This is a genomic window from Ensifer sp. MJa1, assembly GCF_037026475.1.
Classification (GTDB): domain Bacteria; phylum Pseudomonadota; class Alphaproteobacteria; order Rhizobiales; family Rhizobiaceae; genus Ensifer.
The window spans coordinates 55,699-167,178 of the sequence record NZ_JAKUMO010000010.1 but is presented as its reverse complement, the minus strand read 5'-3'; the positions used below and the strand labels follow the sequence as shown (position 1 = coordinate 167,178).

The following is a 111,480-nucleotide window of genomic DNA, read 5'->3' as shown; positions in this document are numbered from 1 at the left end:
ACGAGCGCGTTGACCTTGGTCACCAGGTTCTGGAGGAGATCGATCTTGGTCGAGACCTTGGCGCCGCCGACGATGGCGACGACCGGGCGCTTCGGCTGGCCGAGGCCCTTTTCCAGCGCTTCGAGCTCGGCCTGCATGGTGCGGCCGGCATAGGCCGGCAGGTGATGGGCAAGGCCTTCGGTCGAGGCGTGAGCACGGTGGGCCGCAGAGAAGGCGTCGTTGACATAGATGTCGCCATTGGCGGCAAGCGCCTCCACGAAAGCCGGCTCGTTCTTTTCCTCGCCCTTGTGGAAGCGGGTGTTTTCGAGCAGCAGCACGTCGCCGTCGTTCATTTCGGCAATCGCCGTTGCCGCCTTGTCACCGATGCAGTCGGCGGCAAAGTGAACGCGTTGGTCGAGCACGTCCTCGACGGCCGGGGCGATCGTCTTCAGCGACATGTCGGCGACTGGCTCACCCTTCGGACGGCCGAAATGGGCGAGCAGGATGACCTTGGCGCCCTTTTCGGACAGTTCGCGGATGGTCGGCGCGACGCGCTCGATGCGCGTCGCATCGGTGACCACGCCGTCCTTGACCGGCACGTTGAGATCGACACGCACCAGCACGCGCTTGCCGGCGATGTCGGTCAGATCGTCGAGGGTCTTGAAAGTCATCAGATAGTCTCCGGTGATAGTCTTTGGAAAAGGGTGGGATAGTCGATGACGAGGCCGTCCTCGTCCACGGGCAGGTCCGCTGAAAAGCTGCGGTCCTCGGCCTCGTAGCGGTAGAGCCTGAAATCATCGAGGCAGGTGTAGTGCTGGCCGTCCACGACCGGCTCGAACGTGTCGAACGGCACGTAGAGCATCTTCAGCCTGGCGGTGCCCGACTGGCGGTTGAGACCGAGGCGGCGGATCGGCAGCGTGTTGGTGAAGGGCGTGCCAGCGAGGTCGATGTCAATGCAACCGTCGAACTCGGGCAGGGCTGCGCCTCGCGCCGTCATCCATTGGCCGGGAACGTCCGAGCGCAGATGCAGGCTCCGACCATCCGTTGTGTCGACCATCAACTTGCGAACGTGCCAATGGTCATCACAATCGATCCGGTATCGCACGCCGTAGGGCGTACCGCCGCGGTTGCCGATGAGAACACTGACGGCGCGGATGACCGCGCCGTCAGTAGTATCGGTTTTCGTCAGTGTCAGGTGTTCGAGCCCTTCCCCTTCAAGCGGACGCCAGCGGACCGTCGTTGGAGAAAGGGCGCGAAACATGTGACTTAGATCAGCTTGGCGAAAGCGACCGCCGTGTCGGCCATGCGGTTCGAGAAGCCCCACTCGTTGTCGTACCAGGTGAGGATACGAACGAAGTTGCCTTCAACGACCTTGGTCTGGTCGATCGCGAAGATCGAGGAGTGGCTGTCATGGTTGAAGTCGCGCGAAACGAGCGGCTCTTCCGTGTAGCCGAGAACGCCCTTCAGCGCGCCGTTGGCGGCAGCCTTGATGGCATTGGTGATTTCTTCGACCGAGGTGTTGCGCTTGGCGACGAACTTGAAGTCGACGACCGAGACGTTCGGGGTCGGGACGCGGATCGACGTGCCGTCGAGCTTGCCCTTCAGTTCCGGCAGAACCAGGCCAACGGCCTTGGCGGCACCGGTCGAGGTCGGGATCATCGACAGAGCGGCAGCGCGGGCGCGGTACAGATCCTTGTGCATCTGGTCGAGCGACGGCTGGTCGTTGGTGTAGGAGTGGATCGTGGTCATGAAGCCGTGGTTGATGCCGATGACATCGTTCAGGACCTTGACGACCGGAACCAGGCAGTTCGTGGTGCAGGATGCGTTCGAGATGACCAGGTGGTCCTTGGTCAGCTGGTCGTGGTTGACGCCATAGACGACCGTCAGGTCAGCGCCGTCGGCCGGAGCCGAGACGATGACGCGCTTGGCGCCAGCGGTCAGGTGGGCGGCAGCCTTGTCGCGGGCGGTGAAGATGCCGGTGCATTCCATCGCGATGTCGACGCCGAGTTCCTTGTGCGGCAGCGTAGCCGGATCCTTGATCGCCGTCACCTTGATCGGCTTGCCGCCGTTGATGGTGATCGTGTCGCCTTCGACCTTGACCTCGGCCGGGAAGCGACCGTGGATCGAGTCATAGCGCAGCAGGTGAGCGTTGGTCTCAACGGGGCCGAGGTCGTTGATCGCAACGACTTCGATGTCCGTGCGGCCGGATTCGACGATGGCGCGAAGCACGTTGCGGCCGATGCGGCCAAAACCGTTGATGGCGACTTTCACTGTCATGGGTCTCTCCCTGTCTGAATGACGTGGTACGAAAAAAAGCGGGGCGCACCTTTCGGCGCGCCCCGCAGATTGATCAGGCGAGCTTCGTTTCCGCGGCGGCGACCACCGCCTCGGGCGTGATGCCGAAGTGCTTGTAGAGCTCCTTGTAGGGACCGGAAGCTCCGAAGGCCGACATGCCGATGAAGGTGCCGTCGCTGCCGATGAAGTGATCCCAACCCTGGCGGATGCCAGCTTCGACGGCGATCTTGACCGGCGAGTTGCCGATGATCGCCTGCTGGTAGTCTTCGCTCTGCTCGGCAAAGAGCTCGAAGCAGGGAACGGAGACGACGCGGGTGGAAATGCCCTTGGCCGTCAGCGCCTGGCAGGCCTTCACGGCGATCTCGACTTCCGAGCCGGTGGCGAAGATCGTGACCTTGGCGTCGGCGGCCGAGATCAGGTCATAGGCGCCGCGAGCGCAGAGGTTCTCTTCCTCATACTCGGTACGAACAGCCATCAGGTTCTGGCGGGTGAGCGCGATGCCGGACGGACGGTTGTGGCTCTCTAGCGCGAGCTGCCAGCATTCGGCCGTTTCCGTGGCGTCGGCCGGACGGAACATCAGGAGGTTCGGGATGGCGCGCAGTGCCGCCATGTGCTCGACCGGCTGGTGCGTCGGGCCGTCTTCGCCAAGGCCGATGGAATCGTGCGTCAGTACGTGGATGACGCGGATGCCCATCAGTGCAGCAAGGCGGATCGACGGACGGCAGTAGTCCGAGAAGATCAGGAAGCCGCCGGAGTAGGGGATAACGCCGCCATGCAGCGCCATGCCGTTCATGGCCGCGGCCATGCCGTGCTCGCGTACACCGTAGTGGATGTAGCGGCCGGAGAAGTCGTCAGGCGTGATCGACTTGGTCTGGCTCGTCTTGGTGTTGTTCGAGCCGGTCAGGTCAGCCGAGCCGCCGATGGTTTCGGCGAGAACACCGTTGATGACTTCAAGTGCGTCTTCGGACGCCTTGCGCGTTGCCGGAGACGGCTTGGTCTCGGCAAGCTTCTTCTTGTAGTCCTCAATGGCAGACGACAGACGGCCTTCGAGCTCGCCGGAGAAGCGGCGAACGAACTGAGCCTTCTTCTCGGCGTCGCTCTTTTCGAGGCGATCTTCCCATTCCTTGCGCGCCTTGGTCGAACGCAGACCGGCGAGACGCCAGGCATCGAGCACGTCGGAAGGAACGACGAAGGCTTCGGCTTCCCAGCCGAGCGCCTTGCGGGTGGCGGCGATTTCCTCGGCACCGAGCGGCGAGCCGTGAACCTTGTGGGTGCCGGCCTTGTTCGGTGCGCCGAAGCCGATCGTCGTCTTAGCCGCGATCATCGTCGGCTTGTCGGACTTCTGCGCCTGGTCGATCGCAGCGGCAATCGCGTCCGGGTCGTGGCCGTCGACGGCGATGGTGTTCCAGTTGCTGGCGCGGAAGCGGGCGTGCTGGTCGGTCGAGTCGGCGATCGAGATCGGGCCGTCGATCGAGATGTTGTTGTCGTCCCAGAAGACGATCAGCTTGTTGAGCTTCAGGTGGCCGGCGAGCGAGATCGCTTCCTGGCTGATGCCTTCCATGAGGCAGCCGTCACCGGCGAGCACATAGGTATAGTGCTCCATCAGGTCGGAGCCGAATTCGTCACGCAGCTTGCGCTCGGCGATCGCCATGCCGACGGCATTGGCGATGCCCTGGCCGAGCGGGCCGGTGGTCGTCTCGATGCCGGCGGCATGGCCGTATTCCGGGTGGCCGGCGGTGCGGGCACCGAGCTGGCGGAAATTCTTGATCTCGTCGATGGTGATGTCTTCGTAGCCCGTCAAATAGAGCAGCGAATAGAGCAGCATCGAGCCGTGGCCGGCCGACAGCACGAAGCGGTCGCGGTTCGGCCAGGAGGGGTTCTTGGGGTCGAAGCTCAGATAGCGCGTAAAGAGGACTGTCGCTATGTCGGCTGCACCCATGGGCAGGCCTGGGTGGCCGGAATTTGCCTTCTCGACGGCATCCATGGAGAGGAAACGGATCGCATTTGCCATCCGGTCGTGTTTTTCGCGAGAGATCATGACTGTTCCGTTTGCGTTCGGTGGTCAGGGAACGGTCTCTATCCTCCAAAGACCGCGCAAGAAGCGGCTGACACATAGCAGGTGCGCCGTGCGAGTCAATAAATACGGGGCTTCCGCGGCCATTTGACGGCAGGTTGTTCAAGCCCCCCATCCCAGTCCTTGTCCCGCAATGCAACAGAGCTTTCGCACTGCCGTTAAACAAAGCCGGCTACGCAATCCATCCACAGCTTCCGCTGTTGTTTGCGGACGTTGGCATTGTTGAGACTTGCGTAATAGGTTTAAAAAAGATCGAGCCGAAGCGGCGGACGGGATTCGGGCGATTCGGCCTCATGGGCGAGGTATTCGGAACACATGCCGGCAAAGACTGTCAAAGCGGCGATCGACGAACTGCGCAACGCGGTGCAATCCCTGGAGAATGCGATCGACGGTCGGTTTGACAGGGAGCGGGATTTCGGTGAGTTCGAGAGCGAAGTGCGGCGCGTCAACACCGACCGGTCGCGACTGGCGCAGGAACTCGATCAATCGCAGTTCCGGGCAAACCGGCTCGAGGAGGTCAACCGCGAGGTTTCCCGCCGCCTCGTGACGGCGATGGAAACCATTCGGGCGGTGCTCGACCGCTAGGATTAATCGACATGGCGCAGGTGACAGTTTCGATCGACGGCAAGGCCTACCGGATGGCCTGCGAAGAGGGGCAGGAAGGTCACCTGACCGAGCTTGCCACCCGGTTCGATCAATATGTCGGGCATCTCAAGAGCCAGTTCGGCGAGATCGGCGATCTGCGGCTGACCGTCATGGCCGGCATCATGGTCATGGACGAGCTCAGCGAGGTCAATCGCCGGCTGAAGAGCCTCGAGGTCGAAGTCGGCAACCTGACCGATGGGCGCGATGCCGTGCTGTCCGATCAGATGAAGAACGAGGAGGCGCTGGCCTCCGCACTCAGCGAAGTCACGGCCCAGATCCACGGTATCGCTGCCAAGCTGAACGGCCGTTCGACGCCGCCGGCAGGCTGACGAGGTTTCGGCGACGTGCCTCTGGCGCGAAGCACCGAGACACTTTATATATCGGATGCGGTCTGCGCTTCCCGACAGGAACCACAATCCCCGGGGCCATACTCGATCTCAAGGGAGCTGTCCCTGTCCGGGCTCGTGGGTCTGGACACATGGCGCCCACCTACTTTGTAGGCACCCGGGATCGTAAACTATCCATCGGTTGTGTGGATCGCACCTTCTCTCCCCTTTGGCGGCCACTCAGTCTCCGGCAAAAGCCCGGCGAATGGCGTCGGCCATGGCCTCGACGATCCGGTCCTTGCCGTTTCCAGCCTTCGATATCCGCAGGACGACGTTGGAGTAGTCGATCACCTCGTAACCGTCATCGGCGGTCAACTCGCGACATCCGGCCGGGATGCTGCTGCGGGCAAGCGGCGCGATCGCAAGACCCGAGACCACCGCCGCCATCAGGCCGCCACTGGTGCGGCTGACATAGGCGACGCGGCTGTCGATGCGGCTTCTCTTCAGGTTGCGCAAGGCGAGGTCGTCGCACCACCCGCCCTCCAGGTAGGTATAGGTGGCAATCGGCACCGGCCGGCGCTCGTCGGTGCGGTGCTGCTCCGAGGTTGCCCAGACCGTCGGATCCATCATCAGCACTTCGTTCTTTGTCTTGCCACCGGGTTCGAAAACGACGGCGAGATCGATCTCGCCGGCCTCGAGTGCTGCCACATTGGTTATCGACGCGCCCTGCTGCACGGTCACCTCGACGCCGGGATGAATGGCGGCGAAACTGCCGAGCGCCTTCGGCAGAGTGGAATTGATGTATTCCTCGGGGATGCCGATGCGCACCGCGCCATCGAGGGCTGGCTGGCGCATGGCAGCGGCAGTGTCGTCAAGCAGGGTGACGATGCGGCGTGCATTGTCGACCAGGCGGAGCCCCTGCGGCGTCAGCACGACGCCGCGCGAATGGCGTTCGAACAGGGCGTCGCCGAGCATGTCCTCGAGCTTCCTGATTTGCATGCTGACGGCTGATTGGGTGCGGCCGACGATATCAGCCGCGCGGGTGACATTGCCGGTGTCAACGACGGCGAGAAAGGTTCTGAGCAGATCACTGTCGAGCGGAAGGGACATGGCCGTTACCATCAGAAATTCTGATGGTTGCCATGCTTGCAATTCGTTTGCCAGATGTCAACGAGCGGGCGAAGATCACCCGGTCACACCATCTTGCGCAGGATTTTCCCATGAGCGTTCTTGCCGTTTTCGCTTTTTCCGAAACATCCGTGGCCGCCCGGCGCCAGGTGATGCGAAAGGTGGCTGAGCTGCTGTTGCCGGAGGTAGCGGCCGAGGTGCCGGCATGCCGGCCGCTGCTTCTGCGCGATGCCGGGATCGAGGCCGCCGCCGTCGGGCCCGTGCGGTGGCAAGGATCGAGGCGGGAAGTTGTCTACCGCTCGCATTGGCTGCTGTGAGCGCCTCGGCCGGCAGGGTTGTCGTGCGCCGGGGCCTTAAGAGATGAGGTCGAGCCTGGCGGCGCGAAAGACCGCTTCGGCGAGGTTGCCCGCCTGAAGTTTGCGCATGGCGTCTTCCAGTGCCTGGTCGATCCGGTCGAGCGGGATGTCGGTCTCGCGCATCATGTCCTGACGCGTGCGGCCGCGGGCGGCCAGCGTCAGGCAGCGCAGTTCCAACGGGTCGAGTTCGTTCATCTGGTCCTTCATGGACGTCGGCTTTTCCACTGCTGCCTGCAGGCGCGCGTCCATACATCGAGCGCGGGAATTAGTTCCTGCTAATTATTTGAAAACGTGTCCTTATTTGCACGCGGTCGGCAATTCGCGAAAGCGGAACCCGCGTCCATGATGAATGGAAGGCTAATGCTGTGCCGAACCGGGAAGTGCCGTCACGTGTGTCGCAAACTGCGGCAAAGTCGACGATGTTGGGGATGTGCAAGCGGCGCGATGCGGTAAACAGGCTGGCGGCCGGACCGGGAATCGGCGAGAAAAGACGGGCCTGTGCCATTTCGGGAAGAAATTCTTTCGTCGACGATGGCAGGCGGCGGGCTGGCAGGAGAGGTGCTGAATGTCACCGAAGGATTTGAAGGCGGCGCTGCGTAAGGAGAGGCTGGCGCTGCGCGATGCGATGCCGGCGGAGATACGGATCGAGGCAAGCCTGACCATGGCCGATCATGCAGGCGACGTCATCGCGCTCGATCCCGGACACATCGTCTCGGGCTTCTGGCCGATCCGCTCGGAGGTCGACATAAGGCCGCTGATGGCGCGGCTGAAAAGCCGCGGCGCCCGGCTGTGCCTGCCTGTCATCATGGACAAGAAGACCATTGTCTTTCGCGAATTGCTCGATGGCGTCGACGTCATCGCGACCGGCTTCGGCACGACGGGCCCGGGGCCGGAGGCGCCGGAACTCGACCCCGACATCATGCTGGTGCCGCTTTCCGCCTTCGATGCGACCGGTCACCGGATCGGCTACGGCGCCGGCTACTACGACCGGGCCATCGACCGGCTGCGCAACAAGGGCCACCTGCCGAAGCTGATCGGCATAGCTTTCGATTGCCAGGAGGTGGATGCGGTTCCGGCCGAACCGCATGACGTGGCCCTGGACGCGGTGCTGACGGAGAGCGGCTTTCGGCATTTCTAGGACATCGCTGAGAAGCCTGTGGACGGCGCCGGGCCGTTGAAGCCAAACCGGTCGACCCGAGAGGTCGTTGCCCCGTCGATTTCCGTGATGCCGATCTAAAACGTTTCCAGCAGCGTTGGGATCGTGTAGACGCTCTATCTCTTTGTTTTACGCAGCTCCGGACGCCAACATCACTGACGCGCTTCCACCGGACCTGCTCTGGTGGGATTGAGCGAGCATGAGGCTTCTGTTTCTGGGCGATATGGTGGGCAAGACCGGCCGCACGGCGGTCTGGGAGCGGCTTCCAGGATTGATCGGAGACCTCAAGCTCGATTTCGTCATCGTCAACGGCGAGAATGCCGCCGGCGGCTTCGGCATCACCGAGGACATCTTCCTCGAGACGATCAACGCCGGGGCCGATGTGGTGACCACAGGCAATCACGTCTGGGACCAGAAGGAAGCCGTGGTGTTCTGCGAGCGGCACGACCAGTTTTTGCGCCCGGCCAATTATCCGGCGGGCACCCCCGGTCGCGGCTCCAACCTGTTTTTCGCCCGCAATGGCGCGCGCGTGCTGGTCGCCAACGTCATGGGTCGCGTCTTCATGCATCCGGAGCTCGATGACCCCTTCAAGTCGGCGGAGGCCATTCTCGATGCCTGCCCGCTCGGCGAACAGGCGGACGCGATCGTCTTCGACTTTCATGCGGAAGCCACTAGCGAGAAGCAGTGCTTCGGCCATTTCGTCGATGGCCGCGCCAGCCTCGTCGTCGGCACGCACACCCATGTGCCGACCGCAGACCACCAGATCCTCAACGGCGGTACCGCCTATATGAGCGACGCCGGCATGTGTGGCGATTACGATTCCTCGCTCGGCATGGACAAGGAAGAGCCGCTCAACCGTTTCATCTCGAAGATGCCGAAGGGGCGTTTCGAGGCGGCCTCGGGTCCCGCGACCATCTGCGGTCTTGGCGTCGAGATCTCCGACCGTACCGGTCTCGCCGAAAAGATCGCTCCGTTGCGTCTCGGGCCGAGGCTGGCCGAAACGATCCCGGACTTCTGGTCCTGAACGAGAGCCCAGCGGCATCCGGAGCCGATTGACAAGGCCTCGCGCGAGCGTTGATCTGATCACGTATCGCCTTCGAGGAATTGATTTTTTTCAAGGTGACAACCCCATCAAATGATGGCAGGTTAACGCGAAATCGCGCCGGGCCGGGGTGCGGTTTATTCGTGCGTTTTTGCAGATTGCCGCGTGTCCGTAGTCTTCGATTGCGGGCGTGGAATGTTGTAGCTGAGCATCGGGAGCCTTTCTTGCTGCCAGCGAATTTGACCCGACGGCGTTCGCCGGCCGAAGAGCGGAAGCGCTGTATCATTTGATTGCTTGAGTGATTTTGCCTCTTGGATCGCTCCCGATCCGAGGATTTGTGCGGAGCGGGACGGCAATGCGGCGAATTTCCGCTTATGTCCGGCTCTGGAGTATTCAAGGCGATTGCGGTGCTCCGGTCGGACGGTCGCGCACCGTGATCCCAGTGCATTCGGAGGGCGTGCATGTTGTCTAAGTGGCATTTGCCGATGATCGTCGGTGCTTCTCTTTCCCTTCTTTGCGTTGTCGCAGCCAAGGCGCAGGACGCGCAATTGCCTGTCGTGACCGTCGCCAAGCCCGTCGTGCGTGATGTCATCGACAGCGACGAGTTCATCGGTCGGTTCGAGCCGGTCGACGAGGTACAGGTTCGCGCCCGCATCGGCGGCTATCTCGACGAGATCAATTTCACCGACGGCGCCCTGGTGAAAAAAGGCGACAAGCTCTTCGTCATCGACCAGCGTCCCTATCGAACGGCTCTCTCCCAGGCCGAGTCGACCTTGGAATCGGCGCGTTCGACGCTTGAATTCGCCGACGCGCAGTTCAAGCGGACGCAGTCGCTGACCGGCACCGGAACGCTGTCGATCTCGACGCTCGACGATCATCGCCGTGAGCTGCTTTCGGCGCAGGCGCTGGTGCGCGGCTCGGAAGCAGCGGTCGAACGCGCCAAGCTCGACCTCGACTACACGACCATCACAGCCCCGCTCAGTGGTCGTGTAGACCGGCGTCTGCTTTCGACCGGTAACCTCGTGCAGGCCGACCAGACCGTGCTGACGACGATTGTCTCGCTCGACCCGATCGACTTTTACTTCGACGTCGACGAGCGGCGACTGCTTTCCTACGCGCGGGTTGCGCGCGAGCGCGGCGCCGCGCTCCAGGAAGGTGGCGGTTCGCTCGAAGTACTCGTCACCATCGCCGATTCCAATGAAGAACCGTTCAAGGGCAAGCTCGACTTCGCCGAAAACCGCGTCGACCCCGAGAGCGGCACCATGCGCGTGCGTGCCCGCCTCGACAATCCGAAACTGGTGCTGCAGCCCGGCCTCTTCGGCCGCGTGCAGATCGAAGGCTCGAACACCTACAAGGCGGTGCTCATCCCGGACGAGGCGATCGGCGCCGACCAGAACGAGCGCATCGTTTACGAAGTGACCGCTGACGGAACCGTGGTGACCAAGCCGGTACGCCTCGGCCCGAGGGTGCACGGCTACCGCGTCATCCGCTCAGGCATGACGGGTGAGGAGACCATCGTCGTCAATGGCCTGATGCGGGCGCGTCCGGGCACCAAGGTGAAGCCCGAGGCGATCCAGTTGCCGCCCGAAGGGCCATCCACGGCGGCGCCGGCCACGGGGGCGGCACAATGAGGTTCGCTCACTTTTTCGTCGACCGGCCGATCTTCGCATCGGTGCTTTCGATCGTGCTGCTGATCGTCGGCAGCATCGCCTATTTCCAGCTTCCGGTGGCGCAGTACCCGGAAATCGCCCCGCCGACGATCGTCGTCAGGGCGGCCTATCCCGGTGCCGACGCCGATACTGTCGCCAACACGGTTGCGACCCCGCTCGAGCAGGAGATCAACGGTGTGGAGAACATGCTCTACATGTCCTCCTATTCGACCGCTGACGGCTCGATGGCGCTGACGATCACCTTCAAGCTCGGCACCGACCTCGACCAGGCGCAGGTGCTGGTGCAGAACCGTGTGTCGATCGCCGAGCCGCGTCTGCCGGAGGAAGTCCGGCGCATCGGCATCACCACGGCCAAGAGCTCGCCCGACCTGATGATGGTCGTGCACCTGCTCTCGCCGACCGAACGCTACGATCAGCTCTACGTCTCGAACTATGCGCGCACGCGCATTCGCGACCTGCTTGTGCGGCTTGACGGTGTCGGTGACGTCATCCTGTTCGGCGAGCGCGAATATGCCCTGCGTGTCTGGCTCGACCCGGAAAAGCTGTCAGCCTATGGCATGACCGCCGGTGACGTGGTGCAGGCGCTGCGCGAGCAGAACGTCCAGGTGTCGGGCGGCTCGATCGGCGGCCCGCCCGCGCCAGGTGACAGCGCCTTCCAGTATACGGTCACCACCGATGGCCGCTTCAGCGATGCGCGGCAATTCCGCTACGTCATCGTCAAGGCGACGGAAGCCGGCCGTCTCGTGCAACTGCAGGACGTCGCGCGCGTCGAGCTCGGCGCCCGCGAATATGTCAACAACAGCTATCTCGATGGCAGCCCGGCGGTGGCGCTCGGCATCTTCTCGCGGCCGGGCACCAATGCGCTCGATGCCGCCGCGCAGATCCAGAAGGTGATGACCGACGTCTCGCGCGACTTTCCGGAAGGGCTCGAGTACCGGATCGTCTACAATCCCACCGAGTTCATCTCGGAATCGATCAACGAGGTCTACAAGACGATCGCCGAGGCGGCCATTCTCGTCGCCATCGTCGTTCTCGTCTTCCTGCAATCCTGGCGCACGGCGATCATCCCGATCGTCGCCATCCCCGTATCGCTCGTCGGTACCTTCGCCGTCCTCTACGCCTTCGGCTTCTCGCTGAACATGCTGACGCTGTTCGGCCTGGTGCTGGCGATCGGTATCGTCGTCGACGATGCCATCGTCGTCGTCGAGAATGTCGAGCGAAATCTCGCGCGCGGCATGACCCCGCGCGAGGCGTCACACGTGACGATGGACGAGGTGGGGGCCGCGGTCATCGCCATCTCGCTGGTGTTGACGGCCGTCTTCGTGCCGACGGCCTTCATTCCCGGCATCGCCGGCCAGTTCTACCTGCAGTTCGCCGTGACGATCTCGGTCGCGACGGTGATTTCCGCCTTCAACTCGCTGACGCTGTCGCCGGCGCTGGCGGCGATCCTGTTGAAGCCGCACGAAAATGGCCATCATGAAAGCCGCAACCCGTTGACGCGGTTCGGCAAGTCCCTGGCCAACGGCTTTAACAACGGCTTCGACCGGATGGCTGAGGTCTATGCGCGGATGGTGCGCGCGCTGGTGTCGACCAAGACCGCACTTGCTGCGGCACTCATCGTCTTCGCCGGCCTGCTCGGGGCCACCTGGTACATGGCACAGATCGTGCCGCGCGGCTTCGTGCCGACCATGGACCAGGGCTATGCGATCGTCGTCATCCAGTTGCCCGACGGGGCTTCGCTCGATCGCACCGACGCCGTGGTCAAGCGCGCCTCGAAGATCATCCAGGACGTGCCAGGGGTAAAGAGCGCGGTTGCCTTTGCCGGCTTCAACGGTGCGACCTTCACCAACGCCTCCAACTCGGGCGTGGTCTTTGCCTCCTTCGAGAGCTTCGAAGAGCGGCTGAAGCACGGTCAAAACGCAAACCAGATCATCGGCCAGCTCTATGGCAGCCTGCAGAGCATCCAGGAGGCCTTCATCATCGCCGTGCCGCCGCCGTCGGTACGCGGTATCGGCAACTCCGGCGGCTTCAAGATGCAGATCATGGACCGCCAGAGCGCCGACATGCGCCGCGCCCTGGGTCTCGCCTACCAGATGATGGGCGCTGCCAACCAGACGGAGGGGCTGACGGGTGTCTTTACCACCTTCTCCGCCTCGAGCCCGCAGTACTTCCTGGCGATCGACCGCGACAAGGCGCGCACGCTCAACGTGCCGATCCCCAACATCTTCGAAGCGTTGTCGATCAACCTCGGCACGTCCTACGTCAACGACTTCAACGCGTTTGGCCGCGTCTACCAGGTGCGGGCGCAGGCCGACCAGCAGTACCGTGTGGAACGGGACAACATCCTGGCGCTGAAGGTGCGTTCGGCAACCGGCGCCCTGGTGCCGATGGGAACGCTCGTCGAGATCCGCGACACGGCCGGTCCAACGCTGGTGCAGCGCTACAACATGTACGTCTCGGTGCCGATCCAGGGCAATCCTGCCGTCGGCGTCTCGACCGGCACGGCGCTCGACAAGATGGAGGCGCTTGCCGCCCAGATCCTGCCGCAGGGCACCACCTTTGAGTGGACGGAACTCGCCTTCCAGGAGCGCCAGACGGGCAACACGGCCGTGTTCATCTTCGCACTGTCGGTCGTCTTCGTGTTCCTGGCGCTGTCCGCCCAGTATGAAAGCTGGGTGCTGCCGCTGGCGATCATCCTGATCGTGCCGCTCGGCGTGCTTTCGGCGCTGGTCGGCGTGTCGATCCGCGGTCTCGACAACAACGTGCTGACGCAGATCGGGTTGATCGTTCTGATCGGCCTTGCGGCCAAGAACGCCATCCTGATCGTCGAGTTCGCCCGGCAGGGAGAAGACGAGGGCAAGACGCCGATCGAGGCGGCGGTGGAGGCGAGCCAGTTGCGCCTGCGGCCGATCCTGATGACCGCGTTTGCCTTTATTCTCGGCGTCGTGCCGCTGATGATTGCCACCGGCCCGGGTGCGGAAATGCGCCAGTCGCTCGGAACCGCCGTGTTCTCGGGCATGCTGGGGGTTACCTTCCTCGGCCTGTTCCTGACCCCGGTGTTCTATGTGGCGCTCAGGTCGTTCAGGCGACGCAAGTCGACGGCGGTGACCGAGCCCGCGCCCCACCCGGCCGAATAGCGCCACGGGTCTCAAACGCGGCGACGCCCCGGCAGAAATGCCGGGGCGTTTGCTGTCAAAAGGGACCGTTTCCCAATTGCCGCCGTAGGGGCGGTGACGCAAACGTGAGCACGGCGGGGCGTTTGTAACTGGACGCAGCCAATTCATTGAACAATTCTCTCCCTGCCCGTGACGCCGTGGTTCGGCCGAGCGAAGGCAAAGGCTTCCATTCGCTGTTCAACGGCTGCATGGCATGAGCCCTCCGGCTTAAGGCCACGTGGTCAAGGTGAGAGAGGTGAAGGCTGATGCTCCGCTACCTTTTCTACACGTTCGCCACCATCTGGCTCATTCACACGTTCTGGCCGTCAGTCGCGCGCGCGCAGCAACAGCCCCAACACGCCAGTCAGTGCCAGGCGATCGCCGAGGCGCTGCCACAGGCGACCTTCGCCAGTTTCACGCCGGCCGCTGCCACCACGAAGCGGACAGTGGTCGGAGAGGTGACGATCAGTTATCTCGGCCACTCCACCTTCCTGATTGAGACGCCCGGCGGCGTTTCGATCGCGACCGACTACAATGGCTGGTTTGCGCCCGCGACACCGCCGACGGTGGTGACGATGAACAAGGCGCATTCAAGCCACTACACGCTGGCGCCGGATCCGGCGATCAAGACCGTGCTGCACGGCTGGGGCGACAACGGTGCACCGGCGCGCCATGATCTGGTGGTCGGTGATGCCTTCATTCGCAACGTCACGACGGATATCCGTGCCGGGGGTGCCGCGATGGAACACGACGGCAACTCGATCTTCATCTTCGAGGTGGCGGATCTCTGCATCGGTCATCTCGGCCATCTCCATCACGAACTCGACGACAGCCATTACCGCCAGATCGGCAGGCTCGATATCCTGATGGTGCCGGTCGACGGCGGGCTCACCATGGGGGCGGAAAGCATGAGCCGGGTCGTCAGCCGGCTGCGCTCTTCGCTGATCTTGCCGATGCATCGTCGCGGTCCGCCGATCGACGCCTTCCTCGACATGTTCGGCGACGACTACGACAAGCGTTTCGCTGACAGCGCCAGCGTCAAAGTCTCGTTGCGTTCCTTGCCAAGCAAACCACTGATTTATATTCTTCAAGGCGTCTGAGTTCTGAATTGTTGCATGTCGTTGTCGCAGAACCGCTGCGGTGCGCGGCATGCTCTAGGATCGCCCGATGAAGTTGCTTGTGGTTGGCGTTTCGATCTTTCTCTCCCTTTCGACCGTGGCCGAGGCGGGTGGTGCACCACCACCGCGCATGCCTTCTGCCGAAGGACAGCAAGAGCAAAGCCTGCCGGCGACGGCAGACCCGCCCGCCGGCGAGCAGGAAATGTTCATGATGCCCTCGGGCAATATCGGCTGCGTCTACACGCCCGAAGGCGGCACGGCGGTTTACCAGCCTCAGGACGGTGGGCCCGAGCTCGCCTGCGATATCGTCGCGCCACGTTATGTTCGCGCCACCCTTGGCCGTGCGGGGACTGCGACGCTCGATCACGCCGTTGGCGATCCGAGTTGCTGCTCGGCCGTGCAGGTGCTCGATTACGGACAGACCTGGTCAGTCGGGCCGTTCTCCTGCCTTTCGGAAAGAACCGGGCTTTCCTGCCGTCGTGACGACGGACATGGCTTCCTCTTGAGCCGCGCGCAGGTGTCGGCCAATTGAAAAGCGGCGCCCCGGCTGGACGGAAAGCGGCAATAAAACTATAAGGCGCCCCATTCCATTCAAATTCATGCATGCAGAGGGTGCCATGGCTGGCCATTCACAGTTCAAGAACATCATGCACCGCAAGGGCCGTCAGGATGCGGTGCGCTCGAAAATGTTTTCCAAGCTCGCGCGCGAAATCACCGTTGCCGCAAAGGCCGGCATGCCGGACCCGGCGATGAACGCGCGCCTGCGCCTGGCGATCCAGAACGCCAAGGCGCAGTCGATGCCGAAGGACAACATCGAACGGGCAATCAAGAAGGCGTCCGGCGGTGACTCCGAGAACTACGAAGAAGTCCGCTACGAGGGCTACGGCCCGGGTGGCGTCGCCGTCATCGTCGAAGCGCTGACCGACAACCGCAACCGCACAGCCTCCAACGTCCGCTCGACCTTCACCAAGGCCGGCGGCGCGCTCGGCGAAACCGGCTCGGTTTCCTTCTCCTTCGACCGCGTCGGCGAAATCACCTACAAGCTCTCGGTCGGTGACGCCGACACGGTTATGGAAGCGGCGATCGAGGCCGGTGCCGACGATGTGACCACCGACGAGGACGGCCACTCGATCATCTGCGGTTTCGAAGCGATCGGTGAGGTCTCCAAGGCGCTCGAAGACACGCTCGGCGAAGCCGAGACCGTCAAGGCGATCTGGAAGGCCCAGAACACCGTGCCGGTCGATGAGGAAAAGGCGCAGTCGCTGATGAAGCTCATCGACATTCTCGAAGACGATGACGACGTCCAGAACGTCTATTCGAACTTCGAAGTGTCGGACGAGATCCTGGCGAAGCTGTCGGCCTGATTGGAAAGCTGATAGCGTCCCAAGCATTCACCCGTGTCCGAAAGGGCACGGGTTTTTCTTTCAATGGCGCCGATGACCTATGACTTCGCGATCTTCGATTTCGACGGCACGCTTGCCGATACGGCAGCGAGTTTCATGCTCGCCTGCAACAGTGCGGCTCGACACTTCGGCTTCCGGGAACTTTCCGTCGAGGAGTTCCAGTCGCTAAGGGCGATGAGCAATCGCGAAATCATCGCGCATATGGCGGTGCCGATGTGGAAGCTGCCGCAGATTGCCACCTTCATGCGGCGTGCCATGGCGGCCGAGGCCGAATCCGTGCAGCTGTTTCCGGGTGCTGCCGATCTGCTTTTGCGGTTGAAAGCCGCCGGCATTGGCATCGCCATTGTCAGCTCCAATGCGGAGGAGAGCATTCGCGCAGCTCTCGGCGACGTGGCGGCAACCGTCGATCTTTATGAATGCGGCGCGGCGCTCTTTGGCAAGGCGCAGCATTTCAAGCGGGCGATCCGCTTTTCCGGTTTGCATGCGTCGCGCATTCTGGCGATCGGCGACGAGGCGCGCGACATCGAGGCGGCGCGAAAGGCGGGTATCGCGTCCGGTGCGGTTGGATGGGGCTATGCCGATCCGATCTTTCTGCAAGGGCTCAGGCCGGATCGGTTCTTTGGTCGAATGGAAGAGATCGCGCCGGCTTTTGGAGCGAACTGACCGATATCAGCCTCAGGCGGCCTTCGCGAGATCCCTCTGCGCATCGGCAAACAGGCGCAGCGACCGCAGCCGCGCTTCCATGTCGAAGATCGGCATGGAGATAATCAACTCGTCGGCCTTCGTCTGATCGAGGAACGTTTCGATCTTGCGCCGGATCGTCTCCGGTCCGCCGACAACCGCATACATCATCGAATGGTCGACGAAGATCTTTTCGTCGTAGCTCCAGAGCCCATCCATGGACTGCACCGGTGGCGGAAACTGGCCGCGTGCGTTGCGCCTTAGTGCCACGAAGGACTGCTGCATCGAGGTGAAGAGGTAGTTTGCCTCCTCGTCCGTATCGGCGGCGACGCCCATGACGCCGACCATGACATGCGGCTTGTCGAGGGTTTCGGACGGGGTGAAGCGCTCGCGGTAGATCTCGAGCGCAGAAAGCAGCATATCGGGCGCGAAATGCGAGGCGAAGGCGAAAGGCAAGCCAAGCATGCCGGCGAGGTGGGCGCTGAAATGACTGGAGCCTAAGAGCCAGATCGGCACATTGGCGTCGGCGCCTGGCACGGCGATGATCTTCTGGTCTTCCGCGACGGGGCCGAGCAGCGCCTGCAGTTCGACCACGTCGTTCGGGAAATTGTTGCCGCTCGCTTCCATGTTGCGCCTCAGCGCCTGGGCGGTGCGCATGTCGGTGCCAGGCGCGCGGCCAAGGCCGAGGTCGATGCGGCCGGGATAGAGAGCTGCCAGCGTGCCGAACTGCTCGGCGATCACCAGCGGCGAATGGTTCGGCAGCATGATGCCGCCGGAGCCGACGCGGATCGTCTTGGTGGCGGCTGCCACATGCGAGATCACGATCGAGGTCGCCGCACTCGCAATGCCCTTCATGCCGTGGTGCTCGGCAAGCCAAAAGCGCTGGTAGCCGTTTTCTTCCGCGGCCTGCGCAAGACGGCGCGAATTTTCCAGCGATTGGGCGACGCTGCCGCCTTGCGTGATCGGGGAAAGATCGAGGACGGAGAAAGTCGCCATGGCAAAGGCCTTCGTTGAGGGAAATTGATGAAAGGCTATGTAAGCTCAATTTTCCTCAATCCAAGGGTGGTGGCGAAGAAAACCTGATCTGCCGCCTCAGTTGTGCGTATGTTTTTGTTTTGTTCACTTTTTGCTGGCAGCGTCCGGACTGTCGTCATAGGGTGAAATTCATGCAGACCACGATTCGCATCATCGGCATCGATCCGGGCCTCCGCCGCACCGGCTGGGGCATCATCGAGACGCTCGGCAATTCGCTGCGTTTCGTCGCTTCCGGCACCGTGACGTCCGATGGCGAGATGGATCTGGCATCACGGCTCTGCCAGCTGCATGACGGCCTTGCCGACGTGGTGCACAGCTACCAGCCGCACGAGGCGGCGGTCGAGCAGACCTTCGTCAACAAGGATGCGACGGCGACGCTGAAGCTCGGGCAGGCACGGGGCATCGCGATGCTGGTTCCGGCACGGGCGGGCTTAAGGGTCGCCGAATATGCGCCCAACGCCGTCAAGAAGGCGGTGATCGGCGTCGGCCATGGCGAGAAGCAGCAGATTCACATGATGATCAAGGTCCTGATGCCGAAGGTCGAGTTCAAGGGCAATGACGCGGCCGACGCGCTGGCGATCGCCATCTGCCACGCTCACAATCGTCAATCGGTGACGAGCCGGCTTGCCGCATTGATGGCGTAGTTGCGCCCGACAAGATTTTTTCCGATGGTCTGAGCGACCATCCCACCGCGGGAGACGCCCCATGATCGGCAAATTGAAGGGTAACATCGACGAGATCGGCGAGGATCACGTTGTGCTCGACGTGCATGGCGTCGGCTACGTTGCCTTCTGCTCGGCACGCACCTTGTCCAAGCTCGGTTCGGCTGGCGAGGCGGCGGTGCTCTTCATCGAGACCTATGTGCGCGAGGACCAGTTGAAGCTGTTCGGCTTCCTGTCGGCCCTGGAGCGGGAATGGTTCCGCCTCTTGCAGAGCGTGCAGGGGGTTGGCTCGAAGGTGGCGCTTGCCGTGCTTTCGACGCTGACGCCGGGCGAACTCGCCAATGCGATCGCGCTGCAGGACAAGACGTCGGTCTCGCGCGCGCCGGGCGTCGGGCCCAAGGTGGCGGTGCGCATCGTCACGGAACTCAAGAACAAGGCGCCAGCCTTTGCTGGCGAGATGTCGGCATCGATCGGCCTCAAGCAGGAGCTTGGTGAGGGCGTTGCGTCCGCGCCGGTCTCCGATGCCGTTTCGGCGCTCACCAACCTTGGCTATTCGCGCGACCAGGCGGCCAACGCCGTTGCCGCGGCCTTGAAGAATGGCGGCGAAGGGGGCGACAGCGCCAGGCTCATTCGCCTTGGCCTGAAAGAACTGGCGCGATGAGCGCTTGCCTTGACGGGGCGCTCAAGGCAGAACGGATGGAGCCGGATGCAGGACGGATGTCTGCGTCTGACGACGGACTGATTGGAACGAATGCATGACTGACGCGGCACGCCTGATAGCGCCGGAAAAGCGCGGCGAGGATCTCGACGCGACGATGCGGCCGCAGACACTGGACGATTTCACCGGCCAGGCGGAGGCACGCGCCAACCTGAAGATCTTCATCGAGGCGGCCAAGAACCGCGGCGAGGCACTCGACCACGTGCTGTTCGTCGGTCCGCCCGGCCTCGGCAAGACGACGCTGGCGCAGATCATGGCCAAGGAGCTCGGCGTCAACTTCCGCTCGACCTCCGGCCCTGTCATCGCCAAGGCCGGCGATCTCGCCGCCCTGCTCACCAATCTCGAAGAGCGCGACGTGCTCTTCATCGACGAAATCCACCGTCTCAACCCGGCGGTCGAGGAAATCCTCTATCCGGCGATGGAAGATTTCCAGCTCGACCTGATCATCGGCGAGGGACCGGCGGCGCGTTCAGTCAAGATCGACCTGTCGAAGTTCACGCTGGTGGCGGCAACCACCCGCCTCGGCCTGTTGACGACGCCGCTTCGTGACCGCTTCGGCATTCCGGTGCGGCTCAATTTCTACACGGTCGAGGAACTGGAATCGATCGTGCGCCGCGGCGCCCGGTTGATGGGCCTCGGCATGACCGACGACGGCGCGCGCGAGATCGCCCGCCGTGCCCGCGGCACGCCGCGCATTGCCGGCCGGCTTTTGCGCCGGGTGCGCGATTTCGCCGAAGTGGCGCGTGCCGAAGCCGTGACCCGGGAGATCGCCGACGAAGCGCTGACGCGGCTTCTCGTCGACAACATGGGCCTCGACCAACTCGACCGGCGCTACCTGTTCATGATCGCGCAGAATTTCGGCGGCGGACCCGTTGGCATTGAGACGATCGCTGCCGGTCTTTCCGAGCCGCGCGATGCGATCGAGGACATCATCGAGCCTTACCTTATTCAGCAAGGTTTCATCCAGCGGACACCGCGCGGCCGTATCTTGACCGCAAACGCCTGGAAACATATCGGCCTCAACCCACCAAAAGAGGTCGAGGCGGCGCAGTTCCGACTGACACTCGAGGACGAATAGATGATCACTCGCCGCGGATTGTTGAAAATGATCGGCGGCGGTATCGCCAGCATGGCAGCACTCGGTGGCTATGCCTTTGCCTTCGAGCCGCTCGCCCGGCTGAATGTGACCCGCTACAAGCTGACGCCTCCCGGCTGGACGCCGGGCTTGAAGCTGCGTGTCGTGGCACTTGCCGACATTCATGCGTGCGAGCCCTGGATGCCCGTCAGCCGCATCGAGTCCATTTGTCGGCAGGCCAACAATCTTGGCGGCGACATCACGGTCCTGTTGGGCGACTATGCGGCCGGCATGAACTACGTCACCCGTTACGTGCATTCCAGCGAATGGGCGAAGGCCCTCGGTACGCTTACGGCCCCGCTCGGGGTTCATGCGGTCATGGGCAATCACGACTGGTGGGAGGACAGGACCGCCCAGAAGAACGGCGGCCCGACCTTTGGGCACAAGGCGCTCCACGCCGCCGGCGTCAACGTCTACAGCAACCGGGCGATCCGGCTCGAGAAGGACGGCTTCGGCTTCTGGATTGCCGGCCTCGAGGATCAGCTTGCCTTCAAGCCCGGCAACAAATGGCAGCGCAAGCGCATGCGTGGCCTCGACGACCTCGATGGCACGCTGGCGCAGGTCAGTGATGGAGACCCGGTCATCCTGCTGGCGCACGAGCCGGACATCTTCCCGCGCGTCCCTTCCCGGGTTGCGTTGACGCTGTCGGGCCATACCCATGGCGGCCAGGTCCGGTTTCTCGGATACGCGCCCGTTGTGCCCTCGCGTTTCGGCGACCGCTACGCCTATGGTCACATGGTCGAGGACGATCGCAGCCTGATCGTGTCGGGTGGCCTCGGTTGCTCACTTGCGCCCATTCGGTTTGGCATGCCGCCAGAGATCGTCGTCGTCGATCTCGGATAGTCAGTCTGCATGCGGTCCTCGCATACTTCTGCCATGATTATCCTAGCCTTACCCGTAGCAAGGCAGCTTGCTGGAAGTCGATGTCGGTGATGGCGTGGGCGGACCGGCAGGGCCTATCAAGAGGTACGTTTCCAGGCAATGAAATCTTATTCAATGTGACTGTTTTACAATATTCTTAATATCGCCACAGCGATGCCGCGCTTTGAACCGATTTCGGCCTTACCTAGACGGCGGGCGACGCCAGACCTAGTCCAGACCAGTTCGCAGACGCTGAAAGGCGTTGAGAGTGCGGCAGGTCGAGAACTAGCGTCGAAGGCGACAAAGGGCGTTAACAGTATCACATGCCGCCTCGGGACAGGCGGAAGAGCATCGAGTTCAGCGTATTGCAGATGGTCTGAGGGGACACGAAGAGGCGTCTATTGTGTGGGGGACGCCGTTCCCATGTGATGCTAGCGACATCGCAAAGGTACTTTCTAATGGGACTTACGCTTCTGATTAATACCCTGAGCCTAGATCTCGTCGTTGGATTGAAAACGGGTCTGCGCATTCTGCATTTCATTGGGCTTGCACTCGGTCTGGGCGCTGCCACCGTTCTCGACCTGATGATCTTGCGCTTCTTCATCAAGGGTAAAGTATCGCCGGAACACTTCGCGGTGTTTCACTTCGGCTCCAGGATCGTCAATTGGGGGCTGATCCTCCTTTGGGTCACCGGCTTCGGCTTCCTCGCCTATTACGGCTTCTTCGAACCGATCAAGCTCGGCAACGAAAAGGTCTGGGCAAAGATGACGATCGTCGCCATCCTGACGATCAATGGGGCGTTCATCCACGCTGTCATTCTGCCGAAGGTCAAGGCGCAGATCGGTTCATCGCTGCTGGAGGGCATGTCGACCAAACAGTGCAGCGTCTTGCTCATATCCGGTGCCGTCTCGGCCACCTCGTGGTATGTGCCGCTGCTGCTCGGTGCGCTGCCGCAGCTCAACTTCGTCGTGCCGATGACTGTCATCTTGACGGCCTATGCGCTGCTGCTTGCTGCGGCCATTGCCATCGCCCATAGCCTGCTCTTTGTCGTTTCGCCCGGTGCGGCCACAAAAATCAAGGCCAGGTCGCGCGTCGAACCGGAGTTGGGACTTCCCGCGGTCGTTTGATCGTCCCATTCGGCGCGATCCTCGGATTGCCTTCGGAAGGCCCGGCATCTTGATGCCGGGCCTTTTCACTTTGACGCGGCCGTCATGCCAGCAAGGCTTCGATCGTCCGGCGCAGCCGCTCCGCACCGCCCGGCCGCCAGCCGAGCCGTCTCAGCTTTTCCGTATTCATGACGTTGAAGGCGTCTCGTGGCGCAGCGTCGGGCAAGGCATGCGCGCTGCCAGTGATTTCCTTGACGATTGCCAGCAATGACCGGTTGTCGACCAGCATGTCGGAGACGTTGAGGGTTATCGCTCGTGGTTTGTCGCTCAGGTTTTCGAGCGCCAACCGGACTGCGGCGCCGACATCGTCGCCATGCACCTCCGTGCCGGCCCGAGGCGGGACCGGGCGCCCGCTGAGATAATCTGAGAACAGGTCGTGCCATTTGTGCCGACCGTCGGGCTGTGCCTCGCCGTAGACACCGGTGGCACGCAGATTGACGGGCCGGAAATGCGCATCCGCCATCGCAGCCAGGGCCTGTTCTGCTTCAAGCTTCAGCCGACCGTAGAGCGTCTCCGGTCGGCACGGCGTATCCTCCGTCAGTTCCAGTCCCGGCAATTGCGCCCCGTAGACGGCACGGCTCGACAGGAAGAGGCAGACCTTCACGCCGCTTTCGCGCGCCTCCTGGAACAGGCGAAGGCTGCCGTCGAGATTGGCCAGGCGAAAGCCTTCGGGATCGTTACCTTCGCCGCCCCGATATCGACCGGGCACATGGTCGAAGGCGGCATGGACGAAGTGGTCGATCCCGGTGAATGCCTCCTGCTGGTTGCGATTTGCATCGAGCAACAGCGGCGTGAACGCAACCTGGGCCCCGAAATGCCCGGGCGCCGGTCGGTTACGTCCGCCAACAATGACCTCATAGCCATGTCGGGCCAGGTGCTCGACGATGAAACGCCCGACCATGCCCGTGCCTCCTGACACCAGCACGCGGGTCATCGGCTTGCCGGATTGGCGAGCTCGGCGATCTCGGGGATGTTCTCGCCGGTGAGATAGCAGGCCCAAAGGTCGATCAACGGCTGTAGGGCTCTAGCGCGGGGATGATCCTTTTCCCAGGGCTTTTCATACTGATAATGCAGCACGCCGATCGACCGCCAATCCCAGAGTTCAGGCAGATTGAACCAGACATATTGCAGCATGTTCATGGTGACGGGCAGGCCGTGCCAATCGGGGAAAAACGCCTGCAGGAAGGTCTGGTCGGTTCGCGGCCAGAAGGCATCGGGCGCGTCGAGGCGCTCCAGCATTCGCCCAAACGTCGTCAGCGACGGCTCGGCGACGAAGACGCCGGAGTTCAAGCGGTGAAAATCGGCGAGACTTTCATAGACATTGGGGGCGGCGGAGAACTCCGGATAGGCAAACAACTGGTCGATGCTCTTGAGCACGATGGCGTCGGCGTCGATGAAGACGCAGCGACGATACTCAGTCAGCTGCCAGAGCCTCAGCTTGCAGAAGTTGTCGAGCGGTGAATGAAAGTCGGGTTTGCGGCCCTTGGTGAAGGGCGCCTTCTCATGCACGTTGCGGCGGGCGTGGCGTTCGTTGAACCCGTCGGAGAGCGTCAAGAGGTCGGTCTCGATCAGACGGCACTGGAACTCGGCAAGGGGCGCCAGCGCTTCAAGCGAAACGCCACCCGTGTGCAGCACGACGATATCGGCCGTTGTGGCCGTGAGCCGGATGGAGCGGGCGAGCGCGCGGGCGCCGAGCGCATAGTCGGCATTAGTGACCAATGTCACAAAGGCATGACCGGCTGTGTGAGGCGAGGAGGGGCGGAGCCCCTCCAGTGGATCGTTCGATGTCATGAAACGGATTTCAGACGCTTGCCCTCTGGGTCGTGGTTGATCAGCGGCGCGATGTCCTTGGTCCAGGCGGAGACGGCCGGAACACGCGTGCGGTCGACACGATAGGCGAATTTCTTGGCGACATCGACGATTTCCGACAGCAGTCCGTCTTGCAGTCGCGTCGGGTTGAGGCCGAGGCCCAAGAACTTCTCGTTGTGCACGACGAGTTCGTTCTCGGCTGCTTCCTTGCGCGGGTTCGGCAGCCAGGCGATCTGCGCGCCGCTGATCGATGCGATCATCTCGGCGAGGTCGCGCACCCGATGCGTCTCGGTCATCTGGTTGAAGATCTCGACGCGGCTGCCACGCGCCGGCGGGTTCTTTAGCGCCAGCTCGATGCAGCGCACCGAATCCTGGATGTGGATGAAGGCGCGCGTCTGGCCGCCGGTGCCGTGCACGGTCAGCGGATAGCCGATCGCCGCCTGGATGAGGAAGCGGTTGAGCACGGTGCCGTAATCGCCGTCATAGTCGAAGCGGTTGATGAGCTGGGCATGGCGGCGCGTTTGCTCGGTGTGCGTGCCCCAGACGATGCCCTGGTGCAGGTCGGTGATCCTCAGGCCGTCGTTCTTCGCATAGAACTGGAAGAGCAACTGATCCAGGCACTTGGTCATATGATAGATCGAGCCGGGATTGGACGGATAGAGGATCTCCTGGCTGACGGTTTCGCCGCCCATCGTCTCGATGCCGACCGGAAGATAGCCCTCGGGAATCGCCGCACCGATGGTGGAGTAGCCATAGACACCCATGGTGCCGAGATGCACCAGATGCGCGTCGAGGCTGAGCTCGACCAGCGCATTCAGCAGGTTGTGAGTGGCGTTGACGTTGTTGTTGACCGTGTAGTTCTTGTGACGATCACTCTTCATCGAGTAGGGCGCGGCGCGCTGTTCGGCAAAATGCACGATCGCATCCGGACGATGCTCGGCAAGCCAGTTCTTCAGCAGCTCGTAGTCGCGGGCAAGATCGATCAGGTTGAAATGGATGCGGCGACCCGTTTCGGCATGCCAGATGCGGGTGCGTTCCTGGATCGAATCCATCGGGGTCAGCGATTGCACGCCGAGTTCGGTATCGATCCATCGGCGCGAGAGATTGTCGAGGATGTGAACGTCGTGGCCGGTATCGGACAGGTGAAGGGCCGTGGGCCAACCGACGAAACCGTCGCCGCCGAGAATCGCAATCTTCATGCACGTTCTCCTGATCGAGGGAAGGAAGTCCGTCACGTGATAGGATAGGATTGTGACAGTGCTGCAATGCTTGCAAACGGCTTTTTGTTCCTGCACAGGAATTGGGAAATACTCTCGGAGAGAAGCATGTCCCAGATTTCGCTCGCAGGCGAACTGACCGAACACGGCCATCGGCTGATCCAGCGCGTCTACTACGAAGACACCGACTTTTCCGGCGTCGTCTACCACGCCCGCTACCTGCACTTCATGGAACGCGCCCGCACCGATTTCCTGCGTCTGCTCGGGGTCGAACAGGCGACGCTGGCAATCGAGGGCGACAGCGAAGGTCTGGTCTTCGTCGTCCATCGCATGGAGATCGACTTCAAGCTTCCTGCGCGCATGGACGATATCCTGACCATTACCACGGTCACCGAGAAGGCTGGCGGCGCCAAGATGGTGCTGCAGCAGGAGATCCGCCGCGGCGAGCAGTTGCTGATTGCCGCCAAGGTGATCATCGCTGTGATCAACGGCCAGGGGCGGCCGCGGCGTCTGCCGGAGGCGCTCGCCTACAAGTTCCAGCATGCGAAGGAGAGCGTCGGCTAGGCGCATTCTTCAGAAAGGCCACTCCAAGGCCGCTGCGCGCCCGGAAGCGCCTCACCCGTGGATCCGAAGCGGACGCAAGCTAGTCCGGCGCTTTTGCCCCGAGCCTGTCGAGCATTTCCTGGGCAAGGGACTGCCTGAGCTTGGCGAAGTCTCCCCACGGATCGGCACCGCTTTCGATCCGCGCGAGAATACCGGGAATGCGGAAGCTGTTGGCAGCGCCAAGGCCGGCAAGCTCGTCCCAGCTGACAGGGGTGGCAACCGGGCCGCCGTCGCGTGCCCGGGTCGAATAGGGGGCGATCGCGGTGGCGCCGCGTTCGTTCCTCAACCAGTCGATGAAGATCCGCCCCTCGCGCTTCGCCTTCGACATGGTGGCGATGAACTTGTCTGGATCCCTATCGACGAAGCTCTGCGCAAAGGTTTTGGCGAAGGCTTTTGCCTGCGGCCAGGTGGCATGGGCGATCAGCGGAACGATGACGTGCACACCCTTGCCGCCGGTGACCATTGGCAACGACCTGAGCCCGATCTCGGCGAGCGCATCGCGAACGGCCACGGCCGCCGCCTTCACGGTCTCGAAGCCGACGCTCGGATCGGGGTCGAGGTCAAAGACCAGCCGGTCGGGTGTTTCGAGTGTGTCGACCCGCGATCCCCAGATGTGGAATTCGAGCGTTCCAATTTGCACCGCGGCGACCAGCCCGTTGGCGTCACGCACATACATGTAATTTTCGGTTTCGCCGGAGCTTTCCTTGACGGCGACCTGGCTGATCTCGTTCGGAAAACCGTCGCTCGCATGTTTCTGGTAGAAGCCCTGGCCATGGCCGCCGCGCGGGCTGCGGACGAGCGACAGGATGTGCTCGGCGGCATAGGGCAACATGCGCTCCGCCACGGCCGCAAAGTAGCGGCAGAGATCCAGTTTGGTAATGCCCCCTGCTTCAAAAAGGATGCGGTCCGGGTGGGTAATTCGCACACCGAGAACAGTGTCATCCGCTGCTGAACTCTTTGTCTTCGCGGTCATGGTGGCTCTTGCGTTCTGGTTGAGGTGACGTCTTCGCCCATCCGACTTTTGCGTGCTGCAACGGATCATTCAAGCCGCCAAATCTCGACTGCAAGGATGCCACGAGGGGCACCCGGCAGCGCAAGGCGGGTCAGTCTGCACGCCTGCCACGCGTCAAAATGGGGCAGGGAGAGGTACTCGCGGCGATGTTGGTGCGTTTGCCAGGCCATGCAAAAGAAACGACTTCCACCCGCTGAAGTTCCTCGCTGAGGGTGATGCTGCAAAGACACAATGCGGTAACGGTCTCTTAACCATAATGGTGTCTTAATGAACCCATCAGGATTTGTGCAGTGCACGTCATCCTTTGACCAAAATTGACGGCAAGAAGGCAACCTAAAGCTATTTAAGGTCGCGATGGTGCGATCTGCGGCGGTGCCGGGCACTCTTGCAAACAGGACGTTTGGGCTACCCGGTCACGAGCATGAACCGCTCTTGCCGGGTGTTTGGATTCGGGGACTGAAGACGATGGAACAGGTTGGATTGGCCGCGGCGACGCACGATGTGAGCCTCTGGTCGCTATTCATGCAAGCGGGCTTCGTCGTGAAGCTGGTCATGCTGGGGCTGATTGCCGCCTCCGTCTGGACCTGGGCGATCGTCGTCGACAAGACGCTGAACTACGGCCGCGTTCGCCGCCAGCTCGACAGTTTCGAGCAGGTGTTCTGGTCCGGCCAGTCGCTGGAAGAGCTCTACCGCACGCTCGCCGACAGGCAGACCGCCGGCATGGGCGCGATCTTCGTGTCCGCCATGCGCGAGTGGAAGAAGAGCTTCGAGCGCGGCGCCCGCTCGCCGATCGGCCTGCAGATGCGTATCGACCGGGCCATGGACGTGACACTCGCCCGTGAATCGGAAACGCTCGAAGCCCGCCTCGGTTCGCTTGCCACCATCGGTTCGGCCGCACCGTTCATCGGTCTCTTCGGTACCGTCGTTGGTATCATGACCTCGTTCCAGGCGATCGCCGGCTCGAAGTCGACCAACCTTGCGGTCGTGGCGCCCGGTATCGCCGAAGCGCTGCTTGCCACCGCAATCGGCCTTCTCGCCGCTATTCCTGCGGTTATCGCCTACAACAAGTTCTCGGCCGACGCCGGCAAGCTGTCGGCGCGCATGGAAGCCTTCGCCGACGAGTTCTCCGCCATCCTTTCGCGGCAAATCGACGAGAAGCTGCAGAGCCCGCGCCAGGCCGCGCAATAATCGCCAGAGAATACGGAGACCACGCTCATGGGTATGTCGGTTGGCGGAGCCAAGGGTTCGGGCGGCGGACGTCGTCGCCGCGGCGGCAAGAAGGCCGTGATGAGTGAGATCAACGTCACGCCGTTCGTTGACGTCATGCTCGTGCTCCTGATCATCTTCATGGTGGCAGCACCGATGATGACGGTCGGCGTGCCGATCGACCTGCCGGAAACGCAGGCAAAGGCGCTCAATTCCGATACGCAGCCGATCACCGTTTCGGTCAATCCGGCCGGCGAGATCTACCTGCAGGAAACGCCGATCGCCATTGATGAAGTGGTGCCGAAGCTCGAGGCAATTGCCACGACCGGCTACAACGAGCGCATCTATGTGCGCGGCGATACCAATGCCGACTATGGCACGGTCATGAAGGTCATGGCCCGCATCTCGGCTGCCGGTTTCAAGAACCTAGGCCTCGTCACGCTGCAAGAACAGGAAAAGTGATCGTCCAAGATGAAGGGCAGTCTCGCTACATCTGCTGTCCTCCACGCCATGGTCTTGACCTGGGCGCTGGTTTCGCTTGGCAGCCCGGCTGACTTCCAGGTCGCCGACGTCGAGGCTTTGCCTGTCGACATCGTTCCCTATTCGGAAATGACCCAGGTTCAGCAGGGCGACAAGAAGGCACCGAAGAAGGAGCATTCGTCGCCGGTCCCGACCAAGCGTCCGGAGACGAACCAGCCGGCCGAAAATGTCGGCGACAACGATACCGACCTGAAGACGCCGCCGACGCCGAACGCCAAGCCGTCGAAGAGCGAAGCCACCGCCTCGCCGGAAAAGAACGACAAGCCAGAGCCGACGCCCGATCCGGTCGAGCAGGAAATCAAGAAGGTCGAGGAAACCAAACCCGCCTCGGAGCCGGCGACCGAAGTCGCGGCCCTGCCGGAACCGAAGCAGGAAGTAAAGCCGGAGACCAAGCCGGAGCCGGCGCCCGCCGAAGAAAAGCCAGCAGAAAACCCGGAAGCCGAAGCGCTGCCTGAAAAGGTGCCGACGCCGGCTGTAAAGCCCAAGGTCGAAAAGCCGGCCCAATCTGCAAAGACGCCTGAACGCAAGAACGAGCAGACGCCGAAGGAGCAGAAGAAGCAGGCCTCCACCGAGGAAAGCAAATTCAACGCCGACGAGATCGCAGCGCTGCTCAACCGGCAGGATCCGTCCGCCGGAGGCGCCAAGCGTTCGACGCAGGAAGCCGCGCTCGGTGGCAAGAAGACCATCGGTGTGGGCCTCAGCGCCAACGAGATCGACGGCGTGAAGGGCCAGATTCAGGGCAACTGGTCGCTGACACCGGGTCTGACCGGCGTCGAGGAAGTCCGCGTCACGGTCCGCGTGCAACTCGACCCATCGGGCAACATCGTCGGCACGCCTGAAGTGACTGCAACCGGTGGCCCCGAAGGCACGCGCCGCGCCGTTGAAAGCAGCACCTTGCGTGCGATCCGCCGCTCCGCTCCGCTACAAAACCTCCCGCCTGACAAATATGAGGGCGAAAAAGGATGGAATACCCTCGTGCTGAACTTCGACCCGTCGGAATTCGCACTCTAGAGCTGCCGGGATTGGAACCCATGCCGGATAGCACACCAACCCTGCAAACCCTTCGTACGAAGCTGAAAGGCTTGTCTCTATGATCAAGGTCTCTCTTATCCGCGCCATGATGGTGGCTGCGGGCATGTTAGCCGCCGTCGTGGCGGCGGTGACGCCGGCGCATGCTGAAGTCGAAATCAACATCAACAAGGGCAACGTCGAACCGCTGCCGATTGCTGTCACCGACTTTCTCCAGGGCGAGCTCGGCCAGAAGATCTCTGACGTGGTCGCAGCCGACCTCAAGCGCTCCGGTCTGTTCGCGCCGATCAACAAGGGTGCCTTCATCGAGAAGATCAGCAACCCGGATGCCACCCCGCGCTTCGAGGACTGGAAGGTCATCAACGCGCAGGCGCTGGTCACCGGCCGCGTCACCCAGGAAGGCGACGGCAGGCTGAAGGCGGAATTTCGTCTCTGGGATACCTTCGGCGGCCAGCAGATGACCGGCCAGCAGTTCTTTACGCAGCCGGAAAACTGGCGCCGCGTCGCCCATATCATCGCTGACGCCATCTATGAGCGCGTAACCGGCGAGAAGGGCTACTTCGACACCCGTATCGTCTATGTCGCCGAAAGCGGCCCGAAGACGGCACGCAAGCGTCAGCTCGCCATCATGGACCAGGACGGCTTCAACGCCCGGGCGCTCACAAACTCCAACGACATCGTTCTGACGCCGCGCTTCTCGCCGAACCGTCAGGAAGTCACCTACATGTCGTTCGAAAACCAGCAGCCGCGCGTTTACCTGCTGCAGCTGGAAACCGGACAGCGCGAAGTCGTCGGCAACTTCCCCGGCATGACCTTTTCGCCGCGCTTCTCGCCGGATGGCCAGCGGGTCATCATGAGCCTGCAGCAGGACGGCAACGCCAACATCTATACGATGGACCTGCGTTCGCGCACCACGACCCGCCTCACCAATACGGCGGCGATCGACACCGCGCCGTCCTACTCGCCCGATGGCAGCCAGATCGCCTTTGAAAGCGACCGTGGCGGACGCCAGCAGATCTACGTCATGGGTGCCGACGGCTCCGGCCAGCGCCGCATCTCCTTCGGCGACGGCTCCTATTCCACGCCCGTCTGGTCTCCGCGCGGCGACTTGATCGCTTTCACCAAGCAGTCGGGCGGCAAGTTCTCGATCGGCGTGATGAAGACCGACGGTTCGGGCGAGCGCATCCTGACCACCGGCTTCCACAATGAAGGCCCGACCTGGGCGCCGAACGGCCGCGTGCTGATGTTCTTCCGCCAGGGCGCCGGCTCCGGAGGACCGCAGCTCTACTCGATCGATCTGTCGGGGTACAACGAGCAGGCCGTCCCGACGCAGGGCTTCGCTTCCGACCCGGCCTGGTCGCCGCTGCTTGAATAGGTTGACCCGTTTTGCGGCGGGGATTGTGGCAGCGATGCCGCTTTCTCGCCGCAAAGTGCTGGTCTAGCAGGCCCCGAGCCGAAATTATCGATTTGTTAACCATAACTGTTGAAAAGCGATTAACCGCTTCCGGTTACAGTCTGGCAACCGTGAATTCAGACACTTCTCAAGGAGACCGGCGTATGAGCCGAATTGACACCCCGGCCGCAGGCCGCATGCAGACCATCGCTCGCAACCCGATCATGATCGCCCTGGTCATGACGCTTGCCATCGCTGGCTGTGCATCGAAGAAGAACCTGCCGGGCAGCGCGGGCGAACTTGGCCTCGGTGGCGCCGGTTCTGCGACCCCGGGCTCGCAGCAGGACTTCACCGTCAATGTCGGCGACCGCATCTTCTTTGATACCGACTCCACCTCGATCCGCGCCGATGCTCAGCAGACGCTCGCTCGTCAGGCTCAGTGGCTCGCCAAGTACCCGAACTACGCGATCACCATCGAAGGCCACGCCGACGAACGCGGTACGCGCGAATACAACCTGGCACTCGGTGCTCGTCGTGCGGCATCGACCCGCGACTACCTCATCAGCCAGGGCGTTCCGGCCAACCGTATGAAGACGATTTCCTACGGCAAGGAAAAGCCGGTCGCCGTCTGCGACGACATCTCGTGCTGGTCGCAGAACCGCCGTGCAGTCACCGTTCTCGGCGGCGCAGGCATGTAATGCCCGGATTCCGCGGTCGGCTCTGCCCGGTCCGGAATGGGGATGCGTTCGCTGGGAACACTCAATTGTTCCTGAGATCGCAGACTGCTAAATTAAAAGGGCGGCACTCGGCCGCCCTTTGCTTTTTTACCACACTTTGGCCGAACTCCGTTGCTTTTTCAGGGCAATTGGAAAACTGTGCGGCAATCACCCAGTTGACTCGGCGAGATGTATTGCGGGCCCCGATTCTAGGGTGGGACAACCGGTATTCGAACAGGACAAAGAAATGAAGAAATTTGTCGTGGCGGGACTGCTCGGTCTTGCGGCTCTTTCGGGCCTTGGCCAGTCAGCATACGCCATGCCGCTTTCAGGGCTGCTCGCCCGAACGACTGAAACCAGCACTGGCGTGCAGAACCTGCCAGTGGTGAAGGTGCAGTCGGCCGAGACCGCACGGATTGGCCAGCTTGAGGAACAGATCCGCTCGCTCAACGGGCGTATCGAGGAAATGAGCTTCCAGCTCCTGCAGATGCAGGAACAGATCCGGAAGTTCCAGGAGGACAACGAGTTCCGCTTCCAGGATCTGGAAAGCGGCAAGGCCTCCCCGAAGAAGAGCGGCGCATTGCAAACGCCGAAGACCAGCGATCAGGCGTCCGTCACCCCCGGGGTGACGGATAGCCAGACCATGGCGCCGGCTGGCAGCGGCAACGACATGGCTTCGTCCGGCGCCTCGTCGGATCCGAGCCAGGGCACCACTGGTGCTGGAGCGCCGGCAACCCTCGGCCAGATCGTCTTTGACGAAAACGGCAATCCGGTTGCCGCGACGACGGACGCACAGCCGGGCGCAAATGCCACGCTTCCCGGCGTCGAAACCGGAGCGGGCGCCCCTGCTGATGGCGGCCTGAACAACAATCCCGGCAGCCAGCAGACGGCGTCGCTCGACAACCCCGGCGATCTCTACCAGTCCGCCTACGGACACGTGCTTTCCGGCGACTACAGCACGGCCGAACAGGAGTTCGGCGACTATCTCGCCGCTTTCCCTAGGGGTGACAAGGCCGCAGACGCCAGCTTCTGGCTGGGCGAGGCGCAGTATTCGCAAGGCAAGTACAGCGATGCCGCCAAGACCTTCCTGAATGCCCACCAGGCCCATGGAAAATCGCCGAAGGCACCGGAAATGCTGCTGAAGCTCGGCATGTCGCTCGGTGCGCTCGACAACAAGGAAACCGCCTGCGCAACGTTGCGCGAGGTCAACAAGCGCTATCCCAAGGCTTCGCCGGCGGTGAAGGCGAAGGTGACGAGCGAGCAGAGCCGTTTTGGCTGCTGAGGCTCAAGCGCCGACGGCCGTTCTCGAAACGGCGAAACGATTTCTCGCATCCTTCGACCGACCAGCGCGCATCCTTGTCGCCGTCTCCGGCGGGAGCGACTCCAAGGGACTGCTTCTCGCCCTGCACGAGGCGATCGAGGCGAGCGCGCCCAATACGTTTTCCCTGACCGCCTGTACCGTCGATCACGCGCTGCGGCCGGAATCGGCTGAAGAGGCAAGCGCCGTTGCGGCGTTCTCAGCCACGCTTGGTGTTGCTCACGTCACCTGCCGATGGGACGGGCCGAAGCCTGGCACCGGCATTCAGGCGGCGGCCCGCGACAAACGCTATCAACTGCTTTCGGAATTGGCCGAGCGCGTCGACGCCTCTGCCATCGTCACCGGCCACACGCGCGACGACCAGCGCGAGACGATCCTGATGCGAAGGCAACGGGGGGAGGGGCCAGGCGGCGCCGGCATGGCAGACGCCACGCTCTACGATCGGCGCATCTGGGTTCTGCGACCCTTCCTCGATGTCGATCGCGCTGCCATTCGTGCCTTTCTCGCTGCCCGACAGGTCGGCTGGCTCGACGATCCGAGCAATGCCAATCCGCGCTTCGAGCGGGTCCGGGCACGGGCACAGCTGGCAGACGCCGCAACGGCGGATACCGGGGCTTGGGATGCTCGATTACGCGCCCTGTCTTCGGCACATGCCGCTGCCCTTCTCGAGCGGCATGTGCGGGTACACGACGGCCTGGTGGCGGAGATTTCGTCTTCTGGCATCGGTCAATGCCTGGACGGCGATGGGCAACGGGCGCTGCTTGCGCTCGCGTCGGTGATCGGCGGCCGTTCGCATCTTCCGCCGACCGAGACGGCGCAGCGGCTGTCACGCTTCCTGGAGAAGGGCACGCCAGGAAGGATGACGGCCGGTAGGGTCGTCTTCGACCGCCGCGCGTCCGGCCTCTATCTGTATCGCGAGGCACGTGGTCTGCTCGACTTGGCCCTGCAGCCCGGTGAGGCTGGCCTGTGGGACGGGCGTTTTCGCGTCCACAACTCAGGCGGCACCCGCCTGTTGGTGACGGTCGAAGGCGGGCGAGGGCCGCAACAGGAGAGACTTATTGCCGCAGGGCTGCCACCAGGCGTTGCTGGCCGTGCGTCGCTCTCGGCACCTCGGATCGTGTCCGAGAACGGCGAAAATGTCGCATCTGTCACGATCGAGCCGCGGATCGGGCTCTACGACACCTTTTTGCCCGGTTTCGACAGGATCATGGCTGACAGGATCGCCGGATTGTTCGGACGCCAGCGTTATCTGCCGCCACCGGTTCACGATCTATTGACAGAAATGGAACGGTAGGCGGCGGTTTGCCTTGGCAATGTGTCGCCAGAACCCTATGTTAGGGAGCAAGACAGCGACCCGGCGAAATGCGTGGGTCGTGACAGGTTCCGGGGAGTTCGATGAACCCTAATTTTCGTAATCTTGCCCTTTGGGCAATCATAGCGCTTTTGCTGATCGCGCTGTTCAGCATGTTCCAGCAGCCGACGGAGCGCACCGGCTCGCGCGAGATTCCGTTCTCGCAGTTCTTGAAGGACGTGGATGCGAGCCGCGTCAAGGAAGTCGTGATCACCGGCTCGAAAGTGATCGGCAGTTATTCTGAAAGCGGCGCAACGTTCCAGACCTATGCGCCTTCCGTTGATACGGCGCTCACCGAGCGCCTCGAAGCCAAGGACGTGACGGTCACGGTTCGCCCGGAAACCGACGGCTCGTCCGGCTTCCTCAGCTATATCGGCACGCTGCTTCCGATGCTTTTGATCCTCGGCGTCTGGCTGTTCTTCATGCGCCAGATGCAGGGCGGCTCGCGCGGCGCGATGGGCTTTGGCAAGTCCAAGGCCAAGCTTTTGACCGAAGCGCATGGCCGCGTCACCTTTGACGACGTCGCCGGCGTCGATGAAGCCAAGCAGGACCTCGAAGAAATCGTTGAATTCCTGCGCGACCCGCAGAAGTTCCAGCGCCTCGGCGGCCGCATTCCGCGCGGCGTGCTGCTTGTCGGTCCTCCCGGTACCGGTAAGACGCTGCTCGCCCGCTCGGTAGCCGGCGAAGCCAACGTGCCGTTCTTCACCATTTCCGGTTCCGACTTCGTCGAAATGTTCGTCGGTGTCGGTGCCAGCCGTGTGCGTGACATGTTCGAGCAGGCCAAGAAGAACGCGCCCTGCATTATTTTCATCGACGAAATCGACGCCGTCGGTCGCCATCGTGGCGCTGGTCTGGGCGGCGGTAACGACGAACGCGAACAGACGCTCAACCAGTTGCTGGTCGAGATGGATGGCTTCGAAGCCAATGAAGGCATCATCCTGATCGCCGCGACCAACCGTCCTGACGTTCTCGATCCAGCGCTGCTGCGTCCGGGCCGCTTCGACCGCCAGGTCGTGGTGCCGAACCCGGATATCAACGGCCGCGAACGTATCCTGAAGGTACACGTACGCAACGTGCCGCTGGCGCCGAATGTCGACCTCAAAGTTCTGGCACGCGGTACGCCTGGCTTCTCCGGTGCGGACCTGATGAACCTCGTCAACGAGGCCGCGCTCATGGCCGCCCGCCGCAACAAGCGTCTTGTCACCATGCTCGAGTTCGAGGATGCCAAGGACAAGATCATGATGGGTGCGGAGCGTCGCTCTTCGGCGATGACCGAGGCTGAGAAGAAGCTGACCGCTTACCACGAAGCCGGCCACGCTATCCTCGCGCTCAACGTTCCCTCGGCTGATCCGCTGCACAAGGCAACGATCATTCCGCGTGGCCGTGCGCTCGGCATGGTCATGCAGTTGCCGGAAGGCGACCGCTATTCCATGAGCTACAAGTGGATGGTCTCGCGGCTTGCCATCATGATGGGTGGACGCGTTGCCGAGGAACTGACCTTCGGCAAGGAGAACATCACGTCTGGCGCATCGTCCGACATCGAGCAGGCAACCAAGCTTGCGCGTGCGATGGTGACGCAGTGGGGCTTCTCCGACCAGCTCGGCCAGGTTTCCTACGGCGAAAACCAGCAGGAAGTCTTCCTCGGCCACTCCGTGGCGCAGCAGAAGAACGTCTCGGAAGCGACCGCCCAGAAGATCGACAACGAAATCCGTCGCCTGATCGATGAGGCCTACGAGACGGCACGCCGGATCCTGACGGAGAAGAACCACGAGTTCGTGGCGCTTGCCGAAGGGCTGCTCGAATACGAGACCCTGACCGGCGACGAAATCAAGGCGCTGATCCGCGGCGAAAAGCCGGCACGCGACCTTGGCGACGACACGCCGCCACACCGTGGCTCGGCGGTTCCCTCCGCTGGCGCCAAGAAGGAAGGCCCGTCCGGTAACAAGGGTGAAGAATCCGAAGGCGGGTTCGAACCTCAGCCGCAATAAGCGTCAGCCTTAGCCCCCTGTATCCAGGCCGCCGCTCCTCAAGTGGAGCGGCGGCTTTTTCACGCGGTTTGCTGTCTGGCATTTGGTAACGGGGTGTAATGATTTCTGATGCTAGAATCGCTGCCGTTTGCCGCGCTTTTGTGTCAAAGAAGACATGAAGCGTTGCGATTTCGGTTTCCCTCAGGGAACGATGATCGCGGGGCGCAAGGCATTCGCCAGCATGAAATGAGGTCCGGTCAATGAAAACCAGTCGCGCAAATCGCAGACAGGCGGAGCTGGCAAAACCAGCCTTGCCCCGGCAGAACGATGGAGCACCAATGAAGCGCAAGTATTTCGGCACCGACGGTATCCGCGGCCAGTCCAACATGTTCCCGATGACGCCGGATCTGGCGATGCGGGTCGGTATCGCTGTCGGTACGATCTTTCGCAACGGTGCTCACCGCCACCGCGTGGTGATCGGCAAGGACACGCGCCTTTCGGGCTATATGCTCGAAAATGCCATGGTCGCGGGCTTCACGGCTGCCGGCCTTGACGTCTTCCTACTCGGCCCGATCCCGACGCCCGGCGTCGCCATGCTCACCCGCTCGCTGCGCGCCGATATCGGCGTGATGATCTCGGCCTCCCACAACCCGTTCCAGGACAACGGCATCAAGCTTTTTGGACCCGACGGCTGCAAGCTCTCCGATGATATCGAAGAGAAGATCGAGGCGCTGCTCGACCAGGACCTTTCGGGACAGCTGGCGAAATCCGTAGACATCGGCCGGGCAAAGCGCGTGGATGGCGACATCTACCGCTACCTGGAGCATGCCAAGCGCACGCTGCCGCGCGACGTCACCCTTCAGGGCCTCCGGGTTGCCATCGATTGCGCCAATGGCGCCGCCTACAAGGTGGCACCGACGGCGCTCTGGGAACTGGGTGCGGAAGTCGTGACCATCGGCACCGAGCCGAACGGTCTCAACATCAACCTCGACTGCGGCTCCACGCATCCGGCGGCCCTGTCGAAGAAGGTTCACGAAGTGCGCGCCGATATCGGAATCGCGCTCGATGGTGATGCAGACCGGGTGCTGATCGTCGACGAGAACGGCGCGGTCATCGATGGCGACCAACTGATGGCTGTCATCGCCGACAGCTGGGCCGAGGATGGGGTGCTGCAGGGCGGGGCGATTGCTGCCACCGTCATGTCCAATCTCGGTCTCGAACGATATCTCAAGGGGCGCGGCATCGACCTGCGCCGCACCAAGGTCGGCGACCGTTACGTCGTCGAGCAGATGCGCCAGGATGGCCTGAACGTCGGCGGCGAACAGTCCGGCCACATCGTTCTCTCGGATTTTGGCACGACGGGGGACGGCCTTGTTGCAGCCCTGCAGATCCTTGCCGTCGTCAAGCGCCAGGGCAAAGCTGTGAGCGAAGTGTGCCACCGCTTCGAGCCGGTGCCGCAGGTGTTGAAGAACGTTCGCGTTTCTGCCGGCAAGCCACTTGAGGATGCCGCGGTGCGCCAGGCGATCGCCGATGCGGAATCGCAGCTTGCAAAGTCCGGCCGTTTGCTCATCCGCCCGTCCGGCACCGAGCCGCTGATCCGCGTGATGGCGGAAGGCGACGACCGCGGCCAGGTCGAGCGCATTGTCGACGAACTGGTCACTGTCATCGGAAGCGCCCGCAACGCCGCCTGATCCTCGAGCGCCTGCCGTTTCGCTGAACGAGCGAGGCGCTCCGACCGCAAGACTTTATGCTGTTCCGGACGACGGAATTGTGCGAAACAACGATTGAGTTCCCTCCAGGGCCGGTGCGACGCATCGGCCTCTTTTTTTGCCGATTGCGGGAAAAGGTGCCCTGCCAAGGCCGCGACATCTACTTTCTGCGCCGCTACACCCGGATGGAGGTCCACTCGTTTTTTGGCGAGATCTTGGTCCTTCTGCAGTCAATCTATTTGGTTTCATCTTGATGAAACTTCGGGTCAGATAGTAATGCGATGCGACAACCGTAAGAATAGAGGCGGATCTTAATAATCACGGTAAACGTTTGTAGTTAATCGGAACTTAACCTTTGCTCCTCATTATCCATAACCAACATCGGGGTTTTGGGCACCTGTTTCATGGTGAACCCAGCAACGGAATGTATGGAGTGGGCCATGAAGAGAATTTTGAGTGGCGTTGTTGCGATCTTGCTCAGCGGCACGGCAGCTTTTGCTGCGGATGTCTATCAACCGCCTGTCGAGGCACCAGTGGTCGAGCAGCCCGTCGAGGTCCTCCAGACCAGCGGCTGGTACCTGCGCGGTGATGTCGGTTATGCTTGGAACAACCTGCGCGGCGCGAATTACTACCAGGGCGGGCCGGGCGGCACGATCACCGAATTCGAAACCGCCGATATTGATGATTCCTGGGTCATCGGCGGCGGTGTCGGTTATCAGTTCAACAACTACCTGCGCGCCGACGTCACGGTCGACTACTGGGGTAACGGCGACTTCAACGGCTCGACCTTGGGCAACTGCGGCAGCTTTCCGGGTCCCTGCCGGTCGAGTGACGTCAGCTCGGTTTCTGCCTGGAGCGTGATGGCCAACGCCTATGTCGACATCGGCACCTACGGCGCCTTTACCCCTTACGTCGGTGCCGGTATCGGGGCCACGCATGTGAAGTGGGATGGACTGCGCAACACCAGCTGCGAAATCGCCAATCCCGGTAACTGTGACCCGACGACCGACCATGACGGCGAGGACGATTGGCGCTTCACTTACGCGCTGATGGCAGGTACTGCCATCGACCTGACCTGCAACCTGAAGGCCGATATCGGCTATCGCTTCCGCCAGGTGGATGACGGCGACATGTTCGCCTTTGCCAATGGTGGCGGCCCGGGCTTCGACGACGGCTTCTACATCCACGAGGCGCGCGCCGGTCTGCGCTACTCCTTCGGCAACGTCTGCGAAGTTCCCTATGAACCGCCGCCGGAGCCGATCGTCTACAAGTGATCGAGCGCCACGCGACCATGCAAGAGGCCACCTTCGGGTGGCCTTTTCGTTGCGTCCAATCTTTACCTGTTTCCTAACGGGCATGGTTAACTGCGGGTTAACCAGTCGCTGCCAATAGTTAACGCTGAACGAAGCGGTGACGGCATGGCCGTTCCGCGTATGGCAGCGAAAGGGCATGGGCATGGATTGGCGAAACGGGTTCTGCGGAGCCGCTTTTGGTGCCAGCCTCATGCTCTGTGGCGAGGCGCTTTCGGCCGACGAAGATCTGCTCGATGCCCCGGAAATCACCATCGAAAAAGAGGCGACGGGCGCCGGCGCGATCTACCTGCGCGGCGATATCGGCTACGCGCCGTGGCGTGGCGAAGGCGATCCGTCCTACCGGACCTTCGATGCGGGCACGCTGACCTATAGCAGCGTACCCTTCGACAATGCCCGGTTTGACAAGCCGTTCACAGGTTCGCTCGGCGTGGGCTACCAGTTCACCGACACGTTTCGCGCCGACCTGACGGCCGAATACTTCGAGGGCCGCGTCAATGGCTCGTCATCGTCTGCCAATCCCTGTGCGGGGCAGGGGGCGGGCACGTCTTGCGCCTTCTCGACGGGGGCTGACTACTCCGCTCTGGGTTTGATGGCGAATGCCTATGTCGATTTCGGCACGCTTGCCGGTTTCACGCCCTATGTCGGCGGCGGCATCGGCACAACAAGCCTCAATTGGGACACCGCGGTTGAAACGGCCGCTTGCGTCGCCGGCGGTGGTGCCTGCGCGGGTGCGCCCAGCTCGACCTCCTACGAGGGCCGCGACAGTTGGCGTTTCACCTATGCGCTGATGGCCGGCGTCTCCTATGACCTCAGCGACCAGCTGAAGCTCGATGTCGGCTATCGCTATTCCCATATCGCCGACGGCGAGATGTTCGGCTTCGGCGCTGAGGCGCTGGCGGGTGCTACCGGCGATAAGGGTTTTGACGATGGGCTGTCGCGTCACGAGATCCGCGCAGGTTTGCGCTTCTCCTTCTAACGCTTTCAAACATCGATCGGCAGGAATGAAGCCGGTTATGACCGCTGCGGGACCGGTATTGGTGCACGGCCTGGCGCAAACGGGCTGCCGGCAACAATTGGTCGCCGGCGCTCGCCCGTCTTTTCAGATCTTGCCCGCGACGCCATAAATTTTCGCGATTGCGACAAAGCGCTTGACTTCCGGTCCCGCTCACAATATCTCCGGCGGCGGGACACCCTTCCCCAACGAAGGGCTATCTATCTGGAAGGATAGCACATGGCAAAGCCTGCACAGCCGGACCTCCGTCCGAACAACACCCATTTTTCTTCTGGCCCTTGCTCGAAGCGCCCCGGTTGGTCGCTCGACGCTCTCTCCGATGCTCCGCTCGGTCGTTCGCACCGCGCCAAGATCGGCAAGACGAAGCTGAAGCAGGCCATCGATCTTACCCGTGACATTCTTGAAGTGCCGGCCGATTACCGCATCGGCATCGTGCCCGCTTCCGATACCGGCGCCGTCGAAATGGCGCTCTGGTCGCTGCTGGGACAGCGCGGCGTCGATATGGTCGCCTGGGAAAGCTTTGGCGCCGGCTGGGTGACTGACGTGGTCAAGCAGTTGAAGCTCCCCGACGTTCGCAAGCTGGAGGCCGGCTACGGCGAACTTCCCGACCTTTCCAAGATCGATTTCGATCGTGACGTGGTCTTCACCTGGAACGGCACGACCTCGGGCGTGCGCGTGCCGAACGCCGATTTCATCCCGGCCGACCGCAAGGGCCTGACGATCTGCGACGCAACCTCTGCCGCTTTTGCGCAGAACCTCGACTTCGCCAAGCTCGATGTCGTCACCTTCTCCTGGCAGAAGGTTCTCGGCGGCGAGGGCGCCCATGGCGTCATCATCCTGTCGCCGCGTGCCGTCGAACGCCTCCTGACCTACGTTCCGGCCTGGCCACTGCCGAAGATCTTCCGCATGACCTCGGGCGGCAAGCTGATCGAGGGCATCTTCACCGGCGAAACGATCAACACGCCGTCGATGCTCTGCGTCGAGGACTATATCGATGCGCTCGTCTGGGCCGAGAAGGTCGGCGGGCTCAAGGGTCTCATTGCCCGCGCCGACGCCAATGCTGAAGCCATCTTCGACTTCGTCGCCGCCAATGACTGGATCGCCAACCTCGCCGTCAAGGACGAGACCCGTTCCAATACCTCGGTCTGCCTGAAGATCGTCGACAAGGACGTCCTGGCGCTTGACGCCGACGGACAGGCCGCCTTTGCCAAGGGTGTCGTCGCCCTTCTCGAAAAGGCAGGCGTCGCCTTCGACATCGGCCACTATCGCGATGCTCCATCGGGCCTTCGCATCTGGGCCGGCGCCACCATCGAGACCGCTGACATGAAGGCGCTGATGCCGTGGCTCACCTGGGCTTTCGAGACCCAGAAGGCAACGCTGACGCAGGCTGCGGCCTGATCAAGAGCGCGGGGTGAGGAACAATGAACTTCGCCCGCATCTCACACTGACTTGAGTGATCCGCTTCGCTCCCATCGGGAGCGGAGCCCGATACCGCATTTCCATTCAGACCTGATCTTTCAGAAGGAGGCCTTTCATGGCACCTCGCGTTCTCGTATCCGACGAACTGTCGGAAACCGCCGTCCAGATCTTCCGCGATCGGGGCGTCGAAGTCGATTTCCAGCCGAAGCTCGGCAAGGACAAGGACAAGCTCGCCGAGATCATCGGCAACTATGATGGTCTGGCGATCCGCTCGGCCACCAAGGCGACCGAGAAGCTGATTGCCGCTGCGACCAACCTCAAGGTCATCGGCCGCGCCGGCATCGGTGTCGACAACGTCGACATCCCGGCTGCCTCGCGCCGCGGTATCATCGTGATGAACACGCCCTTCGGCAACTCGATCACGACCGCCGAACACGCAATCGCGTTGCTCTTTGCCGTCGCCCGCCAGCTTCCGGCTGCCGACACCTCGACACAGGCCGGCAAGTGGGAAAAGTCCCGCTTCATGGGTGTCGAAATCACCGGCAAGACGCTCGGCGTCATCGGTGCCGGCAACATCGGCTCGATCGTCTGCTCGCGCGCCATCGGCCTCAAGATGCATGTGCTTGCCTATGACCCGTTCCTCTCCAAGGAGCGCGCCGAGGAAATGGGCGTCACCAAGGTTGAACTCGACGAACTGCTTGCCCAGGCCGACTTCATCACCCTGCACGTGCCGCTGACCGACAAGACGCGCAATATCCTGAGCGCCGACGCGCTCGCCAAGACCAAGCCGGGCGTGCGCATCGTCAACTGCGCTCGCGGCGGTCTCGTCGACGAGAAGGCGCTTGCCGAAGCGATCAAGTCGGGCCATGTCGCCGGCGCCGGCTTCGACGTTTTCGAGGTCGAGCCCGCGACAGAAAGCCCGCTCTTCGGCCTGCCGAACGTCGTCTGCACGCCGCATCTCGGTGCCTCGACCACGGAAGCCCAGGAAAATGTCGCGCTGCAGGTCGCCGAACAGATGTCGGACTACCTGGTCAAGGGCGCCGTCTCCAACGCCATCAACATGCCGTCGATCACCGCTGAGGAAGCGCCGATCCTGAAGCCGTTCATCCGGCTCGCCGACGTGCTTGGTGCCTTCGTCGGCCAGGTGACCGAAAGCGCGATCAAGGAAATCGAGATCCTCTATGACGGCTCGACCGCCGGCATGAACACCAAGGCGCTGACCAGCGCCGTGCTTGCGGGCCTGATCCGGCCGCAGGTCGCCGACGTCAACATGGTTTCGGCGCCGGTCATGATCAAGGAAAAGGGCATCATCCTGTCCGAGGTCAAGCGCGACAAGACCGGTGTCTTCGACGGTTACATCAAGCTGACGGTGAAGACTGCCAACCAGACCCGTTCGGTCGCCGGCACGGTGTTTTCGGATGGCAAGCCGCGCTTCATCCAGATCAAGGGCATCAACCTCGATGCGGATGTCGGCAACCACATGGTCTACATTACCAACACCGACGTTCCCGGCATGATCGGCTTCATCGGTATGACGCTCGGCGACGCCGGCGTCAACATTGCCAACTTCCAGCTCGGCCGCGAGAAGGAAGGCGGCGACGCGATCGCGCTGCTCTATGTCGATGGGGCCGTGTCCGAGGTCGTGCTTGACAAGCTGCGGGCCAACAAGGCCATTCGCCAGGCAAAGCCGCTGGTCTTCAACGTCGATTGATCTCCGGCCGGGGAGCGCGGTCGACACGGCTGCGATCCCCGCGTTGAAGTTTGAGGAATAGGGGAACGCACCGGCGGCAGCCGGTGCGTTCCTTCGGTTTGAAGAGAATGACAGGACAAGCATTTTATTGGCGCAGAGCCAGCCTCCCCGACCTCGCGTCGGTTTCCGAAATCCAGCTCGCGGTGCACCAGGCGTTTCCCGAAGACGATGCGGTGCTGGCGGACCGCTTGGAACTGAGTCCGGCCGGCTGCTTCATGTTGGAAGTGGACGAAGCGGCGCAGGGCTATGTGCTGAGCCACCCCTGGCTCGAAGGTTCGCCGCCGGCTTTGAATACCAAGCTCGGCGCGCTGCCGGCGGTTGCCGACACCTGGTACATCCACGACCTTGCCCTCATGCCGGAAACGCGCGGATCGGGTGCAGGCGGCAACATCGTGCCGAGGCTTGCAGAGATTGCGCGGCGCGAAGGCTTTCGCTCCATGTCGCTCGTGTCCGTCAACGGTTCCCAGGGCTTCTGGGCCCGGCAGGGCTTTTCCGTGCACATGAATGCGCGGCTGGCGCAGAAGCTTGCAAGCTATGGCGAGGACGCCGTCTATATGCGCCACGCCCTGTGCTGATTTTCCGGAGATCCGCGGCTTAGTTCTTCGGGCGTCCCTTCTCGGCAATCGCAATGCCGCCGAGCACCAGCATCAGTGCGACCAAGTGGAAGAGGTGGAACGTCTCGCCGATCAACACCACCGAAAGCAGGGTGCCAAAAACGGGGATCGCGTTGATGAACAAGCCGGCGCGGTTGGCGCCGATCATCTCAACCCCGCGCACGTAAAGCACCTGCGACATCAGTGATGGGAAGATCGCGGCATAGAGAACGATGATCCAGCCGGTCGTATCCGGCACGATCGCGGTGCCGGTTCCGATTTCCCAGAACAGGAGCGGGATGGCGCTGAGGAGGGCGCCGAAGGCGGGTGCGGCAATGAAGCTCTGCCAGTGCATTGTCGGCTTGTAGCGTAGCGCCACCGTATAGCCGGCATAGACGACGCAGGCGGCGATCATCAGCGCATCGCCGAAATTGAATTCGAGCGACAGGAGGCTCGTGATGTCGCCGTGTGCGGCGGTCACCAGCACGCCGACCAGCGTGACGGTAAAGCCGACTACCTGCGCAATCGAGGCCCTGGTGCGAAACAGGGCGAAGTTGAACAGGAAGATCAGCATCGGGATGCCGGCCTGAAGAATGACGGCATTGATTGCGCTCGTATACTTCAGGGCCGAGTAAAGCAGGGCGTTGAACGTCGTAAAACCGATCGCGCCATAGGCAAGCAGTTGCAGCCAGTGCTGGCGGATCTTGTCCCAGTCGCGGCGGATCTGCGGTGTCATCAGCGCCAGGATGACGACGAGGGCGAAGACCCAGCGCAGGGTCGTCAGCATCATCGGGCTGACGTGCCCGACCGCCATCTTGCCGGCGACGGAATTGCCGCCCCAGAACAGGGCGGTGATGCAGAGATAGAAATAGGCCCTGGAATTCACGATGCTTAGACCTGTGCGGAGATGGGCGACCTTTGCCGCGATGGCGGGAGAGGCGAAGATATAGGCGCTAAATCCCGGCCTTGTCATGCAAAAAGGGCGAAACGCCGGTCACAACGGGGTCGCTTTCCCGAAGACAACACAGTATAGATGCGCGGGTTTGAGAACAGCGCAGCCTCGGTTGCGCGCCTGAACAGGAAGAGAATTATGACGAATGTCGTAGTGGTCGGCTCCCAATGGGGTGACGAAGGCAAAGGCAAGATTGTGGATTGGCTCTCGGAACGCGCGGATATCGTCGTGCGGTTTCAGGGCGGTCACAATGCCGGCCATACCCTGGTGATCGACGGCGTCAGCTACAAGCTGTCGCTTCTGCCTTCCGGCGTCGTACGCCCGGGCAAGCTCGCCGTCATCGGCAACGGTGTCGTTATCGATCCGCATGCGCTGGTCGCCGAAATCGACAAGCTCGGCAAGCAGGGCGTGGCAATCACCCCGGACAATCTGCGCATCGCCGACAACGCCACGCTGATCCTGTCGCTGCACCGCGAGCTTGACGGCATCCGCGAGGACGCCGCCTCCAACAGCGGTACCAAGATCGGCACCACCCGCCGCGGCATCGGCCCGGCCTATGAAGACAAGGTCGGCCGCCGCGCGATCCGCGTGATGGATCTTGCCGACCTCGACACCCTGCCGGCCAAGGTCGACCGCCTGCTGACCCACCACAACGCGCTGCGCCGCGGTCTCGGCGAGGCCGAGATCAGCCATGACGCGATCATGCAGGAGCTTTCCTCGGTCGCCGACAAGGTGCTGCCGTTCATGGAAACCATCTGGGTGCTGCTCGACAAGGCGCGCCGCAAGGGCGCACGCATCCTGTTCGAAGGCGCACAGGGCACGCTGCTCGACATCGACCACGGCACCTATCCGTTCGTCACCTCGTCGAACACCGTTGCCGGTCAGGCTGCTGCCGGTTCGGGCATGGGCCCGGGCTCGCTCGGCTATATCCTCGGCATCACCAAGGCCTACACGACGCGCGTCGGCGAAGGTCCGTTCCCGACCGAGCTCACCGATGAAATCGGTCAGTTCCTCGGCGAAAAGGGTCACGAGTTCGGCACGGTTACGGGCCGCAAGCGTCGTTGCGGCTGGTTCGACGCCGCACTCGTGCGCCAGTCGGTCGCTGCCAACGGCATCACCGGCATCGCGCTTACCAAGCTTGACGTGCTTGATGGCCTCGATGAACTGAAGATCTGCGTCGGTTATACTCTGGACGGGCAACAGATCGACCATCTGCCGGCAAGCCAGGCGCAGCAAGCTTCGGCCAAGCCAGTCTATATTACACTCGAAGGCTGGAAGGAATCGACGGTCGGCGCACGCAGCTGGGCAGATCTTCCGGCGCAAACGATCAAGTATGTTCGCCAGGTGGAAGAACTGATCGGCGCACCGGTGGCTCTTCTTTCGACAAGCCCCGAGCGGGACGACACAATACTTGTGACGGACCCCTTTGAGGACTAGTGTCGGCGAACTGACATTGCGTCGTGATCGCAAAGACATACCTGGGCGTATGAGAAAGTACTAATGGCGGATTTTGTTGCAGTTATTCGCAGGACCGTTGACGGCCTGTCGGAAAACACACCTGAAATGCGGGATAGGGTCTACGAGAAGGCGCGCGCTGCCGTGCGGCGCCAGCTCGAAAACATGAACCCGCGTCCGTCGGACGACATGATCAATCGCCAGTTGGCGAAACTCGAAAACGCGATCACCGAGGTCGATAGCGAATACGCCGAGGCCTTGCCGGCGCTCGACGAGCCGGCACCCCAGGAAGACGCGGTCGAAATTGTCACCGCCGAGGCGCCGGCAGCAGAAGCTGTCGCCGAGGCCGAATCGCAGCCTGAAGCACAGGACGAGCCGGTAGGGGCGAGCGAAACGGTCGCCGTCGCCGAAGAGCCGGCTGCGGCCGAGGTCGTTGCCGAGGCCAGCGAACCGGCACATTCTGCCGAGGAGGCGATTGAGGCCCCTTTCGAGCACCCGGCCGAACAGGTCGCCTACGAGCCGACAGCCGAGCACGAGGCCCCGGCGGAGCAAGTCGTTGCGGCCGAAGATCAGCCAGGCGCCGACCATGCCGAAGCTGTCGAAACGCCAGTCGAAGAAGCGCCCGCTGAAGAGGTGAGCGTTCCGACCGTGGAAGGACCGCAGCCCGAGGCCTACGGTGAGGCTGCGGACTACCCGCAATATGAGCAGCCGGTCCTTGCCGAGACGCATGACGCGGACGCCGTTGCGCCGTCTGTCGAAGCGGAGAGCCGACAGGTCGACGAAGCCGAATGGGATGTGACACCGGCGGCGAGCGTCGACCACAAGCCGGCTGCCTCCGAATGGGACCTGCCGGAATGGGAGACCGTGACGCCCGCCGCGGCTCCAGTCGCTGCCAGCCTGGCGCCGAGCGAAGAGCAGTCGGCACCGCACCACCAGCCCGAGCTTCTCGGCATGCACCCGGTCGAGGAATTGCTGCCGGAAGCGCCCAAGGCGTCCGAAGCGGCACCCCAGGCCGCCGATCCGGCGCGCGGTTGGTCGTTCGACGACCATGATCCCTTCGCGCCGGCCGACGAGCGGCGTAGCGAGAAGGCTGCAGATCCGGAGATCTCTGACTGGGCATGGCCTGTCGAGAAGACCACGCAGAGTGTCACAACGGCCGCTGCCAAGAGCGAGCAGGAACGCGCCGGCACCGCCTGGGACCACATTGACGATCTGCTCGGCTTTGAAGCCGCAGCCACTGCAGCGGCAGGTGCCGCAGCGCCGAACGAGCTTCGCGAATCGGAGCGGACTGTCGAGGGTGGGGCTCAGGCCGCGCCGCGACCGGCGTCCTACCGGGCCACGCCGAAGCCGCCGCGGTTCAGCATCAAGCGTCTCGCGATCGCCGCCGCAGCACTGCTGGTTGTCGGCGGAGGCGGGTTTGCCTACTGGCAGAACCGGGAAGCCGGCAATGCCTGGATTTCTGGCGTCGTCGCATCGATCACCTCAGCCGTTTCCAACATCGGCGGAGATCCGGCGGAACAGACACCGCCTCCGGCCCAGTCCGGGGGAGAGACGGCAAAGGACGAGCCGGCCGGGCATGACGATACGGCCGCTCCGGACAACAGCTCGACGAAATTCACCCAGCGGCTCAATGCCGACGGATCCGAAGTGGACGCAGGTCCCTCCACGGTAAACGGCGAGAGTGCCGCGCAGGAAGGCAAGTCAGTGGCGCCGCAGACAGAGGCGAGCAAGCCGCTGGATACGGCAGCTGGCCAGACGGGCGCCGCTGGAACAGCCGGGACGTCAGCCACCGGACAGCCGGCGGGCGCCCAGCCGGCCGTGCCTGAGATTGCGATCGCCAGCGGCGAGAAGATGTTCCTGTATGAGGAACGTCTCGGCCAGTCGTCGCCGACGGCCGTTCCCGGTACCGTCGCATGGTCGGTGAAGGAAGAATCCCCTGGCGGCGACGCCAAGCCCGAGCCGGCGATCCAGGCGCAGATCACCGTTCCGGACCGCGGCCTGACGGCACTGATGACGATCAAGCGCAATGCCGACGGCTCGCTGCCGGCAAGCCACGTCATCGAGTTCGTGTTCTCGCTGCCGCAAAACTTCGAAGGCGGCGCGATCGACAGCGTCCAGCGCGTGTCGATGAAGCGGAACGAGCAGGATCGTGGCGACGCGCTGATCGCCGTCCCGGCCAAGATCACCGACGACTTCCACATGATCGCGCTGAACGACTCGAAGGATGCGATCGGCAACAATACCGAGCTGCTGCGCAGCCGCAGCTGGATCGACATTCCGCTGACCTACCGCAATGGGCGCCGCGCACTGCTGACGCTCGAGAAGGGGCAGACCGGGACCGACGCCTTCAATCAGGTGATGCGTGCCTGGGCAGCCGCGGGAACCTCGGCGGCGACCAACAGCCAGTAAGTGGCCGGAAACAGAGCTGAAACAGAAAACCCGGCGGATCGCTCCGCCGGGTTTTCTTTTTTGTGTCTTGTCTTTTCGAGATGCCGGTTCGCCGAAGGCTACGCGCCTTCGACGACCCGCAACGCGCTGGCACGCTCGAGTGCTGCCTTGCGCACGGCGTCCTGGACCTTTTCAAAGGCGCGGACTTCGATCTGGCGGACGCGCTCGCGGCTGATGTCGAATTCGGCCGACAGATCCTCGAGCGTCAATGGCTCTTCGGTCAGGCGCCGCGCCTCGAAGATGCGGCGTTCACGATCGTTGAGCACCTTCATGGCATTGGCAAGCAACGCCCTGCGATTTTCCAGTTCGTCCTGTTCGATCAGGATTTCTTCCTGGTTGTCGTGATCGTCGACGAGCCAGTCCTGCCATTGGCCTGAATCGCCCTCGCTTGCCTTGATCGGGGCGTTGAGCGAGGCGTCGCCGGACAGGCGGCGGTTCATCGAGATGACTTCGTCCTCGCTCACCTTGAGCGTGGTGGCGATTTCCGTGACTTGTTCAGGCTTCAGGTCGCCCTCGTCGAGCGCCTGGATCTTGCCCTTGAGCCGTCGCAGGTTGAAGAACAGCCGCTTCTGGTTGGCGGTCGTGCCCATCTTCACCAGCGACCAGGAGCGCAGGATGTATTCCTGGATCGCCGCCTTGATCCACCACATCGCGTAGGTGGCGAGGCGGAAGCCGCGATCGGGTTCGAACTTCTTGACGGCCTGCATCAGGCCGACATTGCCTTCGGATACGACTTCGCCGATCGGCAGGCCGTAGCCGCGATAACCCATCGCGATCTTGGCAACGAGGCGAAGGTGGCTGGTCACCAGCTTGTGCGCCGCACTGCGGTCGTCATGCTCCTGGTACCGCTTGGCGAGCATGTACTCTTCCTGCGGCTCGAGCATCGGAAACTTACGGATTTCGTCGAGATAACGATTGAGGCCGCCTTCTCCAGCGGCAATGGTCGGCAAATTGTTTCGGGCCATATGAAGCACCCCCCTTTGTCGTCTCCGGCCTCCGGTCGGCAAGCCGGGCATGTGGGTCTTCGTCAAGACCCCACGAGGCTAGAAAATAAGTACGGCGAAAGCATGATTCAAGGAGTCCGGTTTCACTAAACTGTGACGCCGGAAGGACAGAAATGTCACGAACTGAGGCTTAGCTAAGATCGGAATCGTTGCGCGCAATTTCAAGGGGCGGTTGTCATTCTGCGCCGCGCAAGGCTTCGACCAGTTCCTGCATGTCGACCGGGACAGGCGCTTCGAAATGCATGGTCTCGCCGGTCGACGGATGTTCGAACTGCAGCATGAAGGCATGCAGGGCCTGACGATGGAAGCGGTTTACGATGGCCTTGGCCGCCTCGGGAAGAAGGTTTGCCTTGGTCCGGAACGCCGCGCCATATTCCGGGTCGCCGATCAGCGGGTGGCCGATATGGGCCATGTGCACGCGGATCTGATGCGTCCGCCCGGTTTCCAGATGGCATTCGACCATTGCGGCGAGGCACGTGCCGTCGGGCTTCTCGTGATAGCGTTCGACCACCTCGTAATGGGTGATCGCTTCGCGGGCATCGTCGCTGTCCTCGCGCTTGACCGCGCGCTTCGTCCGGTCACCCGCCCGTCCGAGCGGCGCGTCGATCGTTCCCTTCAATTGCCGCGGGCGCCCCCAGACCACGGCCCGGTACGCACGCTCGAGCGGGCCCGTGCGGCCATGGTCGGCAAACTGATCCGACAGGTGGCGATGCGCTGCGTCGTTCTTGGCAACGACCATGACGCCGCTGGTCTCCTTGTCGAGACGGTGGACGATACCCGGACGCTTGACGCCGCCGATGCCCGACAGGCTGCTGCCGCAATGGTGGATGAGCGCATTGACCAGCGTGCCGGTCCAGTTGCCGGCACCGGGATGGACGACCAGGCCGGCGGGCTTGCAGAGCACGATCAGGTCGTCGTCTTCATAGAGCACGTCGAGCGGAATGTTCTCGCCCTTGGGCTCCGGGTCTTCCGGTTCGGGCAGGTCGATCTCGAAGAGATCGCCGGGATGGACCTTCTTCTTCGCCTCCGTCACCGGCTTGCCGTTGATTGACACGGCGCCCTGTTCGATCAGGCTCTTGATCCGGTTGCGGGAGAATTCGCCGGAAAGGGCGTCGGTCAGGAACGAATCGAGCCGCCCTGCGGCATCCTCGCCCGCTGTCAGGACTTTCCTATTCGCCGGCGCTTGTTTAAAGGGGTCGTTCATTCCGTTACAAATCCGAAAAAAGGCCAACCATGACCGCAATCGAGCCCGATGACCAGGAAGACAAGCCGCTAGATCCGGCGATGGAGAACGTCCGGCGCAAGATGGTCAAACTGCAACTCGTTTCGGCCGGCGTCATGTTGGTCATGCTTATGGCCGTCCTTGGAACGATTGTCTACAAGCTGACACGCAACGACGCGAAAGCGCCGATTCAAGCCGCGACCGCCGTCGTGCCGAGCGAGGCGCCGGTCAACGCCGTTGCCGCCTTGCCGGCCGGCTTCACGGTGACCAACGTTGCGCTCTCCGGCTCCCAGGTGCTTTTCTATGGCAATCTGCCGGGTGCAGAGCCACGCGCGATCATCTTCGACATCGCCGCCGGCCGCATCGTCGCCGACATCACCGTCAGGACGAACTGACGGCATGCCAAGTGCCGATCCGCCCCTGTCGCGCATCGACGATCCCGCCGATCCCCGGATCGCTGGCCTCGTCTCGATCAAGGAGCGCGACCTGACGGGACGGCAGGGGCGCTTCATCGCTGAAGGCACCGTGGTGCTGCGCATGCTTGCCGCAGCGCACGAAGCCGGTCGCGGCTTTGTGGCCGAGGCGATCCTGCTGCTCGAAAACAGGCTTGCCGGCGTCCAGGACATCCTTTCCCGCTTTCCCCCGACCGTGCCGGTCTATGTGGCGAATGCCCAAGTGTTCGACGCGATCGCCGGCTTCAACATGCATCGCGGCGTGCTGGCGCTCGGGCGCCGTGACGGCGACACCGGGCGGGATGCCTTGATCGCGTCATTGCCGGCCTCGAGCCTTGTGCTGGCGGCCTGCGGCATCTCCAACCACGACAACATGGGCTCGCTCTTTCGCAATGCTGCCGCCTTCGGCGTCGACGCGGTGCTGATGGACGAGACCAGTTGCGACCCGTTGTATAGAAAGTCGATCCGTGTCTCTGTCGGCGCGGTGCTGACAGTGCCGTTTGCCCGGGAAGGGTCCGTGTCAGACCTGCTTGAACGCTTGCAGTCGGCCGGATTTGCCATCTGGGGGCTCTCGCCAGCCGGAGCGATCGATATCGGAGCGATACCGCCGGCTCCGCGCACGGCGTTGCTCATGGGAACCGAAGGCGAGGGGTTGCCACAATCGGTCATGACGTCGATCCGCACCGCTCGCATCCGGCAGCGGCCGGGGCTCGATAGCCTCAACGTGTCGACGGCGGCCGGGATTGCGTTGCATCAGGTGGCGTTGATCAACGGTCGGATCTGAGCCGGCCCATCCTGGACCGTAGACAAGCAAACACCAAACAGCAGAACTTCGGACCCTGGAGGCAGCCCGGACACCCGCCTTGTGACGGCCACTCACTCGCGCGGCAGGATGTCCTTCGCCCGTTTCGCCAGGCTCCGTCGCTTGGCCGTGCCGTCCTCGTTCTCGCCGGCAAGGATATTGAGGATCGGCGAGGCCGTCCCCTCATTCGCAGCCGTCATCGCAACCATGCCGGCAGCGATCTCCGCGACCTCGTCGCGCAGGGCTTCGTCATGGGCGTCGGTTCTCGAATTGGTGAGACGTTCGGAAAGAGCCGTGGCGCGGTTGCGCAGATCATCGGCAACCGTGCCGGAGGCGGGCGTCTCCCTGGCTGCGGGCGCCGGCTGTTCGGCCGGGACGACCGCTCCGTTTGTCGCCTGCTCGGGGGCAGGACGGCGATCCTTGCGCACAGGGAAGGCAACACCTGCCGCGCGCATCACTTTGGCTGCGTCGCGCATCTCCTGGTTTGCGTCCTTCACCTTGGCCTTCAGCCGCTCGATTTCGCCTGCGCGCCGTTCCAATGCGCTCTCGCGGTCGGCGCTGGCTGCCATCTCGCGTGCAAGCTTGTCTTCCAGGCGGTGCAGGCGGGTCTCGTCACGTGACAGGCGGAGTTCCATTTCCTTTGCATGGGTTGTCTCTGCCTTGAGTTCGCCGCGCAGGGCCTCGCGCTCATCGCGCAACGTGGCGATCCGGCTCTTCAAATGTTCAACTTCGGTTTCGCGTGCCGCGAGATTGATCTTCAGGTTGTCGATGTCTGAGCCCAGGTGGGCAAGCTGGACGTCGCGCTGCTGTATCTCGTTGGATTTGCCGGTATTGTCGCGCTCGACGCCGTCGAGGGTCGCCTTCATCCGCTCCAGGCGCTGCTCGAACTGCCGGATTGCGGAACGCATGTCGGCTGCTTCGACATTCATATCGGCAAGCTGAGCGTGCAGGTCAGCATTCTCCCCGTTGAGGCGGCGAGCCTCCTGCAGGCTCTTTTCGTTGGTGAGCATCAGCGACACGCCCTTGTCGCGTTCGCGCTTCAGGGCCTGCATCGTGCGTGCGTTTTCCGCCGCGTAAGCCGCGCGAGCAGCGTCCTTCTGTGCGCGGACTTCCTGAGGACTAAGCGGCATTGTCGCCTTCAATCGATCCTCGGCGAAACGTACGATGCGGCGCTGGATCGCCGGCGCGACCAGCAGACCGATGATGATCGCCGTCAGAAAGCCCAGAGCAAAGAGAAGCGCGAATTGGATCACGAGCTGGCCGTTTCAAAACTGGATCGGAACCGAACCGCCTGCCGCGCCTGTCGGCGCGCCAGGCGTCCTGTGTCCGCTTCCTTGCACTAAACATGACGTTTCGTGCGCTGCAAGTCTTTGGCGCGGTATTTTGCCTGCGCCACTACAGCGCCGCGCGTCTTATCAGACGCGCAAAGGTCGCTGTAGCACTTTGAATTGCTGCATGTTCTTATCCTTCACTCGGCTACGACTAAAGGAAACATGCAGTAGGACGACCGTGTCAGAACGGGTTCCAGGTCGGGTTCTGAGTCATCTTGAGATAGCCGACATTGACACCGAGCCGGGCGCCGATGCCGGTGCGGATCGGCACGACCACGATCTGCTCGTCCGTCAACACCGTCATGCCGACGCCGGCGACGACATAGGCCGAACCGGAAACGCCGCCGAACCGCTTGTAAAGCGCAGGCACGCTCGGCAGATTGTAGACGAGCATCATGGCGCGGCTGCCCTGTCCACCCCAGTCGATGCCGAGGGACGGGCCCTGCCAGAAGACACTGTGCTGGCCGGCGTTCTTGGTGTTGAGTTCGCCCTCGCCATAGGTCAGGCCGGCGATAAAGGCGCCGGAACCTTCCTGGCCGAGAATGTACCCGTTCGGCAGGCCATAGCGCTCGAAGGCGCGCTCGACGACCTTTGCAAGGCCGCCCGACGTCTCGCCGAAGAAACCGTGACCGGCGTCGACGATTTCCTGCATCGTGTACTGGCTGTTGCTTGCGGATTGCGCATGGGCGGCGGCAAGGCCACCGACCAAAAGAACCATCGTAGCCAAGATAACTCGGCCAGCCGTCACGGCCGCCTTCATGATCTGATACATCGTTACCTCCGTCAGGCGCGAAATTTGCTCGCTTGCGGGTTTACATTGGCCGGCAGTCAGATCACCGCGCGGCCAGCGCGGGTCTGGACCATTTCCGTGCAATTTGAACCGATGGTCTTAACAATCGGTTTACCAAATGTGGTGTCATTATGATCCTCTGAAGAACGGCTGCGCCGGGCAACTCATGACTTGCGTCTTTTCGCATGAGGCTTTACCGGCGCTGTGACGACGCGTGCCCCCAAGCGGTGGGCCGGCGGAACCAACAAGGAAACACGATGGCAACGAATCCGAACCTGACATTGACGGGACCCGATCTGGCCGCGCTTCTGTGCAGTCGGGTTTGCCACGACATCATCTCGCCGGTCGGTGCCATCAATAACGGCCTGGAACTGCTCGACGAGGGCGGCGCCGATGCCGACGCGATGGATCTGATCCGCACCAGCGCGCTTAACGCATCCGTCCGCCTGAAGTTTGCGCGCCTTGCCTTCGGTGCCTCTGGCTCGGTCGGTGCGTCGATCGACACCGGAGAAGCGGAGAAGGCTGCGAAGGATTTTGCCGCGGCCGAAAAGAAGACCGAGGTCAACTGGCATGGCCCGCGGGCGATCATCGCCAAGAACCGGGTCAAGCTGCTTCTGAACCTGTTTCTCATCGCTTACGGCGCCATTCCGCGTGGCGGCTCGATCGATGTCACGCTGGAGAACCCGGAGTTCGACGCGGTCTTCACGCTGGTCGCCAAGGGCCGGATGATGCGTGTGCCGCCGCGGCTCGTGGAGCTCTTGTCCGGCACGCCCGAAGAAGCGGTCGATGCGCACTCGATCCAGCCCTACTACACCGTGCTTCTGGGCGAAGAAGCGGGCATGGCGATCGACGTTGCATCGACAGGCGAGGAGATCGTCTTCACCGCACGGATGCAGCCAGAGGTTTAATCGGCAGGCGCCGTTTCCTCGATTTTTCGGCCTGCAACCTACCAGATCTGCGCTGCCGCACTCAACGAGTGCGCCGGCGCAGGTTTTTTCGTGTTCCCTGGCGATGCATGGAAAAATAAATATTTTCAATCAGTTGGTTCGTGCGCGAAAGGCATCGTTAAGCAAACTCCGTAACGAAATCTTTCCCAAATTTGTATAGAGTTGTTTCTTGGGTTCGGGTACGCGTATAGGTAAGTTGCGAAGGGAGTTGGACATGCGTCGCTTGATGATTGCCGATGGTTCGGATGTTGTCAGGAAGGTTGGAAAACGTATCCTGTCCGGCATGGGTTTTCTTGTCTATGAAGCTCCGAGCAGCCTTGAGGCGCTGGTGCGCTGCGAAGCCGAACTGCCGAATATCCTGATCATCGATGCTGGCCTGGAGGGCGCACTCGAGCTGATTGCCAACATTCGCCGGCTGCCGAACGGCACGTCGGTCCGGATTTATTACTGCGTCGTCGAGGCGGACCTGAAGAAGATGATGGCCGGCAAGCGGGCTGGCGCCGACGACTTCCTGCTGAAGCCATTTGACCGCAAGATCCTGACCAGCGTGTTTGCAAGCCAGTCGATGGCCGCTTGACTGTAGCGTCAAGGAATCCCAAGCAAGATGAAGCCGTGGCTTTCGCCGCGGCTTTTTTGCGTCCGGGACCCGTGAAACCCTGGATTCTTTGCGATCGGTCGCGTCAGGGGGCAGGCGCCGACCGATGGGCAGAATGATCAGGACCGGTGACAGGACAGCGGTTCCTGCAGGCAAAATAAAACCCGCCTTGAAGGGCGGGTTTCTTGAACAACAGGCCCGCATCATGCGGGGCGGTGCAGGCCTATCAGGCAATCAGGCGGTTTCGGCGTATTCTGCGCCATCCGGCTCGCGCAGCACGTAGCCGCGGCCCCAGACGGTTTCGATATAATTGGCGCCGCCGGCAGCATTCGCAAGTTTCTTGCGCAGCTTGCAGATGAAGACGTCGATGATCTTCAGTTCCGGCTCGTCCATGCCGCCATAGAGGTGGTTGAGGAACATTTCCTTGGTGAGCGTCGTGCCCTTGCGCAGCGAGAGCAGCTCGAGCATCTGGTATTCCTTGCCCGTGAGGTGCACGCGCTGGCCGCCGACTTCCACCGTCTTGGCATCGAGATTGACGATCAACTCGCCGGTCGAGATGACCGACTGGGCGTGGCCCTTGGAGCGACGGACGATCGCATGGATGCGCGCAACCAACTCGTCCTTGTGGAACGGCTTGGTCATATAGTCGTCGGCGCCGAAACCGAGGCCGCGAACCTTGTCTTCAATGCCAGCCATGCCCGACAGAATCAGGATCGGTGTCTTGACCTTGGACAGGCGCAGCGTTCTCAGAACTTCATAACCGGACATGTCCGGCAGGTTGAGGTCGAGAAGGATGATGTCATAGTCATAAAGTTTGCCGAGATCGACGCCTTCTTCACCGAGGTCGGTGGTGTAGACGTTGAAACTCTCGGACTTGAGCATCAGCTCAATGCTCTGAGCTGTTGCGCTATCGTCTTCGATCAGTAGAACCCGCATATTCTTCCCCTTTTCCGCCGCCCAAGGTTTTCGTGGCCCCCTTACGCGATACGGATCCAGTCGTTGCCTGATTTGGAGGCTGCCACCAAATGGTTAACAAATTCTGATTCCCTCTGGCAAGGTGTATCGAGATTGTTAAATATTTTTAGCAGTCTCCTGATTTCAAACGTGAATCCAGAACGGCTATTCTCATGTGATACATGAGGAATTCCCGCTATCTGACTCTTCTGACTCGTTAATGCCGGGGCAGTCACATTTCGTGCCTCAGCATTTACGGAGCCTTAAATCATCGCGCCTATGATTAACGATGCCCGTAAACGAAAGGTTACCAGCGGTAGGCATTTGTTAATATCGCTGAAGATTTTTCGATTCCGGCCCTGTTTGGGCCGGCGCGCGGGCCAAATCAGTAACCGGGGTCTCGTTATCCACGGGAGTATTGCGTATGAAAGCACGTGAGAGCCTTGTCCGCCTGAAGGAATTTCAGGTTCGGGAGAAGCAGCGTCAGCTGAACCAGCTTCAGATGATGATGGCTGAGTTCGAACGAATGACCAAGGATCTGGAAAATCAGATTATTTTCGAGGAAAAGAAGTCGGGTATTTCCGATCCCCAGCACTTCGCCTATCCCACCTTCGCCAAAGCCGCGCGCCAGAGAGCTGACAATCTTCAGGTCTCCATCCGTGAGTTGAAGGCGCAGCAGGATGCGGCCGAGCTCGCGCTCGAAGAAGTGCAGGCCGAATACGCCAAGGCGGCTGCCCTCGAAGAGCGGGACACATCGACTCGCCTGCGGGCATGAACGGCGGCGCCCTTTGTGCCCTTGCGGTGCAACGGGATCGCAACGCCTTGATCTAACGGACGATTTTCTCCGAGCCCGGTTCCGGGCAGGGGGATTTCGTGCGATGGACAGGCGCTAGCCCGTTTCGGGGCAGATGTATCATTCTTTCTCAAGACTTGCGCTTGGCATGGCCCGATCCGGCACGATCGTGACAAGACGACAAGACCCGCCCGAAGCTTTGGCCATCGGGCGGGTCTTGTCATTTTGGGAATGAGATGACGGTTTCCGGCTCAGGCGAGCCTCACGCCTGAATCGCATCCTGCCATTCCGGATGCCGCATGGCCTGTGCCTTCATGAAGGGGCAGAGCGGGATGATTTTCCAACCGCCCTTGCGGGCCTCGTCGATCGCATGTTTGGCAAGCGCCTGGCCGACACCCTTGCCGCGCAGGGCGTCGGGAACGAGGGTATGGTCGACGATGATGAGCTGCGGCGATGTGCGTGAATAGGTCATTTCACTGGTGTGGCCTTCGACGACAGTCGAATAGCGGCCATGCGACCCGGTTTCCTCGGTGACGATTTCCATGACGGCCTTCCTTGAAGAGCAGTTCCACTGTTGACCCGGAGGCTAGCGCAGATTCCTGAAAATCGGAATCGGCGAGCCGGACACCAGCGGTGCACAGACCGTTCTTGAAACGGCAACACCAGACGCTGTCCTGCTGCGGATTGCGCAAACGACGGCGGCGGCTCCGGGATACCCGAAGCCGCCGCTCGACCTATGGCCCTGCTATGGGCAAACTAGTGGCGATACTGCTGGATGCGAGTGGTGCGCAGGCCGGCAAGACCATGATCGTTGATCGAGGACTGCCAGGACAGGAATTCTTCGACCGTGAGGGTGTAGCGTTCGCACGCTTCCTCAAGGCTCAACAGGCCACCGCGCACGGCGGCAACAACCTCTGCCTTGCGGCGGATCACCCAGCGCCGGGTATTAGCCGGCGGAAGATCCGCAATCGTCAGAGGGCTGCCATCGGGGCCGATGACATATTTTACACGTGGTCGCATCATTTCGGTCATGGGACTCTCTACACAAACTCAAGACCATATGACCCTGACCTTAGCGTGCCACATTTAACATTTGCCTAAGCGGCAAGTAACAATTTGCTCATAATTTGAGACACTTCCATCGCATGGTACGGCTGTGGTTTTCTCCCTGCCGATTGATGGGGAACGGCTGTCTGTTCTGCGGCATTCCTTTGGGATCACTCTGGAATAACGCGGAATTGACATGGGAGCCATGCAATTACCACATTTCACTTTAACTAAAATTTTTGGTAACGAGGCGCCGAAATAAAGGATGAGCGTCGTATGTGCGCTCCCGCATTCAATCTTGGTGCATCGTCATAGTTTTCACAACCGGGCGCGTTTCTTGACTGCGCAGGCGGATTACGGCGGCTGTATTTCGTCCGCAGGGTGAATTTCATGTCCCAGTTGATCCGGGGCGCTTTTGTATTCTCTCGACCGGGCGCGGTGGCGCCGGGGGATGTGGTGATCGCAGATGAAGGAATCGAATGAACCGGCCTTGCTCCGCGAGGCGGATACGGCGGATATGTTCTCGGAGATCGACACGGCCGCTGTGCGCACCGAGTACGAACTTCTGCATCTGATGCGGCGGCTGATCGCGCGTTATGGCTTCGGCCATTTCATGATTGCGCGCATGCCGCTGGCCGAACAGCAGCGCTTTTCCGAGCGGCTGGTCCTAAGCAACTGGCCGTCGGAACTGGTGCGCCAGTACGATGCCTGCGAGACCTTCCAGTCGAGCCATCTGGTCGAGCGGCTGCGCTTTACCAAGCTGCCGGTTACCGGCGGCCCGGAACTGCTCGATGCGGCTGCCAAGCCTGCGGGCGAAGCCATGGTGCACCGGCTGCTCGCCCATCCGGAGATGGCGCGCCATTTCGCCGTGCTCCTGCACACAAGCAACGGCGATCCCTTCATCGCCATGCTGTCGGGCCGTCGCGATGCACCTGCCGGTGTCGAATGCGCCACGCTCTATCTGTTGCTCGTCCAACTGTTTGAATGCCTCGAGCGCACCTTCGACACCGGCAACTCGGCGCGCGAGAGACTGTCGAGCCGGGAGGTCGAATGCCTGCGCTGGGCGGCAGCCGGCAAGAGCAGCGACGAGATCGCCATCATCCTGGGTATCTCGACCTATACGGTCAGCAGCTACTTCAAGAGTGCGACGCGCAAGCTCGACGCCGTCAACCGCATGCAGGCAATCGCCCGCGCCATGCGGCTGAAGCTGATCTGAGCCGGCGCGCTTGCCGGCATGGCCGGCCGGCCTTGCCGCCGGACGGACAAGTTTCTATATGTCGCGGACATGAAAGGGCTCATGCGACCTTCTCGCGTCTGATTGGACGCGTGGCGCCGTAGAGCCGAGCGTGTCGGGGAGAGAGTTCCTCGGCAGTGCATCGCATGAAGCGTGAAACAGGGCGGGCGTCTGGTTCGCTGCCCGAAGGCCGGATTGGATCCCGTGAACAGTCTCGATTTTGACCGCAAGCCCGAAGATACGCGTGTCGTCGTTGCCATGTCCGGCGGCGTCGACAGTTCCGTGGTCGCCGGCCTGCTCAAACGCGAGGGCTATGACGTTCTCGGCATCACGCTGCAGCTTTACGATCACGGCGCCGCCGTGCACCGCGCCGGCTCCTGCTGCGCCGGCCAAGACATCGACGATGCCCGCCGCGTCTGCGAAACGCTCGGCATTCCCCACTACGTGCTCGACTACGAAGCGCGCTTCCGCGAAACGGTGATCAATCCGTTTGCCGAAAGCTACATTGCCGGCGAGACGCCGATCCCGTGCGTTGCCTGCAACCAGACGGTCAAGTTTGCCGACCTGCTTGCGACCGCCAAGGAACTCGGCGCCGACGCATTGGCGACGGGCCACTATATCCGCTCGCGCCCGAGCCCGAACCCGCGCTACGCCGGCCAGCGCGCGCTTTACCGGCCGACGGATGCCGAGCGCGACCAGAGCTACTTCCTGTTCGCCACGACCCAGGAGCAGATCGACTACCTGCGCTTTCCGCTTGGCGGCTATTCGAAGGCGGAGACGCGCAAGTTCGCCGAGGACATGGGCCTCGTCGTCGCCCAGAAGGCAGACAGCCAGGACATCTGTTTCGTGCCGCAGGGCAAGTACAGCGACATCGTCTCGAAGCTGAAGCCGAATGCAGCACTCTCCGGCGAAATCGTGCATCTCGACGGCCGCGTGCTCGGTACCCATGAAGGCATCCTGCACTTCACCATCGGCCAGCGCCGCGGCATCGGCATTGCCACCGGCGAACCGCTTTATGTCGTTTATCTCGACGCCCGCTCGCGCCGGGTCATCGTCGGCCCGAAGGAAGCGCTCGAAACCCGCCGCGTCTATTTGCGCGACGTCAACTGGCTGGGCGATGAGGACGTCGAGGTTGCGGCTACCCGCGGCTTTGACTGTTTCGCCAAGGTGCGCTCCACCCGCCAGCCGGCGCCTGCCGTGCTCGCCATGGACGATGAGGGCATCTATGTGGAGCTTGCCGAAGGCGAGGCTGGCATTGCGCCTGGCCAAGCCTGCGCGCTCTATTCCGGCGTCGGCGAGGACGCGCGCGTCTATGGCGGCGGATTTATTCGTAAATCCGAACGCGAAGCGAGCGCAGAAGCGGCCCTGAAGGCGCTTCTTTCGGCCCCTGCGGCCGCCTGAAGCCGTTGATTTCCGGGCTGTTGTGAAAACTTCACATTTTCCCGGAGACTTGGCTTGACACTGGACGGAACGGCGCCTTATAAGCCGCCCGTCCAGTCAAGACGGCTTCCACTTCGAAGCCCTGACGCGGTACCCGGCGGAGTAGCTCAGTAGGTTAGAGCAGAGGAATCATAATCCTTGTGTCGGGGGTTCGAATCCCTCCTCCGCTACCATTCATCAGCCGATCGTGCCTTGGTTGCGTTCCAGACAGACAGTCTCTGATGTCGTCGTCCTATTCTTCGTCTGGCGCGCGGATAGCGGCTTCGCGTCGGCAAGGCGCGACCACGGCTGCCGGCTCCCGTTCCCTCGAAAGACCGGTTTTCAGGCGGACGTACTGCCCCCAAAATAGAAAAGCCAAGGACTGGCACGCCGCGCAAGCCCATTGGTTCCAGGCTCGGCGTTTCCTTCGCCGCTCATCCAGCCGAAAGACGAGGCTCCGAAGGGGCGCTAGAATTTTGCCAGTTCAGCCCGTGCAACGGGAACTGGAACGCTGGCGGAGACGTCGGCGAGGATGGCAAGGGAGCAGAAGTGCTCGTCAGCGATTTCGATCAATGCCATGGCGACGTCATCATCGGACCAGCCGGCGGCCGTACAATGATCCACGAAGGCGGCGAACGCCTCCCTGAGGGCTTCCTGGCAATCATCGCTTCTGTGGTCGTAAGTGGCCTGGCGATGCGGTGGGGTGATTTTCGGCAGGTTTGTGTTCTTCATTGTTTCACCCGTGGCCTCGGTGATGTTGTAGTGGCCCAGAGCGGCTCGGAGGGGCGGGCGGCTCTGGGGCCACTTGCGACCCCGTGGCGCTGAGGCGATGACGCCATGGTTGAATTAGAATATTCTGTTATAGGTTTTGCGACAATCGCCCTCAGACCATTGACGCGCCACCTAGGACTTTGGCCCTACAGCAAACGGGTAGCTACCGAGCAGCTTCCTAACTCGACGCGGCTAGCTGGAAATCAAAAGGAATTATCTTCGGCATCGCTAGGCGGCTTTCGCCATGGTAACGCCGTGGGGGATCCGTGCACACGTCAGAAGCGAAACCGCCGGGTGTACCGGGGCCAATCGCCGAGGTCCAGCGCATCCAGAGCTGCCCATCATGTTCCATCGCTTCATCCGCTCATGCGGATACTGATGCCACTAGCGGACCGGCCGATCGCTGTCTAGGTTGATGCAACCTTAAGATTATAAACGACTCGCGGTGGTTGGGGAGATTGGAATGCGCAAGACGTCTAGCGTCCGCGTCGGTCTGATGGTGGGAACTGTCATGGCGGGTGGCCTCGGCGCTATGCCGGCTGCCTCGCAAGGGCTGGGCGATTTGGTTGGCGTGGCGATGGTGACTGGCACGTGTTAGCGCTTGGTCGTTGCCGGCGAAGACATGACGAACACATGCGCCGGTCGGCTGATCCAGTCGATCTACCGGACAGGCCGGACTGGATTTTCAGTGAACATCGGCTCTGGAGGTGGTGCTGTTACCTTTAGCGGCATCGAAGGCGAGAAGCCGGACGCCGATAGCCAGTTACAGAGTGTCGACAAGGTCATCGTGAACCACGGCAAGGACAGCGGCCCGATAAGCTCGAAAGAGGTGACGGGTGGCTGTTCCTACGAAAACCCGTTCAAAGGATCGGCGGTTACCAAATGTCAGGCAACCGACGCCGAGAACCGCGGCTACGTCCTGCAATTCAAGACGGACGGTAAGCCGCCGAGTATGCTGGACTATCGGGTCGGGGAGAGTGCGAAAGGCTCTGTAGACCGCGGGTTCACGGTCGGTGTTTGGAACTGTTCGCGTCTGAAGGACGATAGCGCGAACGGTTGTGTGATGTCGCAAGACATCGATGGCACGACGACCTTCATGATCTACGCCAACAACAATGAGGCCTTTGACCTCGGCTTCTATAATGAGGCCTGGACGTTTAAGACGGAAAACGTTCCCAGCGCCGATTTGCTTTTCGATGGCAAGCGCTATCCATCGACGAATGTCGAGGTGCTCACGCCGCAGCAACTGGCCGTTCGGGGCGGGGGAAAAGAGGAAGGCTTCCAAGCCCCCATCGAACACAGTTCCGAACTGGTGTTCCGCGTCGGTGACGCTGAGGTCAAGGTCGACCTCAAGGGAGCATCAGCGGCAGTTGGAAAACTCTGGGATTGTGTCGTGGCTAATTTTTGCGCGTGACCGTCGGCGACACTTGCATATCGCAGCGCCGTTCCCCCGTGACCTGGGGAACGGCGACGTCGAAAATTGCGACGGTTATCGGCTGATCGACGAGGTGATTGTCGAGTAGTCGGGCAGGTTGATATCGGCAAACTCGGCCGCCTTATATTGAGACAGGGCGACATGCATGATGGCGATTACGGTGATCGAGAAGACCAGTACGGTGATGTTGACGCCAAAAGCGGTTTTGATCATGTCCTTGTCCTCCAAGCCCAGCGTTTGTTGAGGTGTGTCGGTCAAACCGTGACATGAAGACTATCGTGTGGCAGCAATCTCGCTGTTCCCCGGGGAACATGAGATATGGTTACTGGAAACTTAACCGGCGTTGCATAGAAAGCGCACCGCACCCAACGGCTTGCGATCGGTTCGCCCTCGATTAAGGTGCGTGCTTCGTGCCGGGCCGGATTCGTGCCCGGACATCTTCACCAACGCGTGTCCTGCGCCGGCGTGGGCTTGAGCCTCGAAGCTCTACGGTCCTCTTCGATGCTGTTTTAATGTGATTGCCTCATGGCCATTTCCATTCGCTCCTCCCGACCGTCCGACATCCCGCGCAGCTTCGATATCTGGCGAAGCGCCGTTGTCGCTACCCATGATTTCCTGACGCCGGAGGATTTTGCCGCCATTGAGGTGCTGGTGCGCGACCATTATCTGCCCGTTGCCGAGTTCTTGATCGCGGCCGATGAAAATGACCGGGCTCTCGGCTTCATGGGCATGACTGGCGCACAGATCGACTCGCTCTTCGTGCACGCCGATGCGCGCGGCGCCGGTGTCGGCCGGCGGCTGGTCGAACACGCCGTGAGCCTGCATCCGGTGCTGACGGTCGACGTCAACGAGCAGAACGCGTCGGGGGCTGGTTTCTATCAGCGCTTGGGCTTCAAGCCCGTCGGGCGATCGCCGGTCGACGATGCCGGGCGGCCCTATCCGCTCTTGCATCTGCGCCGCGGGTGAGCGGCGCGCACGAAGGCGGGATCAGGCCGCAGGCGTGCCGATGGCGATGACAAAGACGACGGCGGGGGCAGCGGGCTCGATCGAGATCGCGGCAGGCCCCTCGATGATTACCGCGTCTCCTTCCGCAAGATCTGCCTTTGCCTCGGCTGAGGTAAGGCGCAGGGCGCCGCCATGGCAGAGCACCAGCGTTGTTTCAGCCGCACCGTCCAGCGACAGTTTATGGTCGATCGTCAGACGCTGGACCGTATGGGCAAGCTTGCCCCGTCTTGTCATGACGTTGAGATCGACGATCGGGCCGTCCACAAGCGTCGCCGATGTCGCGACGTCGGCCGGGAAGGGGAGCGGTGCCGCCTCCGCCGTCATCACGGCAGGCTCACGTCCCTCGATCGCGAGCCGCATGCCGCTGCCCTTTAGGATCGAGAGCGTGCGGTCGATGCCGGGGAAGCTGGAGAAGGGGCCGTCGCTGGCGACCGTCGCCATGCTGACGCGCCAGTCGAAATCCGCAAGCGAGGCCTCTTCCGGGAAAACGGCGATCTCGACGGTCTCGCCGCCGCCGTTTTTCCAGGGCATGCGCTTGTAGGTGCTCGCGCGCAAAACCTTCATGGTGCGCTCTCTTCGATGATTATGCGCATCTTTGCGAAGTCGCCGTTCAGCGGCCGGTCGTCGGCATAGGTCGGGATTTTCGCGCGAATGCGCTGGTAGAGCCCATCGGTGCGCTCCGCGCGCCCGGGTGGCTGCAAGTCATAGGCCTGGGCTGCCGCGAGCAATTCGATCGCCAGGATCGCCTCGAGATTGTCAGCAATTGACAGGGCTTTCCAGGCGGCCGGGGTCGCATGGGTGAGGATGTCTTCCTGCAGCGCCGAGGTGATGCCGCCATCGAGGCTTGCCGGGGCCGCAAGGCGCCGGTTTTCCGCGGCAAGCGAAGCGGCGGTGTATTGCGCAATCATGAAGCCCGAGGAGACGCCGCTGTCGCCGGCGAGGAAGGCCGGCAGGCCGCTCACCAGCGGGTTGACCAGCCGGTCGATGCGGCGTTCGGAAATGGCGGCGACTTCGGCCACGGCAACCGCCAGGCTGTCCATGGCAAGGCCAAGCGCTGCGCCGACCGCGTGGGCCTGCGAGTGGACTTCCGGCGCCTCGGGAGAGCCTGAGACTGCGGGGTTGTCGGTAAGGCTTGCAAGCTCCCGGTCAACGACTTCGGCAACCTGCTTCAGCGCATCTCGGGCAGCCCCGTGCACATGCGGAACTGCACGAAGGCTCAAGGGGTCCTGCGTGCGCGTGCCCGCGGTTTCGGCAAGCATCGGGCTGCCGGCAAGATAGGCACGCATCGATGCGCCGACCGCGTCCAGGCCTTCGGAGCGACGAAGGGCCAGCGGGACGGCGGCAAAGGCGTTGGCCTGGCTGCCAAGGTTTTCATAGGTCATGGCGGCGGCCGCATCTGCCCAGTCGAACAGGCGCGTGGCCCGTGAAAGCGCGAGCGCGGCCAAGCCGGTGGCGCAGGGCGTGCCGTTGACGAGGCTGAGACCCTCCTTGGCTTCGAGCCTGAGCGGCTTGAGGCCGATGCGGGCGAGGGCTTCCGCGCCACTGACCTTGCCCGAGCCATCGTCGGCACTGCCGAGACCGATCAGCACGAGGCCGATTGCTGCCGCGTGGGTCAGATAGCCGACCGATCCACGCGACGGAATGTCGGGGATGAGGTTGGCGTTCAGCAGCGCAAGCAGCGCCTCGACCGTTTCGACGCGCACGCCGGAATAGCCGTGGGCGAAGTTGGCGATCTGGGCCGCCATGACTGCGCGGGCTTCCGGGTGGGCAAGCGGTTCGCCGACACCGCAGGCGTGGCTGAGGATGATGTTGCGCGAGAGTGCCTGCTGGTTCTCGCGGTCGATGATGACGTCGCAAAGCGCGCCGACGCCGGTGTTGATGCCGTAGCCGCGTATGCCGCGCTCGACCAGCGCGTCGACGATGCGGCGGGCATGGACGATGCGCTGTCGTGCGGCGTCGGACAGGGTGAGGCGGGCGCCGTTGGCGACCGCCGCAACCTGTTGCCAGGTCAGCGGCGCGTCGAGGGTGATGGTCTCAGTCATGGGCTTCCGGTCGTCCCTGGCGGCGTTGCACGAAGCGGGCAACATAGTCGTTGGCCGGGCGCTCGAGAATATCGTCCGGCGTGCCAACCTGCACCACCTGTCCGTCCTTGAGGATGGCGATTTCCGAACCGATGCGCAGTGCCTCGTCGAGATCGTGGGTGATGAAGACGATGGTCTTCGACAGGTTCTGCTGCAGTTGCAGCAGCTGGTCCTGCATGTCGGCGCGGATCAACGGGTCAAGCGCCGAGAAGGCCTCGTCCATCAGGATCACGTCGGTGTCGGCGGCAAGCGCACGGGCCAGGCCGACGCGCTGTTTCATGCCGCCCGAGAGCTGATGCGGGAATTTGGCGTCGTAGCCGGCAAGACCCACGGTCTCGATCCACTTCATGCCGATGTCGCGGGCTTGCGCCTTCGGCAGGCCGCGCACGCGCTGGCCGTAGACGACATTCTGCAGCACGGTGCGGTGCGGCATCAGCGCAAAGCTTTGGAACACCATGCTGACGCGGTGCATGCGGAAGGTGCGCAGCTCCTTGGCGTCGAGGTCCAGGATGTTGTTGCCGTCGAATGCCACTTCGCCGCTGGTCGGTTCGATCAGCCGGTTGATGTGGCGCACCAGCGTCGACTTGCCGGAGCCGGAAAGGCCCATGATCACGAAGATCTTGCCCGCGCCGATCGTCAGGCTGACATTGTTGAGGCCGACGCTGCAGCCGGAGCGGGCGAGGATCTCGGACTTGTTCAGCCCTTCCTTGGCCATGGCGAGCGCGTTCTTGGCGTCGTGGCCGAAGATCTTGTAGACGTTGCGGATCTCGATATCAGCCATTGCGTGGATCCTCCGTCTGGCTCTTGCCGAAGCCTTGCGTGATGCGGTCGAGTACGATCGCGAGAATGACGATGCCGATACCGGCTTCCAGGCCCTTGCCGACATCGAGCGTCTGAATGCCGTTCAGCACCTGTTCGCCGAGGCCGCGGGCGCCGATCATCGAGGCGACGACCACCATCGACAGCGCCATCATGATCGTCTGGTTGAGGCCAGCCATGATCGTCGGCGTGGCGAGTGGCAGCTCGACGCCGAAGAGGATCTGGTTGGGGCTGCCACCGAAGGCGGTTGCCGCTTCCACGACCTCGTGATCGACCTGGCGGATGCCGAGATCGGTCAGGCGAATGAGCGGCGGCACGGCATAGATGATGGTGGCGAGGATCGCCGGCACCTTGCCAAGGCCGAAGAGCATCAGTGCCGGGATCAGATAGACGAAGCTCGGCATCGTCTGCATGACGTCGAGAACCGGCAGGGTGATGTTGCGCACCACGCGGCTCTTGGCGACGAGAATGCCCATGGGCACGCCGATGACGACCGAGACGATCGTTGCCATCAGCATCAGCGCCAGCGTCTGCATCGTCAGGTCCCAAAGGCCAAGCACGCCGACGAAGAACAGCAGAATGCCGACGACCACCGTGAGGCCCCAGCGCTTGGAGCTTTGCCAGGCAAGCGCCATGAAAATGAGGATGACGACCCACCAGGGCAGGCCGCGCAGGATCCATTCGATGAACAGAACGGCTTTCAGAATAACGCCGCTGATCGCCTTGAAGACCCAGCCATAGCCGCTGACCAGCGCCTGGATGAAATCATTCACCGGCCCGCGGATGGAGAGATTGAGAGAATCCGGAAACATCGGAAACGTTCCTTGCTCGGGCCATAGACAGCCGCCTCCTGCGGCCATCAATGGCGCTTGCCTCGGGTATGTCGCCAAGTGCCGGGCCTGGCCCGCCGCAAGACCTGCGGCGCAGACCAGACCCGGCGTCTGGTCGTGATTACTTCAGGCTGGCTTCGATCTTGCCGCGGGCCTCATCGGAAACCCACTTGCCCCAGACGTCCGCCTTGGTCTTCAGGAACTCGGCGGCGGCTGCCGTCGCGTCGACCTTGTTGTCGGCCATGTAGGCAAGGCTGCCGTTGACGGCGTCGAGCGGGAAGGTCGCCTTTTCGAGGATGGCGACGATTTCGGGGGCTTCCTGAGCAAAGGTGCTGTTGACGCCATAGGAAACGTCCACCGACGGGAAGGCGCAGCCCTGGTCGCGCTTGCCGGTGGCGCTCGAAAGCTCCTTCCAGCAGGCTTCGTTATAGGCGGGCTCTTCGAGTTGGACGAGCTTGAACTTGCCCATGATCGCGGTAGGCGACCAGTAGTAGAAGAGGATCGGCTCGCCCTGGAGATAGGCAGACGTGATAGCGGAATCGAGCGCGGTGCCGGTGCCCGGACGGAAGTTCACGTAGGTCTCGCCGAGCTTGTAGGCTTCGAGCTTGGCGGAGCTTACACCTTCGCAGGTCCAGCCTGACGGGCAATTGAGGAAGCGGCCCTTGGTCGGCTCTTCCGGATCGGCGAAGAGTTCGACCATCTTCGGGTCGGAAAGCTGCGAGACGCTCTTCAGGTCCGGCGCCTTGGCTTCGAGATTGCGCGACGCGTCGCCCTTGATGACGTATTCCGGCACGAACCAGCCTTCGCTGGCGCCGACGAAGGTCTTGCCGACGGCAACGACCTTCTTTTCCTCGACGGCCTTGTTCCAGACGTCGGAGCGGCCGAGCCATTCCTCGGCGAAGATCTGCACGTCGTTGTTGGCGGTCGCCTGTTCCAGCGTCACCGAGTTGCCGGGGATCGAATCCACCTGGCAGTCGTAGCCCTTGGCAAGAATGGCCTTCATCACTTCGGTGATGAAGGCGCCGCTTTCCCAATCGATGCCGGCGAACATGACGGTCTTGCCGTCGCCGCAATAGGACGCGCTGGCGCTGCCGGTGGAAGCGGCAAGCACGAGGCCGGTGGCGGCAAGCGTGAGTTTCAGTTTGTTGATCGACATTAAGCTGTTCCCTTTTTTGATATTGGCTTCGATGACTATTTCAGTTTCATCAGCACCCGCGCGAAGGCGCGGTCGATCTCTTCCTCCCGATCGTGGCGTCCGTTCCGGATCTTCCACTGGCCCGCGACCATGACGTCGCGAACGGTCTCGCCGCCAAGCGCAAAGAGCCAGCGGTCGAGGATCTGGTTGTCGCTGGCGGCAGCGATGTAAGGATTGTCGCCGTCGAGCACGACGAAATCGGCACGGGCGCCGACTGTGATGCCCGCGGTCTTCTGGCCAGCAGCCTGGGCGCCGCCCTTGAGCGCCGCGTCGAAGATCGTCCGGCCGATCGAAGCACCGGGACCGGTAGCCAGCCGGTTACGGCGGCGGTCGCGCAGGCGCTGGCCGTATTCGAGCAGCCGCAGTTCCTCGGCAACACTTGTTGCCACATGGCTGTCGGTGCCGACGCCGAAGATCCCGCCTTCAGCCATGAAGTCGACCGCCGGGAAGATACCGTCGCCGAGGTTGGCCTCGGTCGCCGGGCAGAGGCCGGCAACGGCGCCGGAGCGCGCCAGACGTTGCCGTTCCTCGTCCGTCAGGTGGGTCGCGTGGATGGCACACCAGCGTTCATCGACCGGCATTTCGTCGAGCAGCCATTCGACCGGGCGGCGGCCGCTCCAGGCGAGGCTGTCTTCGACTTCCTTCGTCTGTTCGGCGACGTGGATGTGGATCGGCCCGGCAACGGGCGCTGCATCAAGGATGGTACGCATCTCCTCGGGCGTGGCCGCACGCAGCGAGTGGATGGCGTAGCCGAGCGTGTGACCCTGCTCGCGGCAGAGCGGTTCAAGTCGCTGAAGCAGCGCCAGGAAGCGATCGGGGGTGTGCAGGAACGGCCGCTGACCGGGATTGGGCTCGACACCGCCGAAATTGGCGTGGGCGTAGAAAACCGGCAGATGCGTAAGGCCGATGCCGGTCGTGCGGGCAGCGGCGAGAATGCGCAGCGACATCTCGGCCGGGTCAGCATAGGTCGTACCATCGGCCTGATGGTGCAGGTAGTGGAATTCCGCCACACGGCCGAAACCGCCCTTCAGCATCTCCATGTAGAGCTTGGAGGCGATCGCCTCGACGTCGTCAGGGCTCACCAGGCCGACGGTGCGGTACATTTCCTCGCGCCAGGTCCAGAAGCTGTCGTTGCCGCTGCCGGCGACTTCAGCGAGCCCGGCCATCGCACGCTGGAAGGCGTGGGAGTGCAGGTTAGCAATTGCCGGCACGAGCGGTCCTGCCGCACGCTCGTCGCCGTCCGCGACGGTGCTGCCGGCCTCGATCGCCGCAATCCGGCCGGACGCATCGAGCGAAATTGCGACGTTCTGGGCCCAGCCGCCGGGCAGGAGCGCCCGTTCTGCAAAGATCCGGTTGACGGGAAAACTAGCCATGTGCATTTTCCTGTACGTAGTTGTATATGGAACTATAGATATTTTAAGCTGGCGCGCAAGCGTGAAATGAACGAAAAGATCCGTGAGCGAATGCGCATGATTTGTTCGGCATTCCGGAAAGGCGGGGCGAGAGTTGATATCGGCACTCAGAAAACGGAACGAAACGGCCGCCTTCGAGGATGGCCCGGTGCCGCGCTACGAGGCGGTCAAGCAGTTCATCCGCAGCCGCATCGAGAGCGGCGAGTGGCCGGCGCATCACCGCGTCCCCTCGGAAAACGAGATCGTCGCCGACCTCGGCGTCAGTCGCATGACGGCCAACAGGGCGCTCAGGGAACTGGCGAGCGAAGGGGCGATCACGCGGGTTCAGGGCGTCGGCTCTTTCGTCGCCGCGCATAAGGGCAGCACCGCACTTCTGGAAGTGCGCAACATTGCCGACGAGATCCGTGAGCGCGGCCATGCCCACACATCGTTGATGACCTTGATGCAGGAAGAGGTGGCGACACCCGAGATCGGCTATGCGCTCGGGCTTGCCACCGGCGCCCGCGTCTTCCATTCCATCATGGTGCATTCGGAAAACGGCCTGCCGATCCAGATCGAGGATCGCTTCGTCAACCCGGCGATCTGCCCGCGCTATCTGGAGCAGGATTTCCAGGTGATGACGCCGAATGCCTATCTCACCGCGATGGCACCGATCACCCGAACCGAGCAGATCGTCGAGGCGGTGTCGCCGCAGCTCTGGGAATGCAAGCTGCTGGGCATAGACCGCAACGAGCCGTGCCTGATGATCCGCCGCCGCACCTGGTCGGATGCGGGCAATGTGACGACCGCGCGGCTGCTTTATCCCGGCACCCGCTATCGTCTTGAGGGCATGTCGCAATAGGCGACAGGCGGAACGGGCGGAAAACTGCGCGCGTTTTCCGCGTCCCGCTCTAATCTCGACAACATTCCAGTCGATTCGGAGGATCGACTGCCGGATGGGAGGAGACGAGATCATGGTTGAGGACGCGCTGAAACGCACCGAACTGCCGCGGCCCGATGTCAGTGCCGACGAGGCGCGGGCGATGATCGCGGAGCACTATGGGCTCGAAGGGACCATCGTCGAACTCGGCAGCCAGCAGGACCGCAACTATCGCATCGATACCGGTGAGCGGCGCTATGTGCTCAAGATCTGCCGCGCGGAGTATCAGGCGCTTGAGCTGGAAGCGCAGAACGCGGCTTTGCGGCACCTGGCCGAACACTTGAGCACCGGGCGGGTTGCCGAAGTCGTGCCCTCGCTGAAGGGCGAGGCGATCGAGAACGTCAGCGTCCGCGATCAGGCTTACCGGATCCGCCTGCTCAGCTATCTCGATGGCGAACCGTTGACACGCCGCAAGCATTTGCCGAAAGAAACCGTTGCAGCACTCGGCGGGCTGGCGGGCGGCCTGGCTGAGGCGCTTGCCGACTTCAGTCATCCGGGCCTCGAGCGCGAGCTGCAATGGGATCTGCGTCGCGCCGGCCAGGTCATTCTCCATCTCCTTGCCGATATGGCGGATCAGCAGCAGAAGAAACATATCGCCGAAGTCGTGGTCGGCGCCATGCGGCGCTTGCAACCGTTGATACCGGATCTCAGGATCCAGGCGATCCACCACGACGTCACCGACGACAATGTCGTCAGCCGGCGCGATACCGCCGGCCGGCAGATCCCGGACGGCGTCATCGACTTCGGTGACATCCTCAATGGCTGGCTGGTCGCCGAACTCGCCGTCACATGCGCCTCGCTGTTGCACCATGCCGATGGCGACCCCTGGTTCATCCTGCCGGCGGTCAAGGCGTTTCATGCCGCATGCCCATTGACCGAGACGGAGCTCAGGGCGCTCTGGCCGCTGATCGTCGCGCGCGCTGCGGTGCTGGTTGCAAGCTCCGAACATCAGCTTTCGCGCGAACCAGATAACGCCTATGTCGAAGGCAATGCCGCCCATGAGCGCGAGATTTTCGATGTGGCGTCCTCGGTGCCGCTGGCGCTGATGGAACGCGCCATTCTTTCGGCAGTGGGGTACGCTCCAGAATCGACATCGGTCGCCGGCGAGAGCCTGATTGAGGGGATCGGGCCGACCGATATGCGCCATATCGACCTGTCGATCCTCAGTCCGCTGTTACCGGAAGACCGCTGGCAGCATCCGGGCCTGCCGATCGCATTGCTGCAGCACGCCGCGCACGCGATCGGCGTCGCAACCACGCGCTACGGCGAATTCCGGATGACCGAGACGCAGCTGCGCTCGCCGCGCCCCGAGGCCACGCTGGCCCTGCATGTGGACATCTGCCTTGCCGCGGGCCGCGAGATCGTCGCACCCTTCGAGGCGCGTATGATCCGGCAGGATGGGCTGCTTGTGCTCGAAGGTGCCGATGCGAGCCTGTTTCTCGAGGGTGTCGCGGTTGGCGCCGATGTTGCCGAGACGGTCGCAACCGGATCGCTCGTCGGTGTCGTATCCGGCGAACAGCAGTCGCTCGGCCTTATCCGGGTCCAGCTTTGCCGTGAGCATGGGCTTGTTCCGCCACTCTTTGTGATGCCGCATCAGGCCGAGGCCTGGAAGGCAATCTGCCCGTCTCCGGCAGGTATTCTCGGCTTCGAGTGCGATGCGCCGGAACCGCACAGCCAGGAGTTGCTCGACCGAAGGCATCAGCATTTTGCCAAGCCACAGAAGAACTATTACCTGAAACCACCGCAGATCGAGCGCGGCTTCAAGGAGTATCTCTTCGACGTCGAGGGCCGCAGCTATCTCGACATGGTCAACAACGTGACGATCCTTGGCCACGGACATCCTCGGCTTGCTTCCGCCGTTGGGCGGCAATGGTCGCTGCTCAACACCAATTCGCGGTTTCACTACGCGTCGGTTGCCGAATTTTCGGCGCGGCTTGCAGCCCTTGCGCCCGAAGGGCTCGACACGGTGTTTCTGGTCAACAGTGGTTCGGAGGCCAACGATCTCGCACTTAGGCTCGCCTGGGCCTATTCCGGCGCCCGCAACGTCGTCAGCCTGCTGGAGGCCTATCACGGCTGGACGGTTGCGAGCGACGCGGTGTCGACCTCGATCGCCGACAATCCGCAGGCGCTCGAAACCCGGCCGGCGTGGGTCCATCCGGTTACGGCACCCAACACCTATCGCGGCGAATTCCGTGGCGACGACACGCGCGACAGCTACGTGCGCTCCGTCGTCACCAAGTTGACCGAGCTCGATGCCGCGGGCGAAAAGCTGGCTGGCTTCATCTGCGAGCCGGTTTACGGCAATGCCGGCGGCATACCTCTGCCCAAAGGCTATCTCGACGCGGTCTACGCCATGGTGCGCGCCCGCGGCGGCGTGTGCATCGCCGACGAGGTGCAGGTCGGATACGGCCGTCTCGGAGATTATTTCTGGGGCTTCGAGGAGCAGGGCGTCGTGCCCGACATCATCACGGTCGCCAAGGGCATGGGCAACGGCCATCCGCTTGGTGCCGTCATTACCCGCCGCGAGATCGCCGACGCGCTGGAGAAAGAGGGCTACTTCTTCTCGTCGGCCGGCGGCAGCCCCGTCAGCTCGATCGTCGGCCAGACGGTTCTCGATATCCTGACCGAAGAGCGGCTGCCGGAAAACGCCCGTGTCGTCGGCGGCTACCTCAAGGCGCGGCTCGAAGCGCTCGGCCAGCGCTTTCCGTTGATCGGTGCGGTGCATGGCATGGGGCTCTATCTCGGCGTCGAATTCGTGCGCGACCGGGAGACCTTGACCCCTGCGACCGAGGAGACGGCTGCGATCTGCGACCGCCTGCTTGATTTGGGCGTCATCATGCAGCCGACCGGTGATCACCTGAACGTGCTGAAGATCAAGCCGCCGCTCTGCCTGACGAAGGAAAGCGCCGATTTCTTCGCCGACATGCTGGCGCGAGTGCTGGACGAAGGCTGGTAGGACACGACACGAAAACGCCGCGGGGAGGGCCGCGGCGTCTCGTTGGCGCTTCTCCTTGATCGAGCCATTCCGACCTTTGCCGAAATTGCTCGGGGATCAGCGTGCCGGCGGGGCGTACATCAGGCCGCCGTTGCTCCAGAGTTTGTTAAGGCCGCGGTCGATCTTGAGCGGGCTATCCTTGCCGAGGTGACGCTCGAAGACCTCGCCATAGTTGCCGACCGCAGAAACCGCCTGGTAGGCCCATTTCGGATCGAGCCCGAGCGACTTGCCGGCCTCGTTGTCGATGCCGAGGAAACGCTTCTGGCCGGTGGTGCCGCTTTCGAGGACCTTTGCGGCATTGTCCTTGGTGATGCCGAGCTCTTCGGCCTCGACCAGCGCGAACAGCGTCCAGCGTACGACCTTGAACCACTGGTCGTCGCCTTGGCGGACGGCCGGGCCGAGCGGCTCCTTGGAGATGACTTCCGGCAGAACGACGAAACGATCAGGATCGTTGAGCGTCAGGCGCTGGGCGTAAAGCGCCGAAGCGTCGGTCGAATAAACGTCGCAGCGTGCGGTGTTGAACGCCTGGATCGTCTGATCGGCCTTCTCGAAGGCGACGACCTGGTACTGGATGTTGTTGGCGCCGAAATAGTCGGCCATGTTCTGCTCGGTCGTCGTGCCGGTCTCGGTGCAGACCGAGGCGCCCGACAGTTCCTTGACGCTCTTCACGCCGAGGTCGTTGCGGATCATGAAGGCCTGGCCGTCGTAATAGTTGACGCCGACGAAGCTCATGCCGAGATCCGTGTCGCGCGACAGCGTCCAGGTGGTCTGGCGCGACAGGAGGTCGGCCTCGCCCGACTGCAGCGCGGTGAAGCGCTCCTTGGTCGAGAGCGGCACGTACTTCACCTTGTCGGGGTTGCCAAGCGCTGCGGCCGCGACAGCGCGGCAGAAGTCGATGTCGAAACCGCTCCAGTCGCCCTTGTCGTTGGGGGCGGAAAAGCCGAGCACGCCCTGGCTGACGCCGCAGCGAAGCTCGCCGCGCTGCTTGATGACGTCGAGCGTGCCGGCCTGTGCGGCGGTGCCGGCGAGGAACGCTGCGCTCGCCAGTGCTAGAATTCCGAGTTTCATTGTCCTGTTCTCCTCTTTTTCATGTTTTGGGCATGCGTCTTCATCGCCGGGCTGCGTGTCATGCATCCCGGCCAATCCGTATGGTCTTGCTGCTGTTTGCCCCGGTGCTAGCCGAGCGTCTTTGCCACGTCCGCGAAGGTCTCCTCGAGCACGGCGATCAGATGATCGGCATCGCGATTCGAGAAGATCATCGGCGGGCGCATTTTCAGGATGTTGTCATGCGGGCCTTCGGTTCCCATCAGGACGCCGCGGCGGCGCGCGCCGTTGGAGACGGCCCGGGCAAATTCGGTTGCCGGCGCCTTGGTCTTGCGGTCGCTGACAAGTTCGATGCCGAGGAAAAGGCCCATGCCGCGCACGTCACCGATCACCTCGTAACGGGCCTGCATGGCGCGGAAGGCGTCGATCAGATAGTTGCCGATCGCAAGTGCGTTGCCGCGCAGATCCTGTTCCTCGATCACGTCGAGCACGGCGAGGCCGACGGCGCAGGAGACCGGGTTGCCGCCGAAGGTGTTGAAATACTCCATGCCGTTGTTGAAGCTGTCGGTGACTTCGCGGGTCGTGACGACGGCTGCGAGCGGATGGCCGTCGCCGATCGGCTTGCCCATGGTGACGATGTCAGGCACCACGCCTTGGGTCTCGAAGGCCCACCAATGGCTGCCAACGCGGCCGAAGCCGACCTGCACTTCGTCGGCGATGCACACACCGCCGGCCTCGCGCACGAGGCGATAGACTTCCTTCAGGTAGCCCTCCGGCAGGAACACCTGGCCGGCGACGCTCGGGATTGATTCCGCGATGAAGAAGCCCGGGCCTTCGCCCTTGGCCTTCATCGCCGCGATCAGTTCGGCAACGCTTTCGGCGAAGCGCTTGCCGTGCTCCTCAACCGGCCAGTCGGCCGGCGCGTGGTAGCTGTCGGGAATGGTTGCCACATGCACATGCGGCTTCGGCCCCTTGCCGCCCTTGCGACGGAACTTGTACGGGCTGATGTCGATCAGTTCCTGCGTCGTGCCGTGATAGGACCAGTCGAGCGTGATCGCGTTCTCGCGGCCGGTATGGGCACGCATCAGCCTAAGTGCCAGGCTGTTGGCCTCCGAGCCGCTGTTGACGAAGCCTGCGACCGTCAGTTCTTTCGGCAGCGTCGCTGTCAGCCGCTCGGCATAGGCGACGATGTTGTCGTGCAGGTAGCGGGTGTTGGTGTTGAGGACTGCGGCCTGCTTCGCCATCGCCTCGACCACCGCCGGATGGGCGTGGCCGATGTGGCAGACATTGTTGAAGCAGTCGAGATAGGCGCGGCCGTTGTCGTCGATCAGCCAGACGCCTTCGCCACGCATGAACTTGATCGGCTTGTCGTAGGAGATCGACAGGTTCGGCAGCAGCAGTTCCTTGCGACGCCTAACGATTTCCTCGTGCGAACGGCCCTTCTTCTCGTAGAACTCTTCGGCAATGCCGGCGAAGCTGCGGGCATCCGGGAAGAGTTCGGCCCAGACGTCGAGGAACTGTGGTTCGCCGACGCCGAGGATTTCGGTCGCCGTCAGGCTGGTATCGGTCGAAAGCTGCAGGTGCAGGTGCGGCGCCCAGCCGCCGTTTTCCTTCGGCGCACCCATCTCGCCGACGAGCGCGCCGGCCTCCAACCGGTCGCCGGCCTTGATCCGGCCCATGGCCTCATGCGCCATATGGCCCCAGAGCGTGACGAAGGGCGGGCAGCCCTCCGGCTCATGGCGAAGGGCGATCAGACAACCATAACCAAGCGGGTCTTTTTCGATCTCGACGCTGACGACGGTGGCGGCAAGCGGGGTGAAGACCCTGGTGCCGGCAGCCATGAACAGGTCGAGGCCGAGGTGGCGGGTGCGGCGGGTGCGGTCGATGAAGCGCGAGACGAACATCTCGCCGGCATAGACAGTGCGTTCCTCGGCGAAGGGGCCGATGCCAAGCGCGATGCCGTGCTCGCGGCAATGGTTCTCCCAGATCGCCTGGGCCTCATCCGGCTGTTCGCCGGCGGATTTCACCGTCATCGGATGCGAGGGGTCGCCATAGGGCACCAGTGCTGCCGGATAGCTGGCGGCGGGCCGCTCGAGCAGCGGCTTCAGCGACTTGCGGTTGGCGTTGATCCAGGCGATGACATCTCGGGCGCCGGGTGTCGCCTCGAAGCCGCAGGCATGCCGCAGGATGGTGGTGGCGAAGCGCGGGTTCATCCGGTCGAGCTTGCGCAGCAGCGTCCAGGCCGGCCGCTCGCTGATCGCGAGATAGGGGTTGTCGTCGGTATGCGCGCGGCGGGACGCGGAGATGGTGACCGAAGTGACGAGGCGCATGGCGATGAGATCGAACAGCAGATCGACCTCTTCCTCCGTCAGCGGATACTCCTGATGGAAGCCGCGGGCGATCGCCGCGGCAGCACCGATCGGGTTCGGATGGTCGAGCCCGGCATAGGCGGCAGCGATTGCGACTTCGGCGATCACAGGTGCGTGCAGGGCATCGCCGAAATCGATCAGGCCGGAAATGGTGTCATGGTCGGCCTTGGCGACGAGCACGTTCCAGTCATTGGCGTCGTTGTGGATAACGGCGGCGCGAAGCGTCGCGAGCCGTGGCGCGACCGATTTTTCGAACCGGGCGAGAAAGCGCTCAAGAAGCGCGCGGTCGTCGGCGGAAGCGACGTGATGCAGGCGATCGGCCGAACGGCCGGCATGGCGGATGTCCCAGTCGAGATCACGCAACGCACCCGGATGCATGAAACCTTTAAGCGATGCGTCGAAGCGGCCGAGCATCTGCCCGAGCGACTGAAGGGCGGCATCGCTGCGTCCGGTTTCGGCAAGCGGTGCTCCCTCGACCCAGCTGACAAGGCGCAGGCGATAGGCGACGCCACGCGCACTCGTGGTCGAGGCGAGGCTGGCACCTTTCAGTGTCGGACGGATATGCGGTACGGGCAGATCGGCGGCATGGGTGCCGACGTGGCTGAGAAGCGCCGTCTGGAAATCGCTTTCCACCGCGGGCTCCGCACCGTTGATGATCTTCAGGATATAGGTGCCGTCACCTTCGGTCTCGACCTTGAAGTTCTGGTCGCGCTCGCTTGCAAGCAGCGAAAGCGCGCCGGTGAGGCCGTAGTGCTCCTTCAGCAGCGCGGCTGCGGCATCGGTCGAAAAGGCAGGTGTCGTCGTCAGCATATCGTTCATGGGACCCTCATCTCAAAAGCGAGAGTTACATGAGCGGCGATGCGATGCATCCGGCATTATGCCGGTTGCACCGGCATGATGTTTATAATAACCGTCATCTTGTCGGCGCGATCAAGAGGACAGGACATGCAGGACATTGACGCGATCGACCGCACTATCCTCAGCATTCTGTCGCAAGAGGCTCGCATCCCGATGAAGTCGCTGGCGGGCCGCATCGGACTGTCGAGAAGTGCGACGACGGAGCGGGTCAGCCGTCTTGAGAAGGCCGGCGTCATCCGCGGCTACCGCGCCGATATCGGCCAGCTGGAGGAGGGAACGATCCAGGCATTCCTGCTGGTCACCCTGAAGCGCACGCCCTCGATCGGCGTGCTCGACCGGCTCGCAGGCTTTTCGTCGGTGCGCAAGGTATCGTCAGTCAGCGGTCAGCTTGATCTGGTCGTCGAAGTGGAGGTCGGCTCGATCAATGCGCTCAACGAGCTGCGCAACGAGGTGGCGACGATGGACAATGTCGAAGACCTGACGACGTCCATCGTGCTCAGGCGGGATATCGAGCGGAGCTGAAACGCTGCGGGCGGAACATCGGCTTGCGCCGATACTCTGGAGGGTATCGAGCGGAGCTGATCGGCTTCCCTAGCCCTCACTCAAAAGCTCGGCCGGCGATCCCAGCCGTTCAAGCAGCGAGCGACGCACGCGGCCGATGTCGCGCATTGGCGGCTCGCCGAACTGGCGGGCATATTCGCGGCTGAACTGAGACTGGCTTTCATAACCGACCTGATGGCCGGCATCGCCGGCGTCGAGGCTCTCCTCCAGCATCAACCGCCGCGCTTCCTGCAGCCGAAGCTGCTTCTGGTACTGCAGCGGGCTCATGGCTGTGATCGCCTTGAAGTGATGATGCAGCGAGGAAACGCTCATGGAGACGCGGTTGGCGAGATCGTCGATCCGGAGCGGCCGTGAATAGTGTTCCTTCAGCCAGGCGACGGCGCGGCCAACCTGATGCGGCTGGCTGTCGGTCGTTGCCATCTGCCGGAGGCGATGGCCGTGCGGGCCGGTGAGGAGACGGTAGAGGATCTCCTGCTCGATCAGCGGCAAGAGGGCGGGGATGTCTTCCGGCCGCTCGAGCAGGCGCACCAGGCGAAGGGCTGCATCTTCGAGCTCGACAGTGATCTTGCTGACGCTCATGCCTCGCGCCGAGGTGGGCGGCGCCGGCAGTTGCGGCAGGGCGGCAAGCAGCGCCTGGATCCTGCCGGGGTCGAGTGTGAAGGCCATGCTGAGATAGGGCTCTTCGACGGAAGCCTGGGAGACCTGGGAGAGAACCGGAAGATCGATCGAGGTCAGCAAATAGTCCGAGGCGCCGTAGATCAGCGTTTCGCTACCGAGAACGACACGCTTTGCGCCTTGCACGATGATCGCGAGACTTGGCCTGTAGGCCGAACAATTGACCGGGGCATCACCGCCATGGCGATGCAAGGTCAATCCGGAGATAGGGGTCAGATGATCGCCATCCCTTTCGGCGAACCGGGCAATGACCTCGATCATCTCTTGGCGGGCGGTCTGTCGCATGGGCGTCATAATCTATGGTCTTTCCAGCGGCTTAGCATAGGCTGAGGTGATGCTCAGATAGGCCTTCGACGTGGCATCTCCAGGACCTCACTGTCAATCTTGTAGGATTGTGCAAAAACTTTGCAGGATCGCTCTAACGGTTCCGGCATCTGCGCCGCCATAGTCCGAGGTGCGTCAGGCCGGGCTCCCTCCGGACCTGCACCCTTTCCTAAAATGAGGACAGACTGATGGCCATTGCAAGAGGATATGCGGCGACCGATGCATCGAAGCCGCTGACACCCTTTACCTTCGAGCGCCGCGAACCGCGCGACGACGACGTGGTGATCGAGATCAAATATTGCGGCGTCTGCCACTCCGACATTCACCAGGCCCGCAACGAATGGGGCAATTCTGCCTTCCCGATGGTTCCTGGCCACGAGATCGTCGGCATCGTGACAGCGGTCGGCTCCAAGGTGACGAAGTTTAAGGTGGGCGACCGCGCCGGCGTCGGCTGCTTCGTCGATTCCTGCACCACCTGCGCTACGCGCGACCTTGACCTGGAACACTACATGCCCGGCCTGATCGTCACCTATAACGGTGTCGAAGCCGACGGCAAGACGCCGACCCAGGGCGGCTATTCCGACCATATCGTCGTCAAGGAAGGCTATGTTCTTTCGATCCCGGAGAACCTGCCGCTCGACGCCGCCGCACCGCTGCTTTGCGCCGGCATCACCCTCTATTCGCCGCTGCGCCACTGGAAGGCCGGCCCCGGCAAGAAGGTCGCGATTGTCGGCATGGGCGGACTCGGCCACATGGGCGTCAAGCTGGCGCACGCCATGGGTGCCGATGTGACCGTTCTCAGCCAGACGCTTTCCAAGAAGGTAGACGGGCTGAAGCTCGGCGCCGACCATTACTATGCCACCAACGATCCAGAAACCTTCAAGGCGCTGGCCGGCACGTTCGACCTCATCATCTGCACGGTTGCCGCCGAGATTGATTGGAACGCCTATGTCAACCTCCTGACGGTCGATGGCGATTTCGTGCTGGTCGGCATTCCGGAAAATGCGGTTCCGGTGCACGCCTTCTCGCTGGTGCCGGCGCGTCGCAGCATCTCCGGCTCGATGATCGGCTCGATCAAGGAAACCCAGGAAATGCTCGACTTCTGCGGCGAGCACGACATCGTCTCGGAAATCGAGACGATCCGCATCCAGGACATCAACGCGGCCTATGAGCGCGTCGTCAAGAGCGATGTGCGCTACCGCTTCGTGATCGACATGGCGTCGCTGCAGGACGCAGCCTAACCGAAATGAAAAGGCTCGGAATCCGATGGGATTCCGAGCCTTTTCTGGCTGTGCCAGGGCCTAGACCAAGGGCAGCGGCCCGTCGTTCTTGATCTCTTCCATGACAGCATAGGTGCGGGTTTCCTTGACGCCGGGAAGCGTCCAGAGCACCTGGCCGAGGAAGTTGCGGTAGGCCGCCATGTCCTCGAACCGCGTCTTGACCAGATAGTCGAAACCACCCGCCACCATGTGACATTCGAGTACGGCCGGCGCCTGTTTGACGGCGGCGGCGAACTGGTCGAAGACATCGGGCGTCGTCTTGTCGAGCATGACCTCGATGAAGACCAGCAGCCCGAAGCCGAGCTTGTGCGGGTCGAGTCTTGCTCCGAAACCCGAGACGTAGCCTTCCTTCAGCAGCCGGCGTAGCCGCTCGCTGGTTGCCGTCGGCGACAGGCCGATGCGATCGGCAAGCTCCAGATTGGTGATGCGGCCGTCCGCCTGGAGAATGTTGAGAATTCTGCGGTCAATCTTGTCGATCTGATGCATGGTGCCTCCCACCCGTGCCTCAGGCGGCAAGTCGCGTTTCCGCGAGCTTCACCCAGTAGGAAATGCCGTGCGGGATCGCCTCGTCGTTGAAATCGTAGGCCGGGTGATGCAGCCCGGCCGTGTTGCCATTGCCCATGAACACGAAGGCGCCGGGGCGCGCGAGCAGCATGTAGGAGAAGTCCTCGCCACCCATCATCGGGTCGAGTGACGGCTTGACATTGCTTGTCCCGGCAATCTCGGCGGCCGCCTGCAGCGCATAGCCGGTCTCGTCGGCATGGTTCACGGTCACCGGATAGTTGCGGTTGTACTGGACGTCGACGACTGCGCCGTAGATGTCGGCGACACCTTCGGCGATGGTGCGGATGCGGCCCTCGCCGATGTCGCGCACTTCGGGCATCAGGGTGCGCACCGTGCCGCCGAGAACGGCTTCCTCCGGAATGACGTTATGGGCGAAGCCGGCATGAAACTTGGTGACCGAGACGACAACGGAGGCAAGCGGGTCGACGGTGCGCGAGGCGATCGTCTGCAGCGCGGTGACGATCTGCGTGCCGATGACGATCGGATCGATCGTCTTGTGTGGCTGGGCGGCATGGCCGCCGCGGCCCCTGATGGTGATGGTGAATTCGTCGGTCGAAGCCATGATTGGACCGACGCGGCTGCCGAACTGGCCAACCGGCATGCCCGGCATATTGTGCATGCCATAGACCTCGTCGATGGAGAAACGCTCCATCATGCCATCCTTGACCATCTCGTTGCCGCCGCCGCCGCCTTCTTCGGCCGGCTGGAAGATGACGGCGACATTGCCGGCGAAGTTGCGGGTTTCGGCCAGATATTTGGCTGCGCCGAGCAGCATGGCCGTGTGGCCGTCATGGCCGCAGGCGTGCATCTTGCCTGACGTTTCCGAGGCCCAGGGCTTGCCGCTGGTCTCGATGATCGGCAGTGCGTCCATGTCAGCGCGAAGGCCGATGGTGCGGCCTTGACCGAGATTGCCGCGGATCAGGCCGACGACGCCGGTGCGGCCAAGCCCCGTCACGATTTCGTCAACGCCGAACTCCTTCAGTTTCTTTTCGACGAAGGCTGCCGTATTTTCGACCGCGAACAGGAGCTCGGGGTTCCTGTGCAGGTGGCGCCGCCATTCGGTAACTTCGTTCTGGAGCTCAGCGGCACGGTTGAGTATCGGCATCGGTTCGTCCTGTCGGTCTGTTCGATCACTAATTGTATCTGCGTATCTGCGGTGGATTGGCAGCGGGCCCAATGAATGGGCTTTGCCATCTCCTCGCCATATAGGCTAAATAGCCGAACGATACGAGGCAACAGCGGAATTTCGAGGTTCTATCGTGGTGACAGCAGGATTTTTCACGCGTGGCAAGTTGAAGACGCTCGGCGTCACGGCGGCTGCCTGTGCAACGCTTCTTGCGGCTCTGCCGGCCGCGGCCAATCCGAGGCTGGTCGTCGACGTCAATTCGCTGAAGGTCTACGAGCATCAGGACATCTTCCAGAAATGGTATCCGGCATCGCTTACCAAGCTGATGACGGCCTATACGGCGTTCCGCGCCATCAAGACCGGCCAGCTCACGCTCGAGAGCCCGGTCGTCATGACCAAGAACGCGGCAGCCGAGCCGCCGAGCAAGATGTTCTACAAGCCCGGCCAGGCGATGACGCTCGACAGCGCTCTGAAGATGATGCTGGTCAAGTCGGCCAACGATGTCGCCGTTGCGATTGCCGAGACGGTTGGCGGCTCGGAGCCTGCCTTCATCGAACGGATGAACGCCGAGGCGCGCCGCATCGGCATGACCTCGTCCAACTTCATCAATCCCAATGGCTTGCCCGGCCCGGGCCAGTACACGACGGCGCGTGATCTCGCGGTTCTGGCAATCACGCTGAAGCGCGAATTCCCGCAATACGCCTCCTATTTTTCGCTGGAGGGCATTACCACCGGCAAGAAGGACTATCCGAACTACAACAAGCTGATCGGCCGCTTCGAAGGCGCTGACGGCATGAAGACGGGCTTCATCTGTGCCTCCGGCTTCAACCAGGTTTCGTCTGCCACCCGAGAGGGCCGCAGCGTCGTTTCGGTCGTGCTCGGCGAAGACAGCCTCGGTGCGCGTACCGACGAATCCGCGCGGCTGTTGCAGATGGCGCTGACGACGAATGGCACCGGAAAACCGTCGCTGGTGCAGATCCCGCCCTATGGCGATACGCGCGACATGGTGGCCGACGTCAGCAAGCAGATCTGCTCGAAGGCGGCAGCCAAGGTCCGCAGCGAAGGCCGCGACGAGGCGGGGCGCCAGAAGCTGCTTTCGCCCTATATCCATGAAATCAACCGGCCGCTGAAGCTTGCCTTCGCCGGTCTTATCGCCGGCAGCGGGGAGAAGGCGCCAAAGCTTGCCGGCGACCCGGTCGGGCAGGGCGATGCCGCCAATGTGCCGGTCCCCGTGCCGCGGCCGACGTTCTGATCGGAGTTCATGATGGTTAGTCCTCTGCCGGCGGTGCCGGTCTCGATCCTCACCGGCTTTCTCGGTGCGGGCAAGACGACGTTGCTCAACCGGCTGCTGAGGGATCCCGATCTCTCCGACACGGCCGTCATCATCAACGAATTCGGCGATGTCTCGATCGACCATCTGCTAGTGGAAGCTTCCAGCGACGGCGTCATCGAGCTTTCCGATGGCTGCCTTTGCTGCACGGTGCGCGGCGAACTGGTCGATACGCTTGCCGATCTCATGGACCGGATGCAGACCGGCAAGATCAAGCCGCTGAAGCGCGTTGTCATCGAAACCACCGGGCTTGCCGATCCGGCACCGGTGCTGCAATCGGTGATTGGCAATCCCATCATCGCGCAGAATTTCCGCCTGGATGGCGTCGTGACCGTTGTCGATGCGGTCAACGGTTTGCAGACGATCGCCAACCATGAAGAGGCCCTGAAGCAGGTCGCCGTGGCTGATCGTATCGTTATCAGCAAGACGGGCCTTGCCGACGCCACCGTGCGCGATGAACTCACAGCGCGGATCCGGGCGCTGAACCCGCGTGCACCGCTGATCGATGGCGGTAGCGCCGAGGCAGGATGCTCGGAGCTTTTCGCCTGTGGGCTCTATGACCCGTCCTCGAAGATCGCCGATGTCGGCCGTTGGCTGCAGGACGAGGCGCATCACGACCATCACCACCACGATCACGAACATCATCATGATGATGGCCACAGCCATGATCACCACCATCACGACGTGAACCGGCATGGCGGCGACATCCGTTCGTTCAGCATTGTGCATGACCGGCCGATCGAGCCGATGGCGCTCGACATGTTCATCGACCTGCTGCGCTCGGCCCATGGCGAGAAGCTGCTCAGGATGAAGGCGATCGTTGCAGTTGCCGATAGGCCGGATCGGCCGCTGGTGCTGCATGGCGTGCAGAATGTCTTCCATACGCCGGAGCGACTTGCCGCCTGGCCGGACCCGAACGATCGGCGCACGCGGATGGTGCTGATCACCAAGGGCCTTGAGGAAGCGTTCGTCCGCGACCTGTTCGACGCCTTTACCGGCAAGCCGCGCATCGACCGGCCGGACGCACAGGCGCTGTCCGACAACCCGCTCGCGGTCCCCGGCATGCGGTTCTAACGTCGCTGTGCGTTCATGTGAGCGCACAGGCGATGCTCTCAAATCAATCATGTTGGCAGTCGCCAGCGGTCAGGCGCCCTTGCGAATGAGGAAACGATGGCCGCCATCGGCGGGCGCTGCCTCTTCGAGCGTGTGGCCGTCTTCGTTGCAGAAATGCGGAATATCGATGACCGCCAGCGGATCGGTCGTTTCGATCTCCAGCAGCGCGCCGGCCGCCAGGGAAGCCATGCGCTTGCGTGTCTTCAAAACGGGAAGGGGGCACTTAAGCCCCCTCAGGTCGTAGACGATCTTTTGGTCAGTCGGCATCAATTGCCCCAGATCTTCCAGAACGGACGCTTCTTCGGCGGCTCCTCGGTGAGGACAGGCGTTTCTGCGGCCGCTTCGGGTGCTGGCCCTGTCGCCGTGGCGACGGCTGCCGTCTGCTGCTCAGTGGCTCCGGGTGCAGCAGCACGGGCCTGCTTGGCGGTCTTCGCCGGCTCCTGCGCCTGTGGTGGCAATGCGGACTGCTGCCCAACCGCCGCCTGATCCGGCGTCACGACGACGGGCGCTGGCATCTGCAGTTCCGGCTCGCTCCTGGAGAACAGGCTCCAGAAGGCGTTCTTGGCCGGCTGCTCGACAGCGGCCTGCATGACCGGCTGCGGAATGGGGTTTGCGGCCGGAACCGGGACGTGCTTGCCGCCATCGGTTGCCTTTTCGAGTTCCTTCTTCTGGATCTCGACGGCCTGCTTGGTCTCTTCCGCTTCCTTCTGCTCGGCAAGCTTCTTTTCGAGATCGCTCGCCTTCATCAGCTTGCCGGCATCGAAGGAGTTGCCGGTCGGTGCGTAGGCGAGTTCGCGGCCGACGCGCTGCTTGGCGACGATCGCCTTGCGCTCGGCTTCGCTCGGCTCGTACCAGACCATGCCGTCATATTTCTTCATCGCCTTGTCGTAGTCGGTCTGGTAGCTCTTTTCGAAGCTCGTCATCGCCACCTGCAGAGCCGGTGGCGTCGACATTGCCGGGCACTGGCCGCTCGCATTGAACGGGCCGGTGGCCTGCTGGTTGAAGACGTACTTCTTTTCGCAGACGTTGACTTCAGGCGGGCGCTTGGTGACCTCGAACTGGTCGTAACCGACCTTCAGCATCTTCCAGAAGTCGATATTCGGATTGTTGCGATGGCGGGCCATGTTTTCCGCGGTCATGCGGAACGGGAAGGCCTGGAGCTGCACGCTCTCCTGGCCGCCCTTGAAGCTATCGCGGGCGAGCGCGAAAATCTCGATCATCTGCTCGTCGGTCATCGAATAGCAGCCGGCCGACGAGCAGGCGCCGTGGATCATCAGGTGCGTGCCCTGGCGACCATTCGCCTTGTCGTAGGTGTTGGGATAACCGGTGTTGATCGCCAGATAATACTTGGAGTTCGGGTTCAGTTGGTGCGGGAAGAGCGGGTAGAAGCCTTCCGGTGCCTGGCGGTCACCTTCCTTCACCTTGGGACCGAGTTTTCCGGACCAGGCGCAGATCTTGTAGCTCTTCAGCAGTTGGAAACGGTTTGCCGTATTGGCCTTCCAGACCTCCAGCGTGCCTTCTTCCTTGAAGATGCGCAGCGCGATCGGGGCCTGCTTCTGCATCCCGAGTTCGCTCATCTTTTTGACCATCGGAGCAGAGACCTGATACTCGGTCTTGTTCTTGACGGACTTGATGTCGATCGACGTCGTGGCGTCGAGCGTTTCGTTGGTGCAGCCGGCAAGCGCGGCGACAATGGCGGCGGAAGCTACGAGGTTCCAGAAACGCATCAGCAGAGGCCCATTCAAACCCAAACTCGACTAAGGAGAGCCCAAGTCCACGAGGGGGGCCCTTCAGAGAATCACTATGCGATTATACTTCACGAATTCTTAACCCTGCAGGGTGCCCTGCCGACGACGCTGTTCATGACCCCATGAATATGGCCAAGATTTGGCCATAGTCCGCTTTGCGGTTGCGAAATCCGCTCCCGCAATCGTTGCTGCGAAGCGGGACGTGCGCCCCCGCTCGCGTTTCGGCTCAGAGGTTGCGGCCGATGTTCAGGTACTTCTGCCGGCGATCCGTGCGCAACTGGTCGCCATTGCGTCCGGACAAGTCCTTCAGTGCGTCGGCGATCACCGTGCCGGTGCGGCTGATGACGGCGTTGGGATCGCGATGCGCGCCACCGACCGGTTCCTGGATGATGCCGTCGATGATGCCGAGCGCCTTCAGGTCCTCGGCGGTGATCTTCATGTTGCTTGCCGCTTCCTTGGCGCGGGTGGAATCGCGCCACAGGATCGAAGCTGCACCTTCCGGCGAGATGACGCTGTAGATCGCATGCTCAAGCATGTAGACGCGGTTGCCGGTAGCAATGGCGATGGCGCCGCCCGAGCCACCTTCGCCGATGACGACGGTGACGATCGGCACGCGGACGTTGAGGCACATCTCGGTCGAACGGGCGATGGCTTCCGCCTGGCCGCGTTCTTCGGCGTTAACACCCGGATAGGCGCCGGCGGTATCGACGAGCGTGATCAGCGGCAGGCCGAAGCGATCGGCCATTTCCATGACACGGATCGCCTTGCGGTAGCCTTCGGGACGCGGGCTGCCGAAATTGTGCTTGATGCGCGACTTGGTGTCATTGCCCTTCTCCTGGCCGAGAACGGCGACCGGCATGCCGCGAAAGCGCGCAAGACCGGCCTGGATGGCGTCATCGTTGGCAAAATTACGGTCGCCGGCAAGCGGCGTGAACTCGGTGAAAAGCTCGGCCGCATAGTCAAGGAAATGGGGGCGCGAGGGGTGACGGGCAACCTGGGTCTTCTGCCAGGGCGTCAGCTTCGAATAGATCTCGGCCATCGCGTCTCGGACGCGCGTCTCCAGCCGTTCGACCTCATCCGAAGTGTTCACGCTCTCGTCTTCGCCGGCGAGCTTCTTCAGTTCGAGAATCTTGCCTTCGAGGTCGGAGATGGGTTTTTCGAAATCGAGATAGTTGTGCATGAGATGCGTTTCCGATCATTTTGCGACAAGGGCCAGCGGGCCGAAACCAGCGTGCCCGGCCGTCCTAATCCTGTTTTTTCGCCTGTTTGGCAAGAGGGTGATGGTTTTGCACGAGGTTGTGCAGCCGTTCTTCCAGCACATGCGTATAGATTTGTGTCGTTGAAATGTCCGAGTGGCCGAGCAGTTCCTGCACGGCGCGCAGGTCGGCCCCGTTGGCCAGAAGATGGCTGGCGAAGGCGTGGCGCAGCACGTGCGGCGAGATTGCCGCCACGCGGATGCCTGCGCGCGCTGCGAGCGATTTCAGGTCCCTGGCGAAGACCTGGCGCGGCAGGAAGCCCTGCTTGCCGGAGGAGGGAAAGAGCCATGGGCTCTCCCGGCTTCCTGCTTCCTCCTTGGCCAACTCGTCGGCAAGGGCGGCGCCATAGACGCGCATGGCGCGGATCGCGGCCTGGGAGAGCGGCACCAGTCGCTCCTTGTTGCCTTTGCCGCGGATGACGAGAAAGCGGCCGTTCTGGGCAAGCACGCTTGCCGGCAGCGAGACAAGTTCGCTGACGCGCATGCCTGTCGCATAGAGAAGCTCGATCAGCGCATGCATGCGCAGTTTCGCCAGGTGGTCCACGCCACCGGCCGCGGCTTCGTTTTCCGCCTGGCCGATCAGCCGCGAGACGTCGTCGACGCTCATCGTCTTCGGCAGGCTTCGCCCTTTCTTCGGGGCGTCGAGAATGCCGGTCGGATCGTCGACGCGAAGACCCTCGGCATAGAGGAACTTGAAGAACTGCCGGAGCGCCGACAGGCGCCGTGCCTGCGAGGACGGCTTGAAGCCCTGGCCGGCGAGGTGGGCAAGGTAGCCGCGAAGATCGTCGGCGGTCGCCCCTGTCAGTCCCGTCCCCAGCGTGCGCAGGTGCGAGGACGCATCCTCCAGATCCCGCTCATAGGACTGCAGCGTGTTGACGGCCGCTCCACGCTCGGCGCTCATCATTTCAAGGAAGGCCTCGACATGGGCTGCGGACAAATCGTTCATTGCGGAACGTTGACCCGCTCAGACGGGATCTTCACCGTGACGTCCCGCTCGACAGGCTCGACAAAGGTGACAAGCCCGACCATCGTGCCGTAGACGAGCCCGGCGATGACGGCGCAGACGAACAGGAACCGGAAGAGGGTCGGCATTTGGAACTCCTGTGCCTGCGTCCCTTGGCAGCCTGCGTCCGGGACAAGTCATGCAGCCATTGGAGGCGCTGTGGCTTATGCCGGAACGTGCCGTGCGGCCAACGGATGCCTGATCTATATGAACGCCGCTTCTGCCAAGTTCAAGAAGCGTGTGCGGCCGCGCACAACGACTTGACGCTCCCCCCTGATTTGTCGATACCGGAAGGGAATGGGGAACAAGAAGACCAATGAACGACGTGATCGAACCGGTTTCCGCAACGCTTGCCGAGCGAGCGAAGCTTGTACTCGGTAAACGCAATCTCGTGTTCATCGGCCTGATGGGTGCCGGCAAGTCGGCGATCGGCCGGCTGACGGCCCAGGCGCTCGGCATTCCCTTCGTCGATTCCGACCACGAGATCGAACGTGTCTCGCGCATGACGATCAGCGATCTCTTTGCCCGATACGGCGAGGACGAGTTCCGGGCGCTTGAGACGCGGGTCCTGAAGCGGCTGCTCAGAAGTGGTCCCCGCGTGGTTTCGACCGGTGGCGGCGCCTATATCAACGAGCGCTCGCGGCGACAGATCAGGAAGGGCGGCCTGACGATCTGGCTCAACGCCGAGCTCGACGTCCTGTGGGAACGGGTCAACAAGCGCGACACCCGTCCACTCCTCAAAACCGAGAACCCCAGGCAGACGCTCGAAAACCTGATGAACGCGCGTTACCCTATCTATGCCGAGGCCGATCTGACGGTGCTGTCGCGCGATGTCAGAAAAGAGACGATGGTGGAGGAGGTTCTCGCCGCCGTCATCGAATGCCAGCAGAAGAAGACCCCAGGACAAGAAAAGCCATGAACAGCCATGTGATGCCCGCCGCCGAACGCAAGGTCCGTGTCGATCTCGGCGATCGTTCCTACGACATCCTGATCGGCCCCGGGCTGATTGCCGCCGCCGGCCAGGAGATCGCGAGCCGGCTGAAGGGCCGCAGGATGGCCGTCATCACCGACGAGAACGTGGCGCCGCGCTATCTCGAACCGCTGATGGCGAGCCTCAAGGAGCGTGGCATCGACGCCGTGTCGCTGGTGCTGCCGGCCGGCGAGAAGACCAAGAGCTTCGAACACCTCATCCCGGTCTGCGAAACCGTGCTTGGCGCCCGCATCGAGCGCAACGACGCTGTGATCGCGCTTGGCGGTGGCGTCATCGGCGATCTCACCGGCTTTGCCGCCGGCATCGTGCGCCGCGGCTCGCGCTTCATCCAGATCCCGACCTCCTTGCTTGCGCAGGTCGATTCTTCCGTCGGCGGCAAGACCGGCATCAATTCCCCGCACGGCAAGAACCTGATCGGCGTCTTCCACCAGCCGGACCTGGTGCTTGCCGATACCGACGTGCTTGACACGCTGAGTGAGCGCGAGTTCCGCGCCGGTTATGCGGAAGTCGCGAAATACGGATTGATCGACAAGCCGGAGTTCTTCACCTGGCTCGAAAGCAACTGGCAGGCGGTCTTTGCCGGGGGCAGCGCCCGCATCGAGGCGATCGCCGTCAGCTGCCAGGCCAAGGCCGACGTCGTGGCTGCGGACGAGCGCGAGAACGGCTTGCGCGCGCTCCTCAATCTCGGCCACACCTTTGGCCACGCTCTGGAGGCGGCAACCGAATACGACAGCGCCCGGCTGGTGCATGGCGAGGGCGTTTCGATCGGCATGGTGCTGGCGCACCAGTTTTCGGCCCGAATGAACCTTGCAAGCCCCGACGATGCGGCCCGTGTCGAGGCGCATCTGAAGACGGTCGGCCTGCCGACGCGCATGGCGGAAATCCCGGGCGCGCTGCCGCCGGCAGAACGGCTGATGGATGCGATCGCCCAGGACAAGAAGGTCAAGGGTGGCAAGCTCACCTTCATCCTGACACGCGGCATCGGCCAGTCTTTCGTCGCCGATGACGTTCCGGCATCGGAGGTCCTCGGTTTCCTCAGGGAAAAGCACCCGCAATGACCGTCGAAGCCTTCCTTGCCTTCCTGGCAGAATATTGGCTGTCCATTCTCTCGGTCTTCTGCCTGCTGCTGCTGTCGGCCTTCTTCTCGGGCTCGGAAACGGCGCTGACGGCGGCCTCGCGCTCGCGCATGCATACGCTTGAGAACAACGGCGAAGAGCGCGCCGGCATCGTCAACCGGCTGATCGAGCGGCGGGATCGGCTGATCGGCACGCTGCTGATCGGCAACAATCTCGTCAACATCCTGGCCTCATCGCTGACGACCAGCCTGCTGATCGGCCTCTTCGGCGACAGCGGCGTGGCGATCGCGACGCTCGCCATGACCGTGCTTTTGGTCATCTTTTCGGAAGTGCTGCCCAAGAGCTGGGCAATTGCCTCTCCGGACCGCTTCGCGCTTGCCGTCGCGCCGCTGGTCCGTCCCTTCGTCGCAATCGTTGGACCTGTTTCCAGCCTCGTCAACGGCATCGTCCGGCGCCTGCTCAATCTCTTTGGCGTCAATCTCGCCGCCGACATGTCGATGCTTTCGGCGCATGAGGAACTGCGCGGCGCGGTGGACCTGCTTCACCGCGAGGGCTCGGTGATCAAGGCCGACCGCGACCGCTTGGGCGGCGTGCTCGACCTCGGCGAACTCGAAGTCTCCGACATCATGATCCACCGCACCAACATGCGGGCGATCAATGCCGACGAGCCGCCCGAGACATGCGTGCGCGAGATCCTCGAAAGCCCGTTCACGCGGCTGCCGCTCTGGCGTGGCTCGACCGACAACATCATCGGCGTCGTGCATTCCAAGGATCTGCTCAGGGCGCTTGCGGAACCCAATGTCGAGCCGGAAAACCTCGACATCGTCAAGATCGCGCAAAAACCCTGGTTCGTGCCCGACACCACCAACCTCAAGGATCAGCTCAACGCCTTCTTGCGCCGCAAGCTGCACCTGGCGATCGTCGTCGATGAATACGGCCAGGTTCAAGGGCTGGTGACGCTGGAAGACATCCTGGAGGAAATCGTCGGTGACATCGCCGACGAGCACGACCTCGACATTCAAGGCGTGCGCCAGGAAGCGGACGGTTCCATTGTCGTCGATGGGTCGGTGCCGATCCGCGACCTCAATCGGGCGCTCGACTGGTCACTGCCGGACGAGGAGGCGACCACGGTTGCCGGTCTCGTCATCCACGAGTCTAAGAGCATTCCCGAGGAGCGCCAGGCCTTCACCTTCCATGGCAAGCGCTTCATCGTGATGAAGCGGGTGAAGAACCGGATCACCAAGCTGCGCATCCGCCCGGCCGAGGACGGCGCCCCCATCACCTGACGACCGATCGGGCCGCTACCAGCGTGTCGGTTCACCGGGGGCTGCGGGCTCGACCGCCAGCGCATGCAGGCCGGCATCGAGTTCGGGTTTCAGGAGCGCGTTGATGGCACGGTGACGGTCGACGCGGCTCATGCCGGTGAAGGCGCTTGAAACGATGCGCACCCGCATATGGGACTCGCCGCCGCCGTCAAAACCCGGCTGGTGCCCGGCATGAAGGTGGCTCTCGTTGATGACCACCAATCTCTCCGGGTGGAAGGCCTCGATCAGCTTCTTTTCGATCCTGTCCGTGAGCGACATTCTTCCGTCCCAATTTGCTGTTTGCTTGACGCCCCCTCGCAGATCCGCAGAACCCGCATCCACTGGCTTGGCAGCGCAAAATGCCCGCACAAAGCCAGCAACATTCCGCTTTGTCAATTCTTGTTGTGGCCTCGGCCAAACCCCATAATGAGCGCCATGAGACTCGATTCAAAATACTTCGATCGCATTCGGACCCGGCGCAAGGTTGAGCCGCAGGCGGAGCAGGCTGCGCCCGTCTGTCAGTGGGACGGCTGCGACCAGAAGGGCGTGCATCGTGCACCTGTCGGCCGCAATGCCGAGGGGCAGTACTTCATGTTCTGCTTCGAGCACGTGAAGGAATACAACAAGGGCTATAATTTCTTCTCGGGCCTGTCCGACAGCGAGGTCGCGCGCTACCAGAAGGAAGCGATCACCGGCCACCGCCCGACCTGGACCGTTGGCGTCAACAAGAACGCCAAGAACGGCCCGACCCAGTCGCAGATGCGATCCGGTTCTGCCGGCGCCCAGGCGCGCATGCGCGATCCCTTCGGCTTCGTCAGCGAGGCGAGGGCACGCTCCGGCCGGCCAGAACCGCGCCAGCGCAAGTTGAAGACACTCGAGGCCAAGGCCTTTGAAACGCTGGGCCTGGGTGCGTCTGCGACCGCGACCGACATCAAGGCGGCCTACAAGGATCTCGTCAAGAAGCACCACCCCGACGCCAATGGCGGAGATAGGGGATCGGAAGAGCGTTTTCGCGCGGTTATTCAAGCCTACCAATTGTTAAAACAGGCTGGCTTCTGCTAACAACGCGGATTATTACAGAAGCACTTTTCGCAGGCGAATGCGCGGGTGCCGTCCGGCGGCCGCTCTGGAGACATGATGAGCAAGATTGACCTCGACATTTCCAACCTCCCCGATACGACGATCTCGGTCCGGGAGGTTTTCGGCATTGATACGGATTTGCGCGTTCCTGCCTACTCGAAGGGCGATGCCTACGTGCCGGACCTCGACCCGGACTACCTCTTCGACCGCGAAACGACGCTCGCCATTCTCGCAGGCTTCGCCCACAACCGACGCGTGATGGTGTCTGGCTATCACGGCACCGGCAAGTCCACCCATATCGAGCAGGTCGCAGCCCGGCTTAACTGGCCGTGCGTGCGCGTCAACCTCGACAGCCATGTCAGTCGTATCGACCTCGTCGGCAAGGACGCGATCGTCGTCAAGGACGGCCTGCAGGTCACCGAGTTCAAGGACGGCATCCTGCCCTGGGCCTACCAGCACAATGTCGCGCTCGTCTTCGACGAATACGATGCCGGCCGTCCTGATGTCATGTTCGTCATCCAGCGCGTGCTTGAGTCTTCCGGCCGCCTGACGCTGCTCGACCAGAGCCGTGTCATCCGCCCGCACCCGGCCTTCCGCCTGTTTGCGACCGCCAACACCGTTGGTCTCGGCGACACGACCGGCCTATATCACGGCACGCAGCAGATCAACCAGGCGCAGATGGACCGCTGGTCGATCGTCACCACGCTGAACTATCTGCCGCACGACAAGGAAGTCGACATCGTCGCCGCCAAGGTCAAGGGCTTCACCGCCGACAAGGGCCGCGAGACCGTTTCCAAGATGGTGCGCGTCGCTGACCTCACCCGCGCGGCCTTCATCAATGGCGACCTTTCGACCGTCATGAGCCCGCGTACGGTCATCACCTGGGCCGAGAACGCCTACATTTTCGGCGATATCGCCTTTGCCTTCCGCGTGACCTTCCTCAACAAGTGCGACGAGCTGGAGCGGGCGCTGGTCGCCGAGCACTACCAGCGCGCCTTCGGCATCGAGCTGAAGGAAAGCGCTGCCAACATCGTGCTCGAAGCCACCGCCTGATCCCATCGCCCGTCTACTCTTCGGGGGAGGGCGGGCCTTGACGCTGTGGCAAACCCGATGATGCCATGCTGAGGCGTCATCGTCTCTGGCTGAAGAAGGAACTGTCGTGAGCTCGAACTCGAAGGCAAAGCCAACCACGCGCGAGAATGCTGCGGAACCGTTCAAGCGGGCGCTTTCCGGCTGCATCCGATCGATCGCGGGCGATGCCGAGGTGGAAGTGGCCTTCGCCAACGAGCGGCCGGGCATGACCGGCGAGCGCATCCGCCTGCCGGAACTTTCCAAGCGCCCGACGTTGCAGGAGCTTTCCGTCACCCGCGGGCTCGGCGACAGCATGGCGCTGCGCAAGGCATGCCACGATGCGCGTATCCACGCGACCATGTCGCCGCAAGGGGCGGACGCCCGCGCGATCTTCGATGCCGTGGAGCAGGCCCGCGTCGAGGCGATCGGTTCTCTGCGCATGGCGGGCGTCGCCAAGAACTTGGGCGTCATGCTCGAGGAGAAATACGCCAAGGCGAATTTCGCCACGATCGAGCGCCAGGCCGATGCACCGCTTGGTGAAGCCGTGGCACTTTTGGTGCGTGAAAAGCTGACCGGCGAAAAGCCGCCGGCGTCTGCCGGCAAGGTGCTCGATCTCTGGCGCGAGTTCATCGAGGGCAAGGCTGCCGGCGATATCCAGAACCTGTCGTCGACGATCAACGACCAGCAGGCTTTCGCGCGTGTCGTGCGCGACATGCTGACCTCGATGGAGGTCGCCGAGAAATACGGGGACGACGACGTCGAGCCGGACGAGCAGGAAAGCGAGACCGACGAGGACCAGCCTCGCAGCCAGGAGCAGGACGAGAACGCCAGCGACGAGGAAGCCGGCGATGACGCCGCGCCCGCCGATGAGAACCAGGCTGCCGAAGAGCAGATGGAAGAAGGCGAGATGGACGGCGCGGAGATCTCCGACGACGACCTGCAGGACGAGGGCGACGAGGACAGCGAGACGCCCGGCGAGGTCAAGCGTCCCAACCAGCCCTTTGCCGACTTCAACGAAAAGGTCGACTACGCCGTCTTCACCCGCGAGTTCGACGAGACCATTGCGTCTGAAGAGCTCTGCGACGAGGCCGAGCTCGACCGGCTGCGCGCCTTCCTCGACAAGCAGCTCTCCCATCTTCAGGGCGCCGTCGGTCGGCTGGCCAACCGCCTGCAGCGCCGCCTGATGGCGCAGCAGAACCGCTCGTGGGAATTCGACCTCGAAGAGGGCTATCTCGATACGGCGCGTCTGCAGCGCATCGTTATCGATCCGATGCAGCCGCTTTCGTTCAAGCGCGAGAAGGACACCAATTTCCGCGATACGGTCGTGACGCTCTTGATCGACAATTCCGGCTCGATGCGCGGACGTCCGATCACAGTGGCCGCCACGTGCGCCGACATCCTGGCGCGCACGCTCGAGCGTTGCGGCGTCAAGGTCGAGATCCTCGGCTTCACCACCAAGGCGTGGAAGGGCGGCCAGTCGCGCGAGAAGTGGCTCGCCGGCGGCAAGCCGCAGGCGCCGGGCCGGCTCAACGACCTGCGCCACATCATCTACAAGTCCGCCGATGCGCCCTGGCGCCGCGCGCGCCGCAACCTCGGCCTGATGATGCGCGAGGGGCTGCTCAAGGAGAACATCGACGGCGAGGCGCTGATCTGGGCGCATGAGCGGCTGATGGCCCGGCGCGAACAACGCCGCATCCTGATGATGATTTCCGACGGTGCGCCGGTCGATGACTCGACGCTGTCGGTCAATCCCGGCAACTATCTGGAGCGGCACCTGCGCGCGGTCATCGAGCAGATCGAAACGCGTTCGCCGGTGGAACTGCTGGCCATCGGCATCGGCCACGACGTGACGCGCTACTATCGCCGCGCTGTGACCATCGTCGACGCCGACGAACTTGCCGGCGCCATGACCGAACAACTGGCCGCGCTCTTTGAGGACGAGAGCCAGCGCCGAGGCTCTTCGCGCCTGCGCCGCGCCGGCTGACCCAATACGTTTGGAGGTGGCGCGGTGGCTGCCTCCAAACGCGCAAACAGCCTTTAAAGGTCTGTTCCGGGGCGACGCCAATTTACGGACAAGGTTTTACAGTCTACCAAGCTGCGATGATCTCCGTGCGCTTCGCAGGAACCCGGGTGGTCGCTTCCCTTCTCCGATCCTGCTTGCCTGAAAGTACACCACCTGATGCTCGGCCGCGGACTTCTAGCCCTTTTCCTTCTGGCATCGACCTGCCCGGCCGCCTGGGCCGCACCGGATAGCGAAACCCTGCCGATCCGTAGCCGCCAGATTGCGAACTTCGGGGTCGGCTCGAGTGACACGCGGTTTGGGGCGCTCGAGTTTTTGGGCGGGCTGGAGCTGACTTCGTCGAATTCGCTGTTCGGGGCGGTGTCGGCGATCCGTTTTCGGCCAGACGGCAGCTCGTTCATCGCCATCATGGATACCGGGCACTGGCTCGAAGGGGCAGTGACGCGCGATGCGGAGGGGCGGCTGTCGGGTCTCACGGACCTCGTCTCGACGCCGATGGCGGATCGCAATGGCGATGTCGGCCTGGAGAAGTGGAAGGTGGACTCGGAGGGGTTGGCGCTGCGCTCAGGCCAGGTGATCGTCAGCTACGAGCAGGCGCACCGTATCGATATCTATCCGGATCCGGGCTTTGCCCAGTCCAGCCCGGTCGGCAGCCTCTCCCTGCCGTTTTCGGTGAAGGAATTGCGCAACAATGGCGGCATCGAGACCATTGCTGTCGCACCAAAGGACAGCCCGCTCGCCGGGGCGGCAATCGCTGTTTCCGAGCGCAGCGTCGACAAGGCGGACAATCTGCTTGCGGGTATTCTCGACGGGCCGATGCGCGGAGCGTTTTCGGTTGCGCGCAAGGATCCCTATGCGGTGACTGATGGCGCGTTCCTGCCGAATGGCGATCTCTTGCTTCTGGAGCGGCGCTTCTCGTTCGGTTCAGGCCTCGGCATGCAGATCCGCCGCATCGCCGGCGACGCGATCAAGCCCGGCGCCGTGGTCGATGGCGAAGTGATCTTCGAGGCTGACATGCGCCACCAGATCGACAACATGGAAGGACTCGACGTCATCGTCAGGCCGGACGGCGAGATCCGGGTGATCGTCATCTCGGACGACAACCATTCCATCCTCGAGCGCAACCTGATGCTCGAGTTCCGCCTCAACCCCACCCTGACGCAGTAACAAAGCAATCCCAGGAAAAGTGCGTAGCGGTTTTCCGTCCGGGATTGCGAGCTTCCCACTCAATCCCAGGAAAAGTGCGTAGCGGTTTTCCGTCCGGGATTGCGGGCTTCCCTCTCGATCCCAGGAAAAGTGCGCGGCGGTTTTCCGCTTGGGACTAGCTAAGACAAATGAGCCGATGGCCCCGGGGCCATCGGCTCTTTCGTTTCGTCACAAGATGGCTGTTACAGCGCAGCTTCGGCTTTCACAGCCGGCATCGGCTTGATCACGCTCATCAGCGCGCCATAGGGCAAGAGCATGACGAGGCCGCAGAGGATCTTGACGCTCAGGTCGCCGATTGCCCAGGAGATCCAGCGCGGTGCCTCGGTTGCAAGCACGCCGAGAAGGGGGGCGCTCTCCAGGGCAAAGCTGTCGTTCGGCCCGAAGAAGACGAAGAACGGCGCAAAGGCGAAGGAGAAGAACATCGCCGTATCGAGCGCCGAGCCGATCAGCGAGCCGGCCAGTGGTGCATGCCACCAGCTCTGGCGGCGCAACCTGTTGAACACCGAAATATCCAGAAGCTGACCGAACAGGAAGGCCGAGCCCGAAGCAATCGCGATGCGCGGCGTGGCGGCGACGAAGGAGAGCAGGATGGCGACGACGAAGCCGACGACGACAACGCGGCGGGCGATGCGCGGCCCGAACTGGCGGTTGGTTAGGTCGGTCACCAGAAAGGCGAAGGGATAGCTGAAGGCACCCCAGGTGAGCAGGTCACCCAACTGCATGCCGGCAATCGAGCCCGGCAGCGGATATTGAACGAGGAAGTTCGAAGCGACGACCACCAGGGTCATGAGCGCGACATAGACGAAGAACGTGCGGTTGATCAGCATTTTTTTATCCTGGGAGATGCCACCAGCTACAGCGCCGCGTGCCTGATCAGGCACGCAAAGGTCGCTGTAACGCTTTGAATTTCTGCCTAACTCTATCCTTAAATCGATACCGGCATAAGGATAGAGTTAGGCAGTGGGACTTAAGCCGGATCGTTCACCCGGCCGATGAAAACAGAAACGCGCACGAGAAAAAGGCTTGCTGGATGAACCCGCAAGCCTTTTAAACGCGTGTCAAAAGACAGGACGCTGGCGCCGATTAAGCGGCTTCAGCAACCTTCTTGACGATCTGGCGACGCAGCAGGCGAGCGCGCATGCTCAGCTCGTTCTCGTCCGACTTCAGCAGGAAGGCGTCGAGGCCGCCACGGTGTTCGACCGAGCGGAGAGCTGCTGCGGAAACGCGCAGACGGTAGCGCTGGCCGAGAGCATCGGAAATCAGCGTGACGTTGCACAGGTTCGGGAGGAACTTGCGCTTGGTCTTGTTGTTGGCGTGGCTTACATTGTTGCCCGACTGGACGCCCTTGCCGGTCAATTCGCAACTACGGGACATGGTACACCTATTCTCTTTATCGCCGCCGGACAATGCGGTAGCGGGCCCAGAGCCCAGGCCGCGTTCCTAGGCCATTATTGGAAAGTCGCGGTTCTATAGTCAGAGACGGCCGGTCCGTCAAGCCAAACCTCTTGCATTCTCGGAAAACCGCGGTTTTTCCCGGTCGTTCTCCCTTTGCGAAGGGGGGTGCGGCTCACAATATTGCTTCACGAAACCCATTCCAAGCGATTTTGCTATGCGGTATTTCTACTGCTCGGGGGCGCTTGAAGACTTGGCGGCGACATCGCCGTTTGGCCGCCCGCAGCGGCGGATTTGGCGTAGAAAAGCCGCAAACACCCTGCATTTCAGGGTATTGCGGTAATACTCAAGGGATGGATTTGTCTGGGCATGAAGTTGCGAAATTGCTTTCGCGCGGCAGCGCTGCTGTCCGTGGTCTCGTTTTCCACAGCGTCGTCGGCCGCCGATGTCGAACATCTGACGGATTACAGCATCTCGCTGGCCGGCTTGCCGGTCGCACGCGCTTCGTTCCACACTGAGCTTCAGAAGAATCGCTACACGATTTCAGGCACGTTGAAGTCTGCCGGCCTGCTCGACATTCTCAGCCGTACGTCCGGACAGACGCGCGTATCGGGCGTCATCGGCAAGGACTACCTCCACGCGTCGCAATATTCGATGTCTTACCGCAGTGGCTCAAAGAGCAGGGCCATCAGTGTTACCTATCGGAATGGCAATGTGGTGCGTGCGAGCATGACCCCGAAGCGCACGCCGCTGCCGAAGAACTGGGTTCCCGTCACCTCACGCGACATGCGCGACGTCCTCGACCCACTTTCTGGCCTGATCATTCCCGCCGAAGCGCGGGTCTGCCCCAACACGCTGCCGATCTTCGATGGCGAGTCGCGGCTCGATATCAAGCTCTCGTCGAAGGGCACCAGGCCCTTCAAGACCAAGGGCTTCGACGGAGAAGCGATTGTCTGCGGCATCCGCTTCGTTCCGAAGGCCGGCTACAAGAAGGGCCGCGAGGACGTCGAATATCTTCGTCGTCTGCAGACGATGGAGATCTGGTTCGCCAAGGCGCCGGCGGTCAACGTCTATGCGCCCGTCTACGTCCGCATCCCCACCAAGCTCGGGCCGGTCACGGTCTCGGCGACACGATTTGGTGGTTGACGCGCACCCGCGTGCAACTAAAAAGCTAAATTCCACGAAGCATCGTGAGCTATCCGCGCAGATTTCCGAGAGAGAAGTCGCGCGAGGGGACGACTATGAAACTCAAGGCAACGTTGATCGGCTTTTCCGCGATCCTGATGTGGTCGCTGCTCGCCCTGTTTACGGCGGCGTCCGGCAAGATGCCACCTTTCCAGCTTTTGACGATCTGCTTTTTGATCGGCAGTCTGCCGGGGCTGGTTGTGCTGGCGCTAAGGCCGGAGCGACTGGCGCTGCTCAAGCAGCCCGCCAAGGTCTGGATAACGGGCATCGCCGGCCTGTTTGGCTACCACTTTCTCTACTTCACGGCGTTTCGCAACGCGCCGCCAGTTGAGGCGGGGTTGATTGCCTATCTCTGGCCGCTCCTGATCGTTGTTGGTTCGGCACTGCTGCCGGGCGAGCGCCTGCGCTGGTATCACATAGCCGGCGCTCTATCCGGTCTTGTCGGCATGATCCTGATCGTGTCGCGCAAGGGTGTCGCTTTCGACGAAGCCTATCTCATCGGCTATGGCGCCGCCTTGCTCTGCGCCTTCACCTGGTCTGCCTATTCTCTCATCACTCGACGCTTCGAAGCGGTCTCCACGGACGTCGTCACCGGCTTCTGCCTTGCCACGTCTCTTCTGTCTTTCGTCTGCCATCTGGCATTGGAGACGACGGTCTGGCCGCAGACGACCTTCGAGTGGCTTGCCGTCGCCGGTCTCGGGCTGCTGCCCCTGGGTGCCGCCTTCTATGCCTGGGACTTCGGTGTGAAGAACGGCAACATCCAGCTTCTCGGCGTCTTGAGCTATGCCGCGCCTGTTCTGTCGACATTGAACCTGCTGCTCTTCGGCTTTGCCGAGCCGTCCTGGCGCATCGCGCTTGCCTGCCTGTTCGTAACCGGCGGTGCGGTGCTCGCTGCCAAGAACATGATCTTCCGCCAGCGTGTGGCGGTGGCTCAGCCGGCGGAATAGCTGAAACCTGCTAGAGCATCCCGCTCCCAAGTGAAATCAATTGAAGCGGAAAGATGCTCTAGAATCAAAGTGCTAGAGCGTCCTTAGTGCGTTCATATGAACGCACGGCGCTCTAGTTGCCGGGCGGCTGCCAACCGGGAGCCGCCATCTCGAAGGCCGAAAAATCGAAGGCCGGGGCCACCGTGCAACCGACCAGGGTCCAATCGCCGAGCGAAGCTGCGGACTGCCACCAATCGGCCGGGACGATTGCTTGGGGGCGCTCACCGTTCAGGATGTCGGGCCCGAGCCGCACCGTCTCGGCGGGCTTTCCATCCTCGGCGATACCGAGTTCGAGCGGAGCGCCGGCGTGGTAATGCCAGATCTCGACGGCATCGCGCACACGATGCCAATGTGAGCGTTCGCCGCGTTCCAGCAGGTAGTAAATCGCCGTGGAGTGGCTGCGGCTGCCGCCGGCCGTATCGCGAAACGTCTCTATGTACCAACCACCCTCAGGGTGGCGCGCCAGGCCGAGCGCCTCGATGATGGCTGCTGCCGATTGTGCTTGCGCCGTCGGCATCAGAAGTTGTCTTTCCGCTTGCGGATTTCGGCAAAGACGGCCGCGTCGCTGGCGTTTTGCAGGCCGAGATGGGCGCGGATCGCCGGATCCGCGGCCCGCAGGAACGGATTCGTGCGCTTCTCAAGCCCGATCGTCGTCGGCGCGGTAAAGCCGCCATCGCAGCGTGTTTCCTCTATTTCGGCTGCGCGCGCCTTGAGCTCGGCATTGTCAGGGTCGACCGTGACGGCGAAGCGGGCGTTGGAGAGCGTGTATTCGTGACCGAAATAGACTGTCGTGTCGTCGGGCAGCGCCATCAGCCGATTGAGAGACTGCCACATCGTCTCCGGAGAGCCCTCGAACAGGCGCCCGCAGCCGAGCGCAAACAGGGTGTCGGCGGCAAAGAGCAGCTTGTCTTCTGGAAAATGGAAACAGATATGGCCGGCGGTGTGGCCGGGGGTCTCGATCACCTCGACGGGATGGCCGGCGAAGTCGAAGCGTTCGTCGTGACGAACCGACCGGTCGAGCCCCGGGATTTTCGTGGCCTCGCCGGAAGGACCGATGATGGTGGCGCCGAAACGCGCCTTGAGGGCTTCGTTGGCCGCGACATGGTCGCCGTGGTGGTGTGTCGTCAGGATGTGCGTGAGCGTCCAGCCACGCCGTTCCAGCGCTTCCAGAATGGGTTGTTCTTCCGGCGCATCGATCGAAGCGGTCATGCCGCTTGCCGGGTCATGAATGAGCACCCCGAAATTATCGGTGCGGCAGAGAAAGAGGTCGAGTTCGAGTGCGGCCATGGCATGCCCTCCGGTCGCGGCGGGATCAGATGCTGCCGAATGTAGCGAGGCTTGCCTTGAAGTCTACCGCTTCGAAGCTAACATGTTGCGAATGCACACCGATATCGTCGACCTTCGCGAATTCTACCACTCCGAGCTCGGCCGGATGGCGGAGCAGTCCGTCACCATGGCGCTTTCGTCCGTCTGGGCGCGCCTGCCGGACGAACGGCTGGTCGGCCTTGGCTACGCCGTTCCCTATCTCGAGCGCTTCCGCAAGGACACAGAGCGGACCTTCGCCTTCATGCCCGCAGGGCAGGGGGCGGTGAACTGGCCGGTGGCCGAGTTGTCGTCCACCGCTCTCGTCTTCGACGAGGAACTGCCGTTGCCCGACGCCTCGATCGACCGGGTGCTGATGGTGCATTCGCTGGAGTTCGCCGAGAGCCCGCGCGAGACGATGAAGGAAATCTGGCGGGTGCTTGCGCCGGGAGGGCGTCTGGTCATCGTCGTTCCCAATCGCCGCGGCGTCTGGGCGCGTATGGAGCACACGCCCTTCGGATCGGGCCGGCCCTATTCGCGCAGCCAGTTGACGGCGCTGCTGCGCGAAACGAACTTCACCCCGGGTGCAACCTCCGAGGCGCTGTTCTTTCCGCCGTCGAAGCTCAGGGCCATCCTGCGCCTGCGCCGCGGCTTCGAGCGGCTCGGCCGCGCGCTCTGGCCGGTGTTTTCCGGGGTCATCGTCGTCGAGGCACAGAAGCGGCTTTACCAGGGCCTGCCGGTTGCGGCTCGCGCGTCGCGCCGCGTCTTCGTGCCGGTGCTGGCGCCCCAGGGCGTGCCGAGCACGCGCAAGCGACCGCAATCGCCCGCCTGACTTGCGCTGTGGTCGCAGCGGACCCTCGACAAAATCGGCCGGCGCCGGTAATGGCATGACCTTCCTTCCTGTAGCGTTTAATGGCTGCATGTTTTGACCCTCAGGTCGGAGACGACCGAAGGGAACATGCGATAGAAAGCTGATCCGATGAGCCTTGCCTCGAAGAGCCCTGAGCCGCGTGCCGGCATCCTGGACATTGCCGCCTATGTGCCGGGCAAGGAGCATGCCCCGGGCGTTGCCAAGGTGCACAAGCTCTCTTCGAACGAGACGCCGCTCGGCGCCAGCCCCAAGGCGATCGAGGCTTTCCAGGCGGCAGCCTTCAATCTGGAGCGCTATCCGGACGGTCAGGCCAAGGCGCTGCGCGAGGCGATCGGCGCCGTCCATGGGCTGAACCCGGCAAACATCATGTGCGGCAACGGTTCCGACGAGTTGCTCGGGCTGTTGTGCCACACCTATCTCGGACCTGGCGACGAAGGCATCATCACCGAGCACGGCTTCCTCGTTTACAAGATCCAGATCATGGCCGCCGGCGCCACGCCCGTTACCGTCAAGGAGAAGGAGGCGCGCGTCGATGTCGACTCCATTCTGGCGGCGGTGACCGAACGCACCAAGGTCGTCTTCCTCGCCAACCCGGCCAATCCGACAGGGACCTATATCCCTGTCGACGAGGTGCGGCGGTTGCATGCGGGCCTGCCTGAAGGCGTGTTGCTGGTGCTTGACGCGGCTTACGCCGAATATGTGCGCCGCAACGACTATGCCGCCGGGCTGGAGCTCGTCTCGGCGAGCCGCAATGTGGTGATGACCCGCACCTTCTCGAAGATCTACGGTCTAGCCGGCCTTCGGATCGGCTGGATGTATGCACCGGCCGAGGTGATCGATGCGGTCGACCGCGTCCGTGGGCCGTTCAATCTCAGCGCCCCTGCCATTGCGGCCGGAGCGGCTGCGATCCGCGACCAGGCTTTTGTGGCAGCGGCCGTCGATCACAACCTCGTGTGGCTCTCCCGTGTCAGCGAGGCGCTCTCGGCGATCGGCCTTCGTATCACGCCGTCGGTCACGAATTTCGTGCTCATCCACTTTCCGGAAGAGAACGGCAAGCGGGCCGAAGACGCGGATGAGTTCCTGACTGGCCGCGGCTACATCCTGCGGGCTGTCCGCAGCTATGGCTTCCCCAATGCGCTGCGCATGACGATCGGGTCCGAGGAAGCCAACGAGGGCGTCATCGCGGCGCTGACTGAATTCATGGGACGGAAATAATGGCTCAGCAATTTGCAACGATCGCCCTCATCGGTATCGGCCTCATCGGCTCGTCGATCGCGCGCGAGATCCGCGAGAAGCAGCTTGCCGGCACGCTCGTCGTTTCCACGCGCAGCGAAGCGACGCTGAAGCGTGCCGAAGAGCTGGGGCTTGGCGATCGCTATACGCTTTCCGCGGCCGAGGCTGTTCGTGATGCGGATCTCGTCATCGTCTCGGTTCCTGTAGGTGCCTCTGGCGCCGTTGCCGCGGAAATTGCCCCGCATCTGAAAGCCGGCGCGATCGTCACCGACGTCGGCTCGACCAAGGGTTCCGTCATCGCGCAGATGGCGCCGCACCTGCCGGAGACGGTTCATTTCGTGCCGGGCCACCCGATTGCCGGCACCGAGCACTCCGGCCCCGATGCCGGCTTCGTTGGCCTCTTCCGCGGCCGCTGGTGCATCCTGACGCCGCCTGAGGGCGCGGACGGGGAAGCCGTCGCGCGGCTGCGGCTCTTCTGGGAAACGCTCGGCTCGATGGTCGAGGAGATGGACGCCGAGCACCACGACAAGGTGCTGGCGATCGTCTCGCACCTGCCGCACATCATCGCCTACAATATCGTCGGCACCGCCGATGATCTGGAGACGGTAACTGAGTCCGAAGTGATCAAGTATTCCGCCTCGGGCTTCCGCGACTTCACCCGCCTTGCCGCCTCAGACCCGACCATGTGGCGTGATGTCTGCCTGCACAACAAGGACGCGATCCTGGAGATGCTGGCTCGGTTTTCCGAGGATCTCGCCTATCTGCAGCGGGCGATCCGCTGGGGCGACGGCGAGAAGCTCTTCGACCTTTTCACGCGGACCCGCGCCATCCGCCGCTCGATCATCCAGGCGGGCCAGGATACGGCGATGCCGGACTTCGGCCGGCATGCCATGGATCAGAAGTAGCCATTCCAGCCAAAAGAAAGCCCGGGTGCGGAAATCATCCGCGATCCGGGCTTTTCTTTTTGCTTTTTGCGAATGTCGCAGAAGGCGGCCTTTCGATCAGAGCGTCGGCAACACGCCGATCGGGATGAAGGCAAGGAAGGCCGTGCCGTCGCGCACGTTGAGCTTCACCGTCGCCTCGTTCTTGCCGTTCGCAAGCGCCTTCAGCATGTTGGCGGTGTTTTCGACGAGGTTGGCATCGTCCGGGATGAGCGTGACCAGGTTGGCACGCCATGCCTCGATGTTCGTCATTGTCAGCGAGAACTCGCCGGAGATCAGCCCCTGGTCGTTGACCGAGAAGGGACCGGAGAGCTTGGCGTTCATGCCCGAACCGAGATCCAGCGTCAGTTGCCGCAATTCACCCTTGCTGCCGCGGAACATTTCCGGCGTCGGCGTGGCCTTCATCCACCCGGCCTTGTCGGTAAAGGTCAGGTCGGCGGCGACGTTGGCGGGCGGCGCCAGGCTCGGCCCCTCTTCCGGTCTGAGGTCGAGCTTGTCGACACTGAGGGCGGCGTCGAGATCGGCACCGTTCTGGCGCAGATGCACTTCGCCGTGGCTGGCGCCGAAGCCAACCCCGTCGCCGGCGAGCGGCAAACGCATGCGTCCGGTAAGATTGTCATAGGTGAGCGAGGTTCGGTCGAGACCGGACAAGCTCGCCCGGACGCTCGCATGCATCAGCGTCCAGTCGGCGAAGATGTTGAGGCTCGGGGCCGCCCGGATCTCGGCCGGGCCGTCGAGCTCGATCACCGCATGGCCAGGCTGGTAGACCTGGGCTGCCGTCCTCAGCGCTCCGAACGAGGCCGAGGTGCCGTGGCGGGTGTCGTCGAGATGAACCTTGTCGCAGAACAGGCCGATACGGAAAGGAAAGCCGCGCACGTCCATGTTCGTGCATTCGCCGCCAAGGCCGGCCGCCTGTCCCTCGGCAAGGCGTTGGGTGAGCCGCTTTTCGATCTGGTCGGCGGCAAGGAACCAGCCGGCGGAGTAGACGCCGACGGCAAGCACGATGCCTGCGGTCAGCCAGCGGAACTTCCGGCTGACCGGCGAGGAATTGGAAACGGTGGTTGCCGACATGGGCGCGGGTACCTCACTCTATACAGGATAGGGCCGCCTTTCGGGTGGCGCCGTCGATCCGCAAAACTATTCTTTCATTCGCATGCACGGGGACGGACTTGTCTCTTCCGTGCCGGGATGCTGTGCCGTAGAAACCGAGATGGCTGACCATCTAACGGGGCCGATCATGATTCGGCGACGAGAGCAGACAGCGCGGGTTGAATGACAGTGGATATGGACGAATTTTGGGTCTTTGGCTACGGGTCGCTGATGTGGAACCCGGGCTTTGCCTATGAGGAGAAAAGCACGGCGCGTGCCTTCGGCTTCCGCCGTTCGCTCTGCGTGCATTCCTGGGTCCATCGTGGCACCGAGCAGCGCCCGGGACTGGTTCTCGGGCTCGACCGCGGCGGATCCTGCATCGGCACGGCTTTTCGCGTCGAGTGCGGGCAGCAGGCCAGTGTCGTCGACTACCTGCGTGAACGCGAACTGGTCACCCACGTCTACAAGGAGCGCACGATGCCGGTGCAGCTTGCCGACGGCCGGCGGGTACCGGCGCTCGCCTATGTGATCGACCGCGACCACGTGCAATATGCCGGCGCCCTCAGCACCTCCGAGGCCGCAGCCATCGTCGCCGTCTCGACAGGCCGCTCCGGCCCGAACGACGAATACGTCTTTAACGCGCTGTCACATCTCCAGGAGATGGGCATCCGCGATCACTGGCTGGAAGAAGTCGTCGGCCTGCTCAAGCAGGCGCCGCTGCGCGCTCAGGCCTGACCCAAAGCCTTCAGTTCCTTCAGCCGTTGCTCGGCCGTCGGTGGTAGCGGCAGATGCGGATTGGCCCTTACCGTTTCGATCAGCAGCTCATCACTGGCCTTCTCGGTCACTTCCACCAGCTTTGCCAGGAAGGCGTCCGGGTCCATGCCGGCCTCGATCGGCGGCAGGATGCGAACCTTGAAGTGGCCGGGAAAACGCAGGAACTTGCGGCGCGGCCAGAAGAGCCCGGGATGCATGGCGACCGGCACCACCGGCACGCCGAGGTCGCGGTAGAGACGGGCGATGCCATATTTGTACTCGGGCGGAGCGCCCGGAGGCCGCCGGGTGCCTTCCGGATAGATGATGAGTTCGCGGCCGGTTGCCATCTCCTGCTTGGTGCGGTCCATCACACCGGTCATGGCCTTGCCACGGGCGGCGCGGTTCACCGGCACCATGCGCTGCTTGAGGACGTACCAGCCGAAGAGCGGGATCCAGGTCAGCTCGCGCTTGAGAATATAGAAGGGATCGGTGAGCCAGGGCAAAAGCGCGTAGGCATCCCAGAAAGACTGGTGTTTGGGCGCGAAGATGTAGGGCACATCAGGGATATTCTCCAAGCCCTCGATCTCGAAGGTCGTGCCGACCATCTTCTCAAGCAGCCAGTGATTGCTACGCACCCAGTTCTTGGGAACGAACCAGGCCTTCTTGCGTGGCAGCAGGAAGTAGACCGGGGTCAGCACGATCATCTGCAGGATCAGATTGGCGTAGAACACCATATTGAAAAGGATCGAACGCAAGACGATCATCAGGCACGCTTTCGTAGGCGAGTTCTTGAGGGACCGGCGCTTCAGGCCGATGGATCGCTGCCTACACGAATAAGCGCGAAAGGAAAACTGTCCGGCGTCACTTTGCTGCCGGCAACGCCATTCGTCGGCCTCATTCTTCAGCCGGCGTGGCGCGAGAAGGGTCGGTGCGCAGGCCGCTGGTCGGGCGGGCACCGGCGAGATCGCGCAGCGATGCGACTGAATACTTGCCGAATTCCAGCAGGATTGCTTTCAGCACCATCGGGTTGCGCAGCCAGTTTGTCGTCTTCAGGTCGGAATTGACGACAGGATAGGGGATGAATTCCGTTTCCGGGCGGGTGCGTCGAAGCTCCAGCAGGCTACGGGGCATGTGGTAGTTGTTGGTGACGACGAGCACACTCTTGTAGCCGCGATCGTGGATCCATTGGGCGGTCTCGGTGGCGTTGCCGATGGTATCGATGGCCTCGTGGCCGATATCGACGCAGCACTTGAACAGGTCCGCCGAGCTTTGGGTGTTGCGGCGGATCTGGCTGCCTGTCGTGGTCGGATGCACGCCGGAGATCAAGAGGCGCTTTCCGGCGCCAGCCTTGAGCAGATCGACCGCCTGATCGATGCGCTGGAAGCCGCCGGTCAGCACGACAATCGCATCGGCTTTCGGGTGCGCCGGTGGTTGCAGCGATGCGACGGTGTCGGCGAAGTTCAGGAATGCGCCAACCACGATCGCGAGCGGCAGCAAGAGTACGAAGAACGTTCGGCGAAGAATTTTGCGCAAGAGGCTACGGGACCGCCGGCGATTGTCGGCTCCCCCCTGCCATTTGCCTCCTCCGGCCATCCCGCTCCCGCGAACTTCTTGCGCCATCATGATTCTCTTCACATAGCCGCAGATTGCGGCGAGGAATAGATCGGGGGGCGGCGAAACATGCGGCGGTTCAGCTCTGGTAGAGGTCCGTCCGTCCAGGGTCCGAACGGATGAGATCGATCTCGTAGATCGTACGCATGACGGTCAGGCGCGCCGTCACCGTCGTCAGGATGGCGATGACGACGATGATCGCGGCAATGCCGAGGTAGCCGCCATAGCCGATGGTGAAGGTGCCGAACAGCGCGGTCGCCTGGTCGGTCTCAGGCGTTGCCAGCGTGCGCGACTGCCAGAAACCGGCCAGCGCGAAGGAGAGCGCGGCCAGCAGGCCGCCGGCGCCGGCGCCCTTGAGGCTGATCCGCAGGAAATGCTTCTGGAATTCCTTGGCGACAAAGCCCGCTTCCGCACCGACGAAATGCAGGACCTCGACAATGTGGCGGTTGCCGGATAGCGCGCCGCGCGTGGCGAAGACCACCGTCAGCACCATGGCGGAAAAGACCAGCGCCAGCACGCCGGTGCCGATCATGGCCGTGGTGTTGGCCATGGCGACGAGGCGGTCGACCCAGGTGCGGTGATCATCGAGGAAGGCCTGCGGGATCGTCTCGGTCAGCGCCTTGCGCATGCTGGCAAAATCAGGCGGGTTG

The 111,480-nt window shown here is 62.6% G+C and carries 107 protein-coding genes, 1 tRNA gene, 1 other RNA gene and 1 pseudogene (2 of these 110 cut by a window edge); 64 read left to right on the top strand and 46 right to left on the bottom strand.

Going from position 1 to position 111,480, the window contains the following annotated elements; translation table 11 throughout:
* The 4 genes from MKZ91_RS15880 to tkt form a co-directional block, all read right to left on the bottom strand.
* Positions 1-650, bottom strand: the 5' portion of a protein-coding gene (locus MKZ91_RS15880) for a phosphoglycerate kinase (RefSeq protein WP_336171957.1). Its footprint begins 547 nt before the window's first position; the window shows 650 of its 1,197 coding nt (coding positions 1-650); its start codon is at positions 648-650; its stop codon lies off the left edge, out of view.
* Positions 650-1,240, bottom strand: a complete 591-nt coding sequence (locus tag MKZ91_RS15875) for a putative glycolipid-binding domain-containing protein (RefSeq protein ID WP_336171956.1) — start codon at positions 1,238-1,240, stop codon at positions 650-652. Before MKZ91_RS15875 ends, MKZ91_RS15880 begins: the two co-directional genes overlap by 1 nt.
* A gap of 5 nt (positions 1,241-1,245) precedes the next feature.
* The gene (gene gap / locus MKZ91_RS15870; protein ID WP_336171955.1) at positions 1,246-2,256 is read right to left on the bottom strand and encodes a type I glyceraldehyde-3-phosphate dehydrogenase; all 1,011 of its coding nucleotides are present in this window, start codon (positions 2,254-2,256) and stop codon (positions 1,246-1,248) included.
* A gap of 73 nt (positions 2,257-2,329) precedes the next feature.
* Positions 2,330-4,312: a transketolase gene (gene tkt, locus MKZ91_RS15865; RefSeq protein WP_336171954.1), complete on the bottom strand. Its 1,983-nt coding sequence runs from the start codon at positions 4,310-4,312 to the stop codon at positions 2,330-2,332.
* A gap of 351 nt (positions 4,313-4,663) precedes the next feature.
* Between tkt and MKZ91_RS15860 the strand changes: the two genes are divergently transcribed.
* The 3 genes from MKZ91_RS15860 (at position 4,664) to ssrS (ending at position 5,536) form a co-directional block, all read left to right on the top strand.
* Positions 4,664-4,933 (top strand): DUF4164 domain-containing protein, encoded by a 270-nt coding sequence (locus MKZ91_RS15860; RefSeq protein ID WP_065375262.1) that lies wholly within the window; start codon positions 4,664-4,666, stop codon positions 4,931-4,933.
* A gap of 11 nt (positions 4,934-4,944) precedes the next feature.
* Positions 4,945-5,322: a cell division protein ZapA gene (locus tag MKZ91_RS15855; protein ID WP_336171952.1), complete on the top strand. Its 378-nt coding sequence runs from the start codon at positions 4,945-4,947 to the stop codon at positions 5,320-5,322.
* 56 nt (positions 5,323-5,378) lie between these two features.
* Positions 5,379-5,536, top strand: a non-coding RNA gene (gene ssrS / locus MKZ91_RS15850) — 6S RNA.
* A gap of 23 nt (positions 5,537-5,559) precedes the next feature.
* Here the strand turns inward: ssrS and MKZ91_RS15845 are convergent.
* Complete coding sequence (locus tag MKZ91_RS15845; RefSeq protein WP_336171951.1) at positions 5,560-6,429, bottom strand: LysR family transcriptional regulator; 870 nt, start codon at positions 6,427-6,429, stop codon at positions 5,560-5,562.
* 23 nt (positions 6,430-6,452) lie between these two features.
* Here MKZ91_RS15845 and MKZ91_RS15840 point away from each other — a divergent pair, with 23 nt between their 5' ends.
* Complete coding sequence (locus tag MKZ91_RS15840; RefSeq protein WP_336171949.1) at positions 6,453-6,764, top strand: hypothetical protein; 312 nt, start codon at positions 6,453-6,455, stop codon at positions 6,762-6,764.
* 36 nt (positions 6,765-6,800) lie between these two features.
* On the opposite strand, the gene MKZ91_RS15835 is transcribed toward MKZ91_RS15840, so the two are convergent.
* Complete coding sequence (locus tag MKZ91_RS15835; protein ID WP_336171948.1) at positions 6,801-7,010, bottom strand: transcriptional regulator; 210 nt, start codon at positions 7,008-7,010, stop codon at positions 6,801-6,803.
* A 358-nt stretch (positions 7,011-7,368) separates the two neighbouring features.
* On the opposite strand from MKZ91_RS15835, the gene MKZ91_RS15830 reads away from it, so the two are divergent.
* From MKZ91_RS15830 to MKZ91_RS15795, 8 genes are all read left to right on the top strand, one after another.
* A complete protein-coding gene (locus tag MKZ91_RS15830) occupies positions 7,369-7,941 on the top strand; it encodes a 5-formyltetrahydrofolate cyclo-ligase (protein WP_336171947.1) in 573 nt (190 codons plus the stop codon).
* Positions 7,942-8,158: 217 nt separating this feature from the next.
* Positions 8,159-8,983, top strand: coding sequence for a TIGR00282 family metallophosphoesterase (locus MKZ91_RS15825; RefSeq protein ID WP_034806196.1), 825 nt, complete (start codon positions 8,159-8,161; stop codon positions 8,981-8,983).
* A gap of 479 nt (positions 8,984-9,462) precedes the next feature.
* Positions 9,463-10,632 (top strand): efflux RND transporter periplasmic adaptor subunit, encoded by a 1,170-nt coding sequence (locus MKZ91_RS15820; protein WP_336171943.1) that lies wholly within the window; start codon positions 9,463-9,465, stop codon positions 10,630-10,632.
* Positions 10,629-13,808: an efflux RND transporter permease subunit gene (locus MKZ91_RS15815; protein WP_336171941.1), complete on the top strand. Its 3,180-nt coding sequence runs from the start codon at positions 10,629-10,631 to the stop codon at positions 13,806-13,808. The genes MKZ91_RS15820 and MKZ91_RS15815 overlap by 4 nt, the downstream gene beginning before the upstream one ends.
* 281 nt (positions 13,809-14,089) lie before the next feature.
* Positions 14,090-14,926 (top strand): MBL fold metallo-hydrolase, encoded by an 837-nt coding sequence (locus tag MKZ91_RS15810; RefSeq protein ID WP_336172022.1) that lies wholly within the window; start codon positions 14,090-14,092, stop codon positions 14,924-14,926.
* Positions 14,927-14,993: 67 nt separating this feature from the next.
* Positions 14,994-15,476: a hypothetical protein gene (locus MKZ91_RS15805; protein ID WP_336171939.1), complete on the top strand. Its 483-nt coding sequence runs from the start codon at positions 14,994-14,996 to the stop codon at positions 15,474-15,476.
* An 85-nt stretch (positions 15,477-15,561) separates the two neighbouring features.
* Positions 15,562-16,308 carry a YebC/PmpR family DNA-binding transcriptional regulator gene (locus MKZ91_RS15800; protein WP_336171936.1) on the top strand — a complete coding sequence of 249 codons (747 nt, stop codon included), beginning with the start codon at positions 15,562-15,564 and terminating at the stop codon, positions 16,306-16,308.
* 72 nt (positions 16,309-16,380) lie between these two features.
* A complete protein-coding gene (locus MKZ91_RS15795; protein ID WP_336171934.1) occupies positions 16,381-17,010 on the top strand; it encodes an HAD-IA family hydrolase in 630 nt (209 codons plus the stop codon).
* A gap of 12 nt (positions 17,011-17,022) precedes the next feature.
* Here the strand turns inward: MKZ91_RS15795 and MKZ91_RS15790 are convergent, their stop codons facing one another.
* A complete protein-coding gene (locus MKZ91_RS15790) occupies positions 17,023-18,024 on the bottom strand; it encodes an LLM class flavin-dependent oxidoreductase (protein WP_336171933.1) in 1,002 nt (333 codons plus the stop codon).
* Positions 18,025-18,194: 170 nt separating this feature from the next.
* On the opposite strand from MKZ91_RS15790, the gene ruvC reads away from it, so the two are divergent.
* The 5 genes from ruvC (at position 18,195) to MKZ91_RS15765 (ending at position 22,566) form a co-directional block, all read left to right on the top strand.
* Positions 18,195-18,707: a crossover junction endodeoxyribonuclease RuvC gene (gene ruvC / locus MKZ91_RS15785; RefSeq protein WP_336171932.1), complete on the top strand. Its 513-nt coding sequence runs from the start codon at positions 18,195-18,197 to the stop codon at positions 18,705-18,707.
* 61 nt (positions 18,708-18,768) lie between these two features.
* Positions 18,769-19,386 carry a Holliday junction branch migration protein RuvA gene (gene ruvA / locus MKZ91_RS15780; RefSeq protein WP_336171931.1) on the top strand — a complete coding sequence of 206 codons (618 nt, stop codon included), beginning with the start codon at positions 18,769-18,771 and terminating at the stop codon, positions 19,384-19,386.
* A 94-nt stretch (positions 19,387-19,480) separates the two neighbouring features.
* The gene (gene ruvB / locus MKZ91_RS15775; protein ID WP_336171930.1) at positions 19,481-20,521 is read left to right on the top strand and encodes a Holliday junction branch migration DNA helicase RuvB; all 1,041 of its coding nucleotides are present in this window, start codon (positions 19,481-19,483) and stop codon (positions 20,519-20,521) included.
* On the top strand, positions 20,522-21,421 hold the full coding sequence (locus MKZ91_RS15770; protein WP_336171929.1) for a metallophosphoesterase: 900 nt from the start codon (positions 20,522-20,524) through the stop codon (positions 21,419-21,421). It begins immediately after the preceding gene.
* 476 nt (positions 21,422-21,897) lie between these two features.
* Positions 21,898-22,566 (top strand): hypothetical protein, encoded by a 669-nt coding sequence (locus MKZ91_RS15765; RefSeq protein ID WP_336171928.1) that lies wholly within the window; start codon positions 21,898-21,900, stop codon positions 22,564-22,566.
* Between the two features lie 82 nt (positions 22,567-22,648).
* On the opposite strand, the gene MKZ91_RS15760 is transcribed toward MKZ91_RS15765, so the two are convergent.
* The 3 genes from MKZ91_RS15760 to MKZ91_RS15750 are packed head-to-tail and all read right to left on the bottom strand — an operon-like array spanning position 22,649 to position 25,613.
* Entirely contained in the window at positions 22,649-23,539 is an 891-nt protein-coding gene (locus MKZ91_RS15760; protein WP_336171927.1) for an NAD-dependent epimerase/dehydratase family protein, read from the bottom strand.
* On the bottom strand, positions 23,536-24,396 hold the full coding sequence (locus tag MKZ91_RS15755) for a glycosyltransferase (protein WP_336171926.1): 861 nt from the start codon (positions 24,394-24,396) through the stop codon (positions 23,536-23,538). The genes MKZ91_RS15760 and MKZ91_RS15755 overlap by 4 nt, the downstream gene beginning before the upstream one ends.
* Entirely contained in the window at positions 24,393-25,613 is a 1,221-nt protein-coding gene (locus tag MKZ91_RS15750; protein WP_336171925.1) for an NAD-dependent epimerase/dehydratase family protein, read from the bottom strand. The genes MKZ91_RS15755 and MKZ91_RS15750 overlap by 4 nt, the downstream gene beginning before the upstream one ends.
* 126 nt (positions 25,614-25,739) lie before the next feature.
* On the opposite strand from MKZ91_RS15750, the gene ybgC reads away from it, so the two are divergent.
* A complete protein-coding gene (ybgC, locus tag MKZ91_RS15745) occupies positions 25,740-26,195 on the top strand; it encodes a tol-pal system-associated acyl-CoA thioesterase (RefSeq protein WP_336171924.1) in 456 nt (151 codons plus the stop codon).
* Between the two features lie 79 nt (positions 26,196-26,274).
* Here ybgC and ligD read toward each other — a convergent pair.
* Positions 26,275-27,204 (bottom strand): annotated as a pseudogene (ligD, locus tag MKZ91_RS15740) (non-homologous end-joining DNA ligase); the annotation flags it as partial.
* A gap of 507 nt (positions 27,205-27,711) precedes the next feature.
* Here ligD and tolQ point away from each other — a divergent pair.
* The 14 genes from tolQ (at position 27,712) to MKZ91_RS15670 (ending at position 44,544) form a co-directional block, all read left to right on the top strand.
* Positions 27,712-28,434, top strand: a complete 723-nt coding sequence (gene tolQ / locus MKZ91_RS15735; protein ID WP_336171923.1) for a protein TolQ — start codon at positions 27,712-27,714, stop codon at positions 28,432-28,434.
* Between the two features lie 27 nt (positions 28,435-28,461).
* Positions 28,462-28,914, top strand: coding sequence for a protein TolR (gene tolR / locus MKZ91_RS15730; RefSeq protein ID WP_065778612.1), 453 nt, complete (start codon positions 28,462-28,464; stop codon positions 28,912-28,914).
* A 9-nt stretch (positions 28,915-28,923) separates the two neighbouring features.
* Positions 28,924-30,003 carry a hypothetical protein gene (locus MKZ91_RS15725; RefSeq protein WP_336171922.1) on the top strand — a complete coding sequence of 360 codons (1,080 nt, stop codon included), beginning with the start codon at positions 28,924-28,926 and terminating at the stop codon, positions 30,001-30,003.
* Between the two features lie 106 nt (positions 30,004-30,109).
* Positions 30,110-31,396, top strand: coding sequence for a Tol-Pal system beta propeller repeat protein TolB (gene tolB / locus MKZ91_RS15720; protein ID WP_336172021.1), 1,287 nt, complete (start codon positions 30,110-30,112; stop codon positions 31,394-31,396).
* Positions 31,397-31,578: 182 nt separating this feature from the next.
* Positions 31,579-32,112, top strand: a complete 534-nt coding sequence (gene pal / locus MKZ91_RS15715; protein ID WP_336171921.1) for a peptidoglycan-associated lipoprotein Pal — start codon at positions 31,579-31,581, stop codon at positions 32,110-32,112.
* 265 nt (positions 32,113-32,377) lie between these two features.
* Positions 32,378-33,412 (top strand): tol-pal system protein YbgF, encoded by a 1,035-nt coding sequence (gene ybgF, locus MKZ91_RS15710; protein ID WP_336171920.1) that lies wholly within the window; start codon positions 32,378-32,380, stop codon positions 33,410-33,412.
* Positions 33,402-34,742, top strand: coding sequence for a tRNA lysidine(34) synthetase TilS (tilS, locus tag MKZ91_RS15705; RefSeq protein WP_336171919.1), 1,341 nt, complete (start codon positions 33,402-33,404; stop codon positions 34,740-34,742). The genes ybgF and tilS overlap by 11 nt, the downstream gene beginning before the upstream one ends.
* Before the next feature lie 101 nt (positions 34,743-34,843).
* Entirely contained in the window at positions 34,844-36,787 is a 1,944-nt protein-coding gene (gene ftsH / locus MKZ91_RS15700; RefSeq protein WP_336171918.1) for an ATP-dependent zinc metalloprotease FtsH, read from the top strand.
* Positions 36,788-37,104: 317 nt separating this feature from the next.
* Positions 37,105-38,457 carry a phosphoglucosamine mutase gene (gene glmM, locus MKZ91_RS15695; protein WP_336171917.1) on the top strand — a complete coding sequence of 451 codons (1,353 nt, stop codon included), beginning with the start codon at positions 37,105-37,107 and terminating at the stop codon, positions 38,455-38,457.
* A gap of 458 nt (positions 38,458-38,915) precedes the next feature.
* Positions 38,916-39,749, top strand: a complete 834-nt coding sequence (locus MKZ91_RS15690; protein ID WP_336171916.1) for an outer membrane protein — start codon at positions 38,916-38,918, stop codon at positions 39,747-39,749.
* A 181-nt stretch (positions 39,750-39,930) separates the two neighbouring features.
* The gene (locus tag MKZ91_RS15685; RefSeq protein WP_442892290.1) at positions 39,931-40,764 is read left to right on the top strand and encodes an outer membrane protein; all 834 of its coding nucleotides are present in this window, start codon (positions 39,931-39,933) and stop codon (positions 40,762-40,764) included.
* 255 nt (positions 40,765-41,019) lie between these two features.
* Positions 41,020-42,198, top strand: coding sequence for a phosphoserine transaminase (locus MKZ91_RS15680; protein WP_336171915.1), 1,179 nt, complete (start codon positions 41,020-41,022; stop codon positions 42,196-42,198).
* Positions 42,199-42,334: 136 nt separating this feature from the next.
* Complete coding sequence (gene serA / locus MKZ91_RS15675) at positions 42,335-43,930, top strand: phosphoglycerate dehydrogenase (protein ID WP_336171914.1); 1,596 nt, start codon at positions 42,335-42,337, stop codon at positions 43,928-43,930.
* A gap of 107 nt (positions 43,931-44,037) precedes the next feature.
* Positions 44,038-44,544 (top strand): GNAT family N-acetyltransferase, encoded by a 507-nt coding sequence (locus MKZ91_RS15670; protein WP_336171913.1) that lies wholly within the window; start codon positions 44,038-44,040, stop codon positions 44,542-44,544.
* A 19-nt stretch (positions 44,545-44,563) separates the two neighbouring features.
* Here the strand turns inward: MKZ91_RS15670 and MKZ91_RS15665 are convergent, their stop codons facing one another.
* Positions 44,564-45,448: a DMT family transporter gene (locus MKZ91_RS15665; RefSeq protein WP_336171912.1), complete on the bottom strand. Its 885-nt coding sequence runs from the start codon at positions 45,446-45,448 to the stop codon at positions 44,564-44,566.
* A gap of 204 nt (positions 45,449-45,652) precedes the next feature.
* Here MKZ91_RS15665 and MKZ91_RS15660 point away from each other — a divergent pair, with 204 nt between their 5' ends.
* Together MKZ91_RS15660 and MKZ91_RS15655 are read left to right on the top strand one after the other, a co-directional pair.
* Positions 45,653-46,951: an adenylosuccinate synthase gene (locus MKZ91_RS15660; protein ID WP_336171911.1), complete on the top strand. Its 1,299-nt coding sequence runs from the start codon at positions 45,653-45,655 to the stop codon at positions 46,949-46,951.
* A 63-nt stretch (positions 46,952-47,014) separates the two neighbouring features.
* Positions 47,015-49,378 (top strand): hypothetical protein, encoded by a 2,364-nt coding sequence (locus tag MKZ91_RS15655; protein WP_336171910.1) that lies wholly within the window; start codon positions 47,015-47,017, stop codon positions 49,376-49,378.
* A 98-nt stretch (positions 49,379-49,476) separates the two neighbouring features.
* On the opposite strand, the gene rpoH is transcribed toward MKZ91_RS15655, so the two are convergent.
* Positions 49,477-50,382, bottom strand: a complete 906-nt coding sequence (rpoH, locus tag MKZ91_RS15650; RefSeq protein ID WP_336171909.1) for an RNA polymerase sigma factor RpoH — start codon at positions 50,380-50,382, stop codon at positions 49,477-49,479.
* A gap of 214 nt (positions 50,383-50,596) precedes the next feature.
* Positions 50,597-51,625 (bottom strand): RluA family pseudouridine synthase, encoded by a 1,029-nt coding sequence (locus MKZ91_RS15645; protein WP_336171908.1) that lies wholly within the window; start codon positions 51,623-51,625, stop codon positions 50,597-50,599.
* Between the two features lie 29 nt (positions 51,626-51,654).
* On the opposite strand from MKZ91_RS15645, the gene MKZ91_RS15640 reads away from it, so the two are divergent.
* Together MKZ91_RS15640 and MKZ91_RS15635 are read left to right on the top strand one after the other, a co-directional pair.
* Complete coding sequence (locus MKZ91_RS15640) at positions 51,655-52,038, top strand: hypothetical protein (RefSeq protein WP_336171907.1); 384 nt, start codon at positions 51,655-51,657, stop codon at positions 52,036-52,038.
* 4 nt (positions 52,039-52,042) lie between these two features.
* A complete protein-coding gene (locus tag MKZ91_RS15635; protein ID WP_336171906.1) occupies positions 52,043-52,879 on the top strand; it encodes a TrmH family RNA methyltransferase in 837 nt (278 codons plus the stop codon).
* 92 nt (positions 52,880-52,971) lie between these two features.
* Here the strand turns inward: MKZ91_RS15635 and MKZ91_RS15630 are convergent, their stop codons facing one another.
* Both MKZ91_RS15630 and MKZ91_RS15625 read right to left on the bottom strand, forming a co-directional pair.
* Complete coding sequence (locus tag MKZ91_RS15630; protein ID WP_336171905.1) at positions 52,972-54,150, bottom strand: hypothetical protein; 1,179 nt, start codon at positions 54,148-54,150, stop codon at positions 52,972-52,974.
* Positions 54,151-54,409: 259 nt separating this feature from the next.
* A complete protein-coding gene (locus tag MKZ91_RS15625; protein ID WP_336171904.1) occupies positions 54,410-55,000 on the bottom strand; it encodes a DUF1134 domain-containing protein in 591 nt (196 codons plus the stop codon).
* 275 nt (positions 55,001-55,275) lie between these two features.
* Here MKZ91_RS15625 and chpT point away from each other — a divergent pair, with 275 nt between their 5' ends.
* Both chpT and MKZ91_RS15615 read left to right on the top strand, forming a co-directional pair.
* Positions 55,276-55,926: a histidine phosphotransferase ChpT gene (gene chpT / locus MKZ91_RS15620; protein WP_336171903.1), complete on the top strand. Its 651-nt coding sequence runs from the start codon at positions 55,276-55,278 to the stop codon at positions 55,924-55,926.
* A 253-nt stretch (positions 55,927-56,179) separates the two neighbouring features.
* Complete coding sequence (locus MKZ91_RS15615) at positions 56,180-56,542, top strand: response regulator (RefSeq protein ID WP_336171902.1); 363 nt, start codon at positions 56,180-56,182, stop codon at positions 56,540-56,542.
* Positions 56,543-56,794: 252 nt separating this feature from the next.
* Here MKZ91_RS15615 and ctrA read toward each other — a convergent pair whose 3' ends face one another.
* A complete protein-coding gene (gene ctrA, locus MKZ91_RS15610) occupies positions 56,795-57,496 on the bottom strand; it encodes a response regulator transcription factor CtrA (protein WP_025424706.1) in 702 nt (233 codons plus the stop codon).
* A 442-nt stretch (positions 57,497-57,938) separates the two neighbouring features.
* Here ctrA and MKZ91_RS15605 point away from each other — a divergent pair, with 442 nt between their 5' ends.
* Positions 57,939-58,289, top strand: coding sequence for a flagellar export protein FliJ (locus tag MKZ91_RS15605; RefSeq protein ID WP_057254717.1), 351 nt, complete (start codon positions 57,939-57,941; stop codon positions 58,287-58,289).
* A gap of 280 nt (positions 58,290-58,569) precedes the next feature.
* Here the strand turns inward: MKZ91_RS15605 and MKZ91_RS15600 are convergent, their stop codons facing one another.
* Together MKZ91_RS15600 and sciP are read right to left on the bottom strand one after the other, a co-directional pair.
* Positions 58,570-58,851, bottom strand: coding sequence for a GNAT family N-acetyltransferase (locus MKZ91_RS15600; protein ID WP_336171901.1), 282 nt, complete (start codon positions 58,849-58,851; stop codon positions 58,570-58,572).
* A gap of 212 nt (positions 58,852-59,063) precedes the next feature.
* A complete protein-coding gene (sciP, locus tag MKZ91_RS15595; RefSeq protein WP_003527546.1) occupies positions 59,064-59,339 on the bottom strand; it encodes a CtrA inhibitor SciP in 276 nt (91 codons plus the stop codon).
* 481 nt (positions 59,340-59,820) lie between these two features.
* Here sciP and MKZ91_RS15590 point away from each other — a divergent pair, with 481 nt between their 5' ends.
* The 3 genes from MKZ91_RS15590 to MKZ91_RS15580 all read left to right on the top strand — a co-directional run bounded on the left by MKZ91_RS15590 (position 59,821) and on the right by MKZ91_RS15580 (position 62,201).
* Positions 59,821-60,570, top strand: a complete 750-nt coding sequence (locus tag MKZ91_RS15590) for a helix-turn-helix transcriptional regulator (protein WP_336171890.1) — start codon at positions 59,821-59,823, stop codon at positions 60,568-60,570.
* 222 nt (positions 60,571-60,792) lie between these two features.
* Positions 60,793-61,989, top strand: a complete 1,197-nt coding sequence (gene mnmA / locus MKZ91_RS15585) for a tRNA 2-thiouridine(34) synthase MnmA (protein WP_336171889.1) — start codon at positions 60,793-60,795, stop codon at positions 61,987-61,989.
* Positions 61,990-62,124: 135 nt separating this feature from the next.
* Positions 62,125-62,201 (top strand) — tRNA-Met (locus tag MKZ91_RS15580).
* 274 nt (positions 62,202-62,475) lie between these two features.
* On the opposite strand, the gene MKZ91_RS15575 is transcribed toward MKZ91_RS15580, so the two are convergent.
* Entirely contained in the window at positions 62,476-62,739 is a 264-nt protein-coding gene (locus tag MKZ91_RS15575; protein WP_336171887.1) for a hypothetical protein, read from the bottom strand.
* A gap of 502 nt (positions 62,740-63,241) precedes the next feature.
* On the opposite strand from MKZ91_RS15575, the gene MKZ91_RS15570 reads away from it, so the two are divergent.
* Both MKZ91_RS15570 and MKZ91_RS15565 read left to right on the top strand, forming a co-directional pair.
* Entirely contained in the window at positions 63,242-63,376 is a 135-nt protein-coding gene (locus MKZ91_RS15570; RefSeq protein ID WP_336171885.1) for a hypothetical protein, read from the top strand.
* Positions 63,377-63,400: 24 nt separating this feature from the next.
* Positions 63,401-64,192, top strand: a complete 792-nt coding sequence (locus MKZ91_RS15565) for a hypothetical protein (RefSeq protein WP_336171884.1) — start codon at positions 63,401-63,403, stop codon at positions 64,190-64,192.
* A gap of 75 nt (positions 64,193-64,267) precedes the next feature.
* On the opposite strand, the gene MKZ91_RS15560 is transcribed toward MKZ91_RS15565, so the two are convergent.
* Positions 64,268-64,426 (bottom strand): hypothetical protein, encoded by a 159-nt coding sequence (locus tag MKZ91_RS15560; protein ID WP_336171883.1) that lies wholly within the window; start codon positions 64,424-64,426, stop codon positions 64,268-64,270.
* Between the two features lie 312 nt (positions 64,427-64,738).
* Here MKZ91_RS15560 and MKZ91_RS15555 point away from each other — a divergent pair, with 312 nt between their 5' ends.
* The gene (locus tag MKZ91_RS15555; protein WP_336171882.1) at positions 64,739-65,179 is read left to right on the top strand and encodes an acetyltransferase; all 441 of its coding nucleotides are present in this window, start codon (positions 64,739-64,741) and stop codon (positions 65,177-65,179) included.
* Between the two features lie 21 nt (positions 65,180-65,200).
* Here MKZ91_RS15555 and MKZ91_RS15550 read toward each other — a convergent pair whose 3' ends face one another.
* The 6 genes from MKZ91_RS15550 to hutF form a co-directional block, all read right to left on the bottom strand.
* Positions 65,201-65,782 carry a HutD/Ves family protein gene (locus MKZ91_RS15550; RefSeq protein ID WP_336171881.1) on the bottom strand — a complete coding sequence of 194 codons (582 nt, stop codon included), beginning with the start codon at positions 65,780-65,782 and terminating at the stop codon, positions 65,201-65,203.
* A complete protein-coding gene (locus tag MKZ91_RS15545) occupies positions 65,779-67,260 on the bottom strand; it encodes an HAL/PAL/TAL family ammonia-lyase (RefSeq protein WP_336171880.1) in 1,482 nt (493 codons plus the stop codon). Before MKZ91_RS15545 ends, MKZ91_RS15550 begins: the two co-directional genes overlap by 4 nt.
* Entirely contained in the window at positions 67,253-68,080 is an 828-nt protein-coding gene (locus MKZ91_RS15540) for a quaternary amine ABC transporter ATP-binding protein (RefSeq protein WP_336171879.1), read from the bottom strand. Before MKZ91_RS15540 ends, MKZ91_RS15545 begins: the two co-directional genes overlap by 8 nt.
* Positions 68,073-68,930, bottom strand: coding sequence for an ABC transporter permease (locus MKZ91_RS15535; protein ID WP_336171878.1), 858 nt, complete (start codon positions 68,928-68,930; stop codon positions 68,073-68,075). Before MKZ91_RS15535 ends, MKZ91_RS15540 begins: the two co-directional genes overlap by 8 nt.
* A gap of 139 nt (positions 68,931-69,069) precedes the next feature.
* The gene (locus MKZ91_RS15530) at positions 69,070-70,104 is read right to left on the bottom strand and encodes an ABC transporter substrate-binding protein (RefSeq protein WP_336171877.1); all 1,035 of its coding nucleotides are present in this window, start codon (positions 70,102-70,104) and stop codon (positions 69,070-69,072) included.
* Between the two features lie 35 nt (positions 70,105-70,139).
* Positions 70,140-71,516: a formimidoylglutamate deiminase gene (gene hutF / locus MKZ91_RS15525; protein WP_336171876.1), complete on the bottom strand. Its 1,377-nt coding sequence runs from the start codon at positions 71,514-71,516 to the stop codon at positions 70,140-70,142.
* A 136-nt stretch (positions 71,517-71,652) separates the two neighbouring features.
* Between hutF and hutC the strand changes: the two genes are divergently transcribed.
* Both hutC and MKZ91_RS15515 read left to right on the top strand, forming a co-directional pair.
* The gene (hutC, locus tag MKZ91_RS15520; RefSeq protein ID WP_336172019.1) at positions 71,653-72,396 is read left to right on the top strand and encodes a histidine utilization repressor; all 744 of its coding nucleotides are present in this window, start codon (positions 71,653-71,655) and stop codon (positions 72,394-72,396) included.
* Between the two features lie 112 nt (positions 72,397-72,508).
* Positions 72,509-75,430, top strand: a complete 2,922-nt coding sequence (locus MKZ91_RS15515) for an aminotransferase (RefSeq protein ID WP_336171875.1) — start codon at positions 72,509-72,511, stop codon at positions 75,428-75,430.
* A gap of 96 nt (positions 75,431-75,526) precedes the next feature.
* Here MKZ91_RS15515 and MKZ91_RS15510 read toward each other — a convergent pair whose 3' ends face one another.
* Together MKZ91_RS15510 and MKZ91_RS15505 are read right to left on the bottom strand one after the other, a co-directional pair.
* Complete coding sequence (locus MKZ91_RS15510; RefSeq protein ID WP_336171874.1) at positions 75,527-76,537, bottom strand: amino acid ABC transporter substrate-binding protein; 1,011 nt, start codon at positions 76,535-76,537, stop codon at positions 75,527-75,529.
* Between the two features lie 107 nt (positions 76,538-76,644).
* The gene (locus MKZ91_RS15505; RefSeq protein ID WP_336171873.1) at positions 76,645-79,701 is read right to left on the bottom strand and encodes an aminotransferase class III-fold pyridoxal phosphate-dependent enzyme; all 3,057 of its coding nucleotides are present in this window, start codon (positions 79,699-79,701) and stop codon (positions 76,645-76,647) included.
* A 78-nt stretch (positions 79,702-79,779) separates the two neighbouring features.
* On the opposite strand from MKZ91_RS15505, the gene MKZ91_RS15500 reads away from it, so the two are divergent.
* Positions 79,780-80,262 (top strand): Lrp/AsnC family transcriptional regulator, encoded by a 483-nt coding sequence (locus MKZ91_RS15500; protein WP_336172018.1) that lies wholly within the window; start codon positions 79,780-79,782, stop codon positions 80,260-80,262.
* A gap of 69 nt (positions 80,263-80,331) precedes the next feature.
* On the opposite strand, the gene MKZ91_RS15495 is transcribed toward MKZ91_RS15500, so the two are convergent.
* Positions 80,332-81,270, bottom strand: coding sequence for an AraC family transcriptional regulator (locus tag MKZ91_RS15495; RefSeq protein WP_336171872.1), 939 nt, complete (start codon positions 81,268-81,270; stop codon positions 80,332-80,334).
* Positions 81,271-81,488: 218 nt separating this feature from the next.
* On the opposite strand from MKZ91_RS15495, the gene MKZ91_RS15490 reads away from it, so the two are divergent.
* Complete coding sequence (locus tag MKZ91_RS15490; protein WP_336171871.1) at positions 81,489-82,541, top strand: NAD(P)-dependent alcohol dehydrogenase; 1,053 nt, start codon at positions 81,489-81,491, stop codon at positions 82,539-82,541.
* Between the two features lie 60 nt (positions 82,542-82,601).
* On the opposite strand, the gene MKZ91_RS15485 is transcribed toward MKZ91_RS15490, so the two are convergent.
* Both MKZ91_RS15485 and MKZ91_RS15480 read right to left on the bottom strand, forming a co-directional pair.
* Complete coding sequence (locus tag MKZ91_RS15485) at positions 82,602-83,066, bottom strand: Lrp/AsnC ligand binding domain-containing protein (RefSeq protein WP_057254736.1); 465 nt, start codon at positions 83,064-83,066, stop codon at positions 82,602-82,604.
* A 19-nt stretch (positions 83,067-83,085) separates the two neighbouring features.
* Complete coding sequence (locus tag MKZ91_RS15480) at positions 83,086-84,249, bottom strand: M20 aminoacylase family protein (RefSeq protein WP_336171870.1); 1,164 nt, start codon at positions 84,247-84,249, stop codon at positions 83,086-83,088.
* 157 nt (positions 84,250-84,406) lie between these two features.
* Here MKZ91_RS15480 and MKZ91_RS15475 point away from each other — a divergent pair, with 157 nt between their 5' ends.
* Complete coding sequence (locus tag MKZ91_RS15475; protein WP_336171869.1) at positions 84,407-85,522, top strand: D-alanyl-D-alanine carboxypeptidase family protein; 1,116 nt, start codon at positions 84,407-84,409, stop codon at positions 85,520-85,522.
* Positions 85,523-85,534: 12 nt separating this feature from the next.
* On the top strand, positions 85,535-86,674 hold the full coding sequence (locus MKZ91_RS15470) for a CobW family GTP-binding protein (protein WP_336171868.1): 1,140 nt from the start codon (positions 85,535-85,537) through the stop codon (positions 86,672-86,674).
* A gap of 69 nt (positions 86,675-86,743) precedes the next feature.
* Here the strand turns inward: MKZ91_RS15470 and MKZ91_RS15465 are convergent, their stop codons facing one another.
* The 5 genes from MKZ91_RS15465 to MKZ91_RS15445 form a co-directional block, all read right to left on the bottom strand.
* Entirely contained in the window at positions 86,744-86,980 is a 237-nt protein-coding gene (locus MKZ91_RS15465) for a sulfurtransferase TusA family protein (protein WP_336171867.1), read from the bottom strand.
* Positions 86,980-88,440 (bottom strand): L,D-transpeptidase family protein, encoded by a 1,461-nt coding sequence (locus MKZ91_RS15460; RefSeq protein ID WP_336171865.1) that lies wholly within the window; start codon positions 88,438-88,440, stop codon positions 86,980-86,982. The genes MKZ91_RS15465 and MKZ91_RS15460 overlap by 1 nt, the downstream gene beginning before the upstream one ends.
* A gap of 247 nt (positions 88,441-88,687) precedes the next feature.
* Positions 88,688-89,641, bottom strand: a complete 954-nt coding sequence (locus MKZ91_RS15455) for an acetyl-CoA carboxylase carboxyltransferase subunit alpha (RefSeq protein ID WP_336171863.1) — start codon at positions 89,639-89,641, stop codon at positions 88,688-88,690.
* Positions 89,642-89,705: 64 nt separating this feature from the next.
* A complete protein-coding gene (locus tag MKZ91_RS15450) occupies positions 89,706-90,662 on the bottom strand; it encodes a site-specific tyrosine recombinase XerD (protein WP_336171862.1) in 957 nt (318 codons plus the stop codon).
* Entirely contained in the window at positions 90,659-90,808 is a 150-nt protein-coding gene (locus MKZ91_RS15445; RefSeq protein ID WP_336171861.1) for a hypothetical protein, read from the bottom strand. Before MKZ91_RS15445 ends, MKZ91_RS15450 begins: the two co-directional genes overlap by 4 nt.
* A 227-nt stretch (positions 90,809-91,035) precedes the next feature.
* Here MKZ91_RS15445 and MKZ91_RS15440 point away from each other — a divergent pair, with 227 nt between their 5' ends.
* The 3 genes from MKZ91_RS15440 to MKZ91_RS15430 are packed head-to-tail and all read left to right on the top strand — an operon-like array spanning position 91,036 to position 94,072.
* Positions 91,036-91,638, top strand: a complete 603-nt coding sequence (locus tag MKZ91_RS15440; protein WP_336171860.1) for a shikimate kinase — start codon at positions 91,036-91,038, stop codon at positions 91,636-91,638.
* Positions 91,635-92,768 (top strand): 3-dehydroquinate synthase, encoded by a 1,134-nt coding sequence (gene aroB / locus MKZ91_RS15435; RefSeq protein ID WP_336171859.1) that lies wholly within the window; start codon positions 91,635-91,637, stop codon positions 92,766-92,768. The genes MKZ91_RS15440 and aroB overlap by 4 nt, the downstream gene beginning before the upstream one ends.
* Positions 92,765-94,072: an HlyC/CorC family transporter gene (locus tag MKZ91_RS15430; RefSeq protein WP_336171857.1), complete on the top strand. Its 1,308-nt coding sequence runs from the start codon at positions 92,765-92,767 to the stop codon at positions 94,070-94,072. Before aroB ends, MKZ91_RS15430 begins: the two co-directional genes overlap by 4 nt.
* 15 nt (positions 94,073-94,087) lie before the next feature.
* Here MKZ91_RS15430 and MKZ91_RS15425 read toward each other — a convergent pair whose 3' ends face one another.
* Positions 94,088-94,369 (bottom strand): BolA family protein, encoded by a 282-nt coding sequence (locus MKZ91_RS15425; protein ID WP_336171856.1) that lies wholly within the window; start codon positions 94,367-94,369, stop codon positions 94,088-94,090.
* 147 nt (positions 94,370-94,516) lie between these two features.
* On the opposite strand from MKZ91_RS15425, the gene MKZ91_RS15420 reads away from it, so the two are divergent.
* The 4 genes from MKZ91_RS15420 (at position 94,517) to MKZ91_RS15405 (ending at position 99,428) form a co-directional block, all read left to right on the top strand.
* The gene (locus tag MKZ91_RS15420) at positions 94,517-95,152 is read left to right on the top strand and encodes a J domain-containing protein (protein ID WP_336171854.1); all 636 of its coding nucleotides are present in this window, start codon (positions 94,517-94,519) and stop codon (positions 95,150-95,152) included.
* A 75-nt stretch (positions 95,153-95,227) separates the two neighbouring features.
* Entirely contained in the window at positions 95,228-96,223 is a 996-nt protein-coding gene (cobS, locus tag MKZ91_RS15415) for a cobaltochelatase subunit CobS (protein ID WP_336171853.1), read from the top strand.
* 106 nt (positions 96,224-96,329) lie between these two features.
* The gene (gene cobT / locus MKZ91_RS15410) at positions 96,330-98,225 is read left to right on the top strand and encodes a cobaltochelatase subunit CobT (RefSeq protein WP_336171851.1); all 1,896 of its coding nucleotides are present in this window, start codon (positions 96,330-96,332) and stop codon (positions 98,223-98,225) included.
* Between the two features lie 195 nt (positions 98,226-98,420).
* Entirely contained in the window at positions 98,421-99,428 is a 1,008-nt protein-coding gene (locus MKZ91_RS15405) for an esterase-like activity of phytase family protein (RefSeq protein WP_336171850.1), read from the top strand.
* 221 nt (positions 99,429-99,649) lie between these two features.
* Here the strand turns inward: MKZ91_RS15405 and MKZ91_RS15400 are convergent, their stop codons facing one another.
* Both MKZ91_RS15400 and rpmB read right to left on the bottom strand, forming a co-directional pair.
* Positions 99,650-100,294 (bottom strand): VUT family protein, encoded by a 645-nt coding sequence (locus MKZ91_RS15400; RefSeq protein ID WP_336171849.1) that lies wholly within the window; start codon positions 100,292-100,294, stop codon positions 99,650-99,652.
* A gap of 256 nt (positions 100,295-100,550) precedes the next feature.
* Positions 100,551-100,841 (bottom strand): 50S ribosomal protein L28, encoded by a 291-nt coding sequence (rpmB, locus tag MKZ91_RS15395; protein WP_336171848.1) that lies wholly within the window; start codon positions 100,839-100,841, stop codon positions 100,551-100,553.
* Positions 100,842-101,228: 387 nt separating this feature from the next.
* Between rpmB and MKZ91_RS15390 the strand changes: the two genes are divergently transcribed.
* Together MKZ91_RS15390 and yddG are read left to right on the top strand one after the other, a co-directional pair.
* Positions 101,229-102,005 (top strand): DUF3108 domain-containing protein, encoded by a 777-nt coding sequence (locus MKZ91_RS15390; RefSeq protein ID WP_336171846.1) that lies wholly within the window; start codon positions 101,229-101,231, stop codon positions 102,003-102,005.
* A 95-nt stretch (positions 102,006-102,100) separates the two neighbouring features.
* Entirely contained in the window at positions 102,101-102,991 is an 891-nt protein-coding gene (gene yddG, locus MKZ91_RS15385) for an aromatic amino acid exporter YddG (protein ID WP_336171845.1), read from the top strand.
* Positions 102,992-103,103: 112 nt separating this feature from the next.
* Here yddG and MKZ91_RS15380 read toward each other — a convergent pair whose 3' ends face one another.
* Both MKZ91_RS15380 and gloB read right to left on the bottom strand, forming a co-directional pair.
* Positions 103,104-103,547: a cupin domain-containing protein gene (locus MKZ91_RS15380; protein WP_336171844.1), complete on the bottom strand. Its 444-nt coding sequence runs from the start codon at positions 103,545-103,547 to the stop codon at positions 103,104-103,106.
* Positions 103,547-104,317: a hydroxyacylglutathione hydrolase gene (gene gloB / locus MKZ91_RS15375; RefSeq protein ID WP_336171843.1), complete on the bottom strand. Its 771-nt coding sequence runs from the start codon at positions 104,315-104,317 to the stop codon at positions 103,547-103,549. The genes MKZ91_RS15380 and gloB overlap by 1 nt, the downstream gene beginning before the upstream one ends.
* An 82-nt stretch (positions 104,318-104,399) precedes the next feature.
* Between gloB and MKZ91_RS15370 the strand changes: the two genes are divergently transcribed.
* From MKZ91_RS15370 to MKZ91_RS15360, 3 genes are all read left to right on the top strand, one after another.
* A complete protein-coding gene (locus tag MKZ91_RS15370) occupies positions 104,400-105,164 on the top strand; it encodes a class I SAM-dependent methyltransferase (protein ID WP_336171842.1) in 765 nt (254 codons plus the stop codon).
* A 147-nt stretch (positions 105,165-105,311) separates the two neighbouring features.
* Positions 105,312-106,418: a histidinol-phosphate transaminase gene (gene hisC / locus MKZ91_RS15365; RefSeq protein ID WP_336171841.1), complete on the top strand. Its 1,107-nt coding sequence runs from the start codon at positions 105,312-105,314 to the stop codon at positions 106,416-106,418.
* A complete protein-coding gene (locus MKZ91_RS15360; protein WP_336171839.1) occupies positions 106,418-107,341 on the top strand; it encodes a prephenate/arogenate dehydrogenase family protein in 924 nt (307 codons plus the stop codon). The genes hisC and MKZ91_RS15360 overlap by 1 nt, the downstream gene beginning before the upstream one ends.
* 96 nt (positions 107,342-107,437) lie before the next feature.
* Here MKZ91_RS15360 and MKZ91_RS15355 read toward each other — a convergent pair whose 3' ends face one another.
* Entirely contained in the window at positions 107,438-108,448 is a 1,011-nt protein-coding gene (locus MKZ91_RS15355) for a DUF2125 domain-containing protein (RefSeq protein ID WP_336171838.1), read from the bottom strand.
* Positions 108,449-108,649: 201 nt separating this feature from the next.
* Here MKZ91_RS15355 and MKZ91_RS15350 point away from each other — a divergent pair, with 201 nt between their 5' ends.
* Positions 108,650-109,201 (top strand): gamma-glutamylcyclotransferase, encoded by a 552-nt coding sequence (locus MKZ91_RS15350; protein ID WP_336171837.1) that lies wholly within the window; start codon positions 108,650-108,652, stop codon positions 109,199-109,201.
* On the opposite strand, the gene MKZ91_RS15345 is transcribed toward MKZ91_RS15350, so the two are convergent.
* The 3 genes from MKZ91_RS15345 to MKZ91_RS15335 form a co-directional block, all read right to left on the bottom strand.
* Complete coding sequence (locus tag MKZ91_RS15345) at positions 109,192-109,983, bottom strand: lysophospholipid acyltransferase family protein (RefSeq protein WP_336171836.1); 792 nt, start codon at positions 109,981-109,983, stop codon at positions 109,192-109,194. The two genes, MKZ91_RS15350 and MKZ91_RS15345, sit on opposite strands and share 10 nt — an antisense overlap.
* 130 nt (positions 109,984-110,113) lie before the next feature.
* A complete protein-coding gene (locus tag MKZ91_RS15340) occupies positions 110,114-110,812 on the bottom strand; it encodes a YdcF family protein (RefSeq protein ID WP_336172017.1) in 699 nt (232 codons plus the stop codon).
* 97 nt (positions 110,813-110,909) lie between these two features.
* Positions 110,910-111,480: the 3' portion of a cell division protein FtsX gene (locus tag MKZ91_RS15335; RefSeq protein WP_336171835.1), read on the bottom strand. 452 nt of this gene lie beyond the right edge of the window; only the last 571 of its 1,023 coding nucleotides appear in the window; its start codon lies beyond the right edge, outside the window; its stop codon occupies positions 110,910-110,912.

Excerpts from the sequence above, each read along its gene's own strand:
- MKZ91_RS15875 (WP_336171956.1), bottom strand. The coding sequence starts at position 1,240 with ATGTTTCGCGCCCTTTCTCCAACGACGGTCCGCTGGCGTCCGCTTGAA.
- gap (WP_336171955.1), bottom strand. The coding sequence starts at position 2,256 with ATGACAGTGAAAGTCGCCATCAACGGTTTTGGCCGCATCGGCCGCAAC.
- tkt (WP_336171954.1), bottom strand. The coding sequence starts at position 4,312 with ATGATCTCTCGCGAAAAACACGACCGGATGGCAAATGCGATCCGTTTC.
- MKZ91_RS15860 (WP_065375262.1), top strand. The coding sequence starts at position 4,664 with ATGCCGGCAAAGACTGTCAAAGCGGCGATCGACGAACTGCGCAACGCG.
- MKZ91_RS15855 (WP_336171952.1), top strand. The coding sequence starts at position 4,945 with ATGGCGCAGGTGACAGTTTCGATCGACGGCAAGGCCTACCGGATGGCC.
- MKZ91_RS15845 (WP_336171951.1), bottom strand. The coding sequence starts at position 6,429 with ATGTCCCTTCCGCTCGACAGTGATCTGCTCAGAACCTTTCTCGCCGTC.
- MKZ91_RS15840 (WP_336171949.1), top strand. The coding sequence starts at position 6,453 with ATGGTTGCCATGCTTGCAATTCGTTTGCCAGATGTCAACGAGCGGGCG.
- MKZ91_RS15835 (WP_336171948.1), bottom strand. The coding sequence starts at position 7,010 with ATGAAGGACCAGATGAACGAACTCGACCCGTTGGAACTGCGCTGCCTG.
- MKZ91_RS15830 (WP_336171947.1), top strand. The coding sequence starts at position 7,369 with ATGTCACCGAAGGATTTGAAGGCGGCGCTGCGTAAGGAGAGGCTGGCG.
- MKZ91_RS15825 (WP_034806196.1), top strand. The coding sequence starts at position 8,159 with ATGAGGCTTCTGTTTCTGGGCGATATGGTGGGCAAGACCGGCCGCACG.
- MKZ91_RS15820 (WP_336171943.1), top strand. The coding sequence starts at position 9,463 with ATGTTGTCTAAGTGGCATTTGCCGATGATCGTCGGTGCTTCTCTTTCC.
- MKZ91_RS15815 (WP_336171941.1), top strand. The coding sequence starts at position 10,629 with ATGAGGTTCGCTCACTTTTTCGTCGACCGGCCGATCTTCGCATCGGTG.
- MKZ91_RS15805 (WP_336171939.1), top strand. The coding sequence starts at position 14,994 with ATGAAGTTGCTTGTGGTTGGCGTTTCGATCTTTCTCTCCCTTTCGACC.
- MKZ91_RS15800 (WP_336171936.1), top strand. The coding sequence starts at position 15,562 with ATGGCTGGCCATTCACAGTTCAAGAACATCATGCACCGCAAGGGCCGT.
- MKZ91_RS15795 (WP_336171934.1), top strand. The coding sequence starts at position 16,381 with ATGACCTATGACTTCGCGATCTTCGATTTCGACGGCACGCTTGCCGAT.
- MKZ91_RS15790 (WP_336171933.1), bottom strand. The coding sequence starts at position 18,024 with ATGGCGACTTTCTCCGTCCTCGATCTTTCCCCGATCACGCAAGGCGGC.
- ruvC (WP_336171932.1), top strand. The coding sequence starts at position 18,195 with ATGCAGACCACGATTCGCATCATCGGCATCGATCCGGGCCTCCGCCGC.
- ruvA (WP_336171931.1), top strand. The coding sequence starts at position 18,769 with ATGATCGGCAAATTGAAGGGTAACATCGACGAGATCGGCGAGGATCAC.
- ruvB (WP_336171930.1), top strand. The coding sequence starts at position 19,481 with ATGACTGACGCGGCACGCCTGATAGCGCCGGAAAAGCGCGGCGAGGAT.
- MKZ91_RS15770 (WP_336171929.1), top strand. The coding sequence starts at position 20,522 with ATGATCACTCGCCGCGGATTGTTGAAAATGATCGGCGGCGGTATCGCC.
- MKZ91_RS15765 (WP_336171928.1), top strand. The coding sequence starts at position 21,898 with ATGGGACTTACGCTTCTGATTAATACCCTGAGCCTAGATCTCGTCGTT.
- MKZ91_RS15760 (WP_336171927.1), bottom strand. The coding sequence starts at position 23,539 with ATGACCCGCGTGCTGGTGTCAGGAGGCACGGGCATGGTCGGGCGTTTC.
- MKZ91_RS15755 (WP_336171926.1), bottom strand. The coding sequence starts at position 24,396 with ATGACATCGAACGATCCACTGGAGGGGCTCCGCCCCTCCTCGCCTCAC.
- MKZ91_RS15750 (WP_336171925.1), bottom strand. The coding sequence starts at position 25,613 with ATGAAGATTGCGATTCTCGGCGGCGACGGTTTCGTCGGTTGGCCCACG.
- ybgC (WP_336171924.1), top strand. The coding sequence starts at position 25,740 with ATGTCCCAGATTTCGCTCGCAGGCGAACTGACCGAACACGGCCATCGG.
- tolQ (WP_336171923.1), top strand. The coding sequence starts at position 27,712 with ATGGAACAGGTTGGATTGGCCGCGGCGACGCACGATGTGAGCCTCTGG.
- tolR (WP_065778612.1), top strand. The coding sequence starts at position 28,462 with ATGGGTATGTCGGTTGGCGGAGCCAAGGGTTCGGGCGGCGGACGTCGT.
- MKZ91_RS15725 (WP_336171922.1), top strand. The coding sequence starts at position 28,924 with ATGAAGGGCAGTCTCGCTACATCTGCTGTCCTCCACGCCATGGTCTTG.
- tolB (WP_336172021.1), top strand. The coding sequence starts at position 30,110 with ATGATGGTGGCTGCGGGCATGTTAGCCGCCGTCGTGGCGGCGGTGACG.
- pal (WP_336171921.1), top strand. The coding sequence starts at position 31,579 with ATGAGCCGAATTGACACCCCGGCCGCAGGCCGCATGCAGACCATCGCT.
- ybgF (WP_336171920.1), top strand. The coding sequence starts at position 32,378 with ATGAAGAAATTTGTCGTGGCGGGACTGCTCGGTCTTGCGGCTCTTTCG.
- ftsH (WP_336171918.1), top strand. The coding sequence starts at position 34,844 with ATGAACCCTAATTTTCGTAATCTTGCCCTTTGGGCAATCATAGCGCTT.
- glmM (WP_336171917.1), top strand. The coding sequence starts at position 37,105 with ATGAAGCGCAAGTATTTCGGCACCGACGGTATCCGCGGCCAGTCCAAC.
- MKZ91_RS15690 (WP_336171916.1), top strand. The coding sequence starts at position 38,916 with ATGAAGAGAATTTTGAGTGGCGTTGTTGCGATCTTGCTCAGCGGCACG.
- MKZ91_RS15685 (WP_442892290.1), top strand. The coding sequence starts at position 39,931 with ATGGATTGGCGAAACGGGTTCTGCGGAGCCGCTTTTGGTGCCAGCCTC.
- MKZ91_RS15680 (WP_336171915.1), top strand. The coding sequence starts at position 41,020 with ATGGCAAAGCCTGCACAGCCGGACCTCCGTCCGAACAACACCCATTTT.
- serA (WP_336171914.1), top strand. The coding sequence starts at position 42,335 with ATGGCACCTCGCGTTCTCGTATCCGACGAACTGTCGGAAACCGCCGTC.
- MKZ91_RS15670 (WP_336171913.1), top strand. The coding sequence starts at position 44,038 with ATGACAGGACAAGCATTTTATTGGCGCAGAGCCAGCCTCCCCGACCTC.
- MKZ91_RS15660 (WP_336171911.1), top strand. The coding sequence starts at position 45,653 with ATGACGAATGTCGTAGTGGTCGGCTCCCAATGGGGTGACGAAGGCAAA.
- MKZ91_RS15655 (WP_336171910.1), top strand. The coding sequence starts at position 47,015 with ATGGCGGATTTTGTTGCAGTTATTCGCAGGACCGTTGACGGCCTGTCG.
- rpoH (WP_336171909.1), bottom strand. The coding sequence starts at position 50,382 with ATGGCCCGAAACAATTTGCCGACCATTGCCGCTGGAGAAGGCGGCCTC.
- MKZ91_RS15645 (WP_336171908.1), bottom strand. The coding sequence starts at position 51,625 with ATGAACGACCCCTTTAAACAAGCGCCGGCGAATAGGAAAGTCCTGACA.
- MKZ91_RS15640 (WP_336171907.1), top strand. The coding sequence starts at position 51,655 with ATGACCGCAATCGAGCCCGATGACCAGGAAGACAAGCCGCTAGATCCG.
- MKZ91_RS15635 (WP_336171906.1), top strand. The coding sequence starts at position 52,043 with ATGCCAAGTGCCGATCCGCCCCTGTCGCGCATCGACGATCCCGCCGAT.
- MKZ91_RS15625 (WP_336171904.1), bottom strand. The coding sequence starts at position 55,000 with ATGTATCAGATCATGAAGGCGGCCGTGACGGCTGGCCGAGTTATCTTG.
- chpT (WP_336171903.1), top strand. The coding sequence starts at position 55,276 with ATGGCAACGAATCCGAACCTGACATTGACGGGACCCGATCTGGCCGCG.
- MKZ91_RS15615 (WP_336171902.1), top strand. The coding sequence starts at position 56,180 with ATGCGTCGCTTGATGATTGCCGATGGTTCGGATGTTGTCAGGAAGGTT.
- ctrA (WP_025424706.1), bottom strand. The coding sequence starts at position 57,496 with ATGCGGGTTCTACTGATCGAAGACGATAGCGCAACAGCTCAGAGCATT.
- MKZ91_RS15605 (WP_057254717.1), top strand. The coding sequence starts at position 57,939 with ATGAAAGCACGTGAGAGCCTTGTCCGCCTGAAGGAATTTCAGGTTCGG.
- MKZ91_RS15600 (WP_336171901.1), bottom strand. The coding sequence starts at position 58,851 with ATGGAAATCGTCACCGAGGAAACCGGGTCGCATGGCCGCTATTCGACT.
- sciP (WP_003527546.1), bottom strand. The coding sequence starts at position 59,339 with ATGACCGAAATGATGCGACCACGTGTAAAATATGTCATCGGCCCCGAT.
- MKZ91_RS15590 (WP_336171890.1), top strand. The coding sequence starts at position 59,821 with ATGAAGGAATCGAATGAACCGGCCTTGCTCCGCGAGGCGGATACGGCG.
- MKZ91_RS15575 (WP_336171887.1), bottom strand. The coding sequence starts at position 62,739 with ATGAAGAACACAAACCTGCCGAAAATCACCCCACCGCATCGCCAGGCC.
- MKZ91_RS15570 (WP_336171885.1), top strand. The coding sequence starts at position 63,242 with ATGCGCAAGACGTCTAGCGTCCGCGTCGGTCTGATGGTGGGAACTGTC.
- MKZ91_RS15565 (WP_336171884.1), top strand. The coding sequence starts at position 63,401 with ATGACGAACACATGCGCCGGTCGGCTGATCCAGTCGATCTACCGGACA.
- MKZ91_RS15560 (WP_336171883.1), bottom strand. The coding sequence starts at position 64,426 with ATGATCAAAACCGCTTTTGGCGTCAACATCACCGTACTGGTCTTCTCG.
- MKZ91_RS15555 (WP_336171882.1), top strand. The coding sequence starts at position 64,739 with ATGGCCATTTCCATTCGCTCCTCCCGACCGTCCGACATCCCGCGCAGC.
- MKZ91_RS15550 (WP_336171881.1), bottom strand. The coding sequence starts at position 65,782 with ATGAAGGTTTTGCGCGCGAGCACCTACAAGCGCATGCCCTGGAAAAAC.
- MKZ91_RS15545 (WP_336171880.1), bottom strand. The coding sequence starts at position 67,260 with ATGACTGAGACCATCACCCTCGACGCGCCGCTGACCTGGCAACAGGTT.
- MKZ91_RS15540 (WP_336171879.1), bottom strand. The coding sequence starts at position 68,080 with ATGGCTGATATCGAGATCCGCAACGTCTACAAGATCTTCGGCCACGAC.
- MKZ91_RS15535 (WP_336171878.1), bottom strand. The coding sequence starts at position 68,930 with ATGTTTCCGGATTCTCTCAATCTCTCCATCCGCGGGCCGGTGAATGAT.
- MKZ91_RS15530 (WP_336171877.1), bottom strand. The coding sequence starts at position 70,104 with ATGTCGATCAACAAACTGAAACTCACGCTTGCCGCCACCGGCCTCGTG.
- hutF (WP_336171876.1), bottom strand. The coding sequence starts at position 71,516 with ATGGCTAGTTTTCCCGTCAACCGGATCTTTGCAGAACGGGCGCTCCTG.
- MKZ91_RS15515 (WP_336171875.1), top strand. The coding sequence starts at position 72,509 with ATGGTTGAGGACGCGCTGAAACGCACCGAACTGCCGCGGCCCGATGTC.
- MKZ91_RS15510 (WP_336171874.1), bottom strand. The coding sequence starts at position 76,537 with ATGAAACTCGGAATTCTAGCACTGGCGAGCGCAGCGTTCCTCGCCGGC.
- MKZ91_RS15505 (WP_336171873.1), bottom strand. The coding sequence starts at position 79,701 with ATGAACGATATGCTGACGACGACACCTGCCTTTTCGACCGATGCCGCA.
- MKZ91_RS15500 (WP_336172018.1), top strand. The coding sequence starts at position 79,780 with ATGTTTATAATAACCGTCATCTTGTCGGCGCGATCAAGAGGACAGGAC.
- MKZ91_RS15495 (WP_336171872.1), bottom strand. The coding sequence starts at position 81,270 with ATGACGCCCATGCGACAGACCGCCCGCCAAGAGATGATCGAGGTCATT.
- MKZ91_RS15490 (WP_336171871.1), top strand. The coding sequence starts at position 81,489 with ATGGCCATTGCAAGAGGATATGCGGCGACCGATGCATCGAAGCCGCTG.
- MKZ91_RS15485 (WP_057254736.1), bottom strand. The coding sequence starts at position 83,066 with ATGCATCAGATCGACAAGATTGACCGCAGAATTCTCAACATTCTCCAG.
- MKZ91_RS15480 (WP_336171870.1), bottom strand. The coding sequence starts at position 84,249 with ATGCCGATACTCAACCGTGCCGCTGAGCTCCAGAACGAAGTTACCGAA.
- MKZ91_RS15470 (WP_336171868.1), top strand. The coding sequence starts at position 85,535 with ATGGTTAGTCCTCTGCCGGCGGTGCCGGTCTCGATCCTCACCGGCTTT.
- MKZ91_RS15465 (WP_336171867.1), bottom strand. The coding sequence starts at position 86,980 with ATGCCGACTGACCAAAAGATCGTCTACGACCTGAGGGGGCTTAAGTGC.
- MKZ91_RS15460 (WP_336171865.1), bottom strand. The coding sequence starts at position 88,440 with ATGCGTTTCTGGAACCTCGTAGCTTCCGCCGCCATTGTCGCCGCGCTT.
- MKZ91_RS15455 (WP_336171863.1), bottom strand. The coding sequence starts at position 89,641 with ATGCACAACTATCTCGATTTCGAAAAACCCATCTCCGACCTCGAAGGC.
- MKZ91_RS15450 (WP_336171862.1), bottom strand. The coding sequence starts at position 90,662 with ATGAACGATTTGTCCGCAGCCCATGTCGAGGCCTTCCTTGAAATGATG.
- MKZ91_RS15445 (WP_336171861.1), bottom strand. The coding sequence starts at position 90,808 with ATGCCGACCCTCTTCCGGTTCCTGTTCGTCTGCGCCGTCATCGCCGGG.
- MKZ91_RS15440 (WP_336171860.1), top strand. The coding sequence starts at position 91,036 with ATGAACGACGTGATCGAACCGGTTTCCGCAACGCTTGCCGAGCGAGCG.
- aroB (WP_336171859.1), top strand. The coding sequence starts at position 91,635 with ATGAACAGCCATGTGATGCCCGCCGCCGAACGCAAGGTCCGTGTCGAT.
- MKZ91_RS15430 (WP_336171857.1), top strand. The coding sequence starts at position 92,765 with ATGACCGTCGAAGCCTTCCTTGCCTTCCTGGCAGAATATTGGCTGTCC.
- MKZ91_RS15425 (WP_336171856.1), bottom strand. The coding sequence starts at position 94,369 with ATGTCGCTCACGGACAGGATCGAAAAGAAGCTGATCGAGGCCTTCCAC.
- MKZ91_RS15420 (WP_336171854.1), top strand. The coding sequence starts at position 94,517 with ATGAGCGCCATGAGACTCGATTCAAAATACTTCGATCGCATTCGGACC.
- cobS (WP_336171853.1), top strand. The coding sequence starts at position 95,228 with ATGAGCAAGATTGACCTCGACATTTCCAACCTCCCCGATACGACGATC.
- MKZ91_RS15405 (WP_336171850.1), top strand. The coding sequence starts at position 98,421 with ATGCTCGGCCGCGGACTTCTAGCCCTTTTCCTTCTGGCATCGACCTGC.
- MKZ91_RS15400 (WP_336171849.1), bottom strand. The coding sequence starts at position 100,294 with ATGCTGATCAACCGCACGTTCTTCGTCTATGTCGCGCTCATGACCCTG.
- rpmB (WP_336171848.1), bottom strand. The coding sequence starts at position 100,841 with ATGTCCCGTAGTTGCGAATTGACCGGCAAGGGCGTCCAGTCGGGCAAC.
- MKZ91_RS15390 (WP_336171846.1), top strand. The coding sequence starts at position 101,229 with ATGAAGTTGCGAAATTGCTTTCGCGCGGCAGCGCTGCTGTCCGTGGTC.
- yddG (WP_336171845.1), top strand. The coding sequence starts at position 102,101 with ATGAAACTCAAGGCAACGTTGATCGGCTTTTCCGCGATCCTGATGTGG.
- MKZ91_RS15380 (WP_336171844.1), bottom strand. The coding sequence starts at position 103,547 with ATGCCGACGGCGCAAGCACAATCGGCAGCAGCCATCATCGAGGCGCTC.
- gloB (WP_336171843.1), bottom strand. The coding sequence starts at position 104,317 with ATGGCCGCACTCGAACTCGACCTCTTTCTCTGCCGCACCGATAATTTC.
- MKZ91_RS15370 (WP_336171842.1), top strand. The coding sequence starts at position 104,400 with ATGTTGCGAATGCACACCGATATCGTCGACCTTCGCGAATTCTACCAC.
- hisC (WP_336171841.1), top strand. The coding sequence starts at position 105,312 with ATGAGCCTTGCCTCGAAGAGCCCTGAGCCGCGTGCCGGCATCCTGGAC.
- MKZ91_RS15360 (WP_336171839.1), top strand. The coding sequence starts at position 106,418 with ATGGCTCAGCAATTTGCAACGATCGCCCTCATCGGTATCGGCCTCATC.
- MKZ91_RS15355 (WP_336171838.1), bottom strand. The coding sequence starts at position 108,448 with ATGTCGGCAACCACCGTTTCCAATTCCTCGCCGGTCAGCCGGAAGTTC.
- MKZ91_RS15350 (WP_336171837.1), top strand. The coding sequence starts at position 108,650 with ATGACAGTGGATATGGACGAATTTTGGGTCTTTGGCTACGGGTCGCTG.
- MKZ91_RS15345 (WP_336171836.1), bottom strand. The coding sequence starts at position 109,983 with ATGATCGTCTTGCGTTCGATCCTTTTCAATATGGTGTTCTACGCCAAT.
- MKZ91_RS15340 (WP_336172017.1), bottom strand. The coding sequence starts at position 110,812 with ATGGCCGGAGGAGGCAAATGGCAGGGGGGAGCCGACAATCGCCGGCGG.